At 64.2% G+C, this 115,343-nt stretch carries 107 protein-coding genes and 12 pseudogenes (1 of these 119 running past the window's edge); 51 read left to right on the top strand and 68 right to left on the bottom strand.

Annotation, left to right across the window (positions count from 1 at the left end):
- On the bottom strand, positions 1-101 hold the 5' end (the start) of the coding sequence (locus Y900_RS33215) for a thermonuclease family protein (RefSeq protein WP_237752776.1). 211 nt of this gene lie to the left of the window's left edge; only the first 101 of its 312 coding nucleotides appear in the window; the start codon lies at positions 99-101; the stop codon falls past the left edge of the window.
- Between Y900_RS33215 and Y900_RS33210 the strand changes: the two genes are divergently transcribed.
- Positions 6-242, top strand: a complete 237-nt coding sequence (locus tag Y900_RS33210; RefSeq protein WP_036348277.1) for a hypothetical protein — start codon at positions 6-8, stop codon at positions 240-242. The two genes, Y900_RS33215 and Y900_RS33210, sit on opposite strands and share 96 nt — an antisense overlap.
- A 99-nt stretch (positions 243-341) precedes the next feature.
- On the opposite strand, the gene Y900_RS26865 is transcribed toward Y900_RS33210, so the two are convergent.
- Positions 342-641, bottom strand: coding sequence for a hypothetical protein (locus Y900_RS26865; RefSeq protein WP_036348274.1), 300 nt, complete (start codon positions 639-641; stop codon positions 342-344).
- A gap of 817 nt (positions 642-1,458) precedes the next feature.
- Here Y900_RS26865 and Y900_RS32230 point away from each other — a divergent pair.
- On the top strand, positions 1,459-1,653 hold the full coding sequence (locus Y900_RS32230; protein ID WP_131536320.1) for a hypothetical protein: 195 nt from the start codon (positions 1,459-1,461) through the stop codon (positions 1,651-1,653).
- Between the two features lie 205 nt (positions 1,654-1,858).
- Here the strand turns inward: Y900_RS32230 and Y900_RS33785 are convergent, their stop codons facing one another.
- Both Y900_RS33785 and Y900_RS26860 read right to left on the bottom strand, forming a co-directional pair.
- Complete coding sequence (locus Y900_RS33785) at positions 1,859-2,068, bottom strand: aromatic-ring hydroxylase C-terminal domain-containing protein (protein ID WP_420329844.1); 210 nt, start codon at positions 2,066-2,068, stop codon at positions 1,859-1,861.
- Positions 2,069-2,237: 169 nt separating this feature from the next.
- A complete protein-coding gene (locus Y900_RS26860) occupies positions 2,238-2,723 on the bottom strand; it encodes a hypothetical protein (protein ID WP_036348272.1) in 486 nt (161 codons plus the stop codon).
- 602 nt (positions 2,724-3,325) lie between these two features.
- Here Y900_RS26860 and Y900_RS26855 point away from each other — a divergent pair.
- Together Y900_RS26855 and Y900_RS31215 are read left to right on the top strand one after the other, a co-directional pair.
- Positions 3,326-3,856, top strand: coding sequence for a lysozyme family protein (locus Y900_RS26855; RefSeq protein WP_237752735.1), 531 nt, complete (start codon positions 3,326-3,328; stop codon positions 3,854-3,856).
- 63 nt (positions 3,857-3,919) lie between these two features.
- The gene (locus tag Y900_RS31215) at positions 3,920-5,002 is read left to right on the top strand and encodes a VldE C-terminal domain-containing protein (RefSeq protein WP_081845375.1); all 1,083 of its coding nucleotides are present in this window, start codon (positions 3,920-3,922) and stop codon (positions 5,000-5,002) included.
- A gap of 30 nt (positions 5,003-5,032) precedes the next feature.
- On the opposite strand, the gene Y900_RS30530 is transcribed toward Y900_RS31215, so the two are convergent.
- Positions 5,033-5,665 (bottom strand): helix-turn-helix domain-containing protein, encoded by a 633-nt coding sequence (locus Y900_RS30530; protein WP_051660491.1) that lies wholly within the window; start codon positions 5,663-5,665, stop codon positions 5,033-5,035.
- A gap of 407 nt (positions 5,666-6,072) precedes the next feature.
- Between Y900_RS30530 and Y900_RS30525 the strand changes: the two genes are divergently transcribed.
- The 7 genes from Y900_RS30525 to Y900_RS26810 all read left to right on the top strand — a co-directional run bounded on the left by Y900_RS30525 (position 6,073) and on the right by Y900_RS26810 (position 9,952).
- Positions 6,073-6,453, top strand: coding sequence for a WhiB family transcriptional regulator (locus Y900_RS30525; RefSeq protein ID WP_081845373.1), 381 nt, complete (start codon positions 6,073-6,075; stop codon positions 6,451-6,453).
- Positions 6,446-6,814, top strand: coding sequence for a hypothetical protein (locus tag Y900_RS26835; protein ID WP_036348269.1), 369 nt, complete (start codon positions 6,446-6,448; stop codon positions 6,812-6,814). The genes Y900_RS30525 and Y900_RS26835 overlap by 8 nt, the downstream gene beginning before the upstream one ends.
- Complete coding sequence (locus Y900_RS26830) at positions 6,796-7,059, top strand: hypothetical protein (protein ID WP_036348266.1); 264 nt, start codon at positions 6,796-6,798, stop codon at positions 7,057-7,059. Before Y900_RS26835 ends, Y900_RS26830 begins: the two co-directional genes overlap by 19 nt.
- Positions 7,056-7,544: a cupin domain-containing protein gene (locus tag Y900_RS26825; RefSeq protein WP_051660552.1), complete on the top strand. Its 489-nt coding sequence runs from the start codon at positions 7,056-7,058 to the stop codon at positions 7,542-7,544. The genes Y900_RS26830 and Y900_RS26825 overlap by 4 nt, the downstream gene beginning before the upstream one ends.
- Positions 7,541-7,918 (top strand): hypothetical protein, encoded by a 378-nt coding sequence (locus Y900_RS32225; RefSeq protein WP_131536318.1) that lies wholly within the window; start codon positions 7,541-7,543, stop codon positions 7,916-7,918. Before Y900_RS26825 ends, Y900_RS32225 begins: the two co-directional genes overlap by 4 nt.
- Positions 7,915-8,910: an alpha/beta fold hydrolase gene (locus Y900_RS26820; protein WP_237752734.1), complete on the top strand. Its 996-nt coding sequence runs from the start codon at positions 7,915-7,917 to the stop codon at positions 8,908-8,910. The genes Y900_RS32225 and Y900_RS26820 overlap by 4 nt, the downstream gene beginning before the upstream one ends.
- A gap of 283 nt (positions 8,911-9,193) precedes the next feature.
- A complete protein-coding gene (locus Y900_RS26810) occupies positions 9,194-9,952 on the top strand; it encodes a hypothetical protein (RefSeq protein WP_237752733.1) in 759 nt (252 codons plus the stop codon).
- A gap of 11 nt (positions 9,953-9,963) precedes the next feature.
- Here Y900_RS26810 and Y900_RS33520 read toward each other — a convergent pair whose 3' ends face one another.
- Positions 9,964-10,092 carry a hypothetical protein gene (locus Y900_RS33520; RefSeq protein ID WP_272945579.1) on the bottom strand — a complete coding sequence of 43 codons (129 nt, stop codon included), beginning with the start codon at positions 10,090-10,092 and terminating at the stop codon, positions 9,964-9,966.
- Positions 10,093-10,170: 78 nt separating this feature from the next.
- Between Y900_RS33520 and Y900_RS26805 the strand changes: the two genes are divergently transcribed.
- Entirely contained in the window at positions 10,171-15,480 is a 5,310-nt protein-coding gene (locus Y900_RS26805; protein WP_036348257.1) for a helicase-like domain-containing protein, read from the top strand.
- 6 nt (positions 15,481-15,486) lie between these two features.
- Here the strand turns inward: Y900_RS26805 and Y900_RS30520 are convergent, their stop codons facing one another.
- On the bottom strand, positions 15,487-16,371 hold the full coding sequence (locus tag Y900_RS30520) for a DUF4226 domain-containing protein (RefSeq protein ID WP_051660489.1): 885 nt from the start codon (positions 16,369-16,371) through the stop codon (positions 15,487-15,489).
- Between the two features lie 71 nt (positions 16,372-16,442).
- Here Y900_RS30520 and Y900_RS26795 point away from each other — a divergent pair, with 71 nt between their 5' ends.
- Complete coding sequence (locus Y900_RS26795; RefSeq protein WP_036348254.1) at positions 16,443-16,754, top strand: hypothetical protein; 312 nt, start codon at positions 16,443-16,445, stop codon at positions 16,752-16,754.
- A gap of 5 nt (positions 16,755-16,759) precedes the next feature.
- On the opposite strand, the gene Y900_RS26790 is transcribed toward Y900_RS26795, so the two are convergent.
- The 8 genes from Y900_RS26790 to Y900_RS26755 all read right to left on the bottom strand — a co-directional run bounded on the left by Y900_RS26790 (position 16,760) and on the right by Y900_RS26755 (position 27,209).
- On the bottom strand, positions 16,760-17,887 hold the full coding sequence (locus Y900_RS26790; RefSeq protein WP_157838284.1) for a hypothetical protein: 1,128 nt from the start codon (positions 17,885-17,887) through the stop codon (positions 16,760-16,762).
- 610 nt (positions 17,888-18,497) lie between these two features.
- On the bottom strand, positions 18,498-18,776 hold the full coding sequence (locus Y900_RS26785) for a hypothetical protein (protein ID WP_036348249.1): 279 nt from the start codon (positions 18,774-18,776) through the stop codon (positions 18,498-18,500).
- A 96-nt stretch (positions 18,777-18,872) separates the two neighbouring features.
- Entirely contained in the window at positions 18,873-20,321 is a 1,449-nt protein-coding gene (locus Y900_RS26780) for a SidA/IucD/PvdA family monooxygenase (RefSeq protein ID WP_036348246.1), read from the bottom strand.
- Positions 20,322-20,787: 466 nt separating this feature from the next.
- Entirely contained in the window at positions 20,788-22,056 is a 1,269-nt protein-coding gene (eno, locus tag Y900_RS26775; RefSeq protein ID WP_036348243.1) for a phosphopyruvate hydratase, read from the bottom strand.
- Between the two features lie 316 nt (positions 22,057-22,372).
- Positions 22,373-22,615 carry a hypothetical protein gene (locus Y900_RS26770; RefSeq protein ID WP_036348240.1) on the bottom strand — a complete coding sequence of 81 codons (243 nt, stop codon included), beginning with the start codon at positions 22,613-22,615 and terminating at the stop codon, positions 22,373-22,375.
- A 406-nt stretch (positions 22,616-23,021) separates the two neighbouring features.
- Positions 23,022-25,466, bottom strand: a complete 2,445-nt coding sequence (locus Y900_RS26765) for a heavy metal translocating P-type ATPase (RefSeq protein WP_051660550.1) — start codon at positions 25,464-25,466, stop codon at positions 23,022-23,024.
- Between the two features lie 101 nt (positions 25,467-25,567).
- A complete protein-coding gene (locus Y900_RS26760) occupies positions 25,568-25,990 on the bottom strand; it encodes a universal stress protein (RefSeq protein WP_192827612.1) in 423 nt (140 codons plus the stop codon).
- A gap of 259 nt (positions 25,991-26,249) precedes the next feature.
- Positions 26,250-27,209: a cation diffusion facilitator family transporter gene (locus Y900_RS26755; protein WP_272945578.1), complete on the bottom strand. Its 960-nt coding sequence runs from the start codon at positions 27,207-27,209 to the stop codon at positions 26,250-26,252.
- 360 nt (positions 27,210-27,569) lie between these two features.
- On the opposite strand from Y900_RS26755, the gene Y900_RS26750 reads away from it, so the two are divergent.
- The 3 genes and pseudogenes from Y900_RS26750 to Y900_RS31210 form a co-directional block, all read left to right on the top strand.
- Positions 27,570-28,319 carry a transglutaminase-like domain-containing protein gene (locus Y900_RS26750; RefSeq protein WP_051660488.1) on the top strand — a complete coding sequence of 250 codons (750 nt, stop codon included), beginning with the start codon at positions 27,570-27,572 and terminating at the stop codon, positions 28,317-28,319.
- 527 nt (positions 28,320-28,846) lie between these two features.
- A pseudogene (locus Y900_RS26745) lies at positions 28,847-29,495 on the top strand (transposase); the annotation flags it as partial.
- A 301-nt stretch (positions 29,496-29,796) separates the two neighbouring features.
- Positions 29,797-30,060, top strand: a pseudogene (locus tag Y900_RS31210) (cation efflux transmembrane domain-containing protein); the annotation flags it as partial.
- On the opposite strand, the gene Y900_RS33780 reads toward Y900_RS31210, so the two are convergent.
- Complete coding sequence (locus Y900_RS33780) at positions 30,046-30,435, bottom strand: low temperature requirement protein A (RefSeq protein ID WP_420329843.1); 390 nt, start codon at positions 30,433-30,435, stop codon at positions 30,046-30,048. The pseudogene Y900_RS31210 and the gene Y900_RS33780 sit on opposite strands and share 15 nt — an antisense overlap.
- 136 nt (positions 30,436-30,571) lie before the next feature.
- Here Y900_RS33780 and Y900_RS26735 point away from each other — a divergent pair, with 136 nt between their 5' ends.
- From Y900_RS26735 to Y900_RS26720, 4 genes and pseudogenes are all read left to right on the top strand, one after another.
- Positions 30,572-31,606 carry an iron ABC transporter substrate-binding protein gene (locus tag Y900_RS26735; protein ID WP_036348230.1) on the top strand — a complete coding sequence of 345 codons (1,035 nt, stop codon included), beginning with the start codon at positions 30,572-30,574 and terminating at the stop codon, positions 31,604-31,606.
- Positions 31,607-33,175 carry an ABC transporter permease gene (locus Y900_RS26730; protein WP_036348227.1) on the top strand — a complete coding sequence of 523 codons (1,569 nt, stop codon included), beginning with the start codon at positions 31,607-31,609 and terminating at the stop codon, positions 33,173-33,175. It begins immediately after the preceding gene.
- A complete protein-coding gene (locus Y900_RS26725; protein ID WP_036348225.1) occupies positions 33,172-34,269 on the top strand; it encodes an ABC transporter ATP-binding protein in 1,098 nt (365 codons plus the stop codon). Before Y900_RS26730 ends, Y900_RS26725 begins: the two co-directional genes overlap by 4 nt.
- A pseudogene (locus tag Y900_RS26720) lies at positions 34,266-36,746 on the top strand (AMP-binding protein); the annotation flags it as partial. The gene Y900_RS26725 and the pseudogene Y900_RS26720, both read left to right, overlap by 4 nt.
- On the opposite strand, the pseudogene Y900_RS33610 reads toward Y900_RS26720, so the two are convergent.
- A pseudogene (locus Y900_RS33610) lies at positions 36,737-36,904 on the bottom strand (RNA polymerase sigma factor SigI); the annotation flags it as partial. The pseudogenes Y900_RS26720 and Y900_RS33610 overlap by 10 nt on opposite strands.
- A gap of 191 nt (positions 36,905-37,095) precedes the next feature.
- On the opposite strand from Y900_RS33610, the gene Y900_RS33775 reads away from it, so the two are divergent.
- The gene (locus Y900_RS33775) at positions 37,096-37,296 is read left to right on the top strand and encodes a hypothetical protein (protein ID WP_157838283.1); all 201 of its coding nucleotides are present in this window, start codon (positions 37,096-37,098) and stop codon (positions 37,294-37,296) included.
- A gap of 53 nt (positions 37,297-37,349) precedes the next feature.
- Here the strand turns inward: Y900_RS33775 and ltrA are convergent, their stop codons facing one another.
- From ltrA to Y900_RS26695, 4 genes and pseudogenes are all read right to left on the bottom strand, one after another.
- The gene (ltrA, locus tag Y900_RS26710; RefSeq protein ID WP_337588796.1) at positions 37,350-38,693 is read right to left on the bottom strand and encodes a group II intron reverse transcriptase/maturase; all 1,344 of its coding nucleotides are present in this window, start codon (positions 38,691-38,693) and stop codon (positions 37,350-37,352) included.
- Between the two features lie 661 nt (positions 38,694-39,354).
- Complete coding sequence (locus Y900_RS32525; RefSeq protein ID WP_157838282.1) at positions 39,355-39,603, bottom strand: hypothetical protein; 249 nt, start codon at positions 39,601-39,603, stop codon at positions 39,355-39,357.
- A 547-nt stretch (positions 39,604-40,150) separates the two neighbouring features.
- Positions 40,151-40,744, bottom strand: coding sequence for an aa3-type cytochrome oxidase subunit III (ctaE, locus tag Y900_RS26700; RefSeq protein ID WP_036348220.1), 594 nt, complete (start codon positions 40,742-40,744; stop codon positions 40,151-40,153).
- A 304-nt stretch (positions 40,745-41,048) separates the two neighbouring features.
- Positions 41,049-41,604 (bottom strand): annotated as a pseudogene (locus Y900_RS26695) (IS701 family transposase); the annotation flags it as partial.
- A 98-nt stretch (positions 41,605-41,702) separates the two neighbouring features.
- On the opposite strand from Y900_RS26695, the gene Y900_RS26690 reads away from it, so the two are divergent.
- The 4 genes and pseudogenes from Y900_RS26690 to Y900_RS26675 all read left to right on the top strand — a co-directional run bounded on the left by Y900_RS26690 (position 41,703) and on the right by Y900_RS26675 (position 43,645).
- A complete protein-coding gene (locus Y900_RS26690) occupies positions 41,703-42,305 on the top strand; it encodes a hypothetical protein (protein WP_420329852.1) in 603 nt (200 codons plus the stop codon).
- Positions 42,306-42,408: 103 nt separating this feature from the next.
- Positions 42,409-42,934: pseudogene (locus Y900_RS26685) on the top strand (hypothetical protein).
- Positions 42,898-43,179, top strand: a pseudogene (locus Y900_RS26680) (acyltransferase family protein); the annotation flags it as partial. The pseudogenes Y900_RS26685 and Y900_RS26680, both read left to right, overlap by 37 nt.
- 34 nt (positions 43,180-43,213) lie before the next feature.
- The gene (locus Y900_RS26675; protein WP_109751271.1) at positions 43,214-43,645 is read left to right on the top strand and encodes an IS3 family transposase; all 432 of its coding nucleotides are present in this window, start codon (positions 43,214-43,216) and stop codon (positions 43,643-43,645) included.
- On the opposite strand, the gene Y900_RS26670 is transcribed toward Y900_RS26675, so the two are convergent.
- From Y900_RS26670 to Y900_RS26645, 6 genes and pseudogenes are all read right to left on the bottom strand, one after another.
- The gene (locus Y900_RS26670; protein ID WP_036348211.1) at positions 43,600-44,259 is read right to left on the bottom strand and encodes a DsbA family protein; all 660 of its coding nucleotides are present in this window, start codon (positions 44,257-44,259) and stop codon (positions 43,600-43,602) included. The genes Y900_RS26675 and Y900_RS26670 overlap by 46 nt on opposite strands.
- Positions 44,260-44,442: 183 nt before the next feature.
- Positions 44,443-45,063, bottom strand: coding sequence for a copper resistance CopC family protein (locus tag Y900_RS26665; protein ID WP_051660487.1), 621 nt, complete (start codon positions 45,061-45,063; stop codon positions 44,443-44,445).
- 280 nt (positions 45,064-45,343) lie between these two features.
- Positions 45,344-46,576: a L,D-transpeptidase gene (locus tag Y900_RS26660; RefSeq protein ID WP_036348208.1), complete on the bottom strand. Its 1,233-nt coding sequence runs from the start codon at positions 46,574-46,576 to the stop codon at positions 45,344-45,346.
- Between the two features lie 220 nt (positions 46,577-46,796).
- Complete coding sequence (locus Y900_RS26655; RefSeq protein ID WP_036348205.1) at positions 46,797-47,741, bottom strand: M56 family metallopeptidase; 945 nt, start codon at positions 47,739-47,741, stop codon at positions 46,797-46,799.
- Positions 47,738-48,121, bottom strand: coding sequence for a BlaI/MecI/CopY family transcriptional regulator (locus Y900_RS26650; RefSeq protein WP_081845417.1), 384 nt, complete (start codon positions 48,119-48,121; stop codon positions 47,738-47,740). Before Y900_RS26650 ends, Y900_RS26655 begins: the two co-directional genes overlap by 4 nt.
- Before the next feature lie 133 nt (positions 48,122-48,254).
- Positions 48,255-48,686: pseudogene (locus Y900_RS26645) on the bottom strand (M23 family metallopeptidase); the annotation flags it as partial.
- Between the two features lie 70 nt (positions 48,687-48,756).
- On the opposite strand from Y900_RS26645, the gene Y900_RS26640 reads away from it, so the two are divergent.
- Positions 48,757-50,037 (top strand): IS256 family transposase, encoded by a 1,281-nt coding sequence (locus Y900_RS26640; RefSeq protein WP_036348825.1) that lies wholly within the window; start codon positions 48,757-48,759, stop codon positions 50,035-50,037.
- On the opposite strand, the gene Y900_RS32220 is transcribed toward Y900_RS26640, so the two are convergent.
- Entirely contained in the window at positions 50,031-50,279 is a 249-nt protein-coding gene (locus Y900_RS32220; protein ID WP_131536316.1) for a hypothetical protein, read from the bottom strand. The genes Y900_RS26640 and Y900_RS32220 overlap by 7 nt on opposite strands.
- A gap of 848 nt (positions 50,280-51,127) precedes the next feature.
- On the opposite strand from Y900_RS32220, the gene ctaD reads away from it, so the two are divergent.
- Together ctaD and Y900_RS26630 are read left to right on the top strand one after the other, a co-directional pair.
- Positions 51,128-52,873: an aa3-type cytochrome oxidase subunit I gene (ctaD, locus tag Y900_RS26635; protein ID WP_036348202.1), complete on the top strand. Its 1,746-nt coding sequence runs from the start codon at positions 51,128-51,130 to the stop codon at positions 52,871-52,873.
- Positions 52,874-52,938: 65 nt separating this feature from the next.
- Positions 52,939-55,530 (top strand): heavy metal translocating P-type ATPase, encoded by a 2,592-nt coding sequence (locus Y900_RS26630; RefSeq protein ID WP_237752732.1) that lies wholly within the window; start codon positions 52,939-52,941, stop codon positions 55,528-55,530.
- A 159-nt stretch (positions 55,531-55,689) separates the two neighbouring features.
- On the opposite strand, the gene Y900_RS33770 is transcribed toward Y900_RS26630, so the two are convergent.
- Positions 55,690-55,932: a hypothetical protein gene (locus Y900_RS33770; RefSeq protein WP_109751286.1), complete on the bottom strand. Its 243-nt coding sequence runs from the start codon at positions 55,930-55,932 to the stop codon at positions 55,690-55,692.
- 247 nt (positions 55,933-56,179) lie between these two features.
- Positions 56,180-56,545: an ArsR/SmtB family transcription factor gene (locus Y900_RS26620; RefSeq protein WP_036348819.1), complete on the bottom strand. Its 366-nt coding sequence runs from the start codon at positions 56,543-56,545 to the stop codon at positions 56,180-56,182.
- Between the two features lie 132 nt (positions 56,546-56,677).
- Here Y900_RS26620 and Y900_RS26615 point away from each other — a divergent pair, with 132 nt between their 5' ends.
- The 3 genes from Y900_RS26615 to Y900_RS31195 are packed head-to-tail and all read left to right on the top strand — an operon-like array spanning position 56,678 to position 58,164.
- Positions 56,678-56,953 carry an SHOCT domain-containing protein gene (locus tag Y900_RS26615; RefSeq protein ID WP_036348196.1) on the top strand — a complete coding sequence of 92 codons (276 nt, stop codon included), beginning with the start codon at positions 56,678-56,680 and terminating at the stop codon, positions 56,951-56,953.
- Between the two features lie 5 nt (positions 56,954-56,958).
- A complete protein-coding gene (locus tag Y900_RS26610; protein ID WP_036348194.1) occupies positions 56,959-57,735 on the top strand; it encodes a sulfocyanin-like copper-binding protein in 777 nt (258 codons plus the stop codon).
- 45 nt (positions 57,736-57,780) lie between these two features.
- On the top strand, positions 57,781-58,164 hold the full coding sequence (locus Y900_RS31195) for a hypothetical protein (RefSeq protein WP_081845370.1): 384 nt from the start codon (positions 57,781-57,783) through the stop codon (positions 58,162-58,164).
- Positions 58,165-58,377: 213 nt separating this feature from the next.
- Here Y900_RS31195 and Y900_RS26605 read toward each other — a convergent pair.
- The 3 genes and pseudogenes from Y900_RS26605 to Y900_RS26595 form a co-directional block, all read right to left on the bottom strand.
- Positions 58,378-59,010, bottom strand: a pseudogene (locus Y900_RS26605) (HAD-IC family P-type ATPase); the annotation flags it as partial.
- Between the two features lie 129 nt (positions 59,011-59,139).
- Positions 59,140-59,541: a hypothetical protein gene (locus Y900_RS31190; RefSeq protein ID WP_081845369.1), complete on the bottom strand. Its 402-nt coding sequence runs from the start codon at positions 59,539-59,541 to the stop codon at positions 59,140-59,142.
- 516 nt (positions 59,542-60,057) lie between these two features.
- A complete protein-coding gene (locus Y900_RS26595; protein ID WP_192827612.1) occupies positions 60,058-60,480 on the bottom strand; it encodes a universal stress protein in 423 nt (140 codons plus the stop codon).
- Positions 60,481-60,754: 274 nt separating this feature from the next.
- Here Y900_RS26595 and Y900_RS33910 point away from each other — a divergent pair, with 274 nt between their 5' ends.
- The 5 genes from Y900_RS33910 to Y900_RS32215 all read left to right on the top strand — a co-directional run bounded on the left by Y900_RS33910 (position 60,755) and on the right by Y900_RS32215 (position 64,409).
- Complete coding sequence (locus Y900_RS33910; RefSeq protein WP_036348187.1) at positions 60,755-60,988, top strand: multicopper oxidase domain-containing protein; 234 nt, start codon at positions 60,755-60,757, stop codon at positions 60,986-60,988.
- Between the two features lie 45 nt (positions 60,989-61,033).
- Positions 61,034-61,465 carry an ArsR/SmtB family transcription factor gene (locus Y900_RS26585; RefSeq protein ID WP_051660485.1) on the top strand — a complete coding sequence of 144 codons (432 nt, stop codon included), beginning with the start codon at positions 61,034-61,036 and terminating at the stop codon, positions 61,463-61,465.
- Positions 61,462-63,444: a heavy metal translocating P-type ATPase gene (locus tag Y900_RS26580; protein ID WP_081845368.1), complete on the top strand. Its 1,983-nt coding sequence runs from the start codon at positions 61,462-61,464 to the stop codon at positions 63,442-63,444. Before Y900_RS26585 ends, Y900_RS26580 begins: the two co-directional genes overlap by 4 nt.
- A gap of 219 nt (positions 63,445-63,663) precedes the next feature.
- Entirely contained in the window at positions 63,664-64,131 is a 468-nt protein-coding gene (locus tag Y900_RS26575) for an MgtC/SapB family protein (RefSeq protein ID WP_051660484.1), read from the top strand.
- On the top strand, positions 64,128-64,409 hold the full coding sequence (locus Y900_RS32215) for a hypothetical protein (RefSeq protein ID WP_131536314.1): 282 nt from the start codon (positions 64,128-64,130) through the stop codon (positions 64,407-64,409). The genes Y900_RS26575 and Y900_RS32215 overlap by 4 nt, the downstream gene beginning before the upstream one ends.
- Positions 64,410-64,931: 522 nt before the next feature.
- Here the strand turns inward: Y900_RS32215 and Y900_RS26570 are convergent.
- Positions 64,932-66,122, bottom strand: a complete 1,191-nt coding sequence (locus Y900_RS26570) for a helix-turn-helix domain-containing protein (protein ID WP_036348184.1) — start codon at positions 66,120-66,122, stop codon at positions 64,932-64,934.
- Between the two features lie 137 nt (positions 66,123-66,259).
- On the opposite strand from Y900_RS26570, the gene Y900_RS26565 reads away from it, so the two are divergent.
- The 4 genes from Y900_RS26565 to Y900_RS26550 all read left to right on the top strand — a co-directional run bounded on the left by Y900_RS26565 (position 66,260) and on the right by Y900_RS26550 (position 69,893).
- Positions 66,260-66,541 carry a type II toxin-antitoxin system Phd/YefM family antitoxin gene (locus Y900_RS26565; protein WP_036348181.1) on the top strand — a complete coding sequence of 94 codons (282 nt, stop codon included), beginning with the start codon at positions 66,260-66,262 and terminating at the stop codon, positions 66,539-66,541.
- Between the two features lies 1 nt (position 66,542).
- On the top strand, positions 66,543-66,821 hold the full coding sequence (locus tag Y900_RS26560; RefSeq protein ID WP_036348178.1) for a type II toxin-antitoxin system RelE family toxin: 279 nt from the start codon (positions 66,543-66,545) through the stop codon (positions 66,819-66,821).
- Positions 66,822-67,343: 522 nt separating this feature from the next.
- Positions 67,344-68,579, top strand: coding sequence for an IS256 family transposase (locus tag Y900_RS26555; protein ID WP_036341372.1), 1,236 nt, complete (start codon positions 67,344-67,346; stop codon positions 68,577-68,579).
- Between the two features lie 120 nt (positions 68,580-68,699).
- The gene (locus Y900_RS26550; RefSeq protein WP_237752775.1) at positions 68,700-69,893 is read left to right on the top strand and encodes an IS110 family RNA-guided transposase; all 1,194 of its coding nucleotides are present in this window, start codon (positions 68,700-68,702) and stop codon (positions 69,891-69,893) included.
- A 217-nt stretch (positions 69,894-70,110) separates the two neighbouring features.
- Here Y900_RS26550 and Y900_RS26545 read toward each other — a convergent pair whose 3' ends face one another.
- The 3 genes from Y900_RS26545 to Y900_RS26535 all read right to left on the bottom strand — a co-directional run bounded on the left by Y900_RS26545 (position 70,111) and on the right by Y900_RS26535 (position 72,448).
- Positions 70,111-70,995 carry an alpha/beta hydrolase-fold protein gene (locus Y900_RS26545; RefSeq protein WP_036348175.1) on the bottom strand — a complete coding sequence of 295 codons (885 nt, stop codon included), beginning with the start codon at positions 70,993-70,995 and terminating at the stop codon, positions 70,111-70,113.
- Between the two features lie 580 nt (positions 70,996-71,575).
- Complete coding sequence (locus tag Y900_RS26540) at positions 71,576-72,046, bottom strand: CAP domain-containing protein (protein WP_420329851.1); 471 nt, start codon at positions 72,044-72,046, stop codon at positions 71,576-71,578.
- A gap of 27 nt (positions 72,047-72,073) precedes the next feature.
- Positions 72,074-72,448, bottom strand: a complete 375-nt coding sequence (locus Y900_RS26535; protein WP_420329842.1) for a DUF732 domain-containing protein — start codon at positions 72,446-72,448, stop codon at positions 72,074-72,076.
- Between the two features lie 639 nt (positions 72,449-73,087).
- On the opposite strand from Y900_RS26535, the gene Y900_RS26530 reads away from it, so the two are divergent.
- Positions 73,088-74,119: a tyrosine-type recombinase/integrase gene (locus Y900_RS26530; RefSeq protein ID WP_036348166.1), complete on the top strand. Its 1,032-nt coding sequence runs from the start codon at positions 73,088-73,090 to the stop codon at positions 74,117-74,119.
- A 425-nt stretch (positions 74,120-74,544) separates the two neighbouring features.
- Entirely contained in the window at positions 74,545-75,780 is a 1,236-nt protein-coding gene (locus tag Y900_RS26525) for an IS256 family transposase (RefSeq protein ID WP_036341372.1), read from the top strand.
- A gap of 188 nt (positions 75,781-75,968) precedes the next feature.
- On the opposite strand, the gene Y900_RS26520 is transcribed toward Y900_RS26525, so the two are convergent.
- Positions 75,969-77,171, bottom strand: a complete 1,203-nt coding sequence (locus tag Y900_RS26520; protein WP_131536312.1) for a hypothetical protein — start codon at positions 77,169-77,171, stop codon at positions 75,969-75,971.
- Between the two features lie 178 nt (positions 77,172-77,349).
- On the opposite strand from Y900_RS26520, the pseudogene Y900_RS26510 reads away from it, so the two are divergent.
- The 5 genes and pseudogenes from Y900_RS26510 (at position 77,350) to Y900_RS26480 (ending at position 84,502) form a co-directional block, all read left to right on the top strand.
- Positions 77,350-78,489, top strand: a pseudogene (locus tag Y900_RS26510) (IS3 family transposase).
- Between the two features lie 204 nt (positions 78,490-78,693).
- Positions 78,694-79,671: a dihydrodipicolinate synthase family protein gene (locus tag Y900_RS26505; RefSeq protein ID WP_036348160.1), complete on the top strand. Its 978-nt coding sequence runs from the start codon at positions 78,694-78,696 to the stop codon at positions 79,669-79,671.
- Positions 79,671-80,675 (top strand): ketopantoate reductase family protein, encoded by a 1,005-nt coding sequence (locus Y900_RS26500; protein WP_036348157.1) that lies wholly within the window; start codon positions 79,671-79,673, stop codon positions 80,673-80,675. The genes Y900_RS26505 and Y900_RS26500 overlap by 1 nt, the downstream gene beginning before the upstream one ends.
- 1,340 nt (positions 80,676-82,015) lie before the next feature.
- Positions 82,016-83,155 (top strand): annotated as a pseudogene (locus Y900_RS26485) (IS3 family transposase).
- 414 nt (positions 83,156-83,569) lie between these two features.
- A complete protein-coding gene (locus Y900_RS26480; RefSeq protein WP_237752731.1) occupies positions 83,570-84,502 on the top strand; it encodes an AraC family transcriptional regulator in 933 nt (310 codons plus the stop codon).
- A gap of 344 nt (positions 84,503-84,846) precedes the next feature.
- On the opposite strand, the gene Y900_RS26475 is transcribed toward Y900_RS26480, so the two are convergent.
- On the bottom strand, positions 84,847-85,419 hold the full coding sequence (locus Y900_RS26475; RefSeq protein WP_051660547.1) for a TetR/AcrR family transcriptional regulator: 573 nt from the start codon (positions 85,417-85,419) through the stop codon (positions 84,847-84,849).
- A gap of 243 nt (positions 85,420-85,662) precedes the next feature.
- Here Y900_RS26475 and Y900_RS26465 point away from each other — a divergent pair.
- Positions 85,663-86,891 (top strand): IS3 family transposase gene (locus Y900_RS26465; protein ID WP_085977995.1). Its coding sequence is split into 2 segments (ribosomal slippage): positions 85,663-85,975 and positions 85,975-86,891, totalling 1,230 coding nucleotides; the frame shifts between segments, so codons are not numbered across the junction.
- Between the two features lie 304 nt (positions 86,892-87,195).
- On the opposite strand, the gene Y900_RS31180 is transcribed toward Y900_RS26465, so the two are convergent.
- From Y900_RS31180 to Y900_RS26340, 26 genes are all read right to left on the bottom strand, one after another.
- Positions 87,196-87,405, bottom strand: coding sequence for a ferredoxin (locus Y900_RS31180; RefSeq protein WP_081845367.1), 210 nt, complete (start codon positions 87,403-87,405; stop codon positions 87,196-87,198).
- Positions 87,406-87,570: 165 nt separating this feature from the next.
- Positions 87,571-87,789, bottom strand: coding sequence for a hypothetical protein (locus Y900_RS26460; RefSeq protein WP_011559095.1), 219 nt, complete (start codon positions 87,787-87,789; stop codon positions 87,571-87,573).
- 48 nt (positions 87,790-87,837) lie between these two features.
- A complete protein-coding gene (locus Y900_RS26455) occupies positions 87,838-88,356 on the bottom strand; it encodes an aromatic-ring-hydroxylating dioxygenase subunit beta (RefSeq protein WP_036348144.1) in 519 nt (172 codons plus the stop codon).
- A gap of 64 nt (positions 88,357-88,420) precedes the next feature.
- A complete protein-coding gene (locus Y900_RS26450) occupies positions 88,421-89,821 on the bottom strand; it encodes a Rieske 2Fe-2S domain-containing protein (protein ID WP_036348141.1) in 1,401 nt (466 codons plus the stop codon).
- A 72-nt stretch (positions 89,822-89,893) separates the two neighbouring features.
- Complete coding sequence (locus Y900_RS26445; protein WP_036348138.1) at positions 89,894-90,784, bottom strand: VOC family protein; 891 nt, start codon at positions 90,782-90,784, stop codon at positions 89,894-89,896.
- A gap of 12 nt (positions 90,785-90,796) precedes the next feature.
- Complete coding sequence (gene hcaB, locus Y900_RS26440; protein WP_122963548.1) at positions 90,797-91,648, bottom strand: 3-(cis-5,6-dihydroxycyclohexa-1,3-dien-1-yl)propanoate dehydrogenase; 852 nt, start codon at positions 91,646-91,648, stop codon at positions 90,797-90,799.
- A 236-nt stretch (positions 91,649-91,884) separates the two neighbouring features.
- Positions 91,885-92,664: a 3,4-dihydroxyphthalate decarboxylase gene (gene phtC, locus Y900_RS26435; RefSeq protein WP_036348132.1), complete on the bottom strand. Its 780-nt coding sequence runs from the start codon at positions 92,662-92,664 to the stop codon at positions 91,885-91,887.
- A 536-nt stretch (positions 92,665-93,200) separates the two neighbouring features.
- Positions 93,201-94,154 (bottom strand): DODA-type extradiol aromatic ring-opening family dioxygenase, encoded by a 954-nt coding sequence (locus Y900_RS26430; RefSeq protein ID WP_036348129.1) that lies wholly within the window; start codon positions 94,152-94,154, stop codon positions 93,201-93,203.
- Positions 94,155-94,173: 19 nt separating this feature from the next.
- Positions 94,174-95,403: a Gfo/Idh/MocA family protein gene (locus Y900_RS26425; protein WP_036348126.1), complete on the bottom strand. Its 1,230-nt coding sequence runs from the start codon at positions 95,401-95,403 to the stop codon at positions 94,174-94,176.
- Positions 95,404-95,441: 38 nt separating this feature from the next.
- Complete coding sequence (locus tag Y900_RS26420; protein WP_036348123.1) at positions 95,442-95,954, bottom strand: aromatic-ring-hydroxylating dioxygenase subunit beta; 513 nt, start codon at positions 95,952-95,954, stop codon at positions 95,442-95,444.
- Positions 95,955-95,956: 2 nt separating this feature from the next.
- Positions 95,957-97,273: an aromatic ring-hydroxylating oxygenase subunit alpha gene (locus Y900_RS26415; protein WP_011562975.1), complete on the bottom strand. Its 1,317-nt coding sequence runs from the start codon at positions 97,271-97,273 to the stop codon at positions 95,957-95,959.
- Positions 97,273-98,172, bottom strand: a complete 900-nt coding sequence (locus Y900_RS26410; protein WP_036348119.1) for an alpha/beta fold hydrolase — start codon at positions 98,170-98,172, stop codon at positions 97,273-97,275. Before Y900_RS26410 ends, Y900_RS26415 begins: the two co-directional genes overlap by 1 nt.
- A gap of 451 nt (positions 98,173-98,623) precedes the next feature.
- The gene (locus Y900_RS26405) at positions 98,624-99,142 is read right to left on the bottom strand and encodes a MarR family winged helix-turn-helix transcriptional regulator (RefSeq protein WP_036348802.1); all 519 of its coding nucleotides are present in this window, start codon (positions 99,140-99,142) and stop codon (positions 98,624-98,626) included.
- 166 nt (positions 99,143-99,308) lie between these two features.
- Positions 99,309-100,187: an NAD(P)-dependent oxidoreductase gene (locus tag Y900_RS26400; protein WP_036348799.1), complete on the bottom strand. Its 879-nt coding sequence runs from the start codon at positions 100,185-100,187 to the stop codon at positions 99,309-99,311.
- 94 nt (positions 100,188-100,281) lie between these two features.
- Positions 100,282-100,725 (bottom strand): cupin domain-containing protein, encoded by a 444-nt coding sequence (locus Y900_RS26395; RefSeq protein WP_036348116.1) that lies wholly within the window; start codon positions 100,723-100,725, stop codon positions 100,282-100,284.
- A 100-nt stretch (positions 100,726-100,825) separates the two neighbouring features.
- Entirely contained in the window at positions 100,826-101,383 is a 558-nt protein-coding gene (locus Y900_RS26390; RefSeq protein WP_036348113.1) for a 3-phenylpropionate/cinnamic acid dioxygenase subunit beta, read from the bottom strand.
- Positions 101,380-102,795, bottom strand: coding sequence for an aromatic ring-hydroxylating oxygenase subunit alpha (locus Y900_RS26385; RefSeq protein WP_036348109.1), 1,416 nt, complete (start codon positions 102,793-102,795; stop codon positions 101,380-101,382). Before Y900_RS26385 ends, Y900_RS26390 begins: the two co-directional genes overlap by 4 nt.
- A gap of 247 nt (positions 102,796-103,042) precedes the next feature.
- A complete protein-coding gene (locus Y900_RS26380) occupies positions 103,043-103,240 on the bottom strand; it encodes a ferredoxin (protein ID WP_036348106.1) in 198 nt (65 codons plus the stop codon).
- A gap of 30 nt (positions 103,241-103,270) precedes the next feature.
- Positions 103,271-104,317, bottom strand: a complete 1,047-nt coding sequence (locus Y900_RS26375) for an FAS1-like dehydratase domain-containing protein (protein ID WP_036348103.1) — start codon at positions 104,315-104,317, stop codon at positions 103,271-103,273.
- Positions 104,304-104,762, bottom strand: coding sequence for a Zn-ribbon domain-containing OB-fold protein (locus Y900_RS33515; RefSeq protein ID WP_036348101.1), 459 nt, complete (start codon positions 104,760-104,762; stop codon positions 104,304-104,306). The genes Y900_RS26375 and Y900_RS33515 overlap by 14 nt, the downstream gene beginning before the upstream one ends.
- 36 nt (positions 104,763-104,798) lie before the next feature.
- Positions 104,799-105,965 (bottom strand): thiolase C-terminal domain-containing protein, encoded by a 1,167-nt coding sequence (locus tag Y900_RS26365; RefSeq protein WP_036348098.1) that lies wholly within the window; start codon positions 105,963-105,965, stop codon positions 104,799-104,801.
- Positions 105,962-107,215: a CaiB/BaiF CoA transferase family protein gene (locus Y900_RS26360; RefSeq protein WP_036348094.1), complete on the bottom strand. Its 1,254-nt coding sequence runs from the start codon at positions 107,213-107,215 to the stop codon at positions 105,962-105,964. Before Y900_RS26360 ends, Y900_RS26365 begins: the two co-directional genes overlap by 4 nt.
- 52 nt (positions 107,216-107,267) lie before the next feature.
- Complete coding sequence (locus Y900_RS26355; protein WP_272945584.1) at positions 107,268-108,221, bottom strand: zinc-binding dehydrogenase; 954 nt, start codon at positions 108,219-108,221, stop codon at positions 107,268-107,270.
- Positions 108,222-108,405: 184 nt separating this feature from the next.
- A complete protein-coding gene (locus tag Y900_RS26350; protein ID WP_036348089.1) occupies positions 108,406-108,948 on the bottom strand; it encodes an aromatic-ring-hydroxylating dioxygenase subunit beta in 543 nt (180 codons plus the stop codon).
- A complete protein-coding gene (locus tag Y900_RS26345) occupies positions 108,945-110,279 on the bottom strand; it encodes a Rieske 2Fe-2S domain-containing protein (protein ID WP_051660546.1) in 1,335 nt (444 codons plus the stop codon). Before Y900_RS26345 ends, Y900_RS26350 begins: the two co-directional genes overlap by 4 nt.
- 578 nt (positions 110,280-110,857) lie before the next feature.
- On the bottom strand, positions 110,858-111,037 hold the full coding sequence (locus Y900_RS26340) for a hypothetical protein (RefSeq protein ID WP_036348082.1): 180 nt from the start codon (positions 111,035-111,037) through the stop codon (positions 110,858-110,860).
- A gap of 361 nt (positions 111,038-111,398) precedes the next feature.
- On the opposite strand from Y900_RS26340, the gene Y900_RS33510 reads away from it, so the two are divergent.
- The gene (locus Y900_RS33510; RefSeq protein WP_272945577.1) at positions 111,399-111,530 is read left to right on the top strand and encodes a hypothetical protein; all 132 of its coding nucleotides are present in this window, start codon (positions 111,399-111,401) and stop codon (positions 111,528-111,530) included.
- A gap of 330 nt (positions 111,531-111,860) precedes the next feature.
- Positions 111,861-112,007 (top strand): fumarylacetoacetate hydrolase family protein, encoded by a 147-nt coding sequence (locus Y900_RS33180; protein ID WP_237752725.1) that lies wholly within the window; start codon positions 111,861-111,863, stop codon positions 112,005-112,007.
- Positions 112,008-112,010: 3 nt separating this feature from the next.
- Here Y900_RS33180 and Y900_RS26330 read toward each other — a convergent pair whose 3' ends face one another.
- Both Y900_RS26330 and Y900_RS26325 read right to left on the bottom strand, forming a co-directional pair.
- Positions 112,011-112,658, bottom strand: coding sequence for a TetR/AcrR family transcriptional regulator (locus tag Y900_RS26330; RefSeq protein WP_081845366.1), 648 nt, complete (start codon positions 112,656-112,658; stop codon positions 112,011-112,013).
- A 536-nt stretch (positions 112,659-113,194) separates the two neighbouring features.
- Positions 113,195-114,421, bottom strand: a pseudogene (locus Y900_RS26325) (IS3 family transposase).
- A gap of 290 nt (positions 114,422-114,711) precedes the next feature.
- On the opposite strand from Y900_RS26325, the gene Y900_RS32520 reads away from it, so the two are divergent.
- Complete coding sequence (locus Y900_RS32520; protein ID WP_157838281.1) at positions 114,712-114,867, top strand: hypothetical protein; 156 nt, start codon at positions 114,712-114,714, stop codon at positions 114,865-114,867.
- Between the two features lie 243 nt (positions 114,868-115,110).
- Here Y900_RS32520 and Y900_RS26305 read toward each other — a convergent pair whose 3' ends face one another.
- The gene (locus tag Y900_RS26305; protein WP_036348077.1) at positions 115,111-115,302 is read right to left on the bottom strand and encodes a hypothetical protein; all 192 of its coding nucleotides are present in this window, start codon (positions 115,300-115,302) and stop codon (positions 115,111-115,113) included.
- Positions 115,303-115,343 lie beyond the last annotated feature (41 nt).

The following is a 115,343-nucleotide window of genomic DNA, read 5'->3' as shown; positions in this document are numbered from 1 at the left end:
CGATCGTGGGCGTCTTGAGTTCGATCGGTGACGATGGCTACCTGTTGACCAGTGAGGATGTTCCGCGCGAACTCGCTGGCCTGTGGGCCCCAGCATCCGATGCTGTAGCCCGGCCTGTGCACCTCGGGACTGTCGATGCCCAACACACGGATACGCAGCCGGCCATGGGTGTCATCGACGACATCGACGGTGTCACCATCCACCACGCACAGTACCCGTGGCTGTGGTGGTGTCGGGGTTAGCGTGCGAGGAAGAGCACGCCGAACCGACCAGAGCCGATGCTGCAAGCGTGATCGAGGCCACCGCGCGACGAGGCCGCGCCAGTGGTCCACCGACGTGGGTCATGACCGCTCGCTGTAGTGGGCCTCGGCGAGCTGACCCAAGCGCCAGGTGTTCAACGTCGGGTCGCCGGCCTGGACATCCAGCGGAAGGTAGCCCTTCAGCCAGCCGTCGAGAATGTACTCGCGCAACACAAAGTCGTCGGGATCTTCGCCGCCCTGCTGCAGGACCCGCAGAACGGCGGTCGCTCGTTCCAGGTCGGCGACGGCGACGCCGTTGGACTTAGCGGTCCTGCGCACGCCGTCGAGGTCTTCGCCGTTGAGAGCGAGCGCGGCCAGCTCGAATGTGTAGGGTCGGTTCATACCCGTCATCGTGATCGTGGCCCTTCCCTGGTGGTGCGTGAGATTCACGGTAGGGCGGCCGGTATCCCGTTAGCACCGCGCCAAGGCGTTGCTTTCGATCAGGGCGAGTAGCTCCTGGTCGCCATGGCCGCGCAGAACGTCGTCGACGTGTTCGGGTGTGCAGCCCAGACCTGCCGCCAACTCGATGACCGCCAGTTCCGTCGGCGTCTAGGTGTGCTATCTCATGAGATTGGTTACCAACCGAAAACGCGCCTCTACTGACTTTCGGCAAACTGAACAGCCGATGCCCGGTCTACTATCTCCCTGTGATCGCGCATGAACCATCAAACGGGGGAAACAGCCAGGTTGAGGCCTCGGCATGACCGAACCCCCCAATCACTCGGCGCGAAATTGGACGATTGGCATCGGCGGGCTTGCCGCCATCCTCGCACTCGTTTTCGGTGTCCCCGGAAACTTGCTCAACTCACTGCAACTCATCGACAGATTGACAGGTCGAGATACCCCGTCGACGTCGACCTCGACACCCGCCTTGCCCCTGGGCACAACCAACTCAGGTCCTTCGTCGACAACGTCATGGTCTCCGCCAGACGTCTCCTATCCCTCGACGACGGGACGACCGCCGGCAGAAGATCCGCCGCCTATCGCTCAGGCACCGCCATCGACGACTTCCGAAGCGCCACCGCCCATCCCGGTTGTGGATCGCATTCAAATAGACACATGGGCATACCAGAAAACCGGACTTAACACCTACCGCGCCTCCAACAACGGGAGCCTTTCCATCCGAGTCGATTGGACAGCCTCCGCCAACGGTTACGGGGTGAACGGAGCATGCGCATCATCAGTACGGATCCAGGGGCCGAACACCGACCAGGCCAAGGACTCATCCAACTGCAGCGACTCGCGGTCTATGGACGTGCGCCAGCCCGGCAACTACCGAGTCACCGTGACCGCCCACCAGGACTCCGGGGCCGAATACAGCGACAGCATCGACGTCACCGTCCTACCAGGCTAAGACCGCTGCCGTCTCATATGTGTTGGCCCGGTGTGCATGTCGCGACGTTCCGAAATCATCGGCGCCCCGGAAGATGCCGGAATCGTCTACGGTAGCGAGTGATTCAACTGATGAACACGGTGACTTTTACCGGTAGAGCCGCATATTCGATTCCCGCATATTGGTCGTGGGGTAGGTCTGCCGAGATGAGGCGCCCGAGACCAAATCATTTAGCGGGCTGCGATTGGCTCTGTTGTGGTATGCCGATCCATCCGGTCAGAGCCTGGTCGAGTCTGGCGGCGCTGCCGTCGAGATCGACCTGGGCGACGTGACCGTCGGGTCGGATCAGAACAGCGTGTGGGTCGGATACTAGGCCGATTTCTGGTATGTGCCATGGGCCGTGCAGCTGGCCTCGATCACGGTTAGGCGGCTGCATGCGGTGATGTCGTTGAACCGGCTGGGCGTGGCGAGGTTGAGCAGCCGGCCATCTGCTGCTCCGCCGGCGCATCCCCGACCTTGCCGTGCACTCGCCAATTGTGGCCCGAGTGGCCGACATGATGAGTAGTCGTTGCGCCGGGGGAAGCCCACGCGTTGGTGGCGCGTGTTCAGCGGCGCATGTTGGCGAAAGGGTGGCGTCCGTAGTAGGCGCGGAACTGCGCGATCAGGTCGGTCTCGATCTTGGCCGCTTCGTCGTCGTCTGTAACGCGCCATCCGACTAACAGGTCCGCATGCTCCGTCAGCTGCCAGATACGTCGGCCGCCAGAGTGGGCCACCGGTTCGCCGGCGCCGGAGCGGCGGAACTCGTCGAGCCGTTTCCGCAGGCCGCGCCTGCCGGTGCTCCCGAGGTTGGCTTTCCCAATGTAGACGATGCGGGTGCCGGACACCCATAGCTCCTGCAGTTCAGCGACGGGCACAGTTGGGTCCTTGCCTTTGAAGTGCCCGGCGGGTGAGGTGTCGAGGAACGTCGGTGGGTCGTCGGTGGGTCGCACAACGACGTAGACCCCAGGGCCGGTTGGCACGTCGGCGGTGGGCAGCGCGGCGAACGGTACCCACCCGGCGAAACTGCTCAGGTCGATTGGCGCAGTGGTCACGGCAGCTCCCTGGTGCGTTCGTCTACAAGTGTGGTGATGACGGTTCGAGGCGGCGGTTTGGTCATACTCATTCGCCTGAGTGCCGAGCCTCTACCACGATCGTTACCGGTCCATCGTGTCAGCGGCGTTCGGCGTCGAGGTCGACACGCGCGGAGGATGCTGGGTCGACATGTGGACACGACGTGGTTTGCCAGCTCGAAACAGTGGCTACGAGGTGTGCTCGGTTAGATGAGAGGGTGCAGAGTGCAGTTGGCCGGTGCTGACGGCGCGTGAACGCCATCGGGAGCGATCGCAGCAACTATCGTGCATGGGGGTTCTCCCGCGAAGGTGTGGAGTTGATGGCGGCGCCCGAGGGGGAGGTTGATCGTGACGTTTGACCGCGGTCAGCGGGTCCGTGTTCAGGCTGCCGGTGTTCCCGAGTTCGCGACGATCCGCTTCGCCATTCCAGGCGATTCTGAGGGTTCGTGGGACTTGATCCTGGTCGACGACGAGGACCGCCGGCATGAGATCAATCTCGCCGCCGACGACACCACCACCGTGCGCACACTCGTCAGCGATGGGCACGGGGATTCGGCGCGAGTGCTGGCGGCGATGTGGACGCAGTGGATGGACGCCGCGGCGACCAATGCGGAGTCCAGCGCGATGGCGTCGACGGTGCGGCGCCGGCCTCGTCGGCTGCGAAGATTCCCGTCGGCGAGGTCAGCTTCGCCGGACGCGGCACATTCCCCAAGGGTCCAGCCGCGATGTCGGCGGCCATCGATGCCGCCCTGGACGCCCGAGGGGTCACTGACCCCGTTGCCCGCAAGAGATGGCATGACGGATACATGACGCTGACCGGCCGCGAGAGCGGCCACAACGCCAGTGTCGTCAACGTCTCGGATTCCAACGCCCACGGCGCGCAAATGTCAGATGGCGCCCCGGCCAACAGCTCCCGCGGCCCAGCGCAATGCATCCCCGGTACGTTCGCCTCCTATCACCAGCCGGGCACGTCGACGAGCATCTACGAGCCGGTCGCCAATATCGCGGCATCGATGAACTATGTGATGGGCCGCTACGGCGTGAGTCCTGACGGGTCCAACCTGGCCGCCCGCGTTGGGCAGGCCAACCCCCACGTGGCCGGCGGCGGGTACTAGTCCTGAGGTTAATCCGGCGTTGGTGGTGGTCGTCGGTGTTGGTGGTGGGTGATACTGCCGGTTATGTCCTTGCAGGGCCTGGTTGATGCGACAGCGACGTCGCTGGGTGGTGCGCGGGACATGTATGGCCCGGGGGCCACGGCGACGGGGTTGCCGTCCACGGCTGGGCTGCAGAGCTTGAAGACCGATTTGACTGCGTCCCTCGATACCGTGCCGACGACCTGGCATGGCAATGGGGGAGGGGGCTACAAGCAGTCTGGTGGTAACGGGATCGCCGCCCTGGACAACGTGATCCGCGCCGACGGACAGGTCGGCCCCCAGGTGGTGGCGGCCTCCACCGATTCCCGTGATGGCCGGTCAGGAATGAACACCGTCGTCGACGACACCCGCAACGGGGTGAATGCGATCGCGCCCAGCACCGACACCCCGGCGGGCAAGCAGGCTCTGGTCAACCACCTCGACGGCCAACTCGACCGCGCCAAAGCCCTCCTCACCCAATCCGAACAACGCGGCCAAATGCTGTCGACGATGATCCGCGGCGCCGGCGGCGGCTACGGCGCCCGCGGCATGGGTGGCGGGATGCCGATGGCAGGCGGCATGCCGATGGGCGCCGGCATGTCCATGGGCGGCGGTTCACCCATGAGCAGCTTCACCAGAGGTCTCAGCGGCCTCGGCGGACTGTTCACACCCTTGACGAAAACCGGGTCGGCGAACGGATCTGCCGGGCCGCTTGGCGCGAAAGGCATTCCGGCGCTACCGGGTCTGGACCGGCCAGGTCTGGCCAACGAGACCCGCATCCAGAAGTACACCCGGCGCATCAGCCGGGCGATCACCGCCGCCTTTCCCGAGATCACCGAAATCGGGGGATACCGGCCGGACTCGATGCACTGGCACCCCGACGGCCTGGCGCTCGACGTCATGATCCCGCAGTGGGATACCCCTGGCGGCAAGGCGCTGGGCGATCGGGTGGTGGCGTTCGTCCAAGCCCACGCCCAGGAGCTCGGCCTGGCCCACGCGATCTGGCGGCAAGCCCAGCACAACCCCGACGGTAGCTCTTCATCGATGTCCGATCGTGGGTCGCCCACGGCGAACCACTTCAACCACGTGCACATCGCCAGCATCGGCGGCGGCTTCGACGGCTACTGAGCTGCATTCTCGTACGTGTCGGAAAACGCGTTAAGACAGTGCCGCAGCGGCCTTTTGGAGCGATTCGCGGCTTTGGTGCACCTCGCGTAGCACCTGCATCGCGTCATCAAACGACTCAGCGTCGGGCAGACTTGCCGCAATCAGACTTTCCATCTCGCGCATATGGGCGTCCAAGTCACCGAGCGCCCGAGCTCGTCCCGCTGGCTCACGGAACTCGCTGGTCAGCACCTCCAGGCAGACTGCGCTGATCGCCACTACAGCCGAAACGATCGACAGCGCCTGAGCGTACTGGTTGGCGTTGCGCAGCGTCGTCGCCGACACCCGGCTGCCCGAGGCCGCCGGTCGATCCAGCCCAGTGCTGGGCCGCGGCGGAACCTTCGGGGGATCCTCGCCGTCGCGAATCGCCTGAAACGTTCCCCGCGGCCACTGCAGGGCATCCTCCAGTTTGGGCACCGTGCTCACCCGTGGCTCGCCCTCCCCGCGCTCCAGCCGCGTCGCCGTGCCCAGTGACACCCCGGCCAGTTCAGCGAGTTTGCGTTGACTCAAGCCCAGTTCAGTGCGGCGCCGCGTGACAGCGTCACGGAGTCGGCCCAAGGTCGGATCGGGCGCATCGCCGCTGGCAGGCGCGTCCTCACGCGGACCGTCATTGACATCGCCATCCACACCACAAAGTGAACCACATACACCCCAAACAGACACGTACCTAGCCCCTACGTGAGCCGCGCATGTGCCCCTCTGGCGTACCGCCCCGTTTACAGGCCGCAGATGCCCAACTAAGGCCCGATAATGGAGCCTCTGCGTCGTCGCCGACAAAAATTCTTCCTCAAAATTCTGGGACGGTTCGCCGGTGGTCACGCCCCGTCGGTCCTGACTAAAGACACCGGTAGAGGGGCATATTTGGTGCCGACGCACCCGGGGATGGGGCTGACCGATCGCCTCTGTGTCGGGGTCGGATGCGGACAAATAAAGATTCGTGCTGCCCACAGCTGCCATGTTGGGGTTATGATCGCCCCATGCCCAATAAAGGCACAACTAAAGTCCAACTAACGCCCAACTCAGGAGGTGGTGTGATGACGCATCTAGTGGCCAATCCCGTGGAGATGGAGAGCAACGGGCTGTGCTCGTACTCCGACCCCGAAAACTGGTTCGACTACCGCAAGGCCAACGAGGCCAAGCGGATCTGCGGCAACTGCCCGATCAGGAAGGCCTGCGCCAGCGCGGCTCTGGACCTCGAAGTCGTCGACGGTGTATGGGGCGGTGTCAACCTGCCCGGAGAGCACGCCACCATCGAGGAGCACGCCGTGGCCCGGCGGCAGCTGGCCTTCATCGTCGCCGCGATGGACCGTCAGCCCGAGGCCCACCGTCAGCGCAGCCTGGCGATCCGCGCGGCCATGCACTACGCGGCATTCCCGGGGCAACGCACCCACGTCGCAGAGTCGGCCAGTGCCTAGCTCGGGCGCACGAACCTGCACCAACCGCATCCTGCGGGACTATCTCGTTGCGGCATTGCGCTGCTCGCCGCATCCGCTGACCACGACACAGCTACGGCACGGCGCCCCGCTGGTCGCCGTGCAGGGAAGCGCCCGCCCACTGCCGCCGGCCCAGGAAACCATCTACCGGCTGTTGTGCAGCCTGCAAGGCCAAGGCGCCGTCAGCACCGTGGACACCGCGACCCACACGCGAGCCTGGGTCGCCACCCCCAACGCTGCCGCTGACCACGAAATCGCAGCCCTGGACGCGCTTTTTGACGCGTCATGTGCCGCCACCTCCCACCGACATCCGCGGATCGACTCATGCCGGCGACGCCGCTGACCACAGAAGTGCTGGCCGCCCTGCGCCGCATCGGCTGCCCGGTCACCACAACAGACCTGCTGCGACTCCTCAACCGCGGCCGGGCCACCCCGCTCATCTCCGACCAGGTGTATCGCGCCGCCGACGCACTGCGCGTACGCGGATCGGTCCGCTCGCTGCGGACCACGGCCAACAAGCGGATTCGGTACTGGGAGTACGTCGCCGAGTCACCAGCCTGCACGTGCCGCGCCCAGGACACGTCGTGAGCGTCACCGTCGACGACGCCGTGGCCGGTCCGTGGCTGTCCACGCTGCTGTCAGGTCGGCCCCACCAAGTGATCGGCGACCCCGCAGACCCCTACCTGCTGCGCTGGTTTCTGATCCCACGAAACCCGGTCATGAACATCTACCGATACCGGTTCTGCCAGTCCGACCCCAGCGTCCCGCACGACCACCCCTGGCATTTCCTGTCATTCGTGATCCGTGGCCGCTACCGCGAGATCGCCGAACACCGCACCGTCGTGCGCCGGCCCGGGTCCGTGGCATTTCGCCGCGCGAGCGCCCCACACCGAGTCGAGATGCTCGGCCACGCGGTCACCACAGTGATCATCACCGGCCCCCGCTGCCGCACTTGGGGCTTCTGGTGTCCGCGAGCCGCGCAGCCACCGGCATTCGTGCCCTGGCAACAGTTCGGATCCGGCGGCTGCGGCGAATACCTCACCGCCCCAACGCAGAAAGGCGTCCCCGCATGACGATGATCCCCGAACCGCTCGCGCCCACCCGCGTCGAAGGACTACACCGCCTATCCGACGAGTCATTCGCCCTAATCGTCGTGCAGACCGCCTTCCGCAACGCCCGCAAACCCCAACAGAGCGATACCTGGCAGCATCTCCTGTCGCCGGGGCTGATCGAACGCACCCAGCGGTGCCTGATCACCGTCGCCAACACTCACACCGAAGCCGCCCTCCAGCGCGACCGCGAGCGGCCCATCGACCCCCACGCCCGTAGGCGGGACCAGGAACACTCCGCAGTGATCAGTCGAGCGCTCGGCGAGGTCAGAAAAGCTCGCGCCCACAACCGGCGCGATCCGCTCCTGGCTCGGCGAATAGAAAGTCCAGGATCGTGACGATCGCCGACACCGCGGCACGCCCGACGGGCACGCACTTGCTGCAGGTAATCGACAGCGGCGGCGCCCTCCGCAGCGACGTGCAGGTCACTACGTCTGATGGGGTGCGGCTGGCCGTGCGCGACTACCGGCCCCGCGCCGCGCGCCACACCGTTGTCTTCCTGCACGGCTTCTGCCTCTCTGGCGATTCATGGTCGGGTCAAATCGCCTACCTACGACGCCGCTACGGCGAGCACCTGCGGATCATCACTTACGACCACCGCGGCCACGGAAGGTCCTCTGCAGCACCGATGCGCACCTACAACGTCACCACGTTGGCCGCTGACCTCGCCGAGGTGCTCACCACCCTCGATGTCACCGGCCGACTCACCCTCGTCGGGCACTCGATGGACGGAATGGTGGCGCTCGAATACTGCGCCCGTCCCGCCGCCGATCGCCCGCTCGAACCACGTGGACTGGTGCTGGCCGCGACAGCGGCCGGCAGGCTGGCCGAACGCGGCCTGGGCCGGCTGCTGGGCACCCCCGCCACGGCCGCCATGTTCGGGCTGATCAACCACACCCCTGCGCAGGCATTGAGAGCGTGCTCAGGGCCGATGTGCGCAGCCCTGGGCCAATGGCGTGGCTCAGCGGGTGCACAACGGGCAACACTGGCCGCACTGGCAGCCGCCGCACTGGCCACCACCCCGTTATCCACCATCGTTGGATTCCTGCCCGCGCTAAACAGCTACGACGCCTATGCGGCCCTCGGCTCGATCCAGGCGCACACCGTCGTCGTCAGCGGGGGAGCCGACCTGCTGACACCCCCAGCGCATGCTCGCGATCTAGCCGCCACCATCCCCGGCGCGACCCACGTCCACCTGCGCGACGCGGGACACATGCTGCCCCAGGAGGCATCTCACGTGGTCAACGAGGCTATCCGGCGGGTCCTGTCCATCGAAACCCACTGCGGCACAACCGACAACGCAACCTGCAGCGAGGGGCAGAGATGCTAACCACTCGGGCATCGTCACCACCGAGTCAACTGCGTAGCGAGCACCCGCACTGCCGCGTCGCGGCGCCGCCGAAGCCCCAAGCGCGCGGAACCGTGCGAGTACTGATTGCGCCCCTGCCGCGCCAGCAGGCCGCATGCACATGTGGCTGGCGCGGCCGGCGACGACTGCTGCGGTCCTTCGCCGTCGTGGACGCACTCCTTCACGCCAGCCGCGACGGCTGTCAACCGGCGGTGCCACTCGTCGACGTCGACGTCGGCCAACGGCCATGACGCGGGGGTTGCCGATGAGCATTGCCGACCGGCGACTGCGCGCCTTCTTCGCCGTCCACGGATACCCCGACCCCGACACCCTTCGCACCGAGAGGACAATATGGCCCGCAAGCGCAACGATCCGAACCAGCCGGATCTGTTCAGCATCCTCGACGGGGCAGGCGACGACGGTGATCGATCCGGAGATCCTCAAAGCGGTGCAGACGGTGTACTCGACCGATCTGGGCCTGCCCGAGGAGTGGACGCCCGAGCAGCGCAGCCAATTCCTGACGGCCGAGGCGGACAAGATCAGCTCGATGGCCGCCAGCATGGCCGAGACGCTGTGGGAGCAAGCGATCACAGCGTGGAGCCGCCACCGCAACGGACAGATCCCGAACCACGCGACCAAAGTGGCCCTGCTGGAAGCGGCCCGCAAGCAGGCCGCGCAGACGGTGCTGAACAACGAACTCTACGAACTGATCACGACCGACGAGACCCTGCCGCCGTGGGAGACCCCCGTCCAGATCCCGGACCGGGCACAGGTGGACTGGCAGCAGCGCTGGACGAACCCGGCGTATCAGAGCGAACCCAGCGAGGACCTCGAGGCCCTGATCGACCGACTGTGGCCGGCCCCGGACTTCTCGGGACCGTTTCGGATCAAAGCGGGCTACCTGTTGGCGGCCCGGGCCGAGGACGGCCTGACACCACCCGCCCACCCCGAGGACCCGCTGACCGCCGAGTTGGTGCAGACGATCCACCACGACCTGCGCGCGGACGGTCTGCCCGAACGGTAGGCCCACAGGCCTCACTGTTCGACGACTTCGCCGACACCGACACCGACACCGACACCGACACCGCCGAGCCGTACCTCGACCCCCGTCCGGACACCGAACCGCCCCCCGTCCAGAAGCTGGACCCCCAAGGGGTCCAGCACGTAGACCCCCTGACTCTCACAACGGACTCACCACGTCAGGCCACGCCGACCCCACCGTGGCCGCCGCCGCCGGCCACGGTGGGGGAGGAGTTCCACAGCGCCGCTGACTTCCCGGCCAGCACCGACGTCCTGGTCCCCTCCGGCGCAAAAGCGCGCGCCCGCGCCAACATCGCCGCCATCGAGCTCGTCGCGACGCTGCGCGACGCGCAACGACCCGCAACACTGCCCGAACAGCGCATCCTGGCCGCCTGGTCCGGGTGGGGAGCGATACCCCAGGTCTTCGACCCCCGCAACGACGACTTCGCCACCGAACGCGCCCAAGTCGCCGCCCTGCTCACACCAGAGCAGTACCGTCGCGCCCAAGCCTCCATCCTCAACGCCCACTACACCGACCCCGCGGTCGTTTCGGTGATCTGGGATGCACTAGGGGCGGCGGGATTCTCCGGAGGCCGGGTACTCGAACCCGGTTGCGGCAGCGGCACATTCATCGGGCATGCACCCCAGGCGACGACCATGGTCGGCGTCGAAGCCGACGACGTCACCGCGTCGATCGCCGCGCTGCTCTACCCCTCGGCCCAGATCCGTCACGAAGGCTTCGAAACCACCCGCGTACCCGACGCCAGCTTCACCGCCGCGGTGGGCAACGTGCCCTTTGGCCGGTACGCACTCACCGATCCCGTGCACAACCCGCGCCGCCACAGCATCCACAACCACTTCATCGTCAAATCACTGTCGCTGGTCGCGCCCGGCGGCTACGTCGCCGTCCTGACCAGCCGCTACACCATGGACTCGGTGAAACCAGCCGCGCGCCAAGACATTGCGGCCCACGCAGACCTCATCGGCGCCGTCCGGCTGCCCTCTCAAGCGTTCAGCAGAGTCGCCGGCACCGAAGTCGTCACCGACCTACTGATCTTCCGTCGTCGCGAGCCCACCGTCGCGGCCGATCTCGACACACTCGACTGGATCGACACCGCGCCAGTTGACCTGGTCGACCCCAATAGCGGCGCAGAAGACCAGGCGCCCATCAACACCTATTTCATCAACAACCCGCACCGGGTGCTCGGCGCCATGGAACTGGGCCGCGGCCTGTACGGCTCTGCCCAACTGGCCGTCGCCGGATCCACCGGCCACGCCCTGGCCGAGCAGCTTGCCGACCAACTCCATCCCATGATCGCCGCGGCCGTCGCCCGCGGACAGGGCCTCACCGCGCGCAGCGACGATCTCACCGCCTGCGCGCCAACGGTATTCGCCCCCGGCCTACGCACCGACGACACCGCGACCGACGATCCGCCGCTGTACACCCTGCGCTACAACGCAGCCACCCGCAGCATCGACTACTGGGCCGGCCACACCTGGGAGCTCAACAAGACCCCCAGAACCCTCGTCGACGAGACCAAAGAGTTAATCGCGCTGCGCGACGTCGCCACCAAACTCATTGCCGCCCAACGCAACGGCGACCCCGAAGCCGAACGCGACCAGCTACGCGCGCACCTGGGCACCCTCTACGACAACTACGCGAGAAAGCGCGGTCCGCTCAACCGGTTCGAATGGATCACCCAGAACGTCAGCCAGACACGCCACGACAAACGCCTCGACGACGCTGAGAAGCCCTGGCGCGAACAAGAAGGCGAACCCGGCCGGCCCTACCGCGGGCCCATCCCCGACGAGCTCGCCCAACAGTGGGACAACGACGCCTGGGAGCCGCCCGCCCCCTTCAAGAAGTACCGCCACCTCGACGGCGGCATGCGCTATGACCCCGGCTGGGCAGTCGTGTCGTCCCTGGAAATCTTCGACGACGACACCGGCACCGCCGTCAAAGCACCCATCTTCACCCGCGACCTGCTCACCGCCCACGTCGAACGCAGCACCGCCGACACCCCCGAAGAGGCATTGGCACTGAGCCTGGACCGCACCCGCGGCGTGGACATCGACCTCATCTCCCACCTGCTGGGCGTCGGCGCCGAGGACACCCACGCCCTGCTCGACGGCCTGGTCTATCCCAGCCTGACCAACCCTGAAGAGTTCGTCCCGGCCACCACCGCGCTATCGGGCAACGTCCGCGCCAAACTGGCCGCCGCCGTCGAGGCCGCCGACACCAACCCGGTCTACGAGTCCTACGCCCAAGCCCTGCGCGAGGTTCAGCCCGAACAGCGCGAAGCCGAAGACATCAGGGTCCGCCCCGGGGCCCCCTGGATCCCCCCCGCCGTCATCGCCGCCTTCGCCGAGAAGACCTTCGGCGTCACCGACGTCAAAGCCGAACACCTCGGTGGGCGCTGGACAGTCGACGTGGCCAACTACAAACGCCACGGCCGCCTCATGACCGACGAATGGGGCCTGGAAAGACGCGGCCACGACGCCGTCAGTCTGCTCGAAGCGGTCTGCAACTCCAAGGCCGTCGTCATCACCCTCGAAGAGGGCGAGGTCGACGCCCAAGCCACCTTCGCCGCGCAAGCCAAGTGCGCCAAGATCACCGAGGAATTCGGCCGCTGGCTGTGGTCAGAGGACGAACGCCGCGACACCCTCGTCGCCGAGTACAACCGGCGATTCAACTCGTTGCGCGCCCCCAACTACGACGGCAGCCATCTGCGCCTGCCCGGGCTCTCGGATCACTTCACCCCACACGCCTATCAGCGCAACGCCGTCGCCCGGATCATCAACGAGCCCGCCACCCTCCTCGACCACGTAGTCGGTGCCGGCAAGACCGGCACCATGCTGATTTCTGCGATGGAGTTGGGTCGCCTCGGACTGGTCCGCCAGCCCTGGATAGTGGTCCCCAACCACATCATCGAACAGGTTGGGCGCGAAGCCAAGCAGTGGTATCCCGCCGCCAACGTGCTACTCGGATCCTCAGCCACCACCGCCGAGGGACGCCGGCGGTTCATCGCCCAGAGCGCAGCCAGCGAGTGGGACATCGTGATCGTGCCGCAGTCGGCGTTCACCGCGATCAACGTCTCCACCGACGTGCGCACCACCTACGTCGAAAAGCAACTCGACGATCTCCGCGCGCAGCTCGACAACGCGACCGTCGAGCGCAGCCAAAAGGCCATCATGCGCGCCATCAAGACCGCGCAAGCCCGAGTGGAAAAACTGTTGGCGCACAGCGCCAAAGACACCGGCCTGCGTTTCGAGGAGTCCGGCTGCGACTACCTGTTCATCGACGAGGCGCACATGTACAAGAACAAGCAGCGCGTCTGCAACATCGAGGAGCTTTCCTGTACGACAGCCGCCCAGCGGGCCGAGGACCTCGGCCTCAAACTCGACGTGCTTCGTCAGCGCCGCCACGACGAGGCCCTGGCCCGCGGCATCCCCGAACACGCCGTCACCGAGCGTGTCGCCACCTTCGCCACGGGCACACCGATCGCCAACTCCCTCGGAGAGCTATGGGTGATGCAGACCTACCTACGACCCGATCTGCTCGAAGCCGCCGGGGTCGCCGAGCTCGGCGACTGGGGTGCCGCATTCACCGCCACCCACACCAGCATCGAAGTCAACGCCACCGGCACCAAACTGCGCCCCGTCACCCGCGTCGCCAAGTACACCAACCTGCCCGAACTGCTGGCGCTGTCCAACGCCTACACCGACGTCGTAACCCGCGACCAGGTACCGGTGGCATTGCCCACGCTACGTACTGGCGCTCGCCAAATCATCAGCCTGCAACCCGACGTAGAACTGGTCGACTTCATCGCCGATCTGGGCTGGCGCGCAGACCACCTCGACGCCCGAAAACCCCAGCGCGACAACATCCTCAAGATCAGCAACGACGGCCGCAACGCCTCCCTGGACCCCCGCCTGGCCCACCTCGGCCAGCCCAGCTACAGCCGAGCCGCAGCAGTCGCCGAACAGGCCATGCAGGTCCACAACCGTCACATTCACCGCCTCTACCGCGACCCCGACACCGGAGTGCAGCTGCCGATGCGCGGCGGACTGCAGCTGATGTTCTGCGATCGCGGCACACCGTCAAAGGATCCGCGCCAATTCACCATCTACCAGGCGATCAAGGACGAACTAGTCGCTCGAGGCATGCCGGCAGAAGCCGTGCGATTCGTCCACGAGGCGCGCAACCCCGCACAACTCAAAGCTCTGTTCGCCCAATGCAATCGCGGCGAAGTATCCGTACTGCTCGGCAGCACCGAGAAGATGGGCACCGGCACCAACGTGCAAACGCGCCTGGTCGCGCTGCACCACGTCGACGTACCTTGGCGCCCAGCCGATCTTGAGCAGCGCGAGGGCCGCATCCTGCGACAAGGCAACCAGAACGACGAGGTCGACATCTTCAACTACGTCACCGAGTCCAGCTACGACACCGTGATGTGGCAAAAGGTTCAGGCCAAAACCGTGTTCATCGAACAGATGCGCCGCAGCGAGGTCCTCGACACCGAGATCGAAGACCTCAGCGGCGGTGACATCGGCGCCGCAGCGGCCGAGACGAAGGCCATCGCCACCGGCGACCCCCGCTACCTGCGACAAGTCGAACTCGACGACGCCGTACGCCGCCTGACCGCGCTGCAACGCGCACACCAGCAATCCGTCCGCAACCGCGACTGGCAAGTCCGCGTCCTGGAGCGCGCGATCCCCGCCAAACAATCCGACATCGACCAGATCGCACCGGTCGCCCTGGCCGCCGAGGCGCGCGGTGAGGCCGCGCACCGCCTCGCCGTCGGCGCCAACACCTACACCGACCGGCCCGAGGCTGCGGCAGCCCTCACCACCGCATGCCGGCGCGCCTACATGGCCGGCAAGGACCGCGGCGCATCGCGGTACGAGCCGATCGGCGCCTCCATCAACGGGATCGAGATCCTCGGCGCCCGCGACCTCACCCACGACATGCTCCTGTTGCGCCTGGCCGTTCCGTCGCGCACCACCGAACTGGAAGCCGCCGACCTGCTCGCCGCCGGCTCCGCACTCGGACACGACGTCTCCGGCCCCAAACAGCTTGGCCTGCTGCGCCGAGTCGAGAACCTCTACACGGGGCTCCCCGAGCACCACGTGCGCCTGCAACGCGAACAGCAGCGCCAGCACGCCGAACTCGACGACCTCCTGGCCAACCCGCCCGGGCCCTTCGAGCACAGCAGCACACTGGAAACCGAACAAGCCGAGCTCGCCGCGCTCACGCTGGATCTGCGGATGGCCGCCGAAAGCCCCGAAGCCAAGGCCAAGGCCGAAGCCGCCACCAAGCGCATGAAGATGCGCGGCCGCGAGCCCGGCTGGAGCCTGCACCTCAACCCCACCCCGGCCCTGGTCGAAGAACTCGGCTACCCCAACGGCGACGCCCTGCGCCGCGCGGTGCGGATACGTGAGCGCATCGCGCTCGAACAGCACCAGCACGACATCGATCCCCGCGACCGCGACCGCAGTCGTCATGAGGACGGACCCGGGCTTGACGTCTAAGAGCGGTCAGATGGGCGCGGGTCCGCCGGAAACGCCTGGCCCGGGGCCAACGCCTTCGCTGCCGCCGAGCACCGGGAGCTCCGCTACGGGCGTGCCCCACTCGTCGACCGGGCCTGAGTCGTTGTCTCCCCACGGTCGCCACGGAGCAGACGCGGACTCGAACTGCCGGCCAACGGCGTGCATGTTGGCGGCCAGGCGCACCGATGCTTGCTGCGCGTCGCTGCTGACCTGTTTGGCCTCGCCGGCCTTCATCTGCAGGAAGTCGGCCAACTGCTCACGCCCGGCCGCGGTGCCCAAACTCGGCTGCAGAGCCGCGATACCCGACCGGATCTCTTGATGGATCCGCTGCAGCTGCATCCGTGACTGAGCATCCGCGGTGTGGGCGTCGCTGAGGTTCTTGTACAACCCCTGATCTGCTTCGCTGAGGGTCGCCCGTGTCTTCTGCAGCGACGCCTCGGCGTCGTCTGCGGCCTCGCCGCCCTTGCCTGACCAGGCCGCCGGCATTACGGAGCCCGGCGGCAGCGGCCGGTGATCGGGCACCCAAACACCCGATCCGGGCGGGGATTCGGTGTAGCGCGGCCCCATGGGGTAGTTCGGCGGACCCAACTCGCCCGGCTGCTGGATGACGACTCCGCCGTCGTCATGAATGCCGTCGAGCGTGGAGCGCGGCATCCCGGAGGACGTATTCATGTCCTGCTCGGGAATGTAGGGCGGGTACTGCGGAACTTCGGGAGCAACGCCGTCCGGGCCGGGGATCCGTGGCGAATAAGTCGGCGCGGGGTAGGGCGGCAGCGTGGGATCCGGTGTCGGCGTGTCCAGCGGCGCGTCGATGCCGCCCAACGCACCGATGCCCGTCAATAGGTCATTGACCTGTTGTTGCCAGAAACCCACGCCCCCGAAGATATGCGCACCGCCGGTCGGCCCGCTACCAGCAGCCCCCACATTGCCACATAATCGAACACATGTTTGATGAATGGCGCGTGTCGGATGAGTACCCGACCCTGTTCCTACTCAGTCGCCCGGTCTGGGTCGACACTGCGCGGGTGCTGCCGGCCAGCGGCATTCGCCAAGATGAGCTCCCGCTCTGGGTCCGTGCCAGCGGTCTGAGGGTCGAGCCGCGCCTCCTGGGCCGCCAGACGGCCTGGTTGCGTCGCAGCGACGGGGGATGGCTGGCCGTCGTCGAAGTCAGCGCCGCGAGCTCGAATGGCCAGTCACGGATCAGCACGACCCTGTGGCTCACACCGGAGGTGATCACCCCCGCGCCCGAGACCTAACGCTGCTATCCGCCGGGCCGGCTCACCGTGGTGTTGTCTGCGCCGCGCCGTTGCGCGTGCTTCCTGAGTTCTGAAATCCGTCCTCGTGTCTTGCGGGCCCACTCCCCATCGAGGGCGGTTACCAGCGTCAGCCACATCGGCACTGCCAGCAGCCACTTCACTTGGTCACGGTCCATCGTCCGAGAGGCCGGCGTGCGCTGGGCCCACGACCACGCCAGTGATCGGGCCACGTCGTCGACCATCCAGTACAGCGCCTCCTCGGGGTCAGCGGTTGAAACCGACACCTCCCCCCGGACCGGATCGACCGTCTGGTAGCGAACCTCGCTGCCCGTGAAGCTGTAGGTCGGGCCGTGGCCACGATGCCGGGACTGTTTGCGGGCCTTGACCTCTTGGGGGCGGGGGAGCTCGCCAATCACGCTGCCCGACAGGCTCGCCAGCGTCGTGAGCACGCCATCGAGGGCGCCGCCGAACCGCTCCGAGCTCACCTCGGAACCCACCTGTGACAGCTGTTCGCGTGGCGACGGCTCCTGACCGACCGCGGCACGCGGTAGCGGTGCTCGGGGCGCGGCTTGCTCTTCGGGCTCTGGCTGCGGTTCCGGCTCGGCGCTCTGGGCGAGCACGGCGTCGACGACGACCGTGGCCACCCAGTCCACCTTGGTCGAGTCGAACACCGTGCCGGCTCCCAGACTGGCATCGACGACGTAGGCGAAATCGGCAACGACGCTCTGCGCCCCTGGCTCAAGCGCGCCAGCAGCGTGGGGGCGCAGCGCGATGTAGTGCGTCCACGCGAACAGCCCGTCTCCGTCGGCCCCCACGTAGGCGGGGTCATAGCGCGGACGGTCGACGTCTGCGATCGGACGTTGAATGGGCTGCATCAGCTGCGCACACCAATACTCACCGCACCAGTGCTCAGCCTCTCCCTGGGCGCCTGTGAGGCAGCCCAGGGTCACGGCGTACGTCGCCATCGCCGCGTCGAGTTCGGATTGCGGGCCGGTGCTGGAGAGGACCTCGCGGACCACGACCGGGAATTCGGCTACACCTTGAACGTCCACCCTGCTGCTCTCCTCCCGGACGGCCGCTTCGGCGGCCGCGGTGTGCTTACCGCCGACCCTGGGTCCAGCCGTTTCCCGCACCATAGGCCGTGGCAGCGCCAGCGGCCCACCACCACACCCGCATTGGTGCTCAGGTGCTCTCCAGCAGCGCCGCTAGATCATCATCGCCGCGGGCGCGCAAGACCGGGGCCCACGTCGCTGCGTCGACATTTCAGGCTCGCAGCCAACGCGGCGGCCGGGTTGCGCACCGTATGGCCGAGCAGATGCGCCACCCGCCGCGGTGCAGGCTCTTCAGGGCCAAGGCGCGTCACCTCGAGAGCGGCGGCGTCGAGCCGGAAGGCGAGCACCAGTGTGTCGTGCGTAGTCGCTTCGCTTCTTATCTGGAGGAGAGGGAGAGGAAATAGGGCCTGACCTGCAGGAATGCTGTAATGGTCATATCCACGATGGGGGTCATAGTTCAGCGGTAACAAGAAGCAACACAGTCGATATCTCGGTGAAGTCAGCGCCGCCGACCAGGCAGCCAACCTCGCCGCTGGCTGGCCGCTCGCCCACGGCCGTGGCCTGACCACGAAGAGCGACCCCGCTAACGAAGGCCGGGCCGCAACTGTGTAGCTAGTTGCGCTGTTCTACGCGGTGCTGGGCTCGTTTTGAACGACGCACTCAGCGCTGTGAGGCCTGCACCGAAACCTCATCAAATTCGGGCATAGTCGCGGGTCAAGCCTTGCTCGACGGACTCCGACGCGCCACCGGCTTGCACTTCCTTCGCGACTACTGCCAGGACCTCAGGCGTCCAGGACCTCCAGTCCGACCCGTGGCAGATAGCTAGGTTCTTCATGCCCTGGTCGATGAAGAATCGAAGCAAGTCGGCTTTGGAGCAGTGTAGGGCGAAGGCGAGTCCCCGCAGTTCGTCATCCTTACTCTGCGGCAGATGAAACGAGCGCAGGACCATCGCGTCTGCGTTTTCAGCCATGTCGTACCCCTTGACGAGTTCTCATATACACCTATACATATATATATGCCGATGGGGCGCCATTGTCAACACGCGCGTGTTGCCTGGTGTGAGCATCTATTGCTCCAGGCCGCGCTGGCAGTATGCCGAGAGAACGCGGTCAGCGACCCAGCCCAGGCCCATCAGGTTCGTTGATGCGGGACCTTGAATGGCTCCCAGCCCCGGAACGTGCAGGCGCGGGGGGAAATCCGCACCGCCGGCAAGCGGTCCACGCACGCTGAGGTCAAACGCGATCTGCGACAGGATCTGGGGGCGTCTATCTTTGTCGGCGAAGAAGTCGCGCAACGGCGGCGTCGGTGCGAAGAAGTCGTCGGCGAATCCCCAGCGATCGAACCCGCGGGCATCGATGATGACAGTTCCGGGTCGTCTGACTATCGGCGGTGCTGGCGTTCCGCCGACACCCGGGAACGGAGGAGGCCCGAGCGATGGGAGCACGGCCCCTACCCATCGCTTCCATGTCGGCGCGGACGTCGTTGCTAGCGCAGGGTCAGGTGGTGCCTCCATCTCGAGCTCGAGCTCCGGATCGCCGGGGGCGCCGGGGACGACGGGGTGATAGCGGAGCGCGTTGTAGCACTCGTATGTGATGTTGTCGGACACGAGGTTTCGCAGCACGTAATCCCAGACCACAGCTGCGGTGGTGCGGGCAAGAAAGGCTTCGCGGACGTGGGGTGGGAGTGCTTTCCACGCATCATCGTCGGTGAAGAGTCGGTCCTCGAACGGGCCGTCATGGCGCGCGAACAAGGTGGCCTCGCGCCCGATGATGGTGATAGGCAGGGTCGTGAGGCCTTTGCGCACGAACGAGTACGCGATCGCGGCAGCGGTGCCGCCTGCGCCGATGATCAGCACCGAGGGATCCGGGTCGGCAGACAGCAGGTCCCGCATTCGCCGACTGGATGCCGGCTGCCAGAACGTACGACCGTCGAACACACGGCCGTTGGCGCCGTCGAGGGCAGGTAGCGGTCGGCCGCTCCCTGTGATTACCACGCCGTCATAGTCGTTGGATGTGATCCCGCCATTCGAGTTGGTGGAATCGATCCGCCACGTCCTCGCGGCATCATCGAAGCCGACTGCTGACACCCTGTCCGGAATCAAGGTCGCTGCACCTTGACTGACGGCCTTGTCTACGGCGTATTCAAGGTAGTCCGCGAAGTCGATGTGTCGGGGCGGATGGCGGCCGTTGACGACCCAGTCCCGGTAGCGCGAGCGTCCGGCTGAGTTGATGGCGAACGACTGCCATGAGAAGTCGCCGATCATCGCTTGCGCGACGCCAGGGCCGTAGCTCGCCGTGTCGTACGGGAAGCCGAGGTCTCGCTCAGCGAGAGTGCACAGCGGCTGCACGCCGTCCGTGTATCCGATGGAACCGCGCCACGCGGCCCCCACCTGGTCCTGATCGTAGAGATCGATGTGCGGAGGCGGCGTGCGATGATTTGCCGCGCGAAGGGCGGCGGCTTTCGCGGCGATGGCCGCGCCCTTGGGGCCGGCTCCGATGATCGCAAGTCGGGCCATGTTCCTCTCCTCCATCGCCGCGACAGTGTCGCATTGCTGCAATCGTTCTCGCCGGATAATCGGATGGGACCACCACCCTGGGACCACACACCTATGCGAGGCGCCGTCTCTCCGTCGACGACTTCCTACAGATAACCCGACCGTGACGACATCGCCACCCGACGATGCAACACCGTCGCGGAGGTCAACGCCAGGCGCTCGCCACCTAGAGATATCGAGCGCTACGGCTTGCGCTCGCAGCGAGCCGGCGCTGGCGCCCGTGGTGGACGACAGTTTCCAATACAAGGCGACCTCACCTTGCGGGCTGGCGAAGACTCGCGGCCGCTGATCGGCGCAGGGCTGTGGCTCTCGCGCCTCGCACGGCGATTGCAGTCCGGCCGGCTCGACGCCTACATGGCCTACATGCTGCTGGCCGTGCTGGCCGTGGTCATCAACGACGGCATAACCGAGGCCAGCAATTCAGAGATCACAGGTGGGTCGGGAGCCCGAATGGCTGGCTCGGGGCGCTACGGGCGATCTCCAGCAGGCGGTTGTACTTAACGACACGCTCGCCGCGTGCCGGCGCGCCGGACTTGATCTGGCCACAGCCCGACCCCACCGCCAGGTCGGCGATGAACGGATCGGTGGTTTCCCCGGACCGATGCGAGATCATCGCGCCGTACCCCGAGTCTCGGCAAACCTGCAGTGCAGCCAGGGTTTCCGACACGGTGCCCACCTGGTTGACCTTGATCAGCGCTGCGTTGGCGATATGGTCACCGACTGCCGCGGCGATCAGGTCGGGATCGGTGACGAAATTGTCGTCACCCACCAGCTGAATCCGATCGCCCAACGCATCGGTCAACGCCGCCCACCCCCAGGTGTCGGTCTCAGCCATACCGTCTTCGATGCTCCACACCGGAAACTCCTCAACGATGGCGGTGAAGCGGTCGACCATGTCCTGACTCGATAGCGATTCGCCACCCACTTGATATCGTCCGTCTCGATAGAACTCGCTGGCCGCGGGATCCAGAGCGATCGCGACGCCCTCAGGGCCGACCTGATAGCCGGAATCGGTGATGGCCCGTCGCAGCAGGTCCAGAACGTCCTCGGGCCTGCTGATATCGGGGGCGAACCCACCCTCGTCGCCGAGTCCGGTGGCGAAGCCTCTGCGCGCCAGCTCATTCCGCAGCTCGGCATACACCTCAGCGCCGGCCCGAATTGCCTCGGCCAGCGACGGCGCCCCCAGCGGGGCGATCATGAACTCTTGGAAGTCAAGCGAGTTGGGGGCATGCACCCCGCCGTTGATCACATTGAAATGTGGCACCGGCAAACGAGGTGTCACCCCACCTGGGGTGAGCCAATGCCATAGCGGCTGCCCGGCCTCCACCGCGAAGCCGCGGGCCGCAGCCATCGAGACACCGACTATCGCGTTGGCGCCCAGCCGAGATTTGTTGGGTGTGCCATCCAGTTCCCGCATCGCCGTGTCGACCTCGAGCAGCGAGGACCACGTTCGCCCGGTCAGTGCTTCGGCGATCGGGCCGTTGACGTTGTCCGCCGCTTGCTGCACACCGAGGCCGTGGTAGCGGCTGGTGCCGTCGCGCAACTCGACCGCCTCGCGACTACCCGTCGACGCGCCCGAAGGGACACCAGCCTCGACCGTCTGCCCGCCGGACAGCAGCGCCTGAACCCACACCGTGGGCCGACCACGCGAATCGAGAATCTCGGCCGCCGACACCGACGAGAACCGCACCGCCATCAAGGCACCTCCGCGTTCAGCCCAGCATCCACGACGATCGGGGAACCGTTGGCCGTCCCGACGGGACAAGCGGTTATGGCGGGCCCAACCGCCATCGACGCTCTCACCATAGCCCGAACCAGCAATGCTGGCAGCTAATACCGGCGGGCATCGCGGGGATCGCGCCGACCGGACACGGCGGCACAAAACAGTTGGGGCGCTGAGCCATACGTCGAGATTTACCGGTAACCCGCCATATTCGATCTCGCCGTATTCGGCAGTGAAGCGCAATAGCGGCAGAGGCGACACCACGCTCCGCGACGCAGCGCCGCTCCGGTCAGCCGGCCGTATCAGCAGTGGGGCCGCCAGGCGGTATCACCTGGTAGCTATAACGCCACTCAACCTCGGTGCCATGCTCACCGCCGACCGGCCGTGATCCGTGGAGATGCAAAAAAACGACTATGTCATCGTCGCCGACTTGAGCCTGAGCCTTCTGCTCCGCCAGCGACCTTACTTGGGCCGGGCTCATCGTGTCGGGCACCACGATGGTGTCGTGCCGCACGTTCGAGGCATCGGCCATACCGACAGGCTGCGGCAAATGAGGGCTTCCGCTTCCCGACGACGCGCACCCTCACATAACCGTGATCGACACGTGCTCGGCCTGCGACGCAACCACCGCCACTCGACATTGACCATGCCGAAGGGGCGCCGAGGCTATCGCGACGACCAGTTGGAGGCGGCTTTTACTTGCTTTCCCGGGACTTGCTTTTACCCCCAAGGGGTATGTGTACGATACGAATCATCATACCCCCGGTGGTATCAAGATCGCGGGGTCTTCTAACTCCACCGACCGACACACTGCACCAGTGAGCGTCGACGTGTCGTTGGCAGTCGCACCGGTGACCTTGTCGGAATTGAGCGGTGAACTGTCGTGATCCCCATCCAGGGTGCTGCGAGGTTGCTGGACTGAAAATATGGGTCGTTCATCATGGGGGCGCGTACCCGGTTGGCGGCGGCTGGGGCGCGCGGTGGGGGCGTTCGCGATAGGCCAGCAAGCGCAGCGCGTTGGCCACCACAATGAGTGTGGAGCCCTCGTGGAAGACGACCGCGGGGCCGATACCGAGGAAACCGATCAGGGTGGCAGGGATCAAGAAGCCCACCATCCCCAGGCTGATGTAGAGGTTTTGGCGGATGACGGCGCTGGCCTTGCGGCTGAGGGCCATCACGACGGGGAGTCTGGCGAGATCATCGCTCATCAGGGCGACGTCGGCGGTTTCGAGGGCGACATCGGAGCCAGCGGCCCCCATCGCAATGCCCACGGTGGCGTGCGCGAGCGCGGGTGCATCGTTGACGCCGTCACCGACCATGGCGACCTTGCCTTCTTCGTAGCGCAACCGTTCGATCGCGGTGACCTTGTCGGCGGGCAGCAGATCGCCCCACGCCTCGGTCAGGCCCACCTCGCGCGCGATCGAGTCCGCGACGAGTTGGTGGTCGCCGGAGAGCATGACGGTTCGGCGCACGCCCATCGACCGGAGTTCGGTGAGGGCGTCCGCCGCTTGTGGGCGGGGCCGGTCCATGAGACCGAGGACGCCGAGGAAGCGGTCATCGCGTTTGACGATCATGGTGGTGCGCCCGCGCAACCGCAGCGCGTCCACGGTCGCCGCGACCGCCGGATCAACACCACCGTCGGCCGCGAAGAGGGCGGTGTTGCCGATGAGCACCGGGGCGCCGTTGACGGTGGCCTGCACCCCGCGGCCGGTGAGCGAGGTGACACCGGCCGCCGAGGGCAACGCTGCCGCGGTGAGCCGCTCTGCAGCGTCACGCACGATTGCTGCGGCCAGCGGATGGTCGCTGAGCGACTCCACGGCGACGGCCACCGCCAGCAGCTCCTGCGGGTCGACGCCGGGGGCCGCCACGACATCGGTGAGCCGCGGACGGCCCTCGGTGAGGGTGCCGGTTTTGTCGAACGCCATGGCCGTCACCGTCCCCAGGTTTTCCAGCGGGCCGCCTCCTTTGATCAGCACACCGAGCCGGCCCGCGCTGGCGACGGCGGCCAGTACCGCGCTGGGCGTGGCGATGGCCAGCGCGCAGGGACTCGCGGCGACCAGCACGGCCATCGCCCGATACAACGACTCCTGCCACGCCGAGCCCACCAGAGGACCGGCAAGAAGTACGACACCGACGAGAGTGAGTACGGCGGGCACGAAGACGCGCTCGAAACGGTCGGTGAACCGTTGGGTCGGCGACGCCTGCGTGTTGGCCTCGGCAACCATCGCGGCCAGCTTCGACAATGTCGACTGCGACGAGGGTCGAGTGACCTGCAGGTCAAGCTGACCGCTGCCGTTGATCGTCCCGGCGAACAGCCGCGATGACGCGGGCACCCGCTCGGGTTCCCCCGCGGCGACGGCGGCATCGGCGACCGGACGCTTGTCGACCGGGATGCTTTCGCCGGTCAACGGCGCCTGGTCCACGCTGCTGGTGCCGGCGAGCACGAATCCGTCAGCCGCGATCCGCTCGTTGGGCTTGACCACCACAACGTCGCCGACCCGCAGCTCCGCGACGCCGACCGTGCGCTCACGATCGCCGTCGCGGACGACGGCGCTGCTGGGGGCAAGCTGGGCCAGCGCCGCCACGGCACGCCGAGCGCGGCCCATCGCGTAGCCCTCAAGTGCGTGGCCGATGCTGAACAGAGCCAACAGCAGCGCGCCTTCCTCGACCTTGCCCAGCACGACCGCGCCGCCCGCCGCAACCAGCATCAACTGGTCGATCTCGAACCGGCGGTTGCGTACGCCCTGGTACGCCTCGCGGATCGTGAAGAAGCCACCCAGGATCCCCGCGACAACAAACAGCCACGTCACCTCGCTGTCCGACGCGCTCACCTGGAGCACAAAACCGATGGTCCACACCACGACGGAGGCGATCGCGAACACCAGTTCGGTGCGCTCGCCGAACAGACCCGTGCCGGGCCGCGCACCTGCCTGATCGTGATCGGCCTCACGCACACCCATCCCGGCGAGCGCACCCCGGATCGTGGCCTCCTCGATTCGTGTTCCGTCGAACTCGACGCGCACCAACCCCGGGGTCACTTCGGCCTCAACGACACCGTGTAGACCCCGCAGGGCATCGGCCACCGTTCGGGCCCGCCGGATATGGCTGACACCCGACACGGTCCACAACACATGACCGAACTGCTCGGTCAGCAACACCCCCGTCGACTCGGCCAGGTCGCGAATCTTGGCGACGCTGACCGCGTCGGGGTCGTAGTGCATGCACAGCCGCGCCGGCGAGGACTCGCTCGCCTCGACCACGTGCACCCGGTCCAAGCCTGGCGCGCCGGTCAGTGTGTCGATGAGCCGGCCGACGCACAAATCACGCCGGTCCAGAGCGTCGGGCAGCACTATCGGCAGGTCGAGCTCAACCTCGGCAGTCACGTCCACCCATCCACTCACCACATCGCGATGTTCACCAGGTGCAATGTTGGCGAGCCCGAAGCTTCCGCGCCAGTGCCGAATCGCCGTCACACGCACTACATCTAGGGACGAACGATCACGACCGGGCACGGGGCATGCTGGGCGCATTGGGAGCTCACCGAGCCCAGCAGCAGCCCGGCGAAACCGCCGCGGCCACGGGAGCCGACCACGAGGAGATCGGCGTCACGGGCGGCCTGGGTCAGCGCCTGGGCGGGGGAATCCTCGGTGACGACGCATTCGATGGCATCCGCATCGGCTCCCAGAGCCTGGCGGACCGCGTTCTGGGCCGACTGTTCGGCCTCCTGCTGCAACGCGTCATGGGCGGCTTCGGCGGCGAGGTGGGCGATCTCGCCGTCGCGGAACGGGAACGACCAGGCGTAGACGGCCCGCACCGTCGCGCCGCGCAGCCGCGCCTCCTCCACTGCCCAGCGCAACGCCTTCACCGACGCGGGGGAGCCGTCGATTCCAACGACAATGGTGGCCATGGCGCCTCAATTCGATTGACGGTGGACGATGCAGGCGATGCGTGTTGCCACATTCGTGATACCAGCTGGCGGGCGCTCGCGTCGTTCCCACCGCGGAGACGCGAACACCAGCTGCCGGGAAGGCGGACGAACACGATCGTGTACCCGGCGTTGCTGACTCGCCGACAGCCTTGCGCACCGTGCACGCATTGATCGTGACCAAGCTGCTACGGCCATATATGTCCCTCCCGGCATCGACAACACTGCCTGATCAGCGGCGCTATTCTGCCGACCGGTGAACGGGTCCGTGCGATTCGACGCAGTGCTCGTCGTGACCCTGCCCCCCGTGGTTGTCGCCGGCGTGGTCGACCTGCAGGGTGGTGTGGTCAAGGTGGTATTCGGTGTGCAGGACCGATTCGATCTCGCTGCGCGCGGCGTGGCAGTCGACACCGGCTCCGACCAGGACGTGCGCCGACAGCGACAGTTCACCCGAGGTGATCTGCCAGACGTGCAGATCATGCACCTCGACGATCTGGGGTATCGCGGCGATGCGCGGCCCGATCATGGCCGGGTCGGCGTGAGCGGGGGCCGCCTCCAAAAAGATCCGGCCGGACTCGCGGATCAGACCCCACCCCGCGCGCGCCATCAACACCGCCACCAGCAGCGCGGCGAGCGCATCCGCCCGGGCAAACCCCGTGGCCCACACCACCGCACCAGCGATCGCCGTCCCGATAAACGCATACAAATCGTTGAGGATGTGCTGGAATGCTCCCTCAACGTTGAGGCTGGTGCGGTTGGCCCGGCTGATGCTCCACGCCGCGGCGATGTTCACCGCGATCCCGACCAGCGCGGTGATCAACACCAACGGTCCCGACACCGCCGGCGGCTCGATCAAACGGCGCACCGACTCATACACGAACCAAACCGCCAGCAGCAACAACGTGATCCCGTTGGCCTGCGCAGAGAGAATCTCCACCCGCTTGAAACCATAGGTATACAAGCCCACCGCCGGGCGGGCGGCGACCCGGATCGCCACCAACGCCAACGCAATCGACGCCGCATCGGTGAGCATATGACCCGCGTCGGAAATCAACGCCAGCGAATGCGCCGCCACACCCACGACCACTTCGACGGCCATGAACCCGACAATCAACACCAAAGCGATGCCCAGCCACCGCCGATCAGCCACCGCCGACACCCCATGGCCGTGAGCATGGCCGTGCCCATCCTCGTGACCCACGCCCGAAACCTCCTCACCACCCAGGACGACCCCACGACCGCCACCGACCGAAACCAGCGAGCCCGAATGTCCCGGCGAATACCGCAGACATTAATACATGCGCATGAGCGAATACAATGATGATTTGGTGGAAGTCACGGTTGTTCCTGCCGCTGTACCCCTGGCAGCGAAGCACAATCATCGCAACGCCGTCCACATATGAAACCCGAAACTCAACAGCACCGCGTTGCACGCACCTGAACAAGCCCGCGTCTGCATCTTCACGGCGTTCGATTCTGCTTAGGTCGGCAGACATTATGGCCCAATGGTCGTGACTATCGGCCCTGTCTGCGACTGGCGCCGCGGCGTAATCTGCGTGGCATGGAGGATCGCTATCTGAGAGCGACGCCGTTGCTCGATATCGGTCATCCGAGCCTGAAAGCCCTTCTGAGGGAGCGATCCTGGATGGAGCTTCCCGAACGCGAGCGGATCGGCGCGATCTATGACTTCGTCCGAGACGAGATGCCGTTCGGGTACAACGCGTCCGACGACCTCCCGGCGTCGGCGGTGTTGGCCGACGGTTATGGCCAGTGCAACACCAAGACGACCCTGTTGATGGCGCTGCTGCGAGCCGGCGGCATCGGGTGCCGGTTTCACGGCGCGACCCTCGACAAGAGCCTCCAGCACGGGGTGATGATCGGTTTGCTGTACCGGCTCGCGCCGAACAGCATCATCCACAGCTGGGCCGAGGTGTGCGTCGACGGCCGCTGGGTCGGGCTCGAGGGCGTCATCCTCGACGACGCCTACCTCGACGGGATCCGGACAAGCATCTGCGGGGATGGCGGCCCGTTCCTGGGCTACGGCGTCGGCACCGACGACCTCGCCAACCCACCGATCCAGTGGGCAGGAACAGACACCCGCATCCAAGCAACAGGCGTCAACGAAGACTTCGGCGTCTTCGACGATCCCGACACCTTCTACCGCGCGCACGGTGTCAACGCCCGCGGCATCAAGGGATGGCTGTACCGGCACGTCATGCGCAAGGCCATGAACAAGAGGGTCAGGCGGATCCGGGCAGCGGGCGAGTGCGGCGCGGCGTCGTCTGCGGCGGCTGCGCACAGGGCGCTATAACCGTTCTGCAGTTCGTAGCCGCGCGGCCACGCCGACGACCTGGCCCACCGACGGATTGGCCGCTCTGAACATCGTCTCGACCATCAGGGCTTTCACCCTTGGCGCATCGGCGATCCCGTTGGCGCGGAACGTTTTTGAAGAACTGGCGCTCCGGCGAGCCGCGGCGTACCGAGCGGCACTGGGTACTGCCAACCCGTCCCGCGAGTACGCTTCGAGTGCTGTCCGCCCCGGCGGACGGTTGAGATCGACCGCACCGCTTTCGAGGCGATCCCCGAGCGGCTGATCCTTAAGGCCGCTATGAGAGCTGCGGCGGAGCTAATGGACGACATGACCGCCTCGGAGAGCACCTAGCCTCGGTCTTTCGTGAAACGGCTTCGCTGACGCGGCCTGTAATGCACGGAAGTGCCTGTCCTGCTTGAGAAACTAGGCTCGTCGAAGGTCCATATTTCTTCAAGTGGGAAGGCACTCCGTAGGTGAAGCGTAGCGCGGTTTGTTCTGTGGTGGTCGATTCGGCCCGCGAGTCGTTGATGTCCTCGGCGGGAGGGCTGTTAGTGAGGCAGACGCTTGCGCTGCTCAGGACTGGACAAAGCGCTCTCAGCGGCGTTAATGCCGTGCCGGGCGGATCGTGCGGTTCATGACCCGGGCAAGGTGCTGGCCGATCTGGCGATCGCGGTCGCCCTCGCGGGTGACCGCGCCGCCGATATCGCGGTGGTGCGCGCTCAGCCCGACCTGTTCGGGCAGGTGGCCTCCGATGCCACGGTGTCGCGGCTGATCACCACGTTGGCCGCCGACATCGATGCCGCCCTTGGCGCGATCCGGGCGGCCCGAGCCCAGGCCCGCCGGCGGGTGTGGGGGCGCGTCGGCGTCCGCTGGCCGGTGAGGTCGACATTCAGGTGATCCTCGATCTGGATGCCACCCTGGTCAGCGCACAGCGATCAGGAAGGCGCGGCGCCGACGTTCAAATATGGGTTCGGGTTTCATCCGATGCTGGCGTTCTGCGATCGCGGCGAGCAGGGGTCCGGCGAGGCGTTGGCGGCGATGCTGCGACCGGGCTCAGCGGGGTCCAACAGCGCTGCTGATCACATCGCGGTGCTCGACGCCGCCCTGGCCCAGCTGCCCGAAGACGCACGCGCCCGGGTGCTGGTGCGCACCGACACCGGCGGCGGGGTCAAGGAGAGCCTGCAAGCCCTCCTAGCCGTGGTCTCGAAAGGTGTTCTGAGCTGGCGATTTAACGTCATTCGACACCATCCGAAACCAAGTCGTGTCGCGGATTCACCGACCAAGCACCGACCACAGATCAGCGTTTGCTATCCGTTCTAGAGCTGCTCGGTGGTGGGGTCCGGCCCGACGGCGAGGCGACGAACCGGGCTGTGCTTTTACATCGCCTTTCGGACGCGACGCCGACGTGCCGTACTACCGATGGATATCAGTGGTTATCCGTAAGTATGTACGCCATTTTCATCAGATGAATCACAGAATCCACGCGGTCAAGATCAGCCTCCTCGCCTTGGGAGCGACGTCGATCGCCCAGTTGGTGATCGACGTGATCTCCGGGTCGGTCGCCCTGTTGGCCGACACCATCCACAACTTCTCCGAGGCACTGACCGCGATCCCGCTGTGGATTGCGATCGCGCTGGGCACCAAGGCCGCCACCCGGCTCTACACCTACGGCTACGGCCGTGCCGAAGACCTGGCCGGGCTGTTCGTGATCGCGATGATCACCCTCTCAGCCATCATCGCAGCGCCAGCCAGGATGATGACGCCGACCATCTGCAGCATCGTCGTGAGAGCCGGTACACCCCCATCGTCGGTGTCGTATGCCGAGGCGAAAGTAGGTGAAGTTGATCCAGGCCCAGCAGATCGCGAACGCCGAGAACGTGTAGCCGGCCAGTGCCGCGCCGATGTGGTGCTGGCTGAGCAGGTGTGCGAATTCCGACGCGGCCACGCCGAAGGCGACGGCTAAGGCCAGGTCGAACAGCAGCTCCCGCGGGCTGGCGACGCGGTTGCCTTCGTGTGGATCGCGCCCGGCATCCGGCGCAGCCGGCGCGCGGGCGCGGCCGGCGTGGGCGAGGCTGGCGTTGGACGATGCGGGTCGACTTCGTTCACCGGGGGACATCGTGTCGGGGAGATCGCAACGCGACAAGCGGGCGTACCCATCCCAGATCCAGGTAAGTCAGCCTAACCTCACCCGGTAGGGTCTATTAGGTAAACCTCAGCTAATAGTGTCGGGTGCGGCGCGGAAGGGACCACGCATGCGAGCTCTGTGGGACAGATTCGCGGGCAGAGCGATCGCGACCGTCGTCGTGGCCGTCGTATCGGTGGCCGGTGGTGTGACGGCGTGTTCGAGCTCCGACGGCGGCGACGAGCTGCTGGTGTACAACGCCCAGCATGAGTCGCTGACCAAAGAGTGGATCGATGCGTTCACCAAGGAGTCCGGCGTCAAGGTGAAGTACCGGCAGGGTGGCGACACCGACCTGGGCAACCAGATCATCGCCGAGGGCGACGCCTCGCCCGCCGACGTCTTCCTGACCGAGAACTCACCGGCGATGGCTGCCGTCGAACGTGCCGGGCTGTTCGCCGACATCGACGCCGAGACCGTCGCACAGGTGCCCGCGCAGTACCGCCCCGCCAACGGCAAGTGGACGGGAGTGGCCGCCCGGACCACGGTGTTCGTCTACAACAAGGACAAATTGCCCGTCGAGCAGCTCCCGAAATCGCTGATGGACCTGCAGGATCCGGCCTGGAAGGGCCGCTGGGGCGCCCCGCCGGTCAAGGCGGACTTTCAGGCCATCGTCGCCGCGCTCCTGGCGCTCAAGGGTGAGGCCGCGACCGCGCAGTGGCTGGCCGGAATGAAGACGAACGCGGTCACGTACTCGGACAACATCGCCACCCTCAAAGCGGTCAACGAGGGCCAGGTCGCCGGCGGGATCATCTACCACTACTACTGGTTCCGCGACCAGGCCAAGACCCGCGACATCAGCGCGAACACCGCCCTGCACTACTTCCGCAACCAGGACCCCGGCGCCTACGTCAGCCTCTCCGGCGGCGGGGTGCTGAAGTCGAGCAAGAAGCAGCAGCAGGCCCAGCAGTTCCTGCGGTTCGTGACCAGCAAGGCCGGCCAGGAGGTGCTGCAGAACGGCACGTCGTTCGAGTATCCGGTCGGCAGCGGGGTGCCGGCGAACGCGGCGTTGGCGCCGCTCGACCAACTGCAGGCACCGGCGGTGAACCCGTCGGACCTGGACTCGGCGAAGGTCGCCGACCTGATGACGAAGGCGGGGCTGCTCTAAGTGGTCGCCTCGGCGGAGTTACTGACGCGGTCGGCGGGCAGCGGATCGACGCGGCGCCCCGGGCCACTGGTGGCGGTCACGGTGACCGCATTGGTGGCACTGACCCTCATCCCGCTCGGCTACATCGCAGTCGCGGTGGCCTCGACCGGCTGGACCAGGGCCTACACGCTGCTGCTCCGTCCGCGCATCGGCGAACTGCTGTTGAACACCGCCGCACTGGTGGCGATCACGGTGCCGTTGTGCGCCGTGCTCGGCGTCGGCGCGGCGTGGCTGGTCGAGCGCACCGATGTGCCGGGTGGGCGCTGGTGGCGGCCGCTGTTCGTGGCGCCACTGGCGGTGCCCGCGTTCGTCAACAGTTACGCGTGGGTCAGCGTGCTCCCTACCCTGCACGGTCTGGGCGCGGGCGTGCTCGTCGCGACGCTGTCGTACTTCCCGTTCATCTATCTGCCGGTGACCGCCACGCTGCGCCGCCTCGACCCGGCGATCGAAGAGTCCGCGCGGGCGCTCGGCTCCGGCACCGCCGGTGCGTTCTTCCGTGCGGTGTTGCCGCAGCTGCGGCTGGCGATCCTCGGCGGTGCGCTGTTGATCGGCGTGCACCTACTGGCGGAGTACGGCGCGTTCGCCATGGTGCGCTTCGACACCTTCACCACCGCGATCTTCCAGCAGTTCCAGGCCACCTTCGACGGAGCGGCAGGCAGCATGCTGGCCGGAGTCCTTGTGCTGTGCTGCCTGGTGCTGCTGCTCGCCGAGGCGAGTGCTCGCGGCCGGGCCCGATTCGCCAGGGTCGGTTCGGGAGCGCCGCGGCCTGCTAGGCCTATTCCATTGCGGCGCAATCGATCTGCGGCGGTGCTCGGCCTCGGCGTGTTCGCCGTGCTGGCACTGGGGGTGCCGGTCTGGACCGTCCTGCGCTGGCTGTGGATCGGCGGAGTCCAGGTGTGGGCGGCGGCCGATATGGGCATGGCGCTGGCGCAGACCTTTGGGCTGGCGGCCGTCGCGGCCGTGGGGACGACGGTGCTGGCATTCCCGATCGCCTGGGTTACGGTGCGGACGACGGGCGCGCTGGCCAGGCTGGTGGAAGGCGCCAACTTCGTCACCAGTGCACTGCCGGGCATCGTGACGGCGCTGGCGTTGGTCACGGTGACGATCCGGTTGGCGCGGCCGCTCTATCAGACCCTCGTGCTGGTGCTCTGCGCGTACGTGCTGATGTTTCTGCCGCGCGCGCTGGTCAGCGTCCGGGCCGGACTCGCACAGGTCCCCCCTGGTCTGGAGGAGGCGTCGCGGTCGTTGGGCGTCACGCCGACGGGCACGTTCGCGAGGGTGACGCTGCGGCTGACGGCGCCCGCCGTCGCGTCGGGTATGGCGATGGTATTCGTCGCGGTGGCAACGGAATTGACCGCGACCCTGCTGCTCGCGCCGACCGGCACCAACACGTTGTCAATGCGCTTCTGGTCGCTGAGCAGCGAGTTGGACTACGCGGCGGCGGCGCCGTATGCCCTGGTGATGATCGTGCTGGCGTTACCGGTGACGCTCGTGCTGCTGCGGCAGTCAGTGAAGGCGGCCGGGGCATGACGGAAACCCTGGACAGCGGCGCGCTGCACGTGCGTGGCCTGGTGAAATCCTTCGCCGGCCACACCGTGCTCGACGGTGTCGACCTCACGGTGGCGCCGGGGGGTATCACCGCAGTGGTCGGCGCCTCTGGGTGCGGCAAGACCACACTGTTGCGGTTGATCGCCGGCTTCGAGGTGCCCGATGCGGGCACGGTGTCGATCGCGGATCGACTGATGGCGAGTCCGGACGCCGCCGTCGCCGCGCACCGCCGCGGTATCGGCTACGTCGCGCAGGACGGCGCGCTGTTCCCGCACCTGACCGTCGGACAGAACATCGCCTACGGCCTGCGTGGCGGTCTGCGGACCCCGCGGGTGCGGCAGCGGGTTGCGGAACTTCTCGACACCGTGTCGCTGGACCGCTCCCTAACGCCGCGGCGCCCGGATGAGTTGTCCGGCGGTCAACAGCAACGGGTCGCACTGGCGCGGGCACTGGCCCGGCGCCCGGTGCTGATGCTGCTCGACGAACCGTTCAGCTCGCTCGACACCGGGCTGCGCGCGGCCACCCGCAGGGCGGTGGCGGCCGCACTGACCGACGCGGGCGTGACGACGGTGTTGGTCACCCACGACCAGGAGGAGGCGCTCTCGGTCGCGGATCAAGTGGCCGTCATGCGTGCCGGCCGATTTACCCAGGTAGGTCCGCCGATGCAGGTGTACTCCGCACCCCGCGACCGGTTCACCGCCGAGTTCCTCGGCGGCTGCGTGTTCTTGGCTGCCTGGGTGGCTGGCGGCGTTGCCGATTGCGCGCTCGGCCGCATTCCGGTCGCACACGCCGCCGCGGCGCGCGCGGACGGTCCGGCGACGATCATGCTGCGGCCCGAACAGCTTGCCGCGAAGGTGATTTCGGACGGCGATCCCGAGGGCGAACAGCGCACCGGTATCGGCACCGTCGTTGCGGCCGAGTTCCTCGGCGCCGACGTTCTCCTCACCATCGACCTCGGCGGCGACAGCGCGCCGATTACCGCGCGGCAGACCAGCATCGACCCGCCCGGCGTGCACGCGAAGGTGCGGATCAAGGTGGTCGGGCGCGCGGTGGTCTTCGAGCCGGTGGGCCGATGAGCGGGCTCATCGACATCCTAGCCGGCCACGGCGGGCGCCTGGCAGTGGCGACGGAGACCGAGGAACTGAGTTACGCCGTACTGGCCGACCGGGTCGCGGCCGCGTCGGCGCTCTTCGGTGACGTCCGGCGGCTGGTGCTCGTGGAGACGCGCAACCAGCTCGCCACCCTCGTCCCGTATCTCGGGGCGCTGGCGGGTGGCCATGTCGTGTTGCCCGCCACCCCCGGCCGGCCCGCCGCCCAACTGGTCGACGCCTACGACCCCGACGTCGTCGTCACCGCGAGCGGGGCCGTGCAGGTGCGGCGCCGTGGCGGCGGTCACGATCTGCACCCCGATCTGGCGATGTTGCTCAGTACCTCGGGCAGCACCGGGTCACCGAAACTGGTCAGGCTCTCCAGACGCAATCTCATCTCGAATGCCGGTGCCATCGCGCAGTATCTCGATCTCAGCGAAAATGACCGGGCGGCAACAACGTTGCAGATGTCGTACTGCTACGGGCTGTCGGTGATCCACAGCCACCTGCTGGCCGGCGCGGGACTGCTCCTGACCGACAGATCGGTGGTGGACCGCGACTTCTGGGAGTCGTTCGCCCGGCTGCGCGGCACCGGGTTCGCCGGTGTGCCGTATACCTTCGAGCTGCTCGACCACGTCGGCTTCGACATCATGGACTTACCGCACCTGCGCTACGTCACCCAGGCGGGCGGCCGGTTGGCCGCGCACCATGTGCAGCGGTACGCCCGGCTGGGCGCCCGCCGCGGCTGGCGCCTCTTCGTGATGTACGGCGCGACGGAGGCCACCGCGCGGATGGCCTATCTGCCCCCCGAACTGGCACTGTCCCATCCTGATTCGATCGGACACCCCATTCCGGGTGGCAGTTTCACCCTGGATCGGATCGACGGCTGGGAGCACGCGGGAAGCCGCGCCGACTCCGATGTGGGCGAGCTGGTTTATCACGGGCCCAACGTCATGCTCGGTTACGCGCATTCGACGGCGGACCTGGCGCTGGGCCGCACGGTCGACGCCGTGCGTACTGGTGATATCGCCACCCGCGACGCGAACGGCCTCTACCGGATCGTCGGCCGCCGCAGTCGCTTCGTCAAGATCTACGGGCTGCGGATCGACCTGCAGCGCACCGAATCCGCACTGGCCGAGCGCGGCGTGTCGGGCTGGTGTACCGATGACGACGAGCGTCTGGTGGTCGCGATTCCCGCTGCCGGGCAGCATGATCCTCACACGGTGCGCCGTCTCGCCGCGGAAGCTAGCGGGCTTCCGGTCGGCGCGGTCGCCGTGTTCGCCGCCGCCGAACCTCCGCTGCTGCCCTGCGGTAAGCCGGACTACCCGGCGATGCGATCCGCCGCCAGACTGGTGGACCCGCCGCCACCCGAACCCGTCCAGCACGCCGACATGGCCGGCCTGTTCGCCGAGGTACTGCATCTCGAGCCCGGAATGGTCGGCCCGGACAGCACTTTCGTCGGGCTGGGCGGGTCGTCGTTGTCGTACGTGGCGATGTCCGTTCGGCTGGAGCGTGCGCTCGGTGGGCTTCCACCGGACTGGCACAAGACGCCCGTGCACCGACTGGCGCAGCTCGGGCTGCGGGCCGAACGGCCCCGGCGGTGGCTGGCCGCAACGCTGGAGAGCAGCGTCGCGCTGCGCGCGGTGGCGATCGTGCTCATCGTCGGCTCGCATGCCGGGCTCTTCGAGATGTGGGGCGGCGCCCACATCCTGCTCGGCATCGCCGGCTACAACTTCGGCCGCTTCTGCCTGACCCCGCTGCCACGCGCCGAGCGGATGCGCCATCTGCGGGCGACGATCGTGTGGATCGCGATCCCGTCGATCGTGTGGGTCGCGGTCGCGCTGATCATCACCGACGACTACCACCTGTCGAATCTGCTGCTGGCCAACAAGATCCTCGGACCGCACGACAGCATGACAGCGGGCCGGTTGTGGTTCGTCGAAGTGCTGGTCTACGTCCTGATCGGGTTGACCCTGCTGTGCGCGTTACCGATCGTCGACCGCGCCGAACGGCGCTATCCGTTCGCGCTGGCCGTTGCCGTGCTGGCCGGCGCGCTGGGCGTGCGCTACGACATCCTCGGCTTCGGGCTGGGCCGGGACACGTGGTTCACGTTCACTGCGTTCTGGTTCTTCGCGGCGGGCTGGGCTGCGACCAAGGCGTCGTGCGGGAGGCAACGCGCGGCGGTGACCGCTGCGCTCCTGGTCGGCATTCACGGTTATTTCGGCAACACCCATCGCGAGGCGCTCGTGATGGCCGGCCTGACGCTGCTCATCTGGTTGCCGGCCGTCCGCTGCCCGACCGCCCTCGCGGCGGGCGCGGGAGTCATCGCCGAGTCCTCGCTCTATACGTATCTGACGCACTTTCAGGTGTATCCATTGTTCGGCGGCGTCCCGCTGATCGGGGTCGCCGCGTCGATCGCAGTCGGGGCGCTGCTCACCTGGCTCGTGCGGGCATCGCGCAACCGCGCCGCCGGGTGGGCCGTCGCCTCGATCTTCACCACCAGGCCATCGCGAATCGTGAGCACGATGACGGCGAACAGTACGCGGCCGGTAAAGCCGAGCAGTACCGGCTCGCCCGCCGGACTGCTGACCAGGGTCGTGCCCGGCCCGAGATAGCGGAGCAGCGGGCGCGATGCCGTCCGGACCGTGGTTGACCTGGAGGTCGAGACCTGCAGCAGGCGTGCCATTCGGGTGATCGCGGTGTTCGCGCACTCTGCGGCCATCAGCTCGAACCGGTCTACTTCGGTTGGCTGGCGGCAAAGTACGCCGAGGCTGAAGTGTGAATAGGTGGTGACTCGACCCGGCGACCCTACCCATGTTCGACCAGCTGCGCGATCCACGCCGAATCGACTACATCCGTTTTACGGCCGGGCACATTCTTGAGGTGCTGGGCGTTGAGCAGCCACACCTGCTCGATGCGGTCCTCCAACAGGTAGAAGTGAAGTCGGCCCGAGGCGCGGTTCCGGTCTTTCGACCGGCCCGTTTCCTCGGACCGCTTCCCGCACCCGCCGTGTGACTTTCACCGCAACGGGCGCTCCACAAGTCCCGCTGGAATCATGGTGTGTCGACTCATCCCGTGGCGGGCCAGGGAGTCGGAATCGCTGTGCCCCGGTACCGGTACCGCGTGGTGCGTACCTTCGCCGGGTTGAACAGCGTTCTTTCCTCCGTGCCCGGCCACCAGCCACCACCGCAGAAGCGGCGGCGCAGATCCTTCACGGTGATCCGGCGGTGTTTTCGGCGCAACCATCTGATGACCCGCGCCCACGCATAGGCGCTGACATATTTGAAGGTCGCACTCGACACCCCCGGCCGGAAGTAGGCGCACCAGCCCCGCAGCATCCAATTGAGTCGGATGAGAAGGGCATCGAGCGGCTGGCCCGTGTCCATTCGTCGGCACAACGTCTTCACCTTGCCGATCACCGCCTTGACAGACTTTCGTGCCGGGTAGGTGTAGACGTAGTGCCGATCGGTGCCTCGTTTGCGGTGACGCTGGATGCGCCACCCCAAAAAGTCGAGACCGTCGTCGATGTGGGTGATCAGGGTCTTCTCCGGCGACAGCCGCAATCCCATCGTGGACAGGACGGCCGCCGCCTCCTCCCGCAGCCTCTCGGCGTCGGCCCGGGTGCCCGAAATCATCAGGCACCAATCGTCTGCATAACGGATCAATCTGTAGTTAGGCTGACCTCCAGACCGTCGCCGCGTCCGTTGATAAGACGTGGTAGCGGGGCCTCCCGACCCACGGGCGATGTGCTCGTCCAGGACGGAGAGAGCCACGTTACTGAGCAGCGGCGAGAGGATCGACCCCTGTGGGGTGCCGGCGTTGTTCTCCCGTAAGACGCGGTCCTCACCGAGGATGCCCGCCTTGAGGAACGCCTTGACCAGGCCCAGGACCCCCTTGTCCCCGATACGATCCCGCACCCGATCCAGAAGGGCGGAATGTGAGATCTCATCGAAGCAGGCTTTGATGTCGCCCTCGACGATCCACTCATAGGAGTGGGACGCCAGGAAACGCACCTCGGCCACCGCGTCATGAGCCCGCCGGTTCGGACGGAACCCGTAGGAACACGGCAGGAAATCCGCCTCGAAAATCGGCTCCAACACCAGTTTCAACGATGCTTGCACTACCCGGTCGGTGATCGTGGCGATTCCCAGACGACGCAACTTGCCGCTCGCCTTGGGAATCATCCGCTCCCGCACCGGAAGTGGACGGAAGCTGCGGTCCTTCAGCGAACCCCGCAGCTCGTCGAGAAACTTCTCGACACCCGTGGACTGTGCGATGGACGACGTAGTACGACCGTCGATCCCCGCTGTCCGAGCACCCTTGTTACCCCGTACCCGATCCCACGCAATGAGAAGGAACGCGGGATCGACAACAAGGACTGAACAGATCATCGAACCTGCGATGAGGATCATCACCGGCCCAACGGTGCAGTTTGGTCTGGATCTGCAGTACCCGGCGCTCCGCCTCGAACAAGGCGTACTCCAGCTCGTCGGTATTCACCGGCGAAACCTCCTGATATTCCAGTTCTTCCACTGCCGACTTGCTCGCCCCCTTCGCCATGCACGTGCCTCTCGCACGCTCGGACTACTACGAGGCCTCCGCCCCATCCCGCGGCCGTCGGTCGGCAACGGACCTGCCCACCGTCGGGCTGGATGTCCGACGGGAGGGCGACCACGGATGGTTCCCACGTTCACCAGAGATCGATCGATGAGGGAGGCGCCCGCCTTTACTCCGACAGCATCGCCACGACTACGCCGCAGGCTTTCGCCGTGACCTCCCCACCGGACCGATGCAACCGGCTTCGGAGTAGGCCGCCCCGCCGAAACGAGACAGCCCCGCACTGCACACCGGCCCATATCCGTCAGGTTTGAGCCAGCACTGGACTTACGGAGCGTCAGACAGCGGTTCCTCACGTACGCCTTCTCATCACTGCTTGCCGGACCCGGGCTATCTGACAGTGCCAACCCGTCCCGTACTTTGTCGGAGGCTGCTCCCGCCTTCCCCGGCGTTCCCCGGATCAGACTGCCTCCCAGCTTCACCGGCCAGCTGCGACTGACCAGCAGCGCGGGTCTTTCACCCCCACTCGATCTCGAGCGCCTCGTGGCGCACCACCGGCTTCCAATACACCCCAGTTGATTCCAGCCCCACGCGGATAACCTCATGCGCAATGAGCCGGTCGTCCACGGCGATGAGTTCGCCGGTATCGGTGCCGAACGTCCTTGTCTCACTGCCACGTTGACTTCCCCGCGGAAACCGCACGGTCGCAACGACTGTGTCGCGATGCACGTCCAGACCCGCGCAATACTGCACCACCTCATCCACTACCAACCTCCCACTCGCACCCACCCAGGACAGGGTGACTGCCGGAAGAAGGTCGTCGATCTAAGGAGTCTGAAGTTCGCGCTCACCGGCAGCACAACCGGGTGCCCACAACCCTCCGCGCCATACTTTTTTCCGGGCTCACGGGCACCAAGCGACGTCGGCGTCAGCCCGGCAGTCACCGCCACCTGCATCAACCCGCGCGACACACCGCCGCAACACCACCGAACGCAACCGGGCGCGGATTCTCATCTCATCGGGTGGGCCCGCCTGGGCGGGCGCATGAGTACTTTTTTCAGGAACGCGATGTCCTTCTCCTGCTCGGCGACCCGGCAACGGCGCCTGCCAGGATCCATAGCGCGGGGCTCGAGCCTTCGGGTTGTTGCTCGGTGTGGGTGTCGTCGTACGAGTGTGTCGGCGGCGTCGGGATATCAGTGCTTTCAGCGGCCGGGGTCGACGTCGACCCCACGGGCGGCGGTTCTGTGGCGACCTACGCCGCCGCGGGTGAGGTAAGCCCGACAACGGCGGCGGCAACGCGGCGTTGCCTCCGTCACCGTACGAAGTAGATCGTTGCAAAGAGTGCGATCCAAACGATGTCCACGAAGTGCCAGTAGTAGGAGACGACGATGGCGGCCGTCGCCTGGGCGGGGGTGAACTTGCTCATGCGCGTGCGCATGAGCAGCAGGATGAAGGCGACTAGGCCGCCAATGACGTGCAATCCGTGAAAGCCCGTGGTCAGGTAGAAGACCGATCCGTATGCGCTGCTGGAGATGGTGGTTCCCTCATGCACCAGGTTGATGTACTCGTAGCCCTGGCCGAGCACGAAGAGAAACCCCATGACGAAGGTGACGACGTACCACCGGCGCAGGCCGAACACGTCGCCGCGTTCGGCGGCGAAGACACCCATCTGGCAGGTGAATGACGACGCGATGAGTACCAATGTCACTGGCACTGCGAGCGCGAGGTTCAGCTCGGTGGGGGGCGGCGGCCACTCGTCGGCCTGGGCGCGAGCGGTGAAGTACATCGCGAACAGGCCGGCGAAGAACATCAGCTCACTGGACAGCCACACGATCGTCCCGACGGAGACCATGTTTGGTCGATTGAGTGAGTGAACCCGGGCCGTGATGGCGGTTCCGCTTGTCATGTCGTCCCTCGAAGGCAAGTCCGCAGGTGATCTACTGAGTCGCTGCCTACTATTGCACATAGTATTTGGCTGTTTGTCTCGACGTCAGTCCTGTTGGCCGGGCCAGTGTGCCTTCGACTCCGTGATGCGTTGCGCTAGTTTGTACTTGCATTGCTTCGAGCGGGATCTCGCACTTGCGGACGGCGATGCACCGTCGCAGACGAGCCCCGCGCGTGGACATTGCGCGCCAATTCTCGTAACCTTTCCGTGATCTACGTAGCTAGACCATAGATGTCCCTGCGGTGTGAGGATCTGTGTCTTGAGAGTCGGCCGTCTCCAGGGCCATCTGCCACTTCGGCCGGTGATGCTCGCTGTCGGGGATCGCGCACCGTTCACGGGCGACAGCGACCGCTGCGGGGTCCTCGGCGCCGTCCTCGTCCCAGCTTGGGGGCACATACAGTCGCCAATCCAGCGGTGCGGAGGCCGCATCCGAGGCGGCGTGCACGCTGACCGCGACCTGACAGTTGCCGACCTTGCCCAGCGTGCCCGTGTATTGACGGGCCACGCACGCCGAGGAGGCTCCGTCCTTGACGAGCCCGGTGTCATCGATCATCCACGCGTGCGGCTGAATCAAGGCGCATGCCTTGCGGACCGGCTCCACCTCCCACGGCGAACTGGTCACGAACTGCTGCAGCCGCTGGTGATCCACCCTCAGCCGCGCCGCCATCGGCTGCATCGACTTGCGCTGACCGTCGAGCATCAACCCATCGCACATACAGCCCCGCCGTCGCCCGTCGATCCTTGCGCACCAAGGACGAGAACACCTCGCCGACAAAGGAATCCAACTGCCCATCGACGCGTACGAGTTCAGCTGCATCCACCCCCCGATTCTCCCAGAGACGACAACGAAAACCGTTGCGACACACCGACCTAACAAACTACTACTAGCGGGCTCGATGCGATGAGGATTGCACAAACGGTGGTCGCGGGCGTTGCGGCGGCGGTGGTACTGAGCGTGTCGATCGCCGGCTGCGGCAGCGATTCGACGTCATCGACGTCAAAGTCGGGATCTGCCACCCCAGCCACGAGTACCCGCAGCTCAGCACCGACGTCGTTGGCACCGGCACAGTCGAGCGACTACACCCGGCTGTTGATCCAGGCGAGCGATGTCGATGCACCGATACCCTTCACGGCCACCCCACCAACGAACAACCCGAATGGCCAGCAGGGCGTCGCGACGACGTTCAGAGACGAAGACGGCAGCCACGTCATCAAAGACACCATCCAGGTCTTCGCAGATCCCGCCGCCGCTACGAACGCGTTGAACGCGGCCAAAGGTCAACAGGGTGACGCCATCAAAGACCCGACAACGCAACCGGCCAACGTCGGCACGGGCGGAACGACGTTGTTGGGGAACTCGCCGGACCGTAGCAAGGGCGTGACGATACTGCTGTTCACCGAAGGCAGGGCGTTCGTCACGCTGGAATTTGACGGCCCAACAGACGCGGCGGCACCACAGGACTTCGTCAACGATGTCGGCCAAAAGCAGGATGCGGCCATCAAGAAGGGGCTCGGCGGCTGATCTGGCGGGCATACCACGGCCCTGGCCCCGCACTGCCGGACCAGCGCGCCGATGATCGGGACTGATGTCACTGCACCCCGCCACCCGCCAGCCGAGGAGTTCTATGACCATCGTCAACGGGATGCCCGCTCATGCCCTACTGCTGCACTTCGTGGTGGTGTGGTGGCGCTGACTGCCCCGCTGGTGATCGTCTGTGGGTTGTGGCCGGCCGCCCGGCGGGCCAGCTGTTGTGGCTCACGCTGATATTGGCCACGGCCACAATGGTATTGACGCCCATCATGCTAAATGCCGGAGACTGGCTGTACGACCTGAGAACCAAACCGACCCCCATCTTGCAGGAACATGCCGCCCGGGGCAGCGTAATGATTTACTACTCCATCGCGCTGCTGGTGGTTGCGATCGTGCTCGTGGTGTTGCGCGTGATCGAACGTCGATCGGACAAACACCGCGTCGTCACCAACATCCTCGTCGCGATAGTGGTGCTCGCCGTCGGAATCTCGTCAATGGTCCAGATTTGCCGTGTGGGTGATGCCGGCGCCCAATCAGTTTGGGGTGGCGAGATAGCACGCCTGAAAAAGTCGCACGGAGGTTATATCCGCAGTGCTACCAGTGGGTGCAACGGGCCATGAAACAACTGGTGGCCGACTGTCCCGACTTCGTGTTCACCACCACCCGCCCGCGCAGCATCGCGCCCGGCGACGAAATGCCGGCCAGCCACCTGGGGATCTGGGAAGCCTTCCGTCAGAACAACATTCCTGTACTCGGTATGCGGGATGCGCCGTGGCTGGTACGCGATGGCCGGCCTTACGCGCCCGCCGACTGTCTGGCCGACGGCGGGGACGCCATCTCGTGCGGCGTCGACCGCTCCGCTGTCCGCACACTAAGAATCAACTGACCGGTTCGAGCTGATGGCCGCAGAGTGCGCGAACACCGCGATCACCCGAATGGCACGCCTGCTGCAGGTCTCGACCTCCGGCTACTACAAGCGTGCGAAGCGTTCGGTCACAACAGCATTGACTGACAATGAGCAACGAAAGGCCGACCTGACCGTGAAGATCATCGACCATCATCGCGACTCCGGCGGAACCTACGGATCGCCCCGGATCGCCGCCGACCTGCGTGCCGCCGATGAGCAGGTCTCGGAGAAAACAGTCGCCAAGTTCATGGCCGAGATCGGGCTCGCCGGGATCAGCCCGCGCACCTTCAAAGTACGCACCACCATCGTCGATCCCACCGCGTCGTTTCGGCCTGATCTGGTCGAACGCCGCTTCGATCAGGGTCCTGCGACGAAGTGCTACTTCTGCAACGCTTGCTCGACTGCTGTTGACAAGTCCGAGTAGCTCCTGAACTTCAACCGCTTGCCATCTAAGAAGATGGTCGGGGTGCCCTCGACGCCAAGTGCTTTACCATCCGCAACATCCAGATTGATGCGTGCGACGGTGGCGGGATCGTTGTAGACAGCATCGAACTTCGCCATGTCGAGGCCGACTTCGGTAGCAAATCCACGGAAGATCGCGTCAGCCGGCGTCTTCTGCTCACCCCACTCGCTCTGTGTCTGGTACATCTTCTTATACATCGGTTCGAACTTGCCTTGCTGGGCCGCCGATTCGACCGCACGGGCCGCCCGTTCGGCGTTGAAGTGGGACTGGATGGGGAAGTAGCGGACGACGAAATTGACACGGTCCCCGTACTGCGACCGCAGCTGCTCGACGAGCGGGAACGCCGCCCGGCATGCTTCGCATTCGAAATCGAGGAATTCGACGAAGGTGACGTCACTGCCCGGCACTGTATTGAGGCGGTGACTGTCTTCGCGGATCAACTGGCCGGCATCTTCTGTCTGTGCCTGCGCCACCGCGGGCGTCTCCCGGTCGCGAACCGAAAGATAGACACCGACCCCCATGATCACGGTGATGACTGTAAAGACGGTCAGCAGAATTCGTGTGATAGGAGCCATGAGGGAGTTTGTCTTTCACATGTGTAGCCGAGAGGCACGCCCGGGACGGCGATTGTGGTCGAGAGATGCTGGATTGGGGATCGTGCTCGCGAGTATATACGTACTAAGACCGTAGATGGTTCACTGCAGCCCACGACCGGGCTGAGGCAGGTGGATGCGGAGGTGGCCAGCGAAGCGAGGCGTTTAGCCAGAAGGCGGTGTTCTCGCCTCGTCCCCGGGGGTTGCCGAGTCGGCAGATCCTGCCTCGCTGAGCGGCGCGCGTGCTCGGCGGCGCCGCCACGATTGCCATAGTGCGATCACCCCGCCGAGGACCAGGCCGGCGACGGCTGCGATGAGGATGGATGTTTTGGTGTCCGATCCTGCGGGGGACGGTGATTGCGGTGCAGACGCCGCGGTGGGGGCAGCCTCGGAAACGGTGGCTGCAGGTTGGGTCCCGCCGGGAACACCAGCGATCGTGAATTTGTAGGAGCCGGATACGGGGTGGCCATCCGCTGATACCACGCGGTAGCCGACGGTGTAGACGCCGCTTGCGGGACGATCTGGCCCCATGGTGGCGGTGACTTGTGGTCCCTCGACCCGGGGAGGGCCGGTTATCCAATTGCGACCGTCGGCACTGTTGACGACGATGGTCGCGAATGCTGGATTGATGTCTTCGCTGAACGTCAATGTGACGACTCCCGGAGGGATCGTCACGGTGGCGTCCGTGGTCGGGTCGGAACTCACGAGCCCTGTGTGAGCCGCAGCGATCCCGGCAGCCAACCACCAGAGCGTCAGGGCTACCAGGGTCGTCGCGAAGGTGCGCATGGATTCCTCCCCGTTCTGTTGTTGTTCGCGTCCGTCCTGGCGCTGGGCGGCGCGCTCCCGAGTGTATGTTTCGGACTGCTAGGTGTGGCGATGTTGGCGTATGCAGCCAAAGGGTAATTGGGCTGCCGACTTCGAAGGTCGTTGACAAGGCTTGGGGGAGAGGGTCGTTCACCTCGGGTTCGTCGAGCTCAGACTAGAGACCTCGTCGACACCATTTCTTCGAGTCGGCGTCGACACGGAGGAAACAGGTCATGGCCCCGGCTTTCGCACTTGCTGTGTACTACAGCGCGGCGTTACCGGCGCTCCATTGATCCCAGGGAATATTCCAGTCGCCGAGCCCGTCGGTCCCTGACAACGCGGGCCCCACGGTATTGATGACCTCGACGATGTCGCCGCGTTTGGTCGTGTCATAGAACCACTTCGCGTTGTCCGGGCTGACGTTGAGACAGCCGTGGCTGACGTTGTTGCGTCCCTGGCTACCGACGGACCAAGGTGCGGAATGAACGTAGATTCCGCTATAGGACATCTGAGTGGCCCAGTTCACTTCTGTCCGATACCCGTCCGGTGAGTTCACCGGTACGCCATACGTCGAAGAGTCCATGACGAGGAAGGAGTACCGGTCTCCGATGATGTAGGTGCCGTTGTCGGTAGGAGTCTTGTTCTTGCCCATCGAAATGGGCATTGTCTTGACCACGGAACCGTTCACGCGCACGGTCATCGTCTTGGTGGCGTCGTCGGCGGTCGCGATGACCTCGTCGCCGATCGTGAAACGAGTCGTGGCGTCGTCCTGGCCAAACAATCCTCCGCCGAAATCGACGCCGTAAGCCTTGACCTGGACGTTGACCGTGGTTCCTGGTTTCCAGTATTGCGCTGGGCGCCAGCGTAATTCGCGGTCGCTGAACCAGTAGAAGGCTCCGCCGACTGGCGGGTTTGTCGTGATGGTTATCGCTCGCTGGGCGGCGAGTCGATTGGAAATGTTCTCGTCGAACCGCACTGCAACGGGTTGGCCGACTCCGACGACGTCACCATCGTTTGGCAGCAGGTAGGGCATAGTGAGGTTCTGCGGTGAGTGCGTTTGGAAGGTGGCGGTCCTGCGCGCCACGCCGCTGAGGCCAAGTGCCTCAGCGCTCAACGTGTATGTCCGGTTGTAACCCAAGGGTTCTGCGGACCGCCAGGCCACTCCATCGGGGCTCACTTCGCCACTGACGACGCGGCCCCGCTCGTTGATCAGAGCAACCGGCCCCAGGACGCCGCTCGTTGCGCTGACCGTCACGGGAGCATCTACCGACACCCCGACGGCGCCCTCGGTGACCGACATCCGCAAGCTCGGAGTGAGCAGGTCGCTGTATGGGGTGCCTTTGTCAACGATCGCACCGGATTGTGGTGGCGCTGAGGTTGATGAACCACGTGCGCTCACCCCGACGATTGCGCTGGCGCCTACTGCTAGCGCTAGCAGCGCTGCCCACCAGATACCTCTGCGCCGCCTGTTAATTGCGGCGCCGATTCGCCTCATAAAATCTTTCCCGCCGATCGCCGTGAGTTGTTGCACCACCATCTTACGTATTCACTACGTAGATGAGCGGTGCAGACTGCTCGACAGCCGAGGGGAACGGTCGGATATCGCAGCTACCTGCTGGCGATGAGGTGGCGGTTACGGCGGTTCGAAGCTGCTTTCATCCGATTTCGCGCTCGTCACGGCGTCGCGCCTGGCCTGTCGAAAAGGGTGTAGCGAATTATGCGAAGCAGATCAAGGCTCCATAAAGCGACAGTGCAACGATGGCAGTCGGTATAGCCACCATTGCCGTAAGTGCGCTACTTAACGTAAGGCGTGCGCGGAGCTGAGCGAACCCGATCTGTGGAGCACTGAGACGCTGGGCGCGCACCAGCACGGCGACACTTGCTGCCGCCAGACCGTGGATGGGTGCAGACGCACCCGCCAACTTCAGTAACCCGGCAAGCAGTGGTTGCCGGCCATGGCGTTGCGCCGCAGCGTCATCGGCACACATCTCTAGCAGGAATGAGATTTGAGTAGTGGCGCTGGTGAGGAGCCTAACTCTGGGTAGGGCCGCGGCCAGGCCGCGCACTGCAGCGACAACATGCGCATGGCGCCCCCTGAGGTGAGCACGCTCGTGGGCCACGACGGCCGCCAGCTGCGTTTCATCGAGGGCCGCGAGAGCGGCGGTAGTGACGACGATAGCCGGTGGCCGCCCTGCCACGCAGTACGCCGCGGGCTCGGCTGCCTCGATGATGACTATGTCGCCGCCGTCCGATTTGCCCACCAGACGCACGGCGTCGGCGTGGGCAAACGTGTGGGCGCGCATACGCACCAGGGCGCGAACGAGTCGGACGCAGACGGCGACCAAGCACCCGCTGACGATGCTGACTGCGGCGGTCGCGACCAACCTTGGGGTCCAGCCGCCATGGCCGAGAAGGATCGCTTGTAGCCGCTCAAGGCACGACACGATCAATGCGTCAGGGCTGTCCCAGTGTCCGGCGACTTCGATCAGCAGCAATACCGTTGCAGCGATAGAACATCCGAGCATGGTAACGATTGCTGTCAACCATGCGGCGATCCCCAACCGGGGAGCACCGCCGTTGGCGGTCATCGAAATCAGCAACCTCGGGCCTGCGGCCAAAATGATTGTCACATAGAGCAACAGCGCGGCCGCGACGGTCATCGCCTCGACTTTCGTGCGAGGCGTCGCAGCGCGGCACGTAAGTCGGCGGACTCTTCTGCGTCAATCTGTGCGACGAAATGGCTCAGTACGGCCTCTGAACGTCCACCACCGTTGAGAGCTTCGAGCATCAAGCGGGCGCTGTGCTCTTCCCGGGTCAGGGTGGGCCGGTAGCGGTATGCCTTTCCATCACGTTTTCGTGACAACCAGCCCTTCCCATGCAGGTTGTCCATCGTCGACATTACTGTTGTGTACGCGATCTTGCGTTCGGCGCTCAACTCGTCAAAAATCTCCCTGACAGCTGTATCGGTCTCGGGGTCACGGTTCCAAAGGCGATCCATGATCGCTGCCTCGAGTTCTCCAAAGCCACGTACGTGGGCGATGATCCAACCTCCTGAATTAGTCAGTAGGTAGCTTACGGCGTCGAGCAGCCAGCGGTGCGACGCACGATTCACCGAAATCGGGCTGGGGTGCACGGGGCTAGGACACCGCGGCCCTCAATGGCCTGCGGCGGACCTACCCGCTGGTCACACCACGTTCGTTCAGCCACCACATGGGGTCGGTCTTGTCTGAACCGTTGACAAGGACTTCGAAGTGCAGGTGCGGGCCTGTCGAGTTGCCGCGATTACCCATTGTGGCGATTTGATCGCCGGCGAAAACACGCTCCCCAACCTGCACGGTGGCGGTGTCGATGTGGCCGTAGAGCGTGATGGTGCCCTGCGCATCCCGGATCTTGACCCACATACCGAAGCCTGGCGTCGGCCCAGCAGCGATCACTTCTCCATCGAACGACGCGTAGATCGGCGTACCGATCGCATTGGCGATATCCAGTCCGCCATGCAAAGTGCCCCACCGTGTCCCAAATCCGGATGTCACGATGCCACGAGTCGGGAAGACGAAAGGTGGGCGTCGCAATCGCGCTTCACGCGCGGCTCGCTCCTGAGCGTAGGGGACTGTGGATCTAACGGTGTTTCCGGCACTGACACGCTGAGTGATGCTCGGCGAGAAAGGTGCCGTGATGACGACACTGGACGATGTGGCGAAGAAGAAGGCGGCTGAGCAGTCCGAAGGCCAGAAGGCTGCGGTCGAACTGGTCCGATTGGCCCAGGAGCAGGGCTTGTCGCTGACCGGGCCCGACGGGCTGCTCAAGCAGTTGACCAAGACGGTCCTCGAGACCGCGCTCAATGAGGAGATGACCGAGCACCTCGGCTATGAGAAACACGACCCGCCCGAGACGGGGTCGGGCAACATCCGCAACGGCACCCGCACCAAGACGGTGCTGACCGACACCACCGGCCCGGTCGAACTTGACGTGCCGCGCGATCGGGCATCGACCTTCGAGCCTCAGATCGTCAAGAAACGCCAACGTCGCCTGAACGGCGTGGACGAGGTCGTGCTGTCGCTGTACGCGAAGGGCTTGACCACCGGTGAGATCTCGGCGCACTTCGCCGAGATCTACGGGGCGTCGGTATCCAAAGAGACGATCAGCCGCATCACCGACAAGGTGCTTGAGGAGATGAACGACTGGTCGGTGCGACCGCTGGATGAAACCTACGCCGCGATCTTCATCGACGCGATCGTGGTCAAGGTCCGCGACGGCCAAGTCGCCAACCGGCCGTTCTACGCTGCCATCGGGGTCACCCTGGCCGGGGAACGCGACATCCTCGGCTTGTGGGCCGGCACCGGCGGGGAGGGCGCCAAGTTCTGGATGAGCGTGCTCACCGACCTACGCAACCGCGGCATCAAGGACACCTTCTTCGTCGTCTGCGACGGGCTCAAGGGACTGCCCGAGGTGGTGGGCAATGTGTGGCCGCAGGCGATCGTGCAGACGTGCATCATTCATCTGCTGCGCAACACTTTTCGGCTCACGTCCCGCAAGTACTGGGACGAGATCAAGGGCGACGTCAAGCCGATCTACACTGCGGTCAACGCGACCGCGGCTCGGGCGGCGTTCGACGAGCTGGCCGAGAAATGGGGGCAGCGCTACCCGGCAGTGATCCGGCTCTGGGACAACGCCTGGGCGGAGTTCATTCCGTTCCTGGACTACGACGTGGAGATCCGGCGAGTGATCTGCTCGACGAACGCGATCGAGTCGCTCAACGCCCGCTACCGCCGCGCGATCAAGGCCCGCGGACACTTCCCCTCCGAGCAGGCGGCGCTCAAGTGCCTGTATCTGGTGACCCGATCACTGGACCCGACCGGTGTCGGCAGGGCACGATGGACGATGCGGTGGAAACCTGCCCTCAATGCGTTCGCGATCACCTTCGCCGACCGATTCCCGGCAGCCGAAACCTACTGATGAAAAACGCCGGAAACACCGTTAGCGAGATAGACCCGAGCGTAGGTCGTCCCCCGGGCGAGTTCTTCTCGATGAATCGTCGAGTCGACGTTGTTGGCGATGGAGACGATTTGAGCGCCCCAACCTTCGTTTGACTGGGGGTGCTGCGATTCAGCGGCGTCGGCCGTGCTGGCAGCGGAGGCCTGGGCGCCCGTTGCGTTGAGCGCAATATTCGTCCCAGCGGCGATTGCTCCAGCTGCCATGGCGGCGACGACTAACTTGCCGTGTATGACTGCGGTGGGTTCCGATGCCCTGCGATGTGTCGCCAACGGTTTGCGGTGTCTACCGTCAGAAGTTGGGTGCCGACGATCCGGTCCTTTCGTGTCATCGGCGCGTGGCGAAGCGCTGATGGGGTTCGGTATACGCGATCGGGTTGCATTGGTGGCGCGAAGCGATGGAAGTAGGAGGCGCGGCCACTCATAGGGTAAGTCGTTTGAGTCGTCGAGTTCGGGCGCTGCTAGTACGTCGAGGTCGGTGGCGAATGGGCTGAGATACGTTCTTGGACGCAGTGTTGGGTCGTGCCTGTCGATGGGAATGACTTCAGTGACTTCGGTGTCCCACCGGTGACCCGTAACCCGAGTCGGTCGCGCAGCGCGCAGGTGCGATACCAATTCGAGAGGTCCTTACCGTCACCAGCCTGTTGTTGGTTGACGAGACGCTAACGGAACACACACTTTTGGGCAAGCGGTCGAGACTCGACTATCGGGTTGTGCGGGCTGATGAATCACGCAAGACCATCGTTGGTAGGTCTGTGAGCAGCGTGGTTGCCGTTAGGCCTGAAAACGATTCCGGTTCCACGGACGTACGTAGTACATCAGTATTTAGGGGCCAAACCTAGCGACATTCGCGCGGCGGCGATGGTCACCGGTTGGGGCTGGGGCGGGTGCGAATGCTCTGCACCCGCCCCAGCGGGACACCCGTCGTGATGGGGTGATGCGGCCCTACTGGATACGTAACTACGTCACATAGTACGGAGATACTACGTAGGTTATCCTACGGATCTGTACCGTAGAACGCTCGCAGTGGTCGACGTTCGTGGCAGGAGGAATCTGTGGTAACCGAAGCGCCGCCGACCGATGAACTCATCGCGCGCCGCGCGTTCCCGGCCCGAATGGGCCCCACAGGCACTTTGATTTACCGACTGGTGACGACGACCGATCACAAGCTGATCGGCATCATGTATGTGGTCACGTGCTTCGTGTTCTTTTTCCTCGGTGGCTTGATGGCGCTGTTCATGCGTGCCGAGCTGGCGGTGCCGGGTCTGCAGTTCCTGTCCAATGAGCAGTACAACCAGCTGTTCACGATGCACGGCACGGTGATGCTGCTGTTCTATGCGACGCCGATCGTGTTCGGGTTCGCCAACCTGGTGCTGCCGCTGCAGATTGGGGCGCCGGATGTCGCCTTCCCGCGGCTGAACGCGCTGTCGTTCTGGCTGTTTGTCTTCGGCGCGATGATCGCGATGGCCGGCTTCATCACCCCCGGCGGTGCGGCAGATTTCGGCTGGACGGCCTATACACCGTTGTCGAATGCCGTCAGTACCCCGGGGGCTGGTGCCGATCTGTGGATCCTCGGTCTGATCGTCGGTGGTCTGGGCACCATCTTGGGTGCGGTCAACATGATCACCACCGTGGTCTGTATGCGCGCCCCCGGCATGACCATGTTCCGGATGCCGATCTTCACCTGGAACATCTTCGTGACGTCGATCCTGGTGCTGGTGGCCTTCCCGCTGCTGACCGCAGCGCTGTTCGGTCTGGCCGCTGACCGTCACTTGGGCGCCCATATTTTCGACCCCGCCAACGGTGGGGCGATTTTGTGGCAGCACTTGTTCTGGTTCTTCGGGCACCCCGAGGTGTACATCATCGCGCTGCCGTTCTTCGGCATCGTCTCGGAGATCTTCCCGGTGTTCTCCCGCAAGCCGATCTTCGGCTACACCACGTTGATCTACGCCACGATCAGCATCGCGGCGCTGTCGGTGGCGGTGTGGGCGCACCACATGTACGTCACGGGCGCGGTGCTGCTGCCGTTCTTCAGCTTCATGACGTTCCTGATCGCGGTGCCCACCGGCATCAAGTTCTTCAACTGGATCGGCACGATGTGGAAGGGCCGGCTGACGTTCGAGACGCCGATGCTGTTCTCGATCGGCTTCCTGGTGACGTTCCTGCTGGGTGGTCTGTCCGGTGTGCTGCTGGCCAGCCCGCCGATCGCCTTCCAGGTCAGCGACAGCTACTTCGTGATCGCGCACTTCCATTACGTGCTGTTCGGCACCATCGTGTTCGCGACCTATGCCGGGATCTACTTCTGGTTCCCGAAGATGACCGGGCGCCTGCTCGACGAGCGGCTGGGCAAGCTGCATTTCTGGCTGACCTTCATCGGCTTCCACACCACGTTCCTGGTGCAGCACTGGCTGGGTAATGAGGGGATGCCGCGCCGCTACGCCGACTACCTGCCGTCGGATGGCTTCGAGACGCTGAACATCGTGTCGACGATCGGCGCGTTCATCCTTGGTGTGTCGGTGCTGCCGTTCGTCTGGAACGTCTTCAAGAGCTGGCGCTACGGCGAGGTCGTCACCGTCGACGATCCGTGGGGCTACGGCAACTCGCTGGAGTGGGCCACCTCGTGCCCGCCGCCGCGGCACAACTTCACCGAGCTGCCCCGGATCCGTTCGGAGCGGCCCGCTTTCGAGCTGCACTACCCGCACATGATCGAGCGGATGCGCGCCGAAGCCCACGTCGGTCGTACCCACGGTCCGGACGACGGCGACGTGACGCGACTCGATGACAAGCAGGTGCGGACTTGATTCGCCACGGTGCTCATCTCGATGTCGATTGCGTTGGCTCAATGCACACGTGAGGCGCTTGCTCATTGGCTCGAGGAGTTGACCAAAGACATGCACATATGCGTATTATTGCATCTATGATTGGTGGAGACTGCGGTCCTGCAGGGCACGACACCGACGACGAGCCGGCCAACCAAGCATTGGCACTCGAGCTTGTCGACCTGCTACCGGGGAGTGACGATCGCTGCGCTGAGCGCCTGACACACGACCTGGCCGCCGCCTCAGTCATCGACAAGGCCCATGTCATCGGCGGCGGCACGCTGAAGCCGCGCCTATGTGTCCACTACGACGCCAATGCCGTGACGGCAACCGAAGTGCAACGGCGGGCGTGGCATGCGGCGCAGACCATCAACAACCGGTACGGACACCTGCGTTGGTTAATGGCCGAGACGGATCATGGGGCGGCGGCACGAACAGCAGCACTCGTCGAGAGGCTGTCCTCCATGCCCGGCGTCGTCTCCGCGGCAGCTAGGGCTGACGCCGTCGAGGTGGAATTCGAACGGACGACAGTGACTGCCCAAGAACTTGTCGACGTCATCGCCGCCGGATCCGCGCCGACACCACCCCTGCCATCCGGCACCCTTGGCGATGGCCATGATGGGCAGTCCGCGCAGGACTCCGCGCATCAGCACGATCACGGCGGAATCTTCGGGGAGCGAAGCGAATTGATCTTCGCCGGACTCGCTGGAACATTGCTATTCGTCGGATGGCTGATGGCGACGTTCGCGGATACACCGCGGCCCGCTGAGCTGGTGATCTATTCCCTGGCGTTCTTCTTCGGCGCGTTCTTCACCGTCCAGGAAGCGTTCGCCAGCGTCCGGCAGGGACGCTTCGAGATCGACTTCTTGATGCTGGTATCGGCGGCCGGTGCGGCGGCACTCGGTGAAGTTCCGGAAGGCGCGTTGCTGCTCTTCTTGTTCAGCGTCGGGCACGCGCTCGAGGGTTACGCGATGGGGCGTGCCCGCCGGGCGATTGAGGCGCTCGCAGAAATTGCTCCGAAGACGGCACTTGTGCGACGCGGCGGCACGGGCGAGACCATCGAGGTACCCGTTGCAGACCTCCGCATCGGGGACATCGTCGTCGTACGCCCCAACACGCGACTCGCCGCGGACGGCTTCGTCGTCGCAGGGACCGGCAGCGTCGACCAGGCTCCTGTGACGGGCGAGAGCGTTCCTGTCGACAAGAGTCCTGTGCCCGACGTCGCGGCGGCGGCAGCGTCGCCCGACCTCGTCGACTCGGCAGCCCGTGTGTTCGCCGGGACGATCAACGGCGCGGGTGCTCTCGAGATCCAGGTGACCCGCCTCGCCGAAGACTCCACGCTGGCCCGGGTGGTCCGCTTGGTCGCCGAGGCGCAGACCAAGACCACGTCGACGCAGCGCTTCACCGACCGGTTCCAGCGCATCTTTGTGCCCGCCGTACTCGTGGGCGTCTTCCTCCTGCTATTCGCCGGAATCGTCGTGAACGAGCCTTTCACTGCCACGGTGTACCGGGCGCTTGCCGTTCTGGTTGCTGCCAGCCCATGTGCATTGGCTATCGCAACACCTAGCGCTGTGCTTTCGGCCGTCGCACGCGCCGCGAGGGCCGGCATCTTGATGAAGGGCGGCGCGGCCCTTGAGGACCTGGGCCGTGTTGAGGTGTTGGCCTTTGACAAGACTGGCACACTGACCGAGGGCAGACCGCGGATCGCCACCGTGATTGCCGCCGCAGGTGTTGACGAAACCGAATTGCTCAAGATTGCGGTAGCAGTTGAGGAACAGAGCGATCATCCTCTGGCCACCGCGATCGTCCGCGACGGCCGTGAGCGCTTGGCTGGGGCAGCGGTACCGCGGGCGACGGACGTACGTACCCTCATCGGTCGCGGCGTCGTCGCATCCGTGGATGGGGTGCAGATCCGCATCGGCAAGATTGAAGCTCTTTCCGACGCCCCGCCGGCGGCGCTGGCAGCGGACATCGACAGACTCAAACTCGCGGGCCGTACCACGATGCTCGTACGCGCAGGCGACCGCTGGCTGGGAGCGATCGGGCTGATGGATGTGCCGCGGCCGGAAGCGCCGGCGGTCATCAGACGACTCGGCGAACTAGGGATCCGCAACACCGTCATGCTGTCAGGTGACAACCAGCAGGTGGCCGACGCTGTCGCAGCCGAAGTCGGCGTTGCCAACGCCCGTGGCGACCTTATGCCAGAGGACAAGGTCGCTGAGATCGCCGCGCTGGCAGAGCGCTACGGCCGAGTGGGCATGGTCGGTGACGGTGTTAACGACGCGCCGGCGATGGCGCGGGCCAGCGTGGGAATAGCGATGGGCGCAGCCGGGTCCGATGTGGCGTTGGAGACCGCCGACGTTGCGCTGATGGCCGACGATCTCAAGGCTCTCCCATTTGCCGTCCACCTGAGCCGGCGCTCTGCCCGAGTCATCAAGCAAAATCTGTGGGCCAGCCTCGGGATCGTTGCGGTCCTAATACCAGCGACGGTCTTCGGCTTGGGAATCGGCCCTGCCGTCCTCATTCACGAAGGATCGACGCTTATTGTCGTCGCTAATGCACTCCGGTTGCTCGGGCTTCCGATGCTGTCGGTGACGCCCGCAGCGCCCCGCGTTATGGATTCAACCAGCTCGCGCTAGCTTTCAGTGCCAGCGTTGCAAGCATCTGGCATCAACCGTCACAGTCGCAGACCGCAGTACCTCGGTCGCCGGCCTAGCTGCGACAACCCACCACCCCAGGCCGCGATCTGAGTCGCAAGCGGGCTAGTTGGTGGACAGGCCGAACATCGAGGGCGATGATCAAACGATGGCAGTCGATCTGGGAGAAGATCGGAGTAAACATTGGATACAGTCGCCGGAATGACATACACCGGCGCAGCACTCGTTGTGGCTGCCGTCGTCTGGTTCATCGTCGGTTTTGTCGTCTCTCCCTATGCAGCAGCCCAATCGCTCCAGTACATGTCCGGGTTGTTTGCTCTTGCGATCGCGGCCTTGGCGATGAGCGGTGCAGTCATCGCAGTATGTACTGGCAAGATCGGGGATGTCGACGACTAGCCAAGCGCGGCAACGGGTTTGACTTGTCGGTTAAGGATTAACTTTCGGCCCCGGGGTAGCCATCAGCGTGAACCGCCCCGCATGTCCGGAGACTCCAGACCCAACGGGACGGTTAACCCGGTGAATTGAGCCCCGGCAGGATCCCGCGTCAGCCGGAATGTGGTGAGGGCAGCCAGAGGCAGGCATACGGGTGAGCCGGGCGATCTGAGGGTCGTGGGTACAGCGCGGCTGTTCGTCATGGCGTTTCGGAGGCGCAGCTGTCTATGCCGTATGTCGGGCAGACGGCCACGGCTTCACCGGTGGCCTCCAGCACGGTCTGGGCGGAGGCGAGTACGTCGATCAGTGCGGGTTGGGTGAGCCGAAACAGCGAGGCCCGCCCGACCGGCTCGGAGTCCACCAGACCGCACTCCCGCAGGCAGGCAAGGTGTTTGGACACGGTCGACTGTGCCAACCCGACTGCCTGCACCAGCTCTACAACGCGGGCGGGGCCAGCGGCGAGCCGACGCACAATCGCTAGCCGGGTGGGGTCCCCGAGGGACCGAAACAATGCTGCCGCCGGGGCCAGCTCAACGCGCTGTATCTCTGCCGAGGTGCTCGCCATCTCCATTCAGCGATGTTATGGCACTTTGGTGGAGGAAAGGACCATCGGCCCTATTCCCTAGCGCAGCCTCCCGCGCATGCTGACCTCATAAATGAGCAGGACAGTGATAGTGCTGGTGCTTGGGAGGCAAAGATGTGTGGATACGAGTGGGGTAACGGCTGGCACGGCGGTTGGGGCGGCGGCGGCATCGTGATGGGTGTGCTGATGGTGCTGCTAGTGGTTGCGGTGATTGTGGCGATCATCTTCGCCGTCCGCTATCTGTCGGGTGGCGGCAGCTCCCACCACCGGGGCGGCCCGGGCCCGGACGGGATGCGCGCTGAAGATCGGTTGGCCGACCGCTTCGCCCGAGGTGAGATCGACGAAGACGAGTTCCGGCGGCGTATGACACTGCTGCGGGAACACCGCTGACCGCGATGGGCACCCACCGGAGATCACGCGACTTGGCAATCGCACTCGGCGCGGTGGTGGTCGCCATCGCATGCGCCGTGGCATTGAGCATCGGAATGGCGATGCGCCATAACCGCACCGCCGCTAACCCGCCGTACCCCACCGGCCCAGGAGTGGGTCCGGGAATGATGGGCTCCGGGCAGTGGGGTCCGGGGATGATGGGGCCTGGAATGATGGGGCCTGGGCGGTCTCCGGCTGTCACATCCTGTGCGGCACCGGCATTGTCGGGCACCGTTGTTGACGTCACCCTCACCGATATGCACGCCATGATGGGCCCTGGCGGCATGATGGGCCCGGGGGGCATGTTAGGGCCGGGTTGGAACGGCCAGTCTGGCTCCGGGCCGAACGGCTACCAAGGCCCTGGGATGGGAATGATGGGGATGATGCGCATCCTCATCAATCCGGCCACTGTCCCGCCGGGTCAGGTGTCGTTCCGAGTGACCAATGCCGGTGCGATCAACCATGAATTGGTCGTGCTGCCCCTGGCAAAAGGCCAATACCTCGGGCAGCGTGCCATCGGTCCCGACGGCAAGGTCGATGAGGCCGGCAGCCTTGGCGAAGCCTCACGCACCTGCGGCGCTGACCGTGGTGACGACAACCCGAGCAACACCGGCATCGCGCCCGGGGCCAGCGGCTGGACCACCGTCACCCTGACACCGGGCCGCTACGAATTGATCTGCAACATCACCGGTCACTACTGGACCGGAATGTACGCCGAACTAGATGTCAGCCCACCCAAGTAGCACTCCGTGAAGCTGGCAACCACAGACCAGAAGAGGTGACAAAGCATGTTCACCGCCAAACAGTTGACGACCGCCAGTCTGGCGGTCCTCGCCCTCGGCAGCTCAGCGGTACTGATCGAATTCAGCGGCAGTACCGCCGCCAATGCTCAACCCGCAGCGCCGATCTCGGCGTCTCCCTATGTGGCGGATATCCCAAATCCGTTGGACCCGCCGGGTTGTTGGGGAGCGGACGGCATTTGGTATCCCGACTGCTGGGGACCCGGGCAATGGGGACCCGGAATGATGGGTCCCGGACAGTGGGGACCTGGGATGGGGCCGGGCATGATGGGGCCACCCGGGCAATGGAACCCCGCACAATGGGGACCCGGAATGATGGGACCCGGGCAATGGGGTCCGGGCATGATGGGCCCCGACCCTTGGGACTATTAACCGGCGATGGCCTCTCAGTTCCATACCGGGAATCGGGCGACGCGGCGCACCTCCATTTTCCTCACGCGTTCATGTGCCGCAAGCCTTTTGTCGCACATGTGAACCCATGCAGCGACGGCTACGCTGACCTCGGGCCTCGACCTTGTCGATGGATTTCAGTTAGTGTCCGGCGATCTGAGGTCTCGGCTGCGTCAGTGCGTTAGGGCGTGGCCCCTACCGTGTGGCGGCCGGAGCAGCGCCGGACACCACGGTCGTTCGACTCGGGTCGGTAATGGCAACAGGTGGGGTGCGTCCGGCGCGGACACCGTTGGCGATGACGACGATTTCGGCGAGTTCGTTCACGGCAACGACTGCGGCCAATCCCAATACTCCGGTGAGGGCAAGCGGGATGAGCACGGTGATCAATCCCAGGGACAGGCCTACGTTTTGGAGCATGATGCGTCGTGCGCGCCGGGCATGGGCGAGGGCTAGGGTGAGGTTGCGCAGGTCGTCCCCCATCAGCGCGATGTCGGCGGTTTCGATGGCCACGTCGGTGCCCATCGCGCCCATCGCAATACCCAGGTCGGCGGCGGCCAGAGCGGGGGCGTCGTTGACGCCGTCACCGACCATCGCGGTCGTCTGCTGTCGACGTAGTTGCTCAATCAGTGCGGCTTTGTCTTCGGGGCGTAGATCGGCGTGCACTATGTCGATCCCCACATGCTTGGCTAACGCATAGGCGGTGGCAGCGTTGTCGCCGGTGAGCATCGCCACCTGATAGCCGCTACGGCGCAACTGCTCGACGACCTGGCGGGCTTCGGGGCGTAGCCCTAACGAGGCTCGACCACCCTGCCGCAGCACAGCGGTGGACGTTGGTGTAGCCCAACCCGCGGGGTGGGGAAGGTGGCCCGCGGCCCGCCGAAGTCGGAACGCATCTTCACCTTCCTGCGCACTGAACCGACCACAACCGACCAGCACGAATGAACCAGGCTGAAACGGCTACCGCGGGGGCGTGGTTGGCACGGCCGGAGTTGTGGTCGGCGATAGCTGCTGACCGGGGCCCATCATCCCGGGTCCCCACGATCCAGGCACCATCATCCCGCCCGGTTCCCACGATCCGGGGCCCCACGATCCAGGGCCCATCATCCCGCCGGGCCCCATCATCCCGCCGGGGTAACACATTCCGCGCCCGTCGCGGTAACCGCCGCCGTACTGCCGTCCGACAAAGAACCCGGAGAAAAAGATCACCGCGACGATAAATACGACACCAGCAACTATGCCCACCCATGCCGCGCTCTGAGCGAGCCTATTGGGACGATCCGATCCCCGCGGCAGCTCCCCGCGCCACTGCTCGGTGGCCACGGCTGACGGTTCGGTTCGGGACTCGGGCGTTTCGGTCATAACTCGATCATGCCGACGCCACCCAAGCGATGAACCGAACCGCCGCGTTCTTCATCGAATCTTCACTGAACCACGAGCTCACCAAACCGATCAACGAGCCATGGATCGATCTGGAGATTGTGGCGGTCGCTACGAACGCTACGAACGGAGCGAACGGAGCGTTCACCGTGTACGCCCCTCTGGTGGCGCCTGACTTCTGTCGACCGCACATTGGACAACAGGTCTGTCACGCGCGGACCCAAGTGAGACCCCGTCGACTCAGCCAGGTCGCGAACCTTGGCGACGCTGACCGCCTCCGGGTCGTAGTGCCTGGCGCGCCGGTCAGTGTGTCGATGAGCCGGCCGACGCACAAATCACGCCGGTCCAGAGCGTCGGGCAGCACTATCGGCAGGTCGAGCTCAACCTCGGCAGTCACGTCCACCCATCCACTCACCACATCGCGATGTTCACCAGGTGCAATGTTGGCGAGCCCGAAGCTTCCGCGCCAGTGCCGAATCGCCGTCACACGCACTACATCTAGGGACGAACGATCACGACCGGGCACGGGGCATGCTGGGCGCATTGGGAGCTCACCGAGCCCAGCAGCAGCCCGGCGAAACCGCCGCGGCCACGGGAGCCGACCACGAGGAGATCGGCGTCACGGGCGGCCTGGGTCAGCGCCTGGGCGGGGGAATCCTCGGTGACGACGCATTCGATGGCATCCGCATCGGCTCCCAGAGCCTGGCGGACCGCGTTCTGGGCCGACTGTTCGGCCTCCTGCTGCAACGCGTCATGGGCGGCTTCGGCGGCGAGGTGGGCGATCTCGCCGTCGCGGAACGGGAACGACCAGGCGTAGACGGCCCGCACCGTCGCGCCGCGCAGCCGCGCCTCCTCCACTGCCCAGCGCAACGCCTTCACCGACGCGGGGGAGCCGTCGATTCCAACGACAATGGTGGCCATGGCGCCTCAATTCGATTGACGGTGGACGATGCAGGCGATGCGTGTTGCCACATTCGTGATACCAGCTGGCGGGCGCTCGCGTCGTTCCCACCGCGGAGACGCGAACACCAGCTGCCGGGAAGGCGGACGAACACGATCGTGTACCCGGCGTTGCTGACTCGCCGACAGCCTTGCGCACCGTGCACGCATTGATCGTGACCAAGCTGCTACGGCCATATATGTCCCTCCCGGCATCGACAACACTGCCTGATCAGCGGCGCTATTCTGCCGACCGGTGAACGGGTCCGTGCGATTCGACGCAGTGCTCGTCGTGACCCTGCCCCCCGTGGTTGTCGCCAGTGGGTCGGCGGCCGCGGATCCGATCTGGCAGGACGTGATCAACATCCCGGCACGCAACCGGGTGACGGTGCGGGTGGCCTTCGACGACTTCCCCGGCCGCACCGTCTACCACTGCCACATCCTCGACCACGAGGACGCCGGCATGATGGGCGTCGTCGAAGCACGCTGACAACCTCTCAGCAGAGAGTCGCGAATTCTTTGATAACATCGACTTATGACGATGCTGATGGCTGAAACGGGTTGTGCGGCCTGTCCTGGGGTAACCCCGCCAGCGTTGGCTCCGGCGGCGGCGTTGTTCCACGGCCTGTCCGATCCGACTCGGCTGGCGATCTTGCAGCACCTGAGTAGCGGGGAGCATCGGGTGCGGGACCTGACCGAGCAGCTGGGTCTGGCTCAGTCGACGGTGAGTGCGCATTTGGGGTGCCTGCGGGAGTGCGGCCTGGTGGCCTCGCGCCCGCACGGGCGGGCGTCGCTGTTTGCGCTGCGCGTGGCCCCGGAGCTGGTTGATCTGCTGGTCGCGGCGGAGCAGCTGCTCGCCGCCACCGGCAACGCGGTTGAGCTGTGCCCGAATTACGGCACCGGCACTGACCTTGATCCCGGTCCGGCTGACCTGACGACCCGCCACATCGAGGTGGACAACCAGTGAGCAATCTCGATCCCTCCAAAGCAAGATCCGGCGACGAGGAGCTCGCCGAGGACCTCAACGCCGTCCCCGATGACGACGAGGCCGACGACGAGGACGTCGAGCACCTGTGGCAGGTCGGCGAGATCCAGCTGGGGGTGCTGTCGGGCGTGCTGCTGCTGGCGGCTTTCGTGCTGGGCCGCGCCGATTTGGGGGGCTGGGAGCTCGGCCTGAGCAGCGCCGCCCTGATCGCCGGCGGCCTCACGTTCGTGCCCAAGACCCTCAAGAAGCTATTCAGGGGCCAGATCGGCATCGACACCCTGATGACGATCGGCGCGCTGGGCGCTACGGCCCTCGGCCAGGTTGAGGAGGCCGCGACCCTGGCTTTCCTGTACTCGCTGAGCGAGGGCCTCGAGGAATACTCGGTGGCAAAAACCCGCAGGGGCCTGCGCGCCCTGCTCGACCTGGTGCCACGGCAGGCCACCGTGCGCCGCGGAGGCATCGAGCAGGTGCTCGACCCGGCCGAGTTGGTGGTCGGCGACACCATGATCGTTCGGCCCGGGGAGCGGCTGGCCACCGACGGCATCCTGCGTGCCGGGCGTACCACGCTGGACCTGTCGGCGATCACCGGTGAGTCGATGCCGGTGGAAGCCGACCCCGGCGACGAGGTATTCGCCGGGGCCATCAACGGCACCGGCGCCGTCGAGGTCGAGGTGACCGCAACCGCCCAGGACAACTCCCTGGCCCGCATCGTGCACATCGTCGAGGCCGAACACTCCCGCAAGGGCGCCACCCAGCGCTTGGCCGACACGATCGCCAAGCCGCTGGTGCCCGGCATCCTTGTCGCTGGGCTCCTCACCGCGGTTCTAGGCGCGGTGTTCGGCGACGCGACTCTGTGGCTCGAGCGCGCCCTGGTGGTGGTGGTGGCCGCGTCCCCGTGCGCCCTGGCGATCTCGGTGCCGGTCACCGTGGTCGCCGCGGTCGGGGCCGCCAGCAAGCGCGGGGTCCTGATCAAAGGCGGCGCCGCGCTGGAAACCCTCGGCAAGGTGCGCACCATCGCCCTGGACAAGACCGGCACCCTGACCCGCAACGCCCCAGTCGTCGTCGAGACCGTCACCGCCGCCGGTCACTCCCGCGAGGAAGTCCTGGCCCTGGCCGCGGCGCTGGAGTCACGCAGCGAGCACCCGCTCGGCCGGGCTATCCTCGCCGCCACGCAGACCGTCCCCGCCGCCGCCGATGTCGAGGCGGTCACCGGTGCCGGCGTGATCGGCACCCACGACGGGAAGGCGCTGCGGCTGGGCCGCCCCGGCTGGGTCGACCCCGGCGCCCTGGCCGCCGACATCACCCGGATGCAGCAGGCCGGCGCCACCGCGGTCCTCTTAGAGGTGGACGGTTTGGTGATCGGCGCGATCGCCGTGCGCGACGAGCTGCGCCCCGAGGCCGCCGAAGTCGTCGCCGAGTTGCACCGGCAGGGCTACACCGTGGCGATGCTCACCGGCGACAACTCGGCCACCGCCCACGCCCTGGCCGCCGAGGCCGGGATCAGCGAAGTGCACGCCGACCTGCGCCCCGAGGACAAGTCCCTGATCGTGGGGCAGTTCCGGGATGCCGGGCGGGTCACCGCGATGGTCGGTGACGGCGTCAACGATGCCCCCGCCCTAGCCACCGCCGACCTGGGCGTCGCGATGGGCGCGATGGGCGCCGACGTGGCCATCGAGACCGCCGACGTCGCCCTGATGGGTGAGGACCTGCGTCTGCTGCCCGGGGCGTTCGCGCACGCACGCCGCACCCGGCGGATCATCCTGCAAAACGTCGCGGTCTCACTGGCACTGATCGCGGTGCTGATCCCGCTGGCCTTCCTCGGGGTTCTTGGGCTGGCCGCCGTCGTCCTGGCGCACGAACTGTCCGAAGTGCTGATCATCCTCAACGGGGTACGCGCCGGCCGATCCACCCCCCTGCGCACCGTCGGCCCCGCCGCGGTACCGGTCACTGCCCACCACTGACACCACACACGGCGCAGTGTGCGTGTTCACTGACCGATCAGCGGGTGTTTCGTTGCTGTGCCGGCGCGTGATCCAAACTGAAATTGCCTAGCAGGCGAGCAGCGACGCTGCTTAGCTTGGCTGTCGGCGTCTGTTCTCCTCCACGGGCACGGCGCGCACCTCTCGTCGCTACACGGCCCCACTGCGCGCCGCCCGAGCGTCGACCAAAGGGAGGCTGACATGACCGAGTTCGATCTCATACTGCTGGCGCGCGCCGCTTTGGCCGCGGCCCTTGGGTTTGTGATCGGTTGGGAGCGGGAAACCTGCGGATCGCCCGCCGGGGACCGGACCAACGCCCTGGTCGGGCTGGGGGCAGCCGTCTTCACCGCGTTGGCCCTGGATCTGTTCCCGCAGGAGACCGGCAGGGTGATCGCCGGTGTCGCCACCAGGGTCAGGTTCCTCGGGGCCGGGGTGATCCTGCGCCAATCCACCGGTGAAGTCCGCGGGCTCACCACGGCTGCTGGCATCTGGTCGGTCGCCGCCCTCGGTGTCGTGGTCGGCGCCGGGCGGTATTGGACCGGTCTCATCCTCGCCGCACTGATCCTGCTCATCCTGGTGTGGGAGGAGATACCCGGACTCGCCCGGATCGGATACAACAAGCGGCGAGCGGCCCAACGACGCACAGAATCGGGCCAAGATCCACCATGACGATCGCGGACCCTGACGAATACGTGGCCTTGCGGCAAACTCACCTCCACACTGGAGTTAATACCCGTCGGGGTATAGTAGGGCGCCGATTTTTCGCTTTGGCCATAGAGACGGCGGACCAGATGGCCGGTGTCGAGGAAGGCGTCGACCCAAAGCCACAGATCAACAACGGGTTTGGTCACCAGACCACGATGCGCGCCAACCGTCGCCGACGCGGCACCTGTGATTCATCTGATGAAAACAGTGTACTTTCACTGGATAATGTAGATTTTCCATGAAAGAGACCGGACGACGCTGGTAGACACCATCATTGGACAAATCCAAGCATCGCAGGGCCAACCGACCGCAGTCCGCGTCTACACCGACGCCGAGGCCGATGAAGCCACCCGCTACGCGGGAGAGGCCGGGGGAGTGGTCGTCCCGCTACCCCTTTCGCCGCCGCCGCACCCTTGTCAGTCGTGAGAAGTCTTCCGAGCGCGTTGTGCCCATCTCTCGTGGACGGCCTGGGCCGACATCCCTGCTGCTGCACCCATTTTCGCCCATGACATCTGCCATGCACGCGCGTGTAGGACGGCTCGATCTAGTTGTTGTTCGCCGGAACGAATGGCTGCGGGTGCGGCTCCGATCACGGCTTGGGCGTCGATGTCGCTAATGCGCTCGCTCCACCACACGTCGTGGCCAGCCGTCACAACATCGCCACTGGGGTGGATGTAGCTTAGGGTCGAAAAGTCCTGCGCGATAGGAATTTTGCGGACTGTCTCCCGCTCTCATCGGACGGCGAGACTCGGGCCTGCGATGACTCAGCGGTCCTGGGCAAGGCGTTCGAGCGGGCTGCCGGGAAGGGCTGCCGGGGTCAGCGTGTATGTGATGGCCCACTCGACTGCGTCCTCTATAGCGTTGCGGGGGTACGGGGGCGGTGCGTGTTTATCGAACTCCCCGTGCTCCCAGGTCTCAGGAGCCGCGGCGATGGTGACGGTGACTGGGACCGATAGCTGCAGGCCGGCCAATCGTGTCTCGATTGCGTCGGTGAGCTGCGCGGCGTATTCGGCGTATTCGCGTTTCCGCTGCTGATCGAGTGCGTCGACCAGGGCGGAGATCGACTCCATCGCCTGCTCGTACGCGATCTCTCCGGAGGTGGGTTCGCGATAGGACCTGGCCTCCTCCCACAGCTCAGCCAGCAGGGCAACGTCGCCATCATCCCCAGACCAGCCAGCTAGGCCGGTGACCAGGTAGCCGTTGTTGTCGACCTCGATCCAGGGCTCGTCAGCGATGCGTGGGTCGTCGGGGGAGAAGGGGCCCGGTGGTAGATCAGTCGGCTGTGGGATGGCGGCGGCGCGGCCGTCGAGCTCGACCTGCGCGTCGGCGTACTCGTCGTCAGTGGGGTCGCCGAGGGTGCTCAGAATGCTGTCTACCCACAGGTCGACGATGACGGGTTCGGTGCGGTGGCGGATAAGGTCTTTGTCGTCGAACACCGTGGATTGCAGTGTCTGGCGGACTCTTTCGGCTTCCCATGAGCCGGGGCGGCCGGCCAGAATGGCTTCGATGCCGCCGGCGTTGGCGGCGGCGCCGGCCAGGGCGAGGGTCACAAACTCGGCCCAGTCGATTGGTAGTGCTGCGCGCGGATCCGGGTTCGGCTCCCATCCACCCGAACCATCCTGGCGCATAGGCTGATTCGTCAGGTGTGTGGCCTCGGTAAGCACCGCGATGGCGTCGCGGAGGACCTCGCCATAGGGCCGTGGCTGCTCGGTTTGCTCGGCGGTCAGGTACCCGGTGTCAAAGAGCGCCGCGGAGAGCACTTCGCGGTATGGACGGCCGATAACGCCCGCTGCGGCAACGAGATTGGCTCGATCCGGCAGTCTGCGGACCCCTTTGGTTCGCCACTTACGAAGGTTCTCCCGGGTGACGCCGATCCGCCGGGCAACCTCAGCCTCGCTGACCCCGTGAGCGCTGCGATAATGGTCGATCAACTCGACGAGGCGTGAGGTTGCCATGCCGCCAAGTATCGTGCGACTATCAAGGGTAGTCAAGTGTCAGTATGCATATATGCCAACTGAGAGTTGACATAATCTCGGTTATCGGCTAAATACAGGTCTGGTACAGACCTATATTTGGGTCTACACTGTTCATCATGAGGATACTCCCGATATCGCAGCTGAAAAGCAAGATCAACGAGTATGTCGACGCCGTATGTGAGACGCGGGATCAGATCACCATCACCAAGAATGGTTTACCGGCCGCGGTACTGATCGGCGTCGATGAATGGGAGTCGATCCAAGAGACGCTGTACTGGCTGTCGCAGCCCGGCATCGCCGAATCCGTCGCAGAGTCTGAATCCGACGTTACCCTCGGCCGCACCTACGGTGAGGACGAGATTCGCGCCGCCTACCAGATTCCGCGGCGATCGCGCTGAAGTGAATCCCGCAGACGGCTACACGACACGATTCACAGCCACCGCGCGCCGCGACCTCGACAAGCTCCCACCGCGGATCCTCGCCGCAGTCATCGAGTTCGCCTTCGGAGACCTGGCCCGCGGACCCCGGCGCGTTGGCAAACCGCTTGGGGGTGAACTGGCCGGCCAATACAGCGCACGACGGGGCCCCTACCGACTCCTCTACCACATCGACGACCATGTGGCGACCATCTGGGTGCACCGCATCGACCACCGCGCCGATGTCTATCGACGTACCTGACCGCCGCGTTGCGTCACTGTGACGCAATGGGATGTTCATGCTCACCTGAGCGCCCGAACATCTTGATGGTTGGAAGTCCGGGTGAGCAGGCGGCCGCGCGTGCACCAATACCCGTTGCCGCCGTTTACCAGGCGCCATACCGGGAAATCCTAAGCAGTCCGGAGGGCTCGATGCTGACTTCTTGACCTGGTGCCGCCGCACGGCTGGCTTGTGAATCTGGTGTCGGCGGGGCGCTCGGACGCGGGTGAGGCGATGGTGAATATCGAGTGTCTATTCCTGTGGGCGCCGCAGGGTCGCACAGAACCTGCGGTCGATGCCTGGTGTCTGGCCAACTTGGATACGTACCACCGCCCGGTTGGTTTCTATGGAGGCATGCCGGCACCGGGGTTGCGTCCAGCAGAGTGGTGTACGAGTCGGACCTGATTAGCGGTACCGGCGTGTCGTAGCCGAGTGATTGAAGGTCATCGCGTGATTCTTCGAGGGACCGTCCAAAGTCACTCGAGCAAAGAAGGAACACACGCGATGACCACTGTCCACGATATCGACCTGCAGCAGGTCCTGACCGAGCGACTCACCGCCGCTCATCCCGACGTGCTGCGCGAGCTGCTGTCGATGTTCATCCACACCCTGATGGGTGCCGAGGCCGACGCACTGTGCGGCGCCGGCTACGGCGAGCGCAGCGGGGAGCGAACCAACCACCGCAACGGCTACCGCCACCGTGACTTCGACACGCGGGCAGGCACATTGGACATCGCCATCCCGAAACTGCGGCAGGGCTCCTACTTCCCCGATTGGCTGCTGGAACGACGCAAACGCGCCGAGCGGGCCCTGACCACGGTGGTGGCCACCTGCTACCTGCTGGGCGTCTCGACGCGGCGGATGGACAAACTGGTCGGCACGCTGGGCATCTCCGGGCTGTCGAAATCGCAGGTCTCGGTGATGGCCAAGGAACTCGACACCGCCGTGGAGGCGTTCCGCACGCGGCCACTCGATGCCGGGCCGTACACGTTCGTCGCGGCCGATGCCCTGGTCCTCAAGGTCCGCGAGGGCGGTCGCGTGGTCAACGTGCATGCGCTGATCGCGACCGGTGTGAACGCCGAGGGTTACCGCGAGATCCTCGGCATCGACGTCACCACGGCCGAGGACGGGGCGGGCTGGTTGGCGTTCTGGCGATCGCTGACCGCCCGCGGCCTATCCGGGGTCAAACTGGTCACCTCCGACGCGCACGCGGGGCTGGTGGCCGCGATCGGCGCCACCGTGCCTGGCGCGGCCTGGCAGCGCTGCCGTACGCACTACGCCACCAACCTGATGGCCATCACCCCGAAGTCGTCGTGGCCGTGGGTGCGCACGCTACTGCATTCGGTGTATGACCAGCCGGACGCTGATTCCGTTGCTGCGCAATATGATCGGATCATCGACGCGCTCGCCGACAAGCTCCCCAAGGTCGCCGAGCACTTGGAGAATGCTCGCGCGGACCTGCTGGCGTTCACCGCGTTCCCCAAGCAGATCTGGCGCCAAATCTGGTCCAACAACCCCCAGGAACGGCTGAACAAGGAGATCCGCCGTCGCACCGACGTCGTCGGCATCTTCCCCGACCGGGGCGCCCTGATCCGCCTCGTCGGTGCCGTCCTGGCCGAACAGCACGACGAATGGGCCGAATCCCGGCGCTACCTCGGCCTGGACGTCCTCAGCAAATCACAAGCCGTCCAGAACTCACCGACAGAACAGGAGGCCACCACAGAGGCGCTCACCGCCTGAACCATCAACTCGAAGAATCACCCGACGACGTCGTACACCACGTCCCTGGACTTGACCGGCACCGGGCAGCCCCGCCGACTGCCAGCTCTGCCGCCGCCCGCCAGGGAGTGCGTGAGACTAGTGGATGCGGTCATCGGCGTCGACGCTCACAAGCGCAGTCACACTCTGGTAGCGGTGAATCCGCTGGGCCGCAAGCTCGCTCAACTAACCGTCGCGACGACCACCGAGGGTCACAGCGAAGCACTTCGGTGGGCGCGAGCTCGATTCGGCCGCGACCTGGTGTGGGGAGTGGAAGACTGCAGGACGTTGACCGCGCGTCTCGAACGAGACCTGCTAGCCGCAGGACAACAGGTGATCCGGGTCCCCCCTCATTTGATGAGCCGCTCGCGCGCCTCCTCACGCGAGCTAGGCAAGTCCGACCCCATCGACGCTCTCGCGGCGGCGCGGGCGGTGCTACGCGAACCCGACCTTCCGGTGGCCTGCCACGACGCGCACTCGATGGAACTTCGGCTGCTCGTCGACCGCCGCGAGGACCTCGTGCAGCACCGCGTCGCCCTCATCAGCCGCATGCTCGAGCGCATCCACCAGCTCGACCCGGCCTGGGCAGAGCCTCGCAACTGGGAATACAGAAAGCCCCGCGAGGAACTGCGGACTTGGCTGGCCACCCAGCACGGGCTGCTCGCCGAACTCGCCCGCGACGAATTCGATGAAATCGTCGCGCTCATCGACACCGCGCAGGCACTGGAGCGCCGCATCGATGGGCGGGTTCACGAGGCGGCGCCCGCGCTGCTGGGCATCCATGGCTGCGGGAATCTGACGGCCGCCAAGATCGTGGCCGAGGTCGCCGGGATCGACCGATTCAAGAGCGAGGCCGCCTTCGCCCGACACGTTGGGGTGGCGCCCATCCCGCACTGGTCAGGGGAGACCACCCGCCCGCTGCGGCCCATCCGGCACGGCAACCGCCAACTCAACGTTGCGCTGCACCGCATCGCCATGGTCCAGATCACCCACCCCGGCCCGGGACGGGATTATTTCCAGCGGCGGATCGACGAGGGCGACAGCCGCCAACGCGCGCTGCGCTCACTCAAGCGCCGCCTCGCGCGGGTGGTCTATGCACGGATGAAGGCCGACAGCCGCAACGGCGGCCGCAACGGACGGGGACTCGACCCGGGCCGAGCCGATTACCATTCGCGCAGACTGGCGGCGGGCGCACTAAGGCAAATGACCCAACTCAGGAGCAGGCCACCGCAGAGACTTGCCTTACCCCCACGCGATGGGAAACGAACCCGCCCCGGCAGGAAAAGATATCTCTGACCAGCTCGAATACGTTATCGATGCGGCCGCGGCCACGTTCGTGTATTCGGGGATGGACCTTGAGGAATCCAATCCCTTCTCTTGAGTTCGTGGCGGCCAGATTGTGGCGGTTTCGTCCCGGTCAAGACCGGACCGTTCACATACCGGACCGATCGGGTTGCAGAGGTTCGAAAACTGCAAAACGATAATTGAGTATCACGGTGGACGGGTAGAGCTGTTATTTGATTGCTGTCGCAACGTCGTTCGACATCGCGGCCAGCTGAGCGGCCCAGTTGCCCCAGTCGTGGTTGCCACCGGCAGGGAAGTCGAAGTGGCCGTTGCGTCCGCCCAGGGAGCGGTAGTGCGAGTAGAAGGTGCGGTTGCTGCCCTGAGCCTGATCGCAATAGCCGATCATGGCCGGCACGTCGCTGCAGGTCAGCGTCTGGGGGCTGAAGACCCACAGCCGGGTGTTGTTGTCGACCAGCAGCTGGGCGTGCACGTCAGGGTCGTGCCACTTCCACCGGCCGAGCTGCGCTGCACCCCACATGGCCTGGGTGTTCACCCCGCCGAACTCGTTCATGCCGGCCGTGATCGCACCGTTGAGGAAGGTGTTGGACGGGGTCAGGAAGCCCGACATCGACCCGGCGTAGCGGTATCGGTCCGGGTGGAACGTGGCCTCCATCAGAGCACCGGTACCACCCTGGGCGGCGCCGACGATCGCGTGCCCGCCGGGAGCCAGACCCTTGTTGGCCGCCAGCCAGTTGGGCAGCTCGTCGGACAGGAAGGTTTCCCACTGCCGGGTGCCGTCGGCTTCCCAGTTGGTGTAGAGGGTGAACGCTCCGCTGGCCGGCGCGACCACCGAGACGCCCTTGCCTGCCAGCGTGTTCATCGCGTTGCCCGCGGTCACCCAGTTGCTGACCGGATCGCCTGCGTTGAATGCGTCCAAGAGCACCACGGCATGCGGGCCGCCGGCCAGAAAGGCCACCGGGATATCGCGGCCCATGGCCGGTGACGGGACCATCAGATATTCGACATCAGCGGCCCAGCTGGGCGCGGCGGCTCCAAGGCACACGCCGAGGGCAAAGACCACACTCGCACAGCAATTCATTGCGCGGCTAGTCATCCGTATCCGCCAAAGTTTTGGATCATCCATCCAATTAATCCTTCGATTGTTGCCGCAAATACATCGCCGAAGTCCGATGCAAGCTTGATTCGAAGATCAGCTCACGGCTACCGAGGTTATGGGCAAAATTCGCACAGCCCGGTGAGCCACGCAATCACCACCTACACGGGCGGATACGCCGGCGGCGGATAAACCCCACGCAGTGCCCACGGAAGCCAACTGAAAAAGTACTCGACCTCATCGCTGGCATCGTAGTCAGGGGTAGGATCCATATGCAATCTCCGATCGCGTGGGGTCCGGCGGCGCTCACGCTAGTCTTGCCTCCGGCATCGCGCAGCGACGTCGGAAACACAATTTCTTGTCTCCAAGTTGTCGTGATACCGCCGCGGCACACAGGTGGTATCTGGGGCAATGTAGCCGAGATGACGAATACAAATGCCGGTACCTATGGCGCAGCTGGATCGGTATCGTGCGCCGATCTGGAGGCTGCCGCGGCCAACCCGTGACTGGGGATAGCGTTGTCGGGTAACGGGCCAGCCGGCCTAACGGGGCCTCGAGTCCGAACGTCGTCGTCGCCCCGTCAGGCCGGCTGGCCGTATACCGCCACCAAAACCGAGCGGTCCAGGCTGTTCACCGACCAGACGCCGATCGCGGTGTTGGCGCAGTCCGACATGATCGCGAAATCAGCGGGGTCGTGATACCACTGATTGATGACGTCGAGATTGTTGATGGCCAGGGCAGGATTGATGGCCACCGTCTGGGCGACCTTTCCCTTGAAACCAGCTGTGGCAGCACGGCTCTGGGGCGTGGAGCCGTCGGATCCGAGATCCCCGTCCAGCGCGCGGTCATTGAGGACGTCGTTGGCGTGCCACTCCGCGGCTTGGGTCAACGCGGGGTTCCTCTTAATGTCCGTGGCGCATCCAGCCTGATGCTGGACGGTATAGACATTGGCGACCACGCCGTTGTTGAGGCGAGTGTTGTCGGCCTGCGCGGCGGGCGCACCGGCAAGAGCAAGCACCGTCGCCGCGCCGACGGCCGCTACTGCGTGAATAACTCTGATTACCAACGTCTTTCCTTACTACGTGGACGGGACGTAGCCTGCTGCGGACTGGCGCAGTTGCCAGATCGCGGCGGGGCACAGCTCCTGAGCGGACTGGCTGATCAGATAGGACGCCTGGAACTCGTCGCTGGTGGCGAAGTCGGACTTGATGGTGTTGACCAGCTGGCCGTAGCTGACCCCGGAGTTGATCTGATCGCACACGCCGTGGCCGTACGCCAGCGCGGCGTCGGCGTCGGCGTCGGCGAACTTGTATCCCGGCCGGACGGTGACATTGACGAGGTAACCGATGTTGTCGGCGTGTGCGGGCTGTGCGGTGCTCAGCACGCCCACGGCGCCCAATGCGGCGAAAGTGCCGGCGATCAGCAGGCGAGTTGCCGCGGTACGCATTGCCATATTGTGTCCCATAGGTGATCGGCGCAGGTCGGGGGAGTGCTGGGGATCCGCGAAATATACATCGGCACACCCGCCGTGATCTAGTAATCGGCCATGATCGAGCCGACCCGTGTGGTGTCGATGATGCTGTTCGCGTTGGCTCTCTACTCGGCACGCGACCAATATCGCGTAGCGACGATCTACACCTGATCTGGTCCGTGATGGCGCGCATTCATTATCAGGCCGCACCCGCTCGCGGCACGGCGACGCTCGACGCGATGATTCGTTGCCTAGGTGCCGAGATGTCGCCGCCAACACCGGGCCCCCGGGACGGGGTATTTCGTCACTGTGATGTATTGGGGGCCAAGCGGGCCGGACCTAGTGCGGCTGGGGATACCGGCGCGCTGGTTGTCCGATTCGTCTGCCGGAAAGGTGCACGTCTGTTCAGAGCGAGTCAAACTGACGTGTGGTGTTCGCGACGCCTCAGACGTAACCCTCGAACCCGGCTCTCGTGACCGGTAATTCTAGATGCTGCCAGGAGCCGGTGGCCAATTGCCAACGCGGTCACTTACTCATCCTGCCTACCCACGACCACGCCTTCACTGCGATACGCACGCCTATCTCATGCATAACAGTCAATATGCATGAAATACTTCTTGGGTGGCATCCGTACCCCTCAGCGTCGACCGCCCCCGCCCGGAGTGGTTCGCGACGTTTCTGGCCGATCGGGGAAGCCGCAAACCGTCGGCCCACACGCTGGCGGCCTACTGCCGCGACTTCGACGGCATCGCCGAGTTCATCGTCGGCGGCGCGGAGGTGGCGTCCCTGCGACTGGCCGACATCACCCTGGACTCACTGCGGACAGCGTTTGCCGTCTTCGCGGAAAGCCACGCGCCGGCCTCCATCCGCCGCTGCTGGTCGACGTGGAACACGGTGTGCACGTTCCTCTATACCGCCGAGCTGATCGCAGCCAATCCGATGCCTATGATCGGCAGACCCAGAACGGGCAAGACACTGGCAAAATCGCTGCCGCCCAACGCGATCGAAGCCCTCATCGGGGCCCTGGCAGCCGAGGAGCCCTCCACACGGCGCAGCGACTGGATCGAACGCGACCGTGTCATCATCCTGACCGCGCTGCTGGCCGGCCTGCGCCGCGAGGAATTAGTGGGCGCCAACATTGGCGACATCCGCCCCACCGACACCGGCGCGATCATCCAGGTTCGCGGCAAGGGCAACAAGGACCGCCGCGTGCCGATCGAGGCCCCCCTGATCGAGGCGCTGCAGCAGTACCTGTCCAGCCGCGCCATTCGGCTCCCCCGACCCGCGGGCCGGCGAAGCGCCCCCGGCGCGCAGTTCGCGAGCTGGCCGGCCACCGCGCCGCTGTTCGTCGGAGCCGACGGCGAACGTATCACCCGCGGCACCCTGCAATACCGCGTGCTGCGGGCTTTCCGGCGGGCGGGCATCGATGCCGAGCGCGCCCGCGGCGCCCTGGTGCACGGGTTGCGCCACACCTTCGCCACCGAACTGGCCAACGCCGAGGTTAGCGTCTACATGCTCATGCGACTGCTCGGGCATGAATCGATGGCCACCTCCCAGCGCTACATTACAGCCGCGGGCACCGAGACCCGCGAGGCTGCCGCCCGAAACCCGCTCTACCAGATCGTGAAACCCCCCGTTGACGTCGAATATTGAACTCCCGCGCCACCATAAGAAGCATGAATCTGAATACCGTTGTACAGCAACTCAGTTCGCTCGTAAGTGAGGCCATCGAGTCCTCCTCACGCCGCCAAGGCGGTCGGCGCTTAAATCTGCCGCCAATCCTACACCGCTGCAACAGGTTCCGCGCTTTCCAAGGATGGTCGTCATCATTTATGCACTGAGTGTGTGACTGCTCTCCAATCGATTCGGCCTCCGACCGAACGAGACGCGCCAGACTCGAGCGAATCTTCATCCCCGCGTAGCACGAAGCCGGTTGTTCGAGGTTGCGTCCAGCAGAGTGGTGTACGAGTCGGACCTGATTAGCGGTACCGGCGTGTCGTAGCCGAGTGATTGAAGGTCATCGCGTGATTCTTCGAGGGACCGTCCAAAGTCACTCGAGCAAAGAAGGAACACACGCGATGACCACTGTCCACGATATCGACCTGCAGCAGGTCCTGACCGAGCGACTCACCGCCGCTCATCCCGACGTGCTGCGCGAGCTGCTGTCGATGTTCATCCACACCCTGATGGGTGCCGAGGCCGACGCACTGTGCGGCGCCGGCTACGGCGAGCGCAGCGGGGAGCGAACCAACCACCGCAACGGCTACCGCCACCGTGACTTCGACACGCGGGCAGGCACATTGGACATCGCCATCCCGAAACTGCGGCAGGGCTCCTACTTCCCCGATTGGCTGCTGGAACGACGCAAACGCGCCGAGCGGGCCCTGACCACGGTGGTGGCCACCTGCTACCTGCTGGGCGTCTCGACGCGGCGGATGGACAAACTGGTCGGCACGCTGGGCATCTCCGGGCTGTCGAAATCGCAGGTCTCGGTGATGGCCAAGGAACTCGACACCGCCGTGGAGGCGTTCCGCACGCGGCCACTCGATGCCGGGCCGTACACGTTCGTCGCGGCCGATGCCCTGGTCCTCAAGGTCCGCGAGGGCGGTCGCGTGGTCAACGTGCATGCGCTGATCGCGACCGGTGTGAACGCCGAGGGTTACCGCGAGATCCTCGGCATCGACGTCACCACGGCCGAGGACGGGGCGGGCTGGTTGGCGTTCTGGCGATCGCTGACCGCCCGCGGCCTATCCGGGGTCAAACTGGTCACCTCCGACGCGCACGCGGGGCTGGTGGCCGCGATCGGCGCCACCGTGCCTGGCGCGGCCTGGCAGCGCTGCCGTACGCACTACGCCACCAACCTGATGGCCATCACCCCGAAGTCGTCGTGGCCGTGGGTGCGCACGCTACTGCATTCGGTGTATGACCAGCCGGACGCTGATTCCGTTGCTGCGCAATATGATCGGATCATCGACGCGCTCGCCGACAAGCTCCCCAAGGTCGCCGAGCACTTGGAGAATGCTCGCGCGGACCTGCTGGCGTTCACCGCGTTCCCCAAGCAGATCTGGCGCCAAATCTGGTCCAACAACCCCCAGGAACGGCTGAACAAGGAGATCCGCCGTCGCACCGACGTCGTCGGCATCTTCCCCGACCGGGGCGCCCTGATCCGCCTCGTCGGTGCCGTCCTGGCCGAACAGCACGACGAATGGGCCGAATCCCGGCGCTACCTCGGCCTGGACGTCCTCAGCAAATCACAAGCCGTCCAGAACTCACCGACAGAACAGGAGGCCACCACAGAGGCGCTCACCGCCTGAACCATCAACTCGAAGAATCACCCGACGACGTCGTACACCACGTCCCTGGACTTGACCTTGTTCGACTCTTTCCACAACTATCGCTTACCGGGTTTGCCACCACCCCGCAGACTGTCAGTCGAAACGAAAACGACGCCAACTACTTTGGAGCGACGCGCATCGATCGTCGGGAACGACCTCGGCACCTGTCAAAAGGCCAAAGCCAGTTCTGAGCAATCTTCGTCGAGGAGTTGCACCGCCTTGCACGCAGCCTTGGGCACCTGCTGGCTGCCGAATGGCGAATCCTTACCGTGTAGCGCGTCCTCGCGATCTTGCTCGAGGACCTCGGGATGGCGGCGCACGCTCGCGAGCAGCCCCACCTGGGCCAACGCGACACCGCGGACGTCGTCGATCGCCTCGTAGATCTTCGCGGCGGCGCCGAGCTGATCCTTTGCCAGGCCGAAATCCCCAGCGTGGCGGGCACAAACGCCGATCTTGCGCGTCAGCACCGCGGCTGCCCACGATCTGTCACGCATCGACATCTGCTCCTGAAGTTCGAGCAGCTTCGCGAGAAGTTCCTTGGCCGCGACGGGGTCCGGGTGCCTTTCGTGGCATTCAGCCTTCGCCACCTCCAGCGACGCATACGACAGTGCCCGCCAATGCCCGTTGTCGACGGAAGCGAAATGCTCACCGGCAGCTGCAAACAACTCCTGTGACCGCGCGGAATCATCGTCCAACTCGGCGGCCCAGAACGAGCTCTCGGCGATGACTCGCAAATAGCCATGAGAGCGTACCAACGCCAACGCGTCCTGCGCTGCTGCGGAGACGCTGCCCCACTCGGCGTTCGAGCAACACGCCCGCGTCACCAATGTCAGCGCCGCGGCTCGCCCATAGGCGAACTTTGCATCGGTGGAGAGCTCAACGGCCTCATACCCGCGCTTGATCGCCCTGGCCACATCCCTTCCGTCCTCGATTAGGCCACGGGTGTATGCGCACCATCCGAGACGAATCAGTGCTGCGGGGCTACTCCCACTTCTCGCCCACTCCTCGGCGCGCCGTAAATCCTCGAGACACGCCTCACGGTGCTGAGGGAACGCGAACAGTCTCGCGCGAGCCCGATCATAGGCGGCGCGCGCACGCAACAAGTCGTCGCCCGAACGCTCGGCGATGGCCTCGGCGGTCTCCGCCAAATCCATCGCGTCCTCCCCCACCGTAACCATGCCGGACGAACGGGTCAACACGCCTGCCGACCCAAGCGCTGACACGCGCAGCTGGAAATCCAGGTGGACACTGCTGCCTGTGCTCAACAGATCCGGCAGAAACTTTGCCGCGGTACGCGGGTTGCTGTGGGTCAGCGCGTCCACGAACTCGATCATCTGAGCCGTGTCCGCCAAACCACGGGTGGCCAGCACCGGCTCGTCATCGTACTCGGATTCCGGCTGCTCATCGATGTCCGGCCCATCAACCACCCGTCGTTAACACGGTGCGCTCTACGGTGCCTAGGTGCCCATGAGGTGAGCCCGTCGTAGTGGTCCAGTCGTTGTGGGACTCTGTTGCCCGAGTGTTTGGGCAGGAAGAATCAACAACGACATGGCATCGAACAAGCGCCGGCGGCACACGCCGGATCAGATCATCCGCAAGCTCGCCGAGGGCAACAAGCTCCTCGCTTCGGGGCAGGAACTCAACGAGGTGTGCCGACACCTGCAGATCGCCGAATCGACGTGGCATCGCTGGATTGCCCAGTACGGCGGCATGAAGGCCAACGAGGCGAAACGGCTCAAAGAGCTCGAGGCCGAGAACGCCCGGCTCAAGAAGCTGGTCGCCAACCAGGCCCTCGACATCGACATGCTCAAGGAGATCTCGGCGGGAAACTTCTGACCCCGAACCGCAAGCGCAGCGCCGTCACGGCGCTGCGCGACCGGTTCGGGGTGTCTGAACGCCGCGCCTGCACCGTCGTGGGCATCCACCGTTCCACGATGCGCCTGACGCCACCGCCGATCACCGATGAGGAGGCCGAGTTGCGGGCCTGGCTGCGGCCGGTTCTCCACGGAGCGGCCGCGCTGGGGGTGGCGACGGGCAGCCAAGATGGCCCGTCGAGCGGGCTGGCAGGTCAACAACAAGCGCATTCGCCGACTGTGGCGCGACGAGGGCCTGCGGGTTCCGCAGCGCCGCAAGAAGAAGCGTTTGACCGGTATCGGTGTCGCCGTGGGCGCGATGTCACCGATTCGTCCGAACGTGATCTGGGCGATGGACTTTCAATTCGATACGACCGCCGAGGGCCGCACCTTGAAGATGTTGAACGTGATCGACGAGTTCACCCGTGAAGCACTGGCGATCGAGGTTGACCGGGCCTTCGATGCCGACGGTGTGGTCGATGTGCTGGATCGCCTGGCCCTCGCTCACGGCGCGCCGCACTACGTGCGCTTCGACAACGGGCCTGAGTTCGTAGCGCACGCCGTGCACGATTGGTGCCGATTCAACGGCACCGGTTCACTTTTCATCGATCCTGGCTCGCCGTGGCAGAACGCTTGGATCGAGTCGTTTAACGGCCGGCTGCGTGATGAACTGCTCAACTCGTGGCGCTTCGACTCCCTGCTGGAAGCCCGTGTGATCATCGAAGACTGGCGCTGTGACTACAACGCCAACAGGCCCCACTCCGCCCACGGCGAACTCACCCCAGCCGAGTTCGCTCTACAGTGGACCACGACCCACCAACCCCAAGTCGCATAGCGACTGGACCATCAAACGGGTCCCCCTCACCCACTTGTTGGGCGCGAATCGGAGTCCCCACAGCGTTTACAGGATAGACGCGGAATGTCTTCTGGGTCCAAGGTTGGCGACGATGTTACTTACGCTGGAGTTCGCTGGAAGACGCCGATACTCGGTCTGCCTGAACTTCAACTGGCGAATTATCACCTAGGAGTTGCTAACAACATGACCGTCACGACAAAGGTCGGACAGGATGCCAGGGCTTGGGCTACCGACAATCTCCGAGGCTTCTATATGTGTCCCGTCACGCCCCTCACCGACGAGTTCGAGCTGGACGAAGAAGGCCTGCGGCAGAATATCGACGCGTTTGTGGAGATGGGCTGTACCGGCCTCGTTGTCGGCGGGTTCTTCGCCGAGGGATGGAACATGACATTGGCCGAATGGCGCCGCTACCATGAGGTAGTCGCCAATGCGACTGCCGGAAGGCTGCCGCTGTTTACGATCATTTTGGACTCGTCGGCTTTCCAGGCGATTGAAAAAATGCGCTTCGCGGAATCGCTCGGCTTCACCGGTGCCGAGATCATGAACCCATCGGTGCAACTCAAGACCGACGACGACGTTGTTGCGTACTTCGACTTCGTGGCGCCCGCCACTGGGCTGGCGCTGGTCCTCTACCGCACGCCGGTATCCAGTTTCGTATACAGTCACGACGCTGTCGCTCGGATCGCCGAGCACTCCAACGTTGTCGGGATCAAGAATGGCACCTTGAGCTGGACCGATAGCATCGCCCTACGCCGCAAAGTCGGGGACCGTCTTGTGATCAGCGAGCCGAACGAGCGTTATTGGGCTCATGACGCTGCGCTCTTCGGGGGCCGAGTCCTTTACGGGGAGCTCTCCCTGATCCTTTACGGAAAGTGGCGGCAGCAACTGCACCACTACACTGACCTTGCGTTTGCTGGTCACCTGGCGGGAGCGCTGCCTGTGTCGGCGAAGCTGGACGCGATCCGTCAGGTGTACGACGAGGTGCTCATCGGCCGCATCGCGGCTACAGGTTCCTACGTCGCGGCCATGCCCTATCTGAAGGCGTGGTTCGAGCTGCTGGGGCTGCGCGCGGGCCCGGTGCGGCCGCCCGTCAAAGCCCGACTGTCTGGTCTGGAGCGGGATGTTCTGCAGGAGCAACTGACGGCCGCAGGGGCAATTTGATGCGCATGTTGATCCTGGGTGCTGGCGGGCTCGGTTCGATCCTGGGTGGCTATTTGGCGAACATTGGGGTGGAAGTCACTCTGGTCGGCAGACCGGCGCACACCGAGGCCATCACGCGCGACGGCCTGCGGATCACTGGCCGCCGGGGCGACCTGGTCATCAAGGACAACTTGAGGGCAGTCGACCAGACGGCCAAAGCCACTGGTCACTTCGATTACCTGGTCTTGGCGGTGAAAGGCAAAGACACCGCGCAGGCCCTAGCCGACGCCGCCGGGTTACGCGATGTCGTGAGCAGTGCGTTGTCAGTGCAGAACACCGTCGAGAAGGACGCAACGCTCGCCGGGTGGCTTGGGCCGGACCGGGTGATCGGAGCTTCCACCATCGAGGGCGGTACCTTGCTCGAACCGGGCCTTGTACGGAATCACCTGACGGCCGAGGTGACCGCTTACTTCGGCGAACTTGACGGATCATCCAGTGCGCGCGTCGACGACTTGACGACTGCATTCACCGCCGCTGGCCTTCCTGCAGTGGCGGTGGGCAACATCGAGCAGGTGGAGTGGGAAAAGCTGGCCCAGATCGCGCTGGCGGCCGCGTGGTCGGTCACAGCGCTGGGCGCGATCCCCGGCACCTCGGTCTTCGAGGGCATGGAGGTGCCCGAGGGAGCGAAGTACTTCGTCGCGCTGGCGAAAGACCTTATGGCGGTCTACCGGGCGATGGGGTACGAGCCGATGAACTTCTACGCGCCTTTGTCGCGGTTGAAGGAACTCGACGCCCTCCCGACCGCAGAGGCGATCAAGTTCGTCATTCGGCAGGGCAAAACAATGCGCGAACAAGGAAACTCGGGCCATCCCTCGATGTACGAAGATGTTCTGCGACGACGTAAGACCGAGGTCGACTTCATGCTGAAGCCTTACCTCGCCGCCGCTGAAGAACTAGCCCTTGATGTGCCGACACTGCGAGTCGCGTACCAGATCATCAAAACCATCGACCGATTCCTGGCCTAGCCGCCGATGCGATTCGATGATCTTTCGATAGGTGTCTCGGCGAGGTCGCGATAGCGCACATCGACGAGGTCTGTGGCATGCCGTAGGAGACCCCTCGGTCGGCTTGCGTGGCTGGCGATCCAGAGCCCTTCACGGTGCGAGATGCGGCGGACCTGGCAGGTCGGATGATCGCCAGGTTAGCCTCTTTCCCTTTGGTTGAGTCGGCCCGTGGCGCGGTGCCCGGTGTTGCCATCAGTCCGTTTCCCCAGGCCGCTCTCCGAACCCGGCGTGCGTGTTTCCACGCAGCGGGCTCTCCACGGCATCTAGGCGGGTCTGCCACCGTCCAGGGTGGTGCCGCGGTAGCGGTACCGCGTGATGGGTACCGAGGCCAGGTTGAACAGTTCGATCCTGTCCGCCGAAGGTCTGGTCCACCGGCCATGCAGACCGGTGAGATGTCGGCGGATGTCTCGTCCATTCCAGCGGTGCAGTATCCGGAACCAGCGAATCACTCTGTGTCACAAGATGTTCCGGGGAGCTCATGGTGTGTTTGGCTACCGATGCCGGGAGTAGACCAGCCGCGCATGATCTGGTTGAGCCGGATCAGCACAGCCCTGGGTGGTTGCTGCGATAATCTGCTCGTCAGGGCCACGAACCCTGTCCTTCAGGGACCGGATCGGCCGGCCGGCGATTAAGGTGTAGACGTACCACTTGTTCGTGCCCTTCTTACGTTTTCACAGGATGCGGAAGTCGAGGAAGTTGAACCTGTCGCGCATCTGCATGATCTGGGTCTTGGCCTCGGAAAGCCGCAACCCCAGTGGAGGCAGCGCATCGGTAATGTCTTCGCCGAAGGCTTCGACGTCCGCCTGGTTGCCATGTACGAGAATGAGGAAATCGTCGGCGTCGCGGACGATTCGCCATCTCGGCAGGCCATGGACGCGGAGCCGACTGCGCAGATAGGCCCGTGGACATCGCCCCGCCCGGCTCCCAAGGCTTGTGCAGGTAGGTGCTCGTCGAGAACCGACAAGCCGATGTTGGCCAACAGCGGGAACAAGATGCCGCCCTGCGCGTCTGGGTGTGGGTGTCCTCGCCGTCGCCGGGTCTGGGGATGATACGTTCCCGTACCGGTAGCGGGCGGAACGAACCAGACATCAGCTGGGCTCGTAGGTCGATCAGGAACCTGGCCGCACCGACGGTGTCCTCCATCGTCACGACGGCCATGCCGTCCACGCCAGGAGTCTGCGCACCGGTGTTTGAGTTGACGATCAGCTACCCGCACTTGACTGAGGTGAGCCCGTCGTAGTGGTCCAGTCGTTGTGGGACTCTGTTGCCCGAGTGTTTGGGCAGGAAGAATCAACAACGACATGGCATCGAACAAGCGCCGGCGGCACACGCCGGATCAGATCATCCGCAAGCTCGCCGAGGGCAACAAGCTCCTCGCTTCGGGGCAGGAACTCAACGAGGTGTGCCGACACCTGCAGATCGCCGAATCGACGTGGCATCGCTGGATTGCCCAGTACGGCGGCATGAAGGCCAACGAGGCGAAACGGCTCAAAGAGCTCGAGGCCGAGAACGCCCGGCTCAAGAAGCTGGTCGCCAACCAGGCCCTCGACATCGACATGCTCAAGGAGATCTCGGCGGGAAACTTCTGACCCCGAACCGCAAGCGCAGCGCCGTCACGGCGCTGCGCGACCGGTTCGGGGTGTCTGAACGCCGCGCCTGCACCGTCGTGGGCATCCACCGTTCCACGATGCGCCTGACGCCACCGCCGATCACCGATGAGGAGGCCGAGTTGCGGGCCTGGCTGCGGCCGGTTCTCCACGGAGCGGCCGCGCTGGGGGTGGCGACGGGCAGCCAAGATGGCCCGTCGAGCGGGCTGGCAGGTCAACAACAAGCGCATTCGCCGACTGTGGCGCGACGAGGGCCTGCGGGTTCCGCAGCGCCGCAAGAAGAAGCGTTTGACCGGTATCGGTGTCGCCGTGGGCGCGATGTCACCGATTCGTCCGAACGTGATCTGGGCGATGGACTTTCAATTCGATACGACCGCCGAGGGCCGCACCTTGAAGATGTTGAACGTGATCGACGAGTTCACCCGTGAAGCACTGGCGATCGAGGTTGACCGGGCCTTCGATGCCGACGGTGTGGTCGATGTGCTGGATCGCCTGGCCCTCGCTCACGGCGCGCCGCACTACGTGCGCTTCGACAACGGGCCTGAGTTCGTAGCGCACGCCGTGCACGATTGGTGCCGATTCAACGGCACCGGTTCACTTTTCATCGATCCTGGCTCGCCGTGGCAGAACGCTTGGATCGAGTCGTTTAACGGCCGGCTGCGTGATGAACTGCTCAACTCGTGGCGCTTCGACTCCCTGCTGGAAGCCCGTGTGATCATCGAAGACTGGCGCTGTGACTACAACGCCAACAGGCCCCACTCCGCCCACGGCGAACTCACCCCAGCCGAGTTCGCTCTACAGTGGACCACGACCCACCAACCCCAAGTCGCATAGCGACTGGACCATCAAACGGGTCCCCCTCATGACCCCAAACCCGTTCAGCGCGTCGGCGGCGACCTGTGATGCAGCCAGCCCGAAGCTGTCAGCCTGCTTCTGCGGCCGGATCCGAGTTTCGATGAGCACTCCGTCACGCGGCGAAAGGCAGTCCGAAATGTCCACAAGAAACGTTCTCTGCTGGACAGAAATTCCATGGATTAGTATGGTTAGGTGCGCGCTGCGCTGTGACGTGGCACACTGCGTCCTCAGCCAGACCTTCGTCCGTGTCCGAGGGAGCGACAAGCCGTCTGGAAGGCGGAACTAGTTTTTTGCGCAGCAGGAAAGCAACGAGGTGGTGACTTAACAATGCCGACAGAGTTAGAGGTCACGGAATCATACTTCAGTCGACAGAAGACAGTATGTACCCAACAGTTGAGCGCGGCCGAGCACCTCGCTTCGCAGATCTTCACGCCGCACCATCTCCGATTCTCCCGGCGCGGCCAGCGGTTGAACGCCCGGCTCGTTGCCGCACGAATCGGTGCCGTGACAGTCGGTTATCTTCGGTATGGCGCAGATGTCGAACTCGTCAATTCGACTGCGCTGGATGACTACCACATCAACGTTCCCCTCACCAGCCACGCCGAGTCGTGGTGCGGCGCAGCCACCGCTCAAGCGACACCCACGCAGGCGGCTGTGTTCCTGCCGGGCCGCCCTGCTGGCATCGAGTGGGCCGCCGACTGTGCCCAGCTATGCGTGAAGTTCAGCCGGGCAGATTTGGAACTCGAACTCGAGGGCCTGCTTGGACGACCCGCAGTGAGGCCGCTGAACATCACGCATAGCATGAACCTCACCGCAGAGAGCAGTCGCACCTGGCTTGCGCTGCTATCGCTCTTGTATCGGGAGTTCTCTCGCCCACAGAGCATCGTGCAACATCCGATGACCGGGCGACACTTCGAACACTTGCTAATGCATGGATTTCTACTCGCCCAACCTCACTACCAGGCCATGGCGCTAGATGCCGAGCAACAAGCGGCACCGCCGCCGAAAGTGGTCAGGACAGCACTCGACTTGATTGAGGAGCATCCCGAATGGAGTTGGACGACAACCGATCTTGCTCGCGAGGTTGGTATCGGGGTCCGTGCTCTCCAAGAGGGCTTCAAGAGGCACGTGGGGCTTCCCCCGCTGACGTATCTGCGCGAAGTCCGGCTAAATCGTGCACACGCAGAACTGGCGGCATCGTCTGCGGGCGACGTCACTGTCGCCCACATAGCGATGAAGTGGGGCTTTGGTCATCTAGGCCGCTTCGGTACAGCCTATCGGCGCAAGTTCGGCGTCACTCCGCAACACACCCTACGCGCGACCTGAACATTGCCTCCAAACAGCTCTGCCCGCGGTTTGTTCGGACGGCCGAGGTGGGTCTCGCGACGATAGCGACTCCCGTTACCGAGACTCAGCACGGGGAACACGCAAACCACACCTGCGCGAAATCGCCCGGCTCTACGGCCGGCTCATCAGTGCAGGCGACATAGGCCACCTGGCCCAGGTCGGCACGAACGCCAACGAATCCCTGGCGCAGGACACTCGGTCATCGCAGCGAAGCATAGCCCTGGATGGGCCGTAACCACCGCCGCTGACCTTATCCAGGTCCGTTCTCAGCTCGGATTCCTGTCGAGCAGACCGTTCTCTAGACCGTTGTGGCGCTTTTTCCTTCATAGCGAGGGCGGGCTGCGGGTCAGGCCGCGTAGCAGCACGTCGTCCACTAGCGCGCGGACAGTCTCGGCAGTGGGCGGGCGGCGCGAGAACAGGTATCGGAACAGAAGGTATCCGGGCAATAGGTCGCAGACTTCGTCGACGATCACGCGAGAGTCCACATCTCCTCTGTCGGCAGCGTCAACGAGTGCGTCAGCTACCAGCAACTTGGGCCGATGGACGAACGCGTCCTCCAGAGCTGCACCCAACGCGGGATTGCGCGAAACTTCAGTCAACGCTGCCCGCACCGTGCTGGCGTGCTGACCTGACTGATCACAGAACCAATCGCCGATCTGCAGCAGGTCACTGCGCAGTGAACCGCTGTGCGGCGGTGCCTCTCTCGCCCGAGTGCCTTCAACGAATGCCGCTAGCACTAGCTCAGCTTTAGACGGCCAACGGCGATATATGGTGGCTTTGCTGGACTTAGCGTCTGCCGCCACTGCTTCCACAGTCAACCCGTCGTATCCATGCTGCTGCAGCAAACGTAGTGTTACCGCTAAAAACTCTGCCTCACGCGCGGTCCAGCGCGACATCGACGTCCTCACCGGAGACTGCGGGGCGACTCAGTGAGCACGTCCCGATATTACCGACACCAATCCCCGAAGCGCCGAATTCGCACGGCCTATGCGGGGAACAGAATGGACGGCTTGCCGTCCGACGGCGCCGAGATTGCTGGCGACACCAAGATCTGAACCCCACCGTCCGGGACTTGACCCCGTGTGTTGGACACGCTCAATCCCAGGAATGTGCTGGGGGAAGCGAGATGATCCAACCCGATGGCAAGGAAAAATTACCCCGATGAGTTCAAGCGTGACGCGGTCGCGCTCTACCGGGACACCGAGGGCGCGACGATCGCCCAGATCGCTGCCGAGCTCGGTGTCAGCGAGGCCACGCTCTCGGCGTGGTGCAAGTCGGCCGGGGTGCCGATTCGGCACCGCCGCGGTGTCGTAGTGGCCGAGCCTGTGCTAGGGGCCGAGAGCCCTGAGCAGGAGCTGGCCCGCCTCCGCAGTGAGGTCAAGGCGTTACGCGCCACCGAGGCGCGGTTGTCCACCGAGCGTGACATCTTGCGGTCGGCGGCCAAATATTTCGCCGGGGAGACGAACTGGTGAGCCGCTTTCAGTTTGTCGCCGACCACCTGCACGCCTTCGAGGTGAAGTGGCTCTGCGCAGTCGTCGAGGTTGCGCGTTCGTCGTTCTACGCGTGGTTGGCCGGTGCTGACGGACGAGCGGCCCGTCGGGCTGCTGACGAGGCGCTGGCCGAGCGTATCCGCGCCGTCCACGACGAGGACAACACCTACGGGGCGCCGCGGATCACCGCCGAGCTCAACGACGGTGCGCCCGAGGGGCAGCGGGTCAACCACAAGCGGGTGGCTCGGGTGATGCGCGGCGCCGGGATCGCCGGTTATCGACGCCGACGTCGGGTCAAGACGACCGTGGCGGACCCGGCGAACCAGAAGGTCCCCGACCTGCTCAAACGCGATTTCACCGCCGCGCAGGTCAACACCCGTTACGTCGGCGACATCACCTACTTGCCATTGGCGACCGGCGCCAACCTGTACCTGGCCACCGTGATCGACTGCTGTTCACGGCGGGTCGCCGGGTGGGCGATCGCCGATCACATGCGCACCGAACTGGTCATCGATGCGCTCAAAGCCGCTGCTGCACTGCGGGGTTCACTGGCTGGTGCAATATTCCATGCAGATCATGGAAGTCAGTACACCTCACGGGATTTCGCGAATCTCTGCCGCGATCTGGGGGTCGTCCAGTCGATGGGTGCGGTGGGGTCAAGTGCCGATAACGCGTTGGCCGAATCGTTCAACGCCGCCCTCAAGCGCGAGATTCTGCAAGACCGTGCCTGCTGGCCGGACGCGGCGATCTGCCGCCGTGAGGTCTTTCGGTGGCTGGCCCGCTACAACACCACACGACGGCACTCCTACTGCCGTCATTCCAGCCCCGCGACCTACGAAAGGAACCTGACACCGGCTACGCTGCCCGAAGCCGCATAACCACAAATCCCGTGTCCACTACATGGGGGCAAGGCCCTCCCGCCTACTGCGCCGCCTGCGCGCTCGGCGGGGCTGATGGAGCTCAGAACTATCCACTCGCGTGTGCCGGTGGCCAAGCGGGCTCGAGGCGCCCCGATTGGTGTATCGATCTCGAGGTTGGCATAAGCCGACGGCAACTCCTGTGAACTGTGAACAGTCATCGACGCTGACGGCGTCGGTCGGGTTGCGCTTGACGGTGAGGAGCGGTCGTAGGCAGGCTCTGCCGCGAGCCCGCCAGCCCGCCAGCCCGGGCTGTTGTCCTGTGTCATTGCTGGAGTCCGGCAGCGCGGATGGCGATCGCCCCCGACGGGCATTGGTGCGCAGCTGCGCGGGCCGCGACCTCTAGACCAGCCGGAATGTCGCCCATCACTGATTCCGCCTTCCCGGCCGAGTTTATCGCAAATACACCTGGCGCGACGTCCACGCACAACTGGTAGCCGCAGCACCGACGTGGATCGACTTCCGCATGGATCACTTGTCCACTCCTCACTTAAGTGCACCCCTCCACCGCGATGGATCGAGCGGAGGACCAAGGCACGCCGCCGCGCAGCACCTGCAGTTGTCATCACAGACGTCCTTTCACGATTGGGGAAAGGGCGTCAAGTAGGAAACGATCCCCTGCTCACTGACGTGCGCGAGGTCAATGGCCAGGACCGTACGGGTCCTCGAGAAACCGCGAAAGGCTTTCCTTGGTCTGCCATGACAAACTCTCAAGTTCCAACGGGTCGAGCTGAATTCGGAAGCCGAGGCGGGGGCTGGCAATCTCCAACCGCTCTCCATTGCGGGTAAAGATTTTGTCGACGGTGACGACGGCGAACTCGTTCGCGATGGTCGTCGCCGCACCGTGGTCGCCGGTCACGACTGTACCTTTCTAGGTTTTAAGTAATGCAAGCTCAACGTCGCCCCGTTAGAAGAAGTTAGCCAGATTGTGGGTGCCGACAACGGCATGATCAAGCACTACCCGTCGGCTCGCTAACCGCAGGCCCATCTCACTGCGGCGGATGACATCGTGGCGCTCCGCAGAGATGAGGTCGTGCTGCGGACTGTCCCCCCTGTTGCGGAACACGAGAAGGTTGGAGCGGACATCGTATTCGTCCGTCCCTGCGCCGGGGCGTACCCGCACATTCGACACGTGGTGTCGGATCCGTGAGGGCGGATCTTCTGCCCATGCGTATTCGGTGTCCAGACGTAGCACCCGCAGCTGCAAGCCTGCGTAGTCGTCATCCCAGTGGGTCATGGTCGTCGAATTTCCGTCGCCGTTGGCGCGTTCTCTGCTCACGCGCACCGGGATGATGTAGTGGATATCTTCGGCGCACAGTTCTAGCCAGTCGTGAAACCGGCCGTCGTTCAGCAGCTCCGCCTCTTCGAACAGAAAGTTCTCCATCTCGCAGCGGAGCAGAAGCTGTTGCTCGACCGTCGCTACCATGGCACACCATCCTTTATGACTTGGTTGATTGTGGTTGTGAGACAAGCAGGTGCCTGATGCCTCATCAGGCGACCTCGTCTGCATTGGTCCGAGATTGCGCGAGTAGTTGGGGTTTGGGCTCGGTTTCGCTGGCGTCATCGCCTGAGTCGGTGAGTAACTCCAACAGGCGACCCCAGAATTCGCGTTGGTTACGCTCCGCGTACCCGCTGGACAGGGGACGACCGGGCCCCTTCCACGTGTCGTCGCTGGTCAGCACACCCATGCCCATCTCGAAGTTGAGTGTCTGGCTGCCTGCGAGAATGCCTTGCGTTCCCGCAGTGATGGAGCGCCAAGTCTCGGCGTCGTCCTGTTCGAACACACCGGAGATGCCGAACGTTCGTACGTAGGTCTCATACGACTGCTGTTTGAACTCTTCGTCGGCATCCTTCTCGACGAGAAACCACGACCAGACTTCCATCGTGTCGTGTGACAGTGGACGCCACAGCCGGAATGTCAACATCGGCACTGGCATTGACTTGTTGTCCTTACCGATGAGGACGTTGAGGAACGACAGGTTGGGAAAGACCGTGCCGTGAATGAAGGCCGAACGCTGAAGCATGTCTGCGCGGTCCTGATCGCCGTAAGCCGCTGCGAGTCCATCGACGATCTCGGGTGGATAGTTCATAAAGGGCGGCATCGGTTGCCCGGGCGGCGCCCCGAGGACGCCGAGGCCGTGACCGTTGGAGAGACTGATATGCGCCGGCTCCGACGCGAATTTCGGATCGGGCGGAGCCAGACCGAGCTCGACCGCCGATCGGTGCGTCATCAACGTGTGGTAGGCGTCCCCGACAAAGTTGTCCGCGCCGAGCTTCCAGTTGGAGTCGATGATCCAACGCTGGGGCTCACCCCGCACCTCCAGTCCACCCTTGGACTTCTGGGTGATCAGGTCCAGATACCACGCCATATCGCCCAAATAATCAACGAGAGGTTCTGCCTTCTCGTCCAGGCAACCGAATATCATTCCGCGGTAGTTCTCGAGGCGCGGAACCTGGGTAAGACTCCACTCGTTCTTGTCCATCTCGACCCCATAGACCTCTTTTTGTGCGGGTACACCCGCCAGAGTTCCGGTATTGCGGTAGGTCCAGCCGTGATAGGGGCAGCGGAAGTGCGAAGTGTTGCCCATCTCCGTGCGGCACAGCATTGTTCCGCGGTGCCGACACGAGTTCGCCATGGCGCGCACTTCGCCGTCTTCGCCGCGGACAACGATGATCGAACCGCCACCCAGATATCGGACCACGTAATCCCCTGCCTGGGGGATCTCCGTCTCGTGGGCCAGGAATTGCCAGCACCGGCCGAAGACTCGCTGAGCTTCGAGCTTGTGGAGTTCTGCGTTGGCGACCAGCCCGGCGGGCAGACGGCCCTTAGCAAGGCCTTCTTGGCCCGCCGCTACCAGTTGCTGAATGTCGTTCTTACCGACAATAGACATGTACTTCTCCTACGTTTCTTGGATTGGGCTGCGTAATGTTCTCTTGGACAGATGTTTTCGTGATTGCGGCGTTCATGTTGTTGCGGCTTCGAGTGCGCCTGGTGGTGTTTGGGCGACCATCTGGTGGCCCCACACACTGGGTCGGTCGTACTGAGCGACTGTCCAGGTTTCCTCGTCGACGGTGACCGCATCCCAGCCGTACTCGAGGTCAAACCCGCTCGGTGTGCGCACGTAAAACGACACCATCCGATCGTTGACATGGCGCCCCAACGTCATGCTCAGCGGAATGTTGCGCGACATGCACAGGTCATAAGCCATGCCCACGTCATCAAAACTTTGCACCTCCACCATCACGTGGTGCAGTCCCCGCACACCCGGCATCGGAGTCAACGCGATGCTGTGATGGCGCGGGTTGCAGTGGTAGAACCACAGATCCATGAAGGTGTAAATCTCATCGCTCTTCTTAAACCCCAACACCCCCCGCAAAAACCGGTCGGCCTGCGCAAGGTCCGGCGTCGCCAGCACCACATGACCCAACCCCTGCGCACCGGTGACGAACCCCGACATCGCACGACCGGGCCGGAAGGAACCCGGCACCACCTTCTGACCGTAAAACAACTCATGACGCAACCCCGAAGGATCCGACAGCGTCAAAAAGCCCAACACCCCGCGGGCTGCGCAGTCCTCCTCGGTTCCCACCTCAAACCCAATGCCCCGCTTGTGCAGCAACTCCCCGGCAGCCTCAAGCGCATCCTCGCTGCCCACATCCCAGCCCGCATACAGCATCCGGTTGCGCTCTCCGTGATGCACAGCCAAACGATGATCGGCGTCGTCGATCCGCAACAGGACCGATCCACTGGACGCCTCAACCGCCTCCATCCCCAAAACCTCCGGACCGAACGCCAACCACTCCTTCGCATCCGGAGACTCCACACCCACATAACCCAACGCTTTCACCAACATGTGTAAAACCTCCTATGTTGACCCGACGTCGATGCGCATCGCGCCGGTGGCAAGTTCCAGCCCTCCGGACGGCTGGTTGAGGCCCCGCACGCCCAAGCCGCCGTCGCTGTTGATGACGACGCCGGTCACCGCTCGCGAGTTGTCTGCAGACGCGAGTAGCAGATACAGGCCGGCGTGATCGGCGGGCTGCTGCGCGTACTGCAATGGGTTTGTAGTACTCATAATGTCGGCGATGCCGGGCACCGATGACAACACGTCCTGACCCTGGCCGAGGTCCTCGATTCCACGCAGGCCCGTTACCGTGCCGCCTGGAGCGACGCCATTCACCCTGATCTTCGGCGCCAACTCGTAGGCCAGTTCACGCACTACGCCAACGACTGCGTGCTTGGAAGCGGTGTACAGCGGGCCGCCACCGGAGGCATAGAAGCCAGAGTTGGAGACGGTGAAGATCATGCTCGGGCCATCGCTTTTGAGGAGTTCAGGAACGGCGGCCCTGGCACCAAGGAGGTAGCCCTTTACATTGACCGCGAAGATCTCATCGAAGGCGCTGCTGAGGTCGGCTCCGTCGAAACCCACCAAAGGGGCAAAGTAATCGAAGATCCCAGCGTTGCCGACGAAGACGTCGAGCTTTCCGAACGCATCGACCGTTTCGCGCACCGCCATGACGTTGTCTGCATACGACGTCACGTCACCTGTTACCGCGATGAGCCTGCCGTCGGCGTTGCCGATGGTAGCCAGGTCGCCTTCCGAGCGATCCAGGACGCCCACGCATGCGCCCTCGGCCAAGAAACGCTCGACCACGGCCAAACCGATTCCGGCTGCCCCGCCGGTCACCAGGGCGACTTGCCCGGTCAACCAACTCAAAACTATCGTCCCTCCGGTGATGCGCAATGCTCTTGTTGCTCTGCATCTGCCCACCAGCGTCCTCGCCGCTGAATGGGGGGTCTATCCGCGCAGCGCTGTCGAAGCTCCGATTCACGCGGGTCTCGATGCTCGGGCGAGGAGAGTGCGGGGGATGTCTACGCCAATGGTCCGATGGGATCGGAAGCCGCGTCCCAGACCACCCGCGGCAATGGACATAAGCGCGTGCCCGGATGTGCCTATGAGGACCTTTTCTCCGATGGGTGACACGACAAACCATGGGTTTCGAGGCGCCCCAACTCGTGACGCCACGCGATGGTCTCGTTGAAAGCGTTACCGAGATCAGGCAGCTCTGCTGCATCAGCGTCAGGCAAATCAGCCAGAGTGCCACCCGCAGAAGCGATCTGGAGCGACAAACGCGAGATCGTGTCGACGCTGATGGCCTGTAGTACGGCCCGCTCGACGGTTTCCGCAGCACTGGTGAGGCCGTGGGCCCGAAGAACGACCACCGGCCGGTCTGCCATAGCAGCAACCATTTCCTGGGCTAGTTGCCGATTGCGCACCAATACGCCTCGCCGATAGACCGGCACGCCAGCCGCGGCGAGCCGAAAACCGGGTATGTCAAACGCTCCGACAATCGGTCGGACAGCCAGACCGGCGAGATCGGCGGCGACTACCGCCTCGGGGTGCGCATGAACCACAGCATTGACATCGCGGCGGGTGCGGAGCACTTCGGTGTGCAGTGGCAATTCGTTCGGCGGCTGGTACCCATCGTCGAGTTCTCCTTTGCCGCCCGCTGTACCGTCCAACGTGACCATCCGGATGTCCTCTGCGCTGGTGAACGCGAGCCCTCGCTCGCGCGGACCACGACATCGGATCAGCAGTCGATCTCGGTCGACGCGCAGGCTGATGTGGCCGAGGATGCCTGGCGCCAAGTCGCGCGCCGCCAGGACGCGACAGGCCAGCGCGATGGCGTGTCGTTCGGTGTCTAGCCCTGCGCCCGAAGGGGTGGAGCTCATCGCCAGCTCGGGGTTTCGGTGTCGACGCCGTCCTTGACGACGACAGCGAAGTCTGCGGATGCCTTACCCAAACTGCGATGGGCGGTGCTGGCAGCGTAAATGGCCATCCGGTTCGCCTCCTTGTCCGTTCTTATGGAGCTTGGGCTGTTGAGGCCCCGAAGCAGAAGGGTATCGTTAACCACGAGCCATCACTTCCACGCAGTTAGGCGCTGTACCTAATAGCCTTACTGTATAACAGAGATCTACTCTGTAAAACAGAGACTCTGGTTTCGGTGTGGGCCTATTGTCGCCGACAGTCCGCGCAGGCGGCGCAACAACGACATTGAGACACATACCCTTTCGCGAGCGGCGTCTCGGCGGCCCACGGTTCTGCCGGTTGACTGGGCCAGAGGGTGGGCAGACATGCCCTCGTCCCAGGGTCACGGCCGACGACATCTTCCTTCGACCGTGGGGGTTCTCAGTGCAAACGTCGAGTAGGTCTGCGGATAACCCACACACCCGCCGAATCAAATTTCGCGTGCCTCACGTTCGACGCGCTAAACAGTGACTTCGCAGTTCGTCCAGGCGACGGCCATTCCCATCAGGGCGCGGGGAATGGGCTCATAGACGCTGGCCCATGGCGTGTTGCCGCCGACTGCGCCGACAGCACATATCCACGATCTCAGCTCGATGTTGCCAGAGTTGAGCAGGTCTTCGCTGGTCAGTTTGCTCAGCTCGTAGCCGTTTCCGGTAGCAAGGCACTTCAGGGTGCGGCGATCGAATTCGTCGTCGATTGAACCGTGAACGCGCGGCCCATCGTAGGCAGCCCATGGATAGCCGGCAGTGAAGTGTGAGAGCCCACCGGACGCGTAGAGACCTATCCGCTCGCCTGCGGGGCGGCGTGACCGCACGGCGTCGGCAATCGCGCGGCCGAGCGCGAAGCACCGTTTAGGCGACAACGACGGCACGTGAACGGCATTGAGGAATACCAACACCACCGGGATTTGGTGGTCTCCAAGGATATTGGCCACAATCTCGCCATGGGCGTGTGAGTGCAAGGTGGTCTCACGGAAATCGACAACGGTGGCGACGTCGAACCCCGCCTCGACGGTGTGCTCACTCAAGTCCTTACTGAGGTCGGGCGAACTTTTCCAAAACCGCGCGTCTGGCAAGAAGCGGTCAGACACTGTGAACCCCTCTCCGGTGTGGATGGCTATCTGGGGCAGTGCCGAACCGTCGAAGTTCTCGTTCTGGTCATCACCGATGATGATCAGGCAATCCAGTCGGTCTTGTCTGATGCTGTCCCGCAGCCGTTGAAGCGCGTTCTCGATGTGCGCGTAACGCGCCGCAGCGTCGTCGAATGGTTCTTCGTCTTTCCTCAGGCGAGGTGGGGTCTTACCGCGTCGCAGTGTGTAGCTCTGCCGGTTCTTTATGCGGAAGCCTTCCCACCTGGGAGGCGGGATGAAAGTGAAGGCATGCGACGACGCGTAACCGGCTACAATCTCACCCACGATTTCTCCTCATCTGAAGTCACAGCGATACCTGTTGGGAGAGAACGACTTCGCGATCTTCGTAGGCCGACTGCAGGATGGCGAAACATACTTCTAGCGTCGCGCGCCCCCAGCGACCGTCGTGCTGAACAGGGCGGTCCTCAGTGATCGCCCGATGTAGTTCAGCCAACTCTGCGGCCCTGCCCCGCATGGTGCGCGCGACCGGTATTTCCTGTAATCCGTTCTGCCCGTACACCACCAGCCCGTCGGGCGACTGCCTGATCGCGCCGCGTTCGCAGGAAACCACGGTCAGGCCGAAGTAGGGGTGGTGGATGATCTCTCCGGGGGCGGAGTAACCCCACAGCTCCTGTGACTCTTCGGTCGTCGTCGCAGCACCGTAGCGGCCCTGCTCCTTCTGAGCTTCCAGTGCGACTTCAAGGTGGTCAGGGTTCTGACTGAGCGCAGCGAAGTTGCTGGCTACACGCTGGTTGGCTTGGGGACTGCGGCGGCCGCCGTCCTCTGCCACCCACGAGTGCAACTCCGCGACGTCGAAGAAAGCTCGCGCGTCATAGACGAGCGTCGCGGAAACTCCTGATTCGAATCCGAGATGACAGGTGTATCCCCCGACGCATTTCCGGACGTCGTCCCATATTGTCGACGCACGCACTGTTCTGGCCACACCGCCGACTATCTGCCGCACGATATCGACCTGGTGAGGCCCCTGGTTGAGAACTGGCCCGCTGGTCGAGCGCAATTCCGAAGTCGGCCACGGTCGCCGATTGAAGTCATTGAAGTTCCAGGTGTTCACCATGAGCAACTCGCCGAGATCGCCACTGCGTACCAGTTCGGCCATCGCTCGCACCGGCGCGTCGAAGCTGTGTGTGTGGCCGGCCATCAGCTGCACGCCCGCTGCCTGGGCCGCCTCGACCATTGCAGTGCAATCGTCGATCGACATGGCCAACGGCTTTTCGACGATCATGTGTTTTCTGTAATGTGCGGCCATCAGGGCATGCTCCCGATGCAGCTCGGGAGGGGTGGCGATGTAGACGACGTCCACGCTTGGATCGGCACACAGTTGCTCTGCGTCGGTATAGGTGCGGCCTGCGAACTCGGTGGCGAAGCGGGCGAGCGAGTGTGATCGGGTATCCGCAGCCGCCACAACCCGATACGGCAGCGTCGACATGTCCGGGTACTGCTGGAAGATTCTGGCGACTGCCTGACCGATTCCGAGAAATCCCAGGCCTAGTTCGCGTGAAGCGACATCTGTCATGTGTGCGACCTAACTGAGGGCTATTGGACGACTGGGCATTAGAAGAAGATCGAAATCGCTCGTGGCAGAACGCTATGAGCCAGGGTGATGACCCGGGCGGCCAGCAGCAGGCCCGAGTGCTTGTCTCGGCGTAGAACGTCTTGTCGTTTGCCGATAAAGAAGCTCTCGTGGCGTTCATGGCGCACGAGAAACACCATGACGCTGGATCGGACGCAGAGCTCTTGATCGGACACATCGGTGACCAGGATGTCGCTGACAATGCGCTGAGTGATCGTGCGTGGAGTTTCCCCGGGAGCGAGCCCAGTAGCCAGCCGGGCAATTCTCAGCTTCAGCGATTCGTAGTCGTCGTTGAACAACAGAAACGGCGGTAGGCCGTCATCATCGTCGACCGGATGCGTGCTGGACTCTGGGAATGGCATCGTGTATCTGACATCCGGCGCCAATAAGCCCAGCCACTCGTCCAGCCGCCCATCATCGAGAAGCATGGTCTCCCGCGCATAGAATTCGTTTATTCGCAGCCGCAGTTCCACGTCCAACTGGCTGGTCTCCATGGCTAGGCCGGCTCCGTCATAGTTCGGTGCCAGTGCCGATAGAACTCGCGCTGGTAGGCTTCGCTGATCTGCGGCCTGACATTGCCGGGTAACTCCGCAACCAGCGACTCCATTGGTTCGACGTCCTCGCCGAGTGAGTAGTTGAACGGCACATCCCGGGCGACTCCGGTGTCAAGGGCGTCAGACAATCGTTCGAAGTTTTCGTGATCATCGGGCGTCACGAGACCGGCCGCCGATTGCCGCTGACTCAAGACGAAGACCATACGTTCCTTGACAGCACGGGGCGCGGAGCTTTCCACCAAACACCACTCCCAAACCTCGGTCAACCGCGGTCCCCGAGGCTGCCACATGATGAATCCCCGACCGTAAAAAGCCGTGCCCATGCCAATCATGCTGAAGTTTGGGAAGATATTGGCTACGTGAAAGCTGTAGGGCTGCACGGGGGATGTCGCCAACCGCTCGTCTTGCAGGCGCTGCCGCTCGGTTAGCCAGTCGACTGCTTCGGTACCCAGCGTTTCGGCTTGGGCGAGATCGTCCTGATAGAAATTCTTACCGACTGCCAGTTGCAGCAACCCATGGGGCGCGCAGCCGTCGAGAACCACGCTGTAGTGCTGCCCCTCGTCTATCGAAAAGTTGATGCGGGCAGTCTGCCCAGCTTTCGACAGTGCGGAAACCGATCCGTGAGTGGCAGCGAAGTGATACTGGTCGCCGCCGAAGTTCTCGGCCAACAACTTCCAGTTGACGGGCATGAGGTAGCGGTGCAGGCCGGGAACGACCTGCAGGCCGTTGGGGTCACAGTCGAGTAGAAAGTTGTCGAGGTACCACAGCAGGCCCTCCCCCAGATATTCTTCCAGCGGCGGCGCCGACTGATCCCAGCAAGCAAAGATAAGTCCTTTGTAGGTAGCTACCCGGGGGGAGACGAGGCCCATGCTGGCCTTATCAAACTGCGGCCCGTAGGCGCTCTCGGCTAGCGGAACACTGCGCAGCCGTCCGGCAGTGTCGTAACTCCAGCCGTGATAGCTGCAGTGAAAGATGTTCGCGTTGCCCATGTCGAACTGACAGACTTTATTGCCCCGGTGCCGACATTTGTTCAGCAGCACACGAACACGAGATTCCTTGTCCCGGCATACGATCACGGCGTCGTCGGCCATATAGGTTGTGCGGAAGTCACCGGGCTTGGGGATCATGGACTCGTGGCCGACGAATAGCCACGACCGCTTGAAGATGGAGTCGAGTTCCCGCTGGTACACCGCCTCGTCGTAGAAGGCCGAGGAGTCTATCGGCAGCGCCGGGCCGGTTTTGGAACCGATTGTCTCCATCAACGTTGCCCTCGGGACTCGCGATCACCTTGAAGATAGTTGGTGAGGATTTGGTTGAACTCTTCCGGCCGTTCCCACTGCGGCCAGTGGCCACAATCCTCCATCAATGCGAATTCAGCGCCGGGAATTAGCTCGGCTGCCCGCCGTCCGAATTCCACCGTCGCCGAGGGATTGTGACTCGTCCACAGCACGAGCGTGGGCCTGGTCAAGCTGGTCAATCGCTCAGCCGTGAGATTGTCCTCAGCAGTCGCCGCTGAGGGCGGCGCCGTCGCGTTCGTCAGTGCCGACCGCGATTCTTCGCTCTGGTAAAGCGCCCACCGCAGCGCCACCAGTTCATCGGTCAGGTCGCGGTCAGGGTGGTGGAAAAGCCACGCCATCCTCTCCCGCACATTCGCCGGACTCGGGTCAGCCAGGAATTGCCGGGTGACCCGGGCAAGCTCTGCGCGCCCGGCAGCGGTGCGAGCCTCGGCATCGGCGCCGACCTCTAGCGTCAACCGCGCGCCGCACACGTAGATCAACCGGTCGACACGGTCGGGATGTTCCAACGCAGTCCACGCCGCGATCCAACCTCCTAACGACTCGCCGACCAGGTGGGCTCGGTCGATGCCTTCCTGGTCCATGTATCCGAGTAGGTGACTGACATAGTCCTTACGGTTCGGGGCGACCTCACAACCACTGGTGAGACCGTGACCCAACAGGTCCAGCGCATGCACTCGGAAATGACGCGACAGCGCCGTCACATTGCGGGCGAAGGCTTCGGCGTGACCGCCTCCCCCGTGCAGGAGAATGAGGTCCGGACCTTCCCCTGCCTGAATCGTCCTGGTACGTATACCGGCTACATCCACGAAGCGTGTTTCCGCTCCAAGCAAGCTCACACAAATTGAAGCGTCTTTATGCAACCTTCGACATCCCCTCGGCCAGTGCAGTACCCAGTTTTTATCATACTTCACGAATATCTGCAAGGTAGAAATTTAGGCTCCTGTGTAAATGGACTCTCGAAGGGGAGACGATGCCCACGTCAAGCGGGCGCAGCGGTGCGGCTGGCGACGCAAACTGTCGACCATCACATCGACACAGTTCTTCGCTGCGGTCGTGCAGCGTCGTATCAATAATTCTTTCTGTGCCGCAATGTCATTCGCACCTCGCGACAAACCCTGAACGCCACGCGGACTGCCACGTTTCACCAAGGTCGGACGCAACCTAGCCGACGAGCGAACGTTCTTCTCGGGAGTACTCACTACCTGAGTGCACCCGATAGACCCCTCAGTTGGAGCCGTGGATGCCAAGCGAGGACCGGTGAGTGGACGTCAGCACCGTAGCGGCGTCGACCGTCCTATACCCGGGGACCGATCAGGAGGTGCGCTGGCCACTCGGGTAGTTCTCCAAACAATCTATTAGTTCGTTCAGTCGTGCAAGCAGCTGCTGCCTGTGTCGCGGGTTGATACCGGCAAAGAGTCTCTGCAGAAAGTCGTAATGACCGGGCAGAAACTCGGTCATGAACTGATCGCCCTTCTTCGATATCGCGACCACAACCGAGCGCCGATCGCGGGGATTCACCTTGCGTGTGACAAAACCTGCCTTGGTCAGCGTGTCCACCACGCTCGTCAGGCTGGCTTGGCGTACAGAAATAGAATCGGCCAGTGCGCCCATCGTCATCGGCCCGTCGGCGCGCTTCAGGACGGTCAGAACGTTGAACTGGCTCATCGAGAGGTCTACCGGCGTCAACTCATCGACGGCGACCCGACCGAAGGCGGTCACAGCACGGTAGAGCGCAAGCGGGAGCGCCAACGAAGAGGGGTCGTGATCGGGTCCGGCTTCGCGGGTCTTGGCCGCGACCTGTTCGGCCATCGTCAACTTCTCGGTACTCATGAAGTCCCTTGCAACGTTGATCAGCGGTTCGGCAGACATCTCCACCCGGGTGCCGATCATACCGGCAAATGGCTGGTGGTCTTTCTTTCTGCTCACCGATATTCGACCCGTTAACAATTCAGTTAGCTATACAGCGTGACGGGGGTCGCACTCAAGACGTAGGGGTTCACTTCGGAGGCATCGACCGGATTCGCTGAAGAAGTTCTGTGCTTTCGGGGTAGGCACGGTCGCGAAACTCCGAGGCCGCAACACTTTGGAAGAAGTCCACGACGGGCTCAAGCGTCCTGCTGCGGATACCGGCGTTCGTCGCCATACTTTCCGCCAGCGCGGAGTCTTTCGTAATGGTGCTAGCGGGGGCGCGGTTCCTAACTGACTCGGTGTCGTGGCGGAAGTACGCCGCCGCCGTAGTGAGACCCGAGTCCCCCCCGCTGCACTCCGCGATCGCGTCGGCTACCTCGCCGGCATTCAATCCCATCGCCTCAGCGATTAAGAGGGCTTCCGCCGAAGCGAGATACCAGCTGTACTTGACGTGCTGGTTGAGAAGCTTGGTGGCATATCCCGCACCTCGATGGCCGCAGTACACCAAGGTGCGCGAGACGGCGGCGAGGACATCGGCATCAGGGCCGAGCACCCCGCTTGGCCCTCCGACCAGAACGGTCATGTTCGGCGCCTTTCGGCTGACGGGGCAATCGACAAAACGCCTCCCAGCCGCGTCGTAGGCCTGACCGATGATCGCTGCAACCTCGGGATTACAGGTCGACATATCCAGCAGGGCGGCCCCGTCGGCAAGGCCGGCCAGGACACCTCGCTCCGACCCGAGCGCCACCTCCAGTACCTGACTCGGCCCCGGGAGGAACGTCAAAACGACATCACATGCGCCGGCCAACTCACGCGCGTCCGCAGCAGCCTCGGCGCCTAGCTCGACAACTGGGCGTAACACGTCGGGCCGAATGTCGAAACAAACCACCGAATGGTCCGTCGCGAGAAGCGACTCTGCCAGCGCGGAACCCATGGCGCCCAAGCCGATCACGCCGACCCGCCTCATGACAGCAGCCGGCCCAACGCCACCTTCTGCGCCGGCTGTCAACACTTTTGGCATACCACGGCGCCGTGTGCGTGCTGAGAAATCAAAATGACGGCTATTGCAATGCCGGATCGGCGAATTCGACCCTGTTTCGCTTCGCGGCCTCGATGAGGGCTCTCACGTCGCCGGGGCCGTTGGACGCGGCATCCACATCGGAGAAGAAATCCAGCGCGCCGCCCGGACAAGACGAAGTCGTGATCCACCGGGCGCCGTCAGAGAGAACGCGATAGGCGTGCACGACGCCAGCCGGCACTCGAATCGCCTCACCCACCTGCAGGGTCGCTTCTTCGCCGCCGCGGCTCACCCACAGCACGCCCTCCAGCACGACATAGCTTTCATCCCAGGGATGCTGGTGCGGAGGCGGTCCAGATGATTCAGGTGCGCGCACCTCGAACATCTGGTAGCCGTCGCCGATCAGAAGCGGGCGCATTTCCTCTGTCATCACTTTCAGGGCGGTCACATCGTCGGCACATCGCTGTGGTTCGAGGAACGTAGACATTCCAGAGGCCCCCTTCTTGGTCGTCCGGCGCGAAAGGATATTTAGGGAACGCTATATTCTTAACCCCTGATGGTCAAGGGTCAAAGATTGGGAGGCATTTTCACAGGATGATCGAGAGGTTCTTGGCAAGCAGCACCGCCTGGTCCAGGAGTAGCCGGCGACGACACAGTTGCCAATCGCCAGCCACACTGCGCCGCAACCGGTCCCTGCGGCGGCCGACCAGAAAATCCGTTTCATCGGTGACCCGATTCCGGTACACCAGGAAGCGGCAGCTCACCTCGACTTCCGCGTCTTCTACCGCCTCGATACGCACGTTGGTGACTAGGTGTGACACTCGCGAGACGGGTTCTTCCGCCCAGTGCAGTCCCGTCATCAACTGCTCCACCCGCGAAGTGACCGTCTCCTTCCCCTCGTCGAACCAGCAGATGTCGCTACCTTGCTGAGTCTGTTCCAGCTGCGCGAGGTCGTCGTACGCCACGTTCGTCCGCAGTGGAACGGAATACTCGTAGTCCTCGGTGAGCAGACCGAGCCATTCGGAGTAACGTCGTTCGTCGAGCAGGTCGGCTTCCCGATAAAGAAAGTCGGCAATATCGGCCTGAAGCAGCAACTTTTCTACCGCGTCCTGCCTCGTGGAAATTTCACCGCCCGTTGCACTCACGACCGTGCGGCTCTCTCGTCGGATTTGGCAAGTTCGATGAGTTGAGGCCACGAGAGGTTGTCCACGAACTCGGCCCATCGCCGGTAAAAGGCGCGAGCATTCACCTCGCCAGCGATGGGCTGGTGAGAATGCACCGCCTGGTCGAGCGCACTGGGAGTTTCCATATCGAGACCCTGCTGATAGTTGTACGGATACCGCCGGGCTATCACGCCCTGGCTAGCCTGCGTCGCGTAATTCCAGTTCTCCATATCGTCTTGCTCCGTCATCCCTCCAGGACCCGAGTAGCGCATGTAATAGCGGCGCAGCCAGTCACGTACATCATCGGGTGCGTTCTTGTCGATGAGGTACCACCGCCACACTTCGGTTTCGGTGGGGCTGATCGGGTGTGACACCAGGATCGTCCGCGGAAAACCGGCGGAGAACGACATATTGGGGAACATCGTCGCTGGGCCACGTCCGCCGAGCAGTCTGCCCTGCGCCTCTAACCGCTCTTTACGGAGTGCCCAGGCCTGGGAGAAGTACTCACTCAAGGCCGGTTCTTCGGCGAACTCAGGATAGGGAATCTCATACGCCAGATTGTCCGACGCGCCATGGCCCGTCCGAAACGACGTCTTCACACGGCCCTTCGAAAAACCACCCTGATCCTGTCGTTCACCGTGACGCCGGGAGTTTCTGCCGCCCGGGCCGATACCCACCTGTTCAACTGAGGCGTGAGTCGTCGCCCCGTGATAGGTATCGCCCAGAAAGTTTTCTGAAACGAACTTCCAATTTGATTTGATGCGCCACTTCTGCACCCCACGGAACACCTCGGTACCACCTTCCGTGCCATCGAAAGCATCAGCCAGGTTGTCCAGCCAATAGTGAAAGTCACCGACATACTCGTCGAAATCCGGGGCGGCGGGATCCCAGCACGCGAAGATCAAGCCCTTGAAGTTGTGCACCTTGGCAGCCCTGACAAGTCCCCAGGCCGCTTTGTCAAGGCCGTTGCCGTAGGCCATGCCCTGCTGCGGCACACCGTGCAAATCCCCTGGAGTGGACACCAGCGAACCGTCCATCGAGTACGACCAGCCATGATAGGGACAGGTGAACTGCAGCGCGCGACCCTCGTCGTAGCGACACACCGCCATACCCCGATGTCGGCACGAATTGAGCAAGACATTCACACCACCCTGAGCGTCACGGGTCAACAACACCGGATCCGAGCCCATCCTCGACGAGAAGAACTGACCCGGCGCAGACACCTGCGTGGCATGACCCACAAACAACCAGCTCCGCGGAAACAAATACTCCAACTCACGGTTGAAAATCGAAGCATCGGTGAAGATTTCGCGACTGATCTCCCCGCGATCGACATCGACGAGACTACGAGCGGTCGTGTCCGAACCGCCTGAAGTACTCATTTTTAACGTCATCGGTACCTTTCCCTTGCTGTAATGCCCGAATCACCCCGAGACAGCCGTAACTCAAATCACCACAAACCGTCACCGCGTCTGCCGGGCACCGATCTCACGCGTCGAAGTGGAAGTGGAGCCAGATCCTGATTGAGGATGCAATACACGAGAACTCATGTCGGTTGAGACTCAAGGACATTCGACGATCCGACTCGTCTCCACCATGCATCCGACCCCCTGATACTTGCGCCGTTCACGGCCGTCTCACTCAGGCCGTTTCGAGGCGTAGAGCCGAGACGGGGCAACTGCGAATCGCAGTGACAATCCGCGCCTCATCGCTCTCGGCTACCGTGTCATCAAGAATGACAACAGTTCCCGTATCACCGATGTCAAAGACGTCGGCCGCTGCAACGACACAGTTCGCGTAGCCCTGGCAGACCTCCACGTCCGCCTTGATAACACTCATCGGAACCCTCCTTCTCCTACAGAACTCTGATCAGCATTGCTTTTTGCCGTTGAGATGAATGGCGGCAACCCCTTGCGCCGCTTGCCGATCCCCGGCGAAGACACCGAATTCGAGATCTACGACGTCTGCGCCAGCCTGCGCATGCTTGCCAGTCACCGTCCATCGCGCCTGCACCACGTCGCCCGGGTGAACCGAGGCACTCATCTTAAACGGACCCAGCTGCACCAACCTGCCGCGAAGGCCCATCCATCGACGAAGCCCGGTCTCGAAAAGGGCTTCCAGGCCACGAGTATTGAAGATGATGTCGGCAAGCCCCGCGGCATGCGCGGCCGCGGCGCTGTGGTGTATCCCGGAAAACATGCGATCCGCGGCAATGTTCATCACCATGCGCTGGTAAGTCAGGGCCAAGGCCGGCCCGCGCACTTGCGCACCGACCGTAACGTCGTCGAACTCGAGTGGCGTGTTCCAATCGACACCGGTATCGGCATCGTCGACGGGGCGTGGGCTCCGACCTCGGTCGCCCTGCTGGGCGCGGGCCGAAGTGCCGGGCTCAGGCCTGGAGGCGTCGTCTGGGTCGTAGTTGAAGACGGTATTTCGGTTGCGCGCGACCAGTTCTCCCGAAACCTTCACGTACTCCGACTCGTATTGCAGGAAGACTCCGGTACCCACCCGGGTGCGCTTCTGCTCTACCGAGATGATCGTCGTAGTCCCCTGCAACCTGTCCCCCAAGTACAGCGGTGCGTGGTACTGCCACTCGCTGCTGACGTTGACCGATCGGCTGAACGGCAGAGCCAGCGTGTCGGTGATGTTGCCCGTCATCTCCTGCCCGTCGACCAGATAGGGACTGGGCTGTCCGGGTGCCCAATACGGCGGCAGCCCCCACAGCGGGGTCATCGTCACCGGGGCCACAACGCCGAGGTACCCGTGCGCCTTCGCTGCCGCCTCGTCGTCATGCAGCGGACAGGAAAAGGTGAAAACCTCCAGTTTGCGGCGGATGTCGTTCTGCGTCACCGAGTCGGCTCCTCGAAAGTGGATCTTCTCACCGACACGATCGCGCAACTCGTCAGCGGCGGCCATCGCCCCGCACTTCCGCAGCGGGCAGCCGAAATGCCGGCAGCACAACATCATCGGCGACGTGCACATAGACAACCTCGACGGCCGCATCCGCCAACATCGCTGTCCCGTCGGCAACTACGCCCACCATCCGTGCCACCATCCGCACACCCTCATCCATTTCGACGACGGCGCACACGAACGGGACGGCCTCGTCGAACCCGGGATGCAGCGCGCGGTGAATAACCGTGTGGCTGAATACCACTCCCCTGCCCGACGACCTCTGCCAAGACCAAGCGTCACTGCCGCAGCGCGCGCACGCCAGGCGAGGAACGTGACGCCAGCGATCGCACCCTGAACAACGCTGAAACGACAGCTCTTCACGTCGGCAATGCTCATAGAACTGGGCCGTGAGACCCTCCAGGGATGGCAACGGCGGTGCTGCGACATCCGGTCCCGTTCGTGTCACATCGGTCCCCTTGTGAACCGGCCAGTCACAACGCTGTCACCGACGCAATATCGCGAGAGCACCTGAACCCCATCCGCCGCCCATACCGGTCACTACCGCCAACTCCGCATTGTGGACCTGCCGCTGCGGTAAACCACCGCGCAGCTGCCGCACCGCCTCGACCAGATTGTTCATGCCTTGCACGTGGGCTTCGGATAACAAACCGCCGTTGAGATTCGTGGGCAACGAACCGTCCGCGGCGATACATCCGTCGAGAACGAAATCCGCTGCTTCGCCTGGCTTACAGAACCCGGCCGATTCGATCTGCCGCAACACGTTGACAGTGAAACTGTCGTAAACCTCGAGCAGATCGATGTCAGACGGGGTGACACCAGCGTCGGCAAATGCGCGCGGCGCCGCCTCGGCAAGCCCAATCTCCAATGGGTCGGCCCTGTTGGCGAACTCATCGACGGGAAATGGGCGACCTTCGGCCACACTCATCACAAACACCGGCCGGTGCGGGCTGTCAGCCGCACGATCGGCCGCTGATACCACCACCGCCGCTGCGCCGTCGGTCTCCAGACTGCAATCGAACAAACGAAACGGCGTACTGATCGGTGGAGCGTCGAGATACTCCTGCATCGTCAGCTCACGGCCGCACATCACCGCATTCGAGTTGAGCTGCGCGTTAGCACGAAACGCGACTGCCACCGCCCCCATCGCTTCAGGCGGCACGTCATACTTGCGGACGTAGCGGTCGGCCACGAGCGCATACTGGTGCACGGCCGACACCGCGCCCTGTGGCGCGTAATAATCCCGGACAACCTTGCCTATCGCCATGTCCGCGCTCGATGCCATCCCGCGGGCACGCGGACCTGAGTACCCACACCAGCCCGCGGGAATGAGGACATGCCGCGCGACGCCCGACCAAACCGCCATCGCCGCAGTTGCCAGACCCGCCACACTTGCCGCGCCTCCGGTATGGGAAGTCACCGCGTAACGAACATTCGTCAGGCCAAGATTCGCGATAAAATCTTCGGCCGTGCCACCGTTGATCGGGCAGATGAGCCCATCGATCTCGCCAGCCGACAACCCGGCATCCACGATCGCGGCATGGGCCGCTTCGAGTTGCAGGCCAAGGTCCGTTGCCGACTCAGTGCCATCACGACGGTAGGCCGTATGACCAACGCCGACGATGCAAGCCTTGTCGCGCAGCGAACTCAATGCCCGGGAACCTCTCCGTCAACGTCGACCGCCCCGACGACACCACTCGACACCAGCGCCTCGTACTCCGAGTCGGCCAAGCCGAGCCACTCAGTCAGCACCCCTTTGCCGTGGATCCCGAGACCGGGCCCAGTGCTGCGCACGGATCCGGGAAAGTTCGTCAACCTCGGCACCACCCCGGTGACGCGGACCGGACCCAATTCCTGGTCAGCGACCTCGACCAGGCTCTCGCGAGCCGCGAACGTGGGACTGGAGAACATCTCTGCCGGCGTGAAGATCCGCGCAGCCACGACACCGGAGCTCGCGCAGGCCTTTTCGACGATATCGGAGTTGTTTTCGGCGAACCACTGGCGAACCATCTCGCCGAGCTCCTCGCGGTGCAACATCTGCAGTTCCTGAGTCGCGTACTTCGGATCGTTACGCAGAGTCGTGCCGCCCAGCAGTTCGAGCAGGCTCTGCACTGACCGAACGGTGCCGGTCGCCACGGTGTACCACACCCCATCGCCACTGAGATAAGTATCTGACACCGGTGACGGGCTGACCTGAAACTGATTGCCCTGACGCTCGGCAACAAAGTTCAACTGGTCATAAAGGATGACCTGCCAGTCGATACCACGAAACAGTGACTCGTAGAGAGCCAGGTCGATACATTCCCCATCGAAGCGATCCCCGATCGCTTCACGTTTGAACAGTGCTCCGGCAACAGCGAACGCACCCATGATTCCTGTCGTGACATCGCCCAGGGAGAAACCGAAATGCGTCGGTGGCCGGTCAGGATGCCCGGTGATGTGTACCGCTCCGCTCATGGCCTCGCCGACCCGTCCGTATCCCGGCTTTGCGCTCTCCGGGCCGATCTGGCCGTACCCAGAAATCCGCAACATGATCAGCCGCGGGTTCGATGCGTGCAGTTCCTCCCATCCCAGTCCCCAGCGCTCAAGCGTTCCCGGGCGGAAGTTTTCGATCACCACGTCTGCGCGTTCGACCATTTTGCGCACGAGCGCTTGCCCCTCGGGGAGACGCAGATCGATAGCGACGCTTGACTTGTTCCGGGCCGCGGACTTCCACCAGAGGGGCACTCCGTCTTTCCTCGGACCGGACCTACGCAACATGTCGCCTGAGCCGGGGTCTTCGATCTTGATGACCTGTGCTCCGAAGTCGCCGATCAGCGAGGCAGCGAAAGGCGCCGCGATCACGTGCCCCAGCTCGAGGACTGTCAGACCGTCGAACAGACTCTCCATATTCGCGGACACTTAACTCCTTTGGTGGGGCGGCGTGACAATCGACGGCGCGATACCGGTCGTGCTATGCCGATGGGTCGATCAGAATCTTTACGTGTGCATCGCGGTTGACGCGCAGTTCCTCGAGACCCTGACTGACCACGGCATCCAACGGGATTTCGTCGGTGATCAGTTCACCGAGGCTGATCGCCCCCGTAGCTAGTAAGTCAAGAATCGCCGGAACCTGGCGTTGGGCTTCGTAACAGAATGAAAAGCCGATATTGGCTTCGCGCATGACGCTTCGATTGATGTCGATACCGGCCGGGGCCTCCCAAATCGCCACGACCATCAATCGACCGCGGGGGCGCAGAACGCCCAACGCCGCATCAAGCGCGGGTTGTACGCCCGCAGCGTCGAAGGAGATGTCGACGCCGTTTCCGTTCGTCAACGTCCGAACCACCTCAACTGCATCCTCCGCCAGAGGATCGATTACGCGCGTAGCCCCGACCCGGTGGGCGGCAACGCGGCGCGTCGCCGAAACCTCACTGACGATGACCTGAGTCGCACCTTGGGCAAGGCAGAACTGCACCAGGGCGAGGCCGATCGGGCCAGCGCCGGCGATGAAGACGGTCCCACCCGCTGCCAACCCGCTACGGCGGACAGCGTGGTACGCCGACGCGATCGGTTCAACGACGGCAGCCTCGGCGAGACTGATCTCATCCGGGATGCGAAATAACGCCTTCGTCGGCAACGACGCGTAGTGGGCAAGTGCTCCGTTGACAGCGAAGCCGATGAAACCGACTGTTCCGCAGAGTGCTTCAGCGCCCTGTTTGCAGAAGCCGCATTCACCGCAGCCGAAAACGCCGACGCCGCAGACTCGGTCACCTTCGGTGAACTCGCGCACGCCGGACCCGACGCCGACCACCGTCCCGGAATATTCGTGTCCAATGACGACCCCTGGCGCAGCATGCATCGGACCGGCGATGTACTCATGCAGGTCTGTGCCGCAGATCCCCGCTCGGGCCACCTCGATGACCACTTCGCCCGCACGTGGACTCGGGTCGGGAAGCTCTTCAATCCGCACGTCTTCGCGACCGTGATAAATAGCTGCGCGCACCTACCGGCCTACCTTAAGGACAGACCCAAATTCGCTCGGCCACAACGTTCGTGGGCCGGAGTTTCGGCGGAGGCGCCGCCGTAATGATGTCAAGCTCACCGGCACCTTAGATCCAGAATGACAGGTTGTGCGTGGGCAACGTGGTGTGATCCAGCAGGATCTCGCGCTGGACCAGTTTCAAACCCGTCTCGTCGCGACGAATAATGTCTCGGCGCTCGGCAGCGACTGTCTCCACCTTAGGCTCGTCTGCGCGCGTGCGCACCAGCAACGCATTCGACGTCACACGGTACTCATCGCCGTCCTCACCAGACCTGACCCTGACATTGGTGATGTAGTGCCGGATCCGCGACGGAGGATCCTCAGCCCAATCCGACGACGTTCGGTGCCGCTGAATACGCATCTTCAGACTCGTGTAGTTATCACTCAGGTGCATAGAGCGCTCAGAGAACCCCGGGCCACCTGCTCTGCGAAGCGTCTGACGGACGCGCGCGAAATAGTGCACATCCGGTGCCAGCAATTCCAGCCACTCTTCGAACTCATCGCGATCCAACAGATCGGCCTCGTCGAAAAGGAAGTCTTCGATTTCCTCGCGCACGTCGCGCGAAACCCTCGCAGCCTGAGGTGGATCCTGCGGCACCGTTGTCGTCATACGTTCTCATCCCTTCTCGGTGTGGCCAGATAGTCGAAGTACTGCTTCCAGTACTCGCGCTGATTCTGTTCGGCGTAGCCACTGGCCAACGGTCGTCCCGGGCCCAGCCACGTTGGATCAGGAGCCAGATTGTCCAGTCCCATCTCCAGGTTCAGCTCCACACCACCAGCCAACTCGCCGCGTGTTCCCTTGGTAATAGCCTGGAATATCTCGGCGTCATCCTGCTCGAAGACACCCCCGACCCCGAACGTCCGAACATAAGTCTCAAACGACTGCTGCTTGAACTCTTCGGGCGCGTTGCGCTCCACGAAGAACCACGACCACACCTCCATACGAGCTGCGTCCAAGGGACGCCATTGCCGCAAGGTCAGAATGGGCAACGGCATAGACTGCCCGTCCTTGGCGATGAAGGCGTTCAAGAAGGACAAGTTCGGGAACACATTGCCATGAATGAACATCGTCCGTTTCAGCATCTCGCCATGGACGTCATCGCCGTAACCCTCGCTGAGACCGGAGACGATTTCCTCGGGATAGCCCATGTACGGCGGTGCGGGTATGCCGGGTGGTGCGCCTAGAACGCCCGCCCCGTGCCCGCCCGATAGGCTGACGTGGGCCGGCGAAACGGCCACATTATCGGGCGGTAACAACCCCAGCTCGCACATCGAACGGTGCGTCATGACCGTGTGATAGCCGTCCCCAACAAAGTTATCGGCGCCGGTCTTCCAGTTCGCGTCAATCACCCAACGCTGCGGGGCACCCCACGCCTCAAGGCCGGCCGGGCTCTTCTTCATCATCAAGTCGAGATACCAGCGCATGTCCCCGAGGTACTCATCCAGTCCCGGCGCCTCATCCGACACACACCCGAAGACAAGGCCCGCGTACGAGTCCAGCATCGGCAGAGCGCGCAACCCTAGCCGACTCTTGTCGAACGCAGCACCGTACACTGCCTGCTGCGCAGGTATCGCGATGAGATCACCGTTGTTTCGATAGGTCCAACCGTGGTACGGACACTGGAACGCCGACTCATTCCCAGACTCGGTTCGGCAAAGCAGCGTGCCGCGGTGCCGACACGAGTTCGACATCGCCCGAATCGTCATATCCTGCTGCCGCGCGACAATAATTGAGTTATCAGCGATGTAGCGCACTACATAGTCACCCGCATTGGGGATCTCGTCTTCGTGGCAGAGAAACTGCCAGGTCCTACCAAATACTCGCTTCAATTCAAGCTCGTAAAGCGCTGCATTAGCGATGAGAGACGCAGGGAGGCGACCCTTTAGGATCGAGCCGCGCGCATTTTCTAACAGTCGCATTGTCTTCTCGTCAGGCGCCATCGTTGCCACCGGGCGCACCTTCCTATCATCCGTGCCCGAAGGACCATGGGCGTCTATGTGATGCGGGTTACACTGTCACTGAGCTTACATAGGATGGAAACTGTTTGCAACCTATTATTTAGGCTGCCGACGTACTGTGGTGTGACAACCAGGTCCACTTGTGGAACCCCCGCGTGAGCTCGGCACGCCTGCCACCGTCTCCATAGCTTGGGTCCAGCGGGAGTGGGTACGTTGACGACCCGGTCGAGCAGTGCGGTTGTGCGGTTGGATGAAATTCATCGCAACCGGTGTGCGCGGACGGTGAAGAGCATGTGGACGTGCTCGCCGGTCTTGCGGTTGAGCGTGGTCGGCTGCGCCAGGCGACAGTGCTCGCCATGCGTCGATCGCCTGTCCGAGAAGAGGATCGACGGGTTTGGTGAAGACGATGCCTGTCCTTGTGCACGGGCGCGTCGGGCAGGCAGACAGCCCCTTCGGCGAGCATGTCGAAGTTGGCGCGGGGGTTGGCGTCCATCGGCGCGGCCGCGCTGCGTGGGTACCGCGAAGCGCGCGGGTCGGGTCGGGTCGAAGCGGCGGCAGATCTACTCCCACTCCTGTCCGTCGCGAAAGAAGGTGCGGGTCGCCATCAGGTTGTGGGCCTGGGTGCGAGGGGACGTCGGTGTTCCTGCGCGGGCGTGCATGTGGTCACGGCGCGTGACATAGTCGCCGACCTTCATGCGGTTCACGGCCGCAACCCAGGGGCGCAGGTCTGGCGGGTCCATGGCCCGGGATCCGTGATCCCGCGATGTTAGGCGGCTAACCATCGCCCGGCCTTGACCATGATGGTGCGACAGTGGCGCGGACCCTTGGGGTGAGCTCGAGGTGTCGTGCCAGTGTGACACCCGGCCGGCCCAAGCCGCGGTCGTGCCGTCGATGCCGGGGACTGGTGCGCACCGCGGGTCGCCGTACCAGAGGGCGGCGACGCCGCTGCAGCGCGGCGAACATCTCGCCGTGGTGGTCGCTTGTTGCCGGGTCTGCGTGCAGCCGGTCGAGCGCATTCGAATTTGCCGGTCCGTCGGTACTGCTCGCGGACGTGCGGCTTCTGCCGCCATCAATTCGACTTCTACGATCATCGGCGTCGGCATGAACTACTGGACCAACCTGGAGAAGCTCGGCGTCACCGAGTGTCCGGCGAGTATGGTGGGCTTCCCTAGACCCCGGGTCGCGATCATCGGGCACGGCGATGAGATGGCCAATCCGGCGATCACCGATTAGCTTGATTTCGAGGTTGAGCTCGTCGGAGTCACGGCTGTTCCGGCGAACAAACCCAACAGATGCTGTGCTCGGTTACACCGCGGGCAACGATGTCAGTGCCAGAGATGCAGCGTCGTCTGTCGGTGGATTGGACTTGTTCACCACCAAGGCGCGGCTCACGGGAGCGACTTAGGGGACCGTGGATCACTACCAGGATGAGTTCGGTGGATCGAGTCAGATCGATGTGGAGATTACCTTGCGCGTCAATGGTGAAGAGCATCAACATGATCGGACCAAAAGGTCGTTAGGAACCTCGACGAGTGTTTCGACTACGTCGCCGCGCGAGCCACTTTGAACGCGGGTGACATCGCGTCCACCGGGGCCGCCGACGGTATCGGTATGCAGGGACGGCCGATTCGCCAGGAAGGCGATGTGGTCGAGGCCGAGATCGAAGGAATCAGCGTGGTGCGCGATGTTGTCGGTGCTAAACAGTCGTAACCATCAGCTTGCGGCCTTGCGTCCGGACCCAATCCGACCATTCTTTGGATCCAGCCCAGCCGAACTCCCAAGTGCGAGCAGTAGGTCGCGCAGTTCACGGTAGTCGTTGACAGGCAGGAAGTAATGCGAAAAAGCCATCCTAACAATGAGGTTCACGATCTCATCCGGTGTTGCCAGTCCGAGCTGGACTGCCGGGCTATCGGCGAGGACGGGCTCCACGGCGTCATGAATAGCGGCAGACCACTGGGGTGTCACCTGCTTGATGTAGTCGATCACGAAATCCGGTTCGAGTTGTCCTAGTTGGACAGCTGCCGGGTTCTCCTGCCAGTAGCGCAGCACGATATCCACGACCAAGGGCAGACGATCGGCGGGATTGGGCTGTTCGGCGATCGCCCCCTGTAGGGTCCCGCGCAACCTCATGACGAAATGATTGCCGAGCGACTCGAGGAGGTCTTCCTTGTTTTTGAAGTATCGGTAGAGCGTGCCACCCGACACCCCCGCCTCCGCCGCGATACCGCTCATTGCGAGCTTTTTCGGCCCCTGGCGAGCAAGGGCGCGCAAAGCTCCATCATATATCTTCGCCTCCGTAGTCGCTCTTGTAGCCAAGGGATGGCCTTCCTCTCTGGAGCTCCGCCGCCCGACTGCGCACATGTGTCTATTAGTATCAATAATAAGTTGAACTAAATAATCGAGCGCATGATATTCTATATCTAATACTAATACCAATCGTCCATTAGATTCAATGCTCTCCACATCACAGGTCGCGGAGCGGAAAATCTTGACGCCGCGATGCAGGCGCCTCAACAACGAACAAAGAGGAACAAAGCAACATGGGGGCTGTATTGGCACCTCAGGGCGCGATATGTTTCCCGCCGCTGGCGCCGGCGTTGGGATGCCCGGCCCTGTTGCAGCGCAGTGCTTTCGGGCGCGATTCGAGCGGTGCACTCGGTCCAGCTCGGAGCCTTCGACGGGCAGCGAAAACGTCCACGCCGGGCCCGTCCCGTGCCGTCGACCGCGGTGAGCGTGGCGATGCGCTGCGCATGCACGTAGGTCATCGAACGATTCAGCTTCTCGGCAAAATCGCGGCCCGAGAGGTGAATGAAGGTCAGCGTCGACTCGGTCGATTGGTGGCCTATCCCGTGCAGCTCCCGGGCCTTGCCCCCATGTAGTGGACACGGGATTTGTGGTTATGCGGCTTCGGGCAGCGTAGCCGGTGTCAGGTTCCTTTCGTAGGTCGCGGGGCTGGAATGACGGCAGTAGGAGTGCCGTCGTGTGGTGTTGTAGCGGGCCAGCCACCGAAAGACCTCACGGCGGCAGATCGCCGCGTCCGGCCAGCAGGCACGGTCTTGCAGAATCTCGCGCTTGAGGGCGGCGTTGAACGATTCGGCCAACGCGTTATCGGCACTTGACCCCACCGCACCCATCGACTGGACGACCCCCAGATCGCGGCAGAGATTCGCGAAATCCCGTGAGGTGTACTGACTTCCATGATCTGCATGGAATATTGCACCAGCCAGTGAACCCCGCAGTGCAGCAGCGGCTTTGAGCGCATCGATGACCAGTTCGGTGCGCATGTGATCGGCGATCGCCCACCCGGCGACCCGCCGTGAACAGCAGTCGATCACGGTGGCCAGGTACAGGTTGGCGCCGGTCGCCAATGGCAAGTAGGTGATGTCGCCGACGTAACGGGTGTTGACCTGCGCGGCGGTGAAATCGCGTTTGAGCAGGTCGGGGACCTTCTGGTTCGCCGGGTCCGCCACGGTCGTCTTGACCCGACGTCGGCGTCGATAACCGGCGATCCCGGCGCCGCGCATCACCCGAGCCACCCGCTTGTGGTTGACCCGCTGCCCCTCGGGCGCACCGTCGTTGAGCTCGGCGGTGATCCGCGGCGCCCCGTAGGTGTTGTCCTCGTCGTGGACGGCGCGGATACGCTCGGCCAGCGCCTCGTCAGCAGCCCGACGGGCCGCTCGTCCGTCAGCACCGGCCAACCACGCGTAGAACGACGAACGCGCAACCTCGACGACTGCGCAGAGCCACTTCACCTCGAAGGCGTGCAGGTGGTCGGCGACAAACTGAAAGCGGCTCACCAGTTCGTCTCCCCGGCGAAATATTTGGCCGCCGACCGCAAGATGTCACGCTCGGTGGACAACCGCGCCTCGGTGGCGCGTAACGCCTTGACCTCACTGCGGAGGCGGGCCAGCTCCTGCTCAGGGCTCTCGGCCCTAGCACAGGCTCGGCCACTACGACACCGCGGCGGTGCCGAATCGGCACCCCGGCGACTTGCACCACGCCGAGAGCGTGGCCTCGCTGACACCGAGCTCGGCAGCGATCTGGGCGATCGTCGCGCCCTCGGTGTCCCGGTAGAGCGCGACCGCGTCACGCTTGAACTCATCGGGGTAATTTTTCCTTGCCATCGGGTTGGATCATCTCGCTTCCCCCAGCACATTCCTGGGATTGAGCGTGTCCAACACACGGGTCAAGTCCCCCCAGCCCATCCGGGCCAGATCGGTCAGACACAGGTGCCAGGTGGTGTAAGTGGAGAACTGCGGAATATCGGCCCCCGGTGAGGGAATCTGACGCCGATAGCCACGGACCTCCAACTGCCGGTTCCCGTACCCCCATCGCACACCTCCGATAATTCGAGGTGTTGCGACGATCAGTTGAATCCGCCCAATACGCATCCATCGCGTTCGCGGAAACTCTTGTGCTGGAAGGGATTGCGGCATCGATCGGCCGTGTCGGTGACGCTTACGACAATGCGTTGGCTGAGACGACGATCGGGTTGTTCAAGACCGAAGCCACCGGTCGGGGCAGTCCGTTCCTCAGTGGCCCGCTGCGCACCCTCGACGAGGTCGAATAAGCCTGGATGGAATAGGTCGACTGGTTCAACAATCGGCGCCTCCACAGCCTCCTCGACTACGTCCCGCCAGAGGAATACGAGACCGCCTATTATGCTCGACTCCGGCGTCCAGCCGGCGATATCTCACCTACGAAGCCGGCATCAAACCGGAGACGGTTCAGCCCGTACCCGGCAGTAGTCGAGAGCCTGGAATTCCTCTCCGCCGACGATATTCGACGTCACATACGGAGTAGTGTGCTCGACCTAGGGCCCATCCGCGGGCTGCGCGCCCGGCAGGATCCACGGCGAAGCCACGCGCCTGAGCGTACCGAGGAACGTGTCGTCGAGTTTCAGATCGACGACGTCCGCGCAGTCGACAATCGCCTTCATGTTGCTAAATTCACCACCGCGAAACCCGCAGAAGAGCGCCGGCGCCGATGCGTACCCGCGGATCACATCGTTAAGCGTCTAATCGATACGCGGAAAGACGAACGTGT

The organism is Mycolicibacterium aromaticivorans JS19b1 = JCM 16368, from assembly GCF_000559085.1.
Classification (GTDB): domain Bacteria; phylum Actinomycetota; class Actinomycetes; order Mycobacteriales; family Mycobacteriaceae; genus Mycobacterium; species Mycobacterium aromaticivorans.
The sequence above is the reverse complement of the archived record's forward strand: the minus strand, read 5'-3'. Positions and strand labels throughout refer to the sequence as shown.

What these genes read in the sequence shown, in the direction of transcription:
- Y900_RS26500 (WP_036348157.1), top strand. Translation starts at nt 79,671, where the DNA reads ATGCGCATGTTGATCCTGGGTGCTGGCGGGCTCGGTTCGATCCTGGGT.
- Y900_RS26525 (WP_036341372.1), top strand. Translation starts at nt 74,545, where the DNA reads ATGACCACTGTCCACGATATCGACCTGCAGCAGGTCCTGACCGAGCGA.
- Y900_RS33510 (WP_272945577.1), top strand. Translation starts at nt 111,399, where the DNA reads ATGAACTACTGGACCAACCTGGAGAAGCTCGGCGTCACCGAGTGTCCG.
- Y900_RS26670 (WP_036348211.1), bottom strand. Translation starts at nt 44,259, where the DNA reads ATGGCTCCTATCACACGAATTCTGCTGACCGTCTTTACAGTCATCACC.
- Y900_RS26400 (WP_036348799.1), bottom strand. Translation starts at nt 100,187, where the DNA reads ATGAGGCGGGTCGGCGTGATCGGCTTGGGCGCCATGGGTTCCGCGCTG.
- Y900_RS26675 (WP_109751271.1), top strand. Translation starts at nt 43,214, where the DNA reads ATGGCCGCAGAGTGCGCGAACACCGCGATCACCCGAATGGCACGCCTG.
- Y900_RS26340 (WP_036348082.1), bottom strand. Translation starts at nt 111,037, where the DNA reads ATGGACCCGCCAGACCTGCGCCCCTGGGTTGCGGCCGTGAACCGCATG.
- Y900_RS26595 (WP_192827612.1), bottom strand. Translation starts at nt 60,480, where the DNA reads ATGGCCACCATTGTCGTTGGAATCGACGGCTCCCCCGCGTCGGTGAAG.
- Y900_RS26455 (WP_036348144.1), bottom strand. Translation starts at nt 88,356, where the DNA reads ATGGTAGCGACGGTCGAGCAACAGCTTCTGCTCCGCTGCGAGATGGAG.
- Y900_RS26640 (WP_036348825.1), top strand. Translation starts at nt 48,757, where the DNA reads ATGACGACACTGGACGATGTGGCGAAGAAGAAGGCGGCTGAGCAGTCC.
- Y900_RS31190 (WP_081845369.1), bottom strand. Translation starts at nt 59,541, where the DNA reads ATGACCGAAACGCCCGAGTCCCGAACCGAACCGTCAGCCGTGGCCACC.
- Y900_RS32215 (WP_131536314.1), top strand. Translation starts at nt 64,128, where the DNA reads ATGACGATCGCGGACCCTGACGAATACGTGGCCTTGCGGCAAACTCAC.
- Y900_RS26545 (WP_036348175.1), bottom strand. Translation starts at nt 70,995, where the DNA reads ATGACTAGCCGCGCAATGAATTGCTGTGCGAGTGTGGTCTTTGCCCTC.
- Y900_RS26445 (WP_036348138.1), bottom strand. Translation starts at nt 90,784, where the DNA reads ATGTTGGTGAAAGCGTTGGGTTATGTGGGTGTGGAGTCTCCGGATGCG.
- Y900_RS26555 (WP_036341372.1), top strand. Translation starts at nt 67,344, where the DNA reads ATGACCACTGTCCACGATATCGACCTGCAGCAGGTCCTGACCGAGCGA.
- eno (WP_036348243.1), bottom strand. Translation starts at nt 22,056, where the DNA reads ATGGCGGTGCGGTTCTCGTCGGTGTCGGCGGCCGAGATTCTCGATTCG.
- Y900_RS26415 (WP_011562975.1), bottom strand. Translation starts at nt 97,273, where the DNA reads ATGGAGACAATCGGTTCCAAAACCGGCCCGGCGCTGCCGATAGACTCC.
- Y900_RS26610 (WP_036348194.1), top strand. Translation starts at nt 56,959, where the DNA reads ATGGGCACCCACCGGAGATCACGCGACTTGGCAATCGCACTCGGCGCG.
- Y900_RS26760 (WP_192827612.1), bottom strand. Translation starts at nt 25,990, where the DNA reads ATGGCCACCATTGTCGTTGGAATCGACGGCTCCCCCGCGTCGGTGAAG.
- Y900_RS26810 (WP_237752733.1), top strand. Translation starts at nt 9,194, where the DNA reads ATGAGCATTGCCGACCGGCGACTGCGCGCCTTCTTCGCCGTCCACGGA.
- Y900_RS26725 (WP_036348225.1), top strand. Translation starts at nt 33,172, where the DNA reads ATGACGGAAACCCTGGACAGCGGCGCGCTGCACGTGCGTGGCCTGGTG.
- Y900_RS31215 (WP_081845375.1), top strand. Translation starts at nt 3,920, where the DNA reads ATGTCCTTGCAGGGCCTGGTTGATGCGACAGCGACGTCGCTGGGTGGT.
- Y900_RS33775 (WP_157838283.1), top strand. Translation starts at nt 37,096, where the DNA reads ATGTTCGACCAGCTGCGCGATCCACGCCGAATCGACTACATCCGTTTT.
- phtC (WP_036348132.1), bottom strand. Translation starts at nt 92,664, where the DNA reads ATGAGCTCCACCCCTTCGGGCGCAGGGCTAGACACCGAACGACACGCC.
- Y900_RS26420 (WP_036348123.1), bottom strand. Translation starts at nt 95,954, where the DNA reads ATGGAGACCAGCCAGTTGGACGTGGAACTGCGGCTGCGAATAAACGAA.
- Y900_RS33780 (WP_420329843.1), bottom strand. Translation starts at nt 30,435, where the DNA reads ATGTCCCCCGGTGAACGAAGTCGACCCGCATCGTCCAACGCCAGCCTC.
- Y900_RS26395 (WP_036348116.1), bottom strand. Translation starts at nt 100,725, where the DNA reads ATGTCTACGTTCCTCGAACCACAGCGATGTGCCGACGATGTGACCGCC.
- Y900_RS33785 (WP_420329844.1), bottom strand. Translation starts at nt 2,068, where the DNA reads ATGCAGCCGCCTAACCGTGATCGAGGCCAGCTGCACGGCCCATGGCAC.
- Y900_RS26405 (WP_036348802.1), bottom strand. Translation starts at nt 99,142, where the DNA reads ATGAGTACCGAGAAGTTGACGATGGCCGAACAGGTCGCGGCCAAGACC.
- Y900_RS26830 (WP_036348266.1), top strand. Translation starts at nt 6,796, where the DNA reads ATGCCGGCGACGCCGCTGACCACAGAAGTGCTGGCCGCCCTGCGCCGC.
- Y900_RS26565 (WP_036348181.1), top strand. Translation starts at nt 66,260, where the DNA reads ATGAGGATACTCCCGATATCGCAGCTGAAAAGCAAGATCAACGAGTAT.
- Y900_RS32220 (WP_131536316.1), bottom strand. Translation starts at nt 50,279, where the DNA reads ATGGCAGCTGGAGCAATCGCCGCTGGGACGAATATTGCGCTCAACGCA.
- Y900_RS31195 (WP_081845370.1), top strand. Translation starts at nt 57,781, where the DNA reads ATGTTCACCGCCAAACAGTTGACGACCGCCAGTCTGGCGGTCCTCGCC.
- Y900_RS26770 (WP_036348240.1), bottom strand. Translation starts at nt 22,615, where the DNA reads ATGGCCGATGCCTCGAACGTGCGGCACGACACCATCGTGGTGCCCGAC.
- Y900_RS26780 (WP_036348246.1), bottom strand. Translation starts at nt 20,321, where the DNA reads ATGGCCCGACTTGCGATCATCGGAGCCGGCCCCAAGGGCGCGGCCATC.
- Y900_RS26350 (WP_036348089.1), bottom strand. Translation starts at nt 108,948, where the DNA reads ATGACGACAACGGTGCCGCAGGATCCACCTCAGGCTGCGAGGGTTTCG.
- Y900_RS26665 (WP_051660487.1), bottom strand. Translation starts at nt 45,063, where the DNA reads ATGCGCACCTTCGCGACGACCCTGGTAGCCCTGACGCTCTGGTGGTTG.
- Y900_RS26660 (WP_036348208.1), bottom strand. Translation starts at nt 46,576, where the DNA reads ATGAGGCGAATCGGCGCCGCAATTAACAGGCGGCGCAGAGGTATCTGG.
- Y900_RS30525 (WP_081845373.1), top strand. Translation starts at nt 6,073, where the DNA reads ATGACGCATCTAGTGGCCAATCCCGTGGAGATGGAGAGCAACGGGCTG.
- Y900_RS26735 (WP_036348230.1), top strand. Translation starts at nt 30,572, where the DNA reads ATGCGAGCTCTGTGGGACAGATTCGCGGGCAGAGCGATCGCGACCGTC.
- Y900_RS26785 (WP_036348249.1), bottom strand. Translation starts at nt 18,776, where the DNA reads ATGGCTGAAAACGCAGACGCGATGGTCCTGCGCTCGTTTCATCTGCCG.
- Y900_RS26330 (WP_081845366.1), bottom strand. Translation starts at nt 112,658, where the DNA reads ATGTGCGCAGTCGGGCGGCGGAGCTCCAGAGAGGAAGGCCATCCCTTG.
- Y900_RS26475 (WP_051660547.1), bottom strand. Translation starts at nt 85,419, where the DNA reads ATGTCGCGCTGGACCGCGCGTGAGGCAGAGTTTTTAGCGGTAACACTA.
- Y900_RS26450 (WP_036348141.1), bottom strand. Translation starts at nt 89,821, where the DNA reads ATGTCTATTGTCGGTAAGAACGACATTCAGCAACTGGTAGCGGCGGGC.
- Y900_RS26345 (WP_051660546.1), bottom strand. Translation starts at nt 110,279, where the DNA reads ATGGCGCCTGACGAGAAGACAATGCGACTGTTAGAAAATGCGCGCGGC.
- ltrA (WP_337588796.1), bottom strand. Translation starts at nt 38,693, where the DNA reads ATGATCCTCATCGCAGGTTCGATGATCTGTTCAGTCCTTGTTGTCGAT.
- Y900_RS26585 (WP_051660485.1), top strand. Translation starts at nt 61,034, where the DNA reads ATGACGATGCTGATGGCTGAAACGGGTTGTGCGGCCTGTCCTGGGGTA.
- Y900_RS26385 (WP_036348109.1), bottom strand. Translation starts at nt 102,795, where the DNA reads ATGACGTTAAAAATGAGTACTTCAGGCGGTTCGGACACGACCGCTCGT.
- Y900_RS26795 (WP_036348254.1), top strand. Translation starts at nt 16,443, where the DNA reads ATGTTTGATGAATGGCGCGTGTCGGATGAGTACCCGACCCTGTTCCTA.
- Y900_RS26615 (WP_036348196.1), top strand. Translation starts at nt 56,678, where the DNA reads ATGTGTGGATACGAGTGGGGTAACGGCTGGCACGGCGGTTGGGGCGGC.
- Y900_RS26620 (WP_036348819.1), bottom strand. Translation starts at nt 56,545, where the DNA reads ATGGCGAGCACCTCGGCAGAGATACAGCGCGTTGAGCTGGCCCCGGCG.
- Y900_RS26750 (WP_051660488.1), top strand. Translation starts at nt 27,570, where the DNA reads ATGGAGGATCGCTATCTGAGAGCGACGCCGTTGCTCGATATCGGTCAT.
- ctaE (WP_036348220.1), bottom strand. Translation starts at nt 40,744, where the DNA reads ATGACAAGCGGAACCGCCATCACGGCCCGGGTTCACTCACTCAATCGA.
- Y900_RS26865 (WP_036348274.1), bottom strand. Translation starts at nt 641, where the DNA reads ATGAACCGACCCTACACATTCGAGCTGGCCGCGCTCGCTCTCAACGGC.
- Y900_RS26380 (WP_036348106.1), bottom strand. Translation starts at nt 103,240, where the DNA reads ATGAGTGTTATCAAGGCGGACGTGGAGGTCTGCCAGGGCTACGCGAAC.
- Y900_RS26575 (WP_051660484.1), top strand. Translation starts at nt 63,664, where the DNA reads ATGACCGAGTTCGATCTCATACTGCTGGCGCGCGCCGCTTTGGCCGCG.
- Y900_RS26505 (WP_036348160.1), top strand. Translation starts at nt 78,694, where the DNA reads ATGACCGTCACGACAAAGGTCGGACAGGATGCCAGGGCTTGGGCTACC.
- Y900_RS26535 (WP_420329842.1), bottom strand. Translation starts at nt 72,448, where the DNA reads ATGGCAATGCGTACCGCGGCAACTCGCCTGCTGATCGCCGGCACTTTC.
- Y900_RS26655 (WP_036348205.1), bottom strand. Translation starts at nt 47,741, where the DNA reads ATGACCGTCGCGGCCGCGCTGTTGCTCTATGTGACAATCATTTTGGCC.
- Y900_RS26570 (WP_036348184.1), bottom strand. Translation starts at nt 66,122, where the DNA reads ATGGCAACCTCACGCCTCGTCGAGTTGATCGACCATTATCGCAGCGCT.
- Y900_RS26425 (WP_036348126.1), bottom strand. Translation starts at nt 95,403, where the DNA reads ATGACAGATGTCGCTTCACGCGAACTAGGCCTGGGATTTCTCGGAATC.
- Y900_RS26375 (WP_036348103.1), bottom strand. Translation starts at nt 104,317, where the DNA reads ATGGCCGCCGCTGACGAGTTGCGCGATCGTGTCGGTGAGAAGATCCAC.
- Y900_RS32225 (WP_131536318.1), top strand. Translation starts at nt 7,541, where the DNA reads ATGACGATGATCCCCGAACCGCTCGCGCCCACCCGCGTCGAAGGACTA.